Source organism: Tistrella mobilis (genome assembly GCF_039634785.1).
In the GTDB taxonomy this organism is placed as follows: domain Bacteria; phylum Pseudomonadota; class Alphaproteobacteria; order Tistrellales; family Tistrellaceae; genus Tistrella; species Tistrella mobilis.
This window is the reverse complement of record NZ_JBBIAB010000002.1, coordinates 57,234-172,576: the sequence shown is the minus strand read 5'-3', so window position 1 is coordinate 172,576 and position 115,343 is coordinate 57,234. Positions and strand designations below refer to the sequence as shown.

Genomic DNA, 115,343 nt, shown 5'->3' with positions numbered 1-115,343 from the left:
ATCAGGGCGGTGCGCAAGAGCATCTGAACCCGCTTCGCATCCCAAAAACAGAGCCGGCGCCGCATCCATCCCACGGATCGGCGTCGGCCCTTCCATTTTCCATATTCAGAAAATTATCACCCGATCTTCGGCATATTTTTCCGAAAACGGAGACGGCAGTCTGAGGTCGTGACGTGACGCACGAACGGCCGGAAAGGAGACGCGCCGTGAACCGAGAGCAGCATGAACAGACCGCCAAAGCCTTTCTGGATGCGCTGGGGCGGGGCGATACCGACACCATGTCCCGGCTCAGTACCGAGGATCTGACATGGTGGATCATGCCCGGAAACAAATTCTCGGGCACCCATGCCAAGGGCCCCTATCTCGCGGCCATTCCGACGCTGTTCGAGAATGCCGCCGGCCATCTGGTGCTCGACTATGGCGAAATCACCGGAGAGGCGGACCGGCTGGCGATCGTCGCGCGGGGCGACCTGCCGATGAAGGACGGCCGGCACTATCGCAACACCTATCATTTCCTTCTTCATTTCCGTAACGGCCGGATCGCGCGCGGCCAGGAGTTCACCGACTCGCTGCACATCAACGAAATCTTCGGCGCGCCGGACACCGCCGCCTGAGATCGCGCCGCGGCCGCCGCGGACCCGATCACCCGTCACCACAATCAGACCACCCGCCATGGCCCGAGGGCACGGCGCCGGAGCATATCCGGCCCGAACGGGCGGCCTTGTCTTCAGGAGATGCAGGATGAAATACAGGACATTGGGCAATACCGGGCTTCTGGTCTCGCAGCTCTGCCTGGGTACCATGACCTTCAGCGACGGCACCGGTGTGTACGAGCATATCGGTGACGTCGACCAGGCGGGCGCCGATGCGCTGGTCAAGGCCGGCATCGATGCCGGCATCAACTTCTTCGACACGGCGGATGTCTATTCCGCCGGGGCGAGCGAGCAGACGCTCGGCCAGTCGTTCAGGAATCTGGGGATCCCCCGCAACGAGGTCGTGCTGGCGACGAAGGTCTACAGCCGGATGGGCCCCGGCCGGAACGATGTCGGCGCGTCGCGCGGCCACATCATGGACGCGGTCGAGGCCAGCCTGCGGCGCCTTCAGACCGACCATATCGACCTCTACCAGATCCATGCCGCCGACATGGTGACGCCGGTCGAGGAGACGCTGCGGGCGCTCGACGATCTGGTCAGGCAGGGCAAGGTCCGCTATCTGGGCGTGTCGAACTGGCAGGCCTGGCGGATCGCAACCGCGCTCGGCATCTCGGCCCGGCTCAATCTGGAGCGGTTCAACACGCTGCAGGCCTATTACTCGATCGCCGGGCGGGATCTGGAACGGGAACTGAAGCCCCTGCTCGACGCCGAGAAGATGGGCCTGCTGGTCTGGAGCCCGCTGGCCGGCGGGCTGCTGTCGGGCAAGTTCAGCCGCGACAACCAGTCGCCGGAAGGCGCACGCCGCTCGTCTTTCGACTTCCTCGTGGTCGACAAGGACCGCGCCTGGAACGTGATCGACGTGCTGAAGCCGATCGCCGAGGCCCATGGCTGCAGCCCGGCCCGGATCGCGCTGGCCTGGCTGCTGTCGAAGCCGGTCGTGACCTCGGTCATCGTGGGCGCGAAACGGCTGAGCCAGCTGGAGGACAACATCGCCGCCGTCGATATCGTGCTTGGTGACGACGAGATCGCGCGGCTCGACGCCGTCAGCGAGCTGCCGCCGGAATATCCGGGCTGGATGCTCGCCACCCAGGGCGCCGACCGCCTGGGGCCGGTCGACCTCTGGGCCGGCCGCACCACCCGTACCTCGTAAGCGACACGCAGGCCGGGGGCCAAGAGGTCGGGGGCCGGCAGGTCAGGGGCCGGAAGGTCAGATCAGGCACCCGGCCCGCGCCCCGACAGCGCGGGGTTGGTGCGCATCACCTGGTCGGCCAGAAAATCCCCGACCGCCCGGACCCGGGCCGAGGCCACGAGATCGGCATGGGTCACCAGCCAGACATCGTTGCTGAACAGCCGGTCCGAAGGGATGACCGGCACGAAATCCTCGGGCGCGGCCAGAAAATCCGGGATGACGGCAAGCCCCAGCCCGGCGCGTACGGCGGCGATCTGGGCCGGCAGGCTGCTGGTGACCAGGGCGATGCGGCAGCCGGGATGTTCCCGCGCCAGCCAGACCGCCGCCGGCATGAAGGCATGGCCGTCATCCCAGACGATGGCATGCCGCCCGCCGAGCGGCTCGCCCTCGACGGGCGGGTGGCGCGCAACATAATCCCGGCTGCCATAGACCGAATAGGTCATGTGGCCGACGCGCCTGACCGTCAGATTGCCGCGTTCCGGCCGGACCACCCTGAGCGCGATATCCGCCTCGCGCCGGCCAAGCTCGGCGGTGGCGGTGCTGGTGACGATGTCCAGGCAGATGCCCGGATAGCGCTCCCGAAAGGCCGGCAGCGCCGGAATGATCAGATCGGTCGCCAGATTTTCCGAGGTCGCAAGCCGCACGCTGCCGGCCGGCGCCTTGTCCAGCCCCGCCACCCCCCGCTCCAGCGCCATGACGCTGTCTTCGACCAGCTCGGCATGCCGCAGCAGTTCACGCCCCTCGTCCGAGAGAAAATAGCCGGTCTGATGGCGCTGAAAGAGCGTCATGCCGATGCTCGCCTCAAGCTGGGCGATGCGGCGGCTGACGGTGGACTGGCTCACCCTCAGCTCGGCCGAGCTCCGGGTCAGACCGCCGCTCCGCGCCACCGCGAGGAAGACTCTGAGATCATTCCAGTCCATCCGGCCCGTCCATCCGGGTTGTGCGTTTCTGCCGGCCTTTCTCCGGTCAGGATCCCCGTTTTCCGGGAGAGCGGCAACAGGCTTCGGGTCGGTTCATGAACCGGCGGGATCCCGGCCGGTGGCGGCCAGCCTTCCAATCACCTCCTCCACCCCCACCACATCGGCATATTTCGCCTGCAGGTCAAAGAGATTGGCCTCATGCGGCCCCGGCGCCCGGTCGCCCACCGCCTCGCGGACGACGATGGGGATGAAGCCGTGCTGGAGGGCGTCGAGGGCGGTGGCGCGGACGCAGCCGCTGGTGCTCACACCGGTGATGATGGCGGTATCCACGCCGCGTGCCGTCAGTGTCGAGGCAAGCGAGGTGCCGAAGAAGGCGCTGGCATATTGTTTGGTCACCACGATTTCGCCGGGCGCGGGCTCCAGCCCGCGGGCGAAGCGGCCCAAGGGCGAGCCGCGGTCGAAGACCTTGAGCGCTGCGACCTTGCGATAGAACAGCCCGCCATCGGCGCCGCCCGCCTGGTATTCGACATTGGTGAAGATCACCGGAATCCCGGCGGTACGGGCCGCGGCCAGCAGGCGGTGGATCTCCGCCAGCATGTCCTCCACCCCGGCATAAAGCGGCGAGCCGGGGTCGAAATAGGCCTGGACCACGTCGACGATCACCAGCGCCGGGCGCCGGCCGAAGCCGAGCGCGCCCATGAAGCCGGCGCCCTGATAATCCGTGGTGAGATCGGTGTCGGCGGTCATGGGCGGATCCTCGATGGGAAGGGACGATGCCGGAAGGGGGGCGCAATCAGCGCAGCGGCGAGAAGGCGGTGGGCACCAGGATGCGGTTTTCCATCGCCTGGATGAACGGCGTCACCCTGGGCAGGAAGGCGCGCCAGTCTTCCGAGGCGGCGAGCATGGCGCGGCGCCTCTCGCGATCGGCCATGTCGTCATAGCCCCAGAGATGGACCACGCCGTTGATCATGCCGACCTCGGTGGTGAAATAGCCGATCAGATTGCCCAGGATCGGCCGGATGATGCCCAGCCCCTCGCGCTCGAACACGGTCAGGAAGTCGCGCAGATGGGCGGGGGCGATGGTGTAGCAGCGCTGTTCGACGATCATGCCGGCATCTCCCGGCGGGCAGCTTCCTTCGCCTGGGCCTCCTTCGCCTGGGCCTCCTTCGCCTGGGCCTGGCGCCACCAGGCCGCCATGCGCCCGCCCAATGGCCGGTCGAGCAGGGTTTCGGCCAGGGCGACCGCATCGAACAGCCGGCGCCAGTCGATACCGGTCTCGATACCCGCCTCGCTCAGCATGAACACCAGGTCTTCGGTGGCGAGATTGCCGGCGGCGCCGGGCGCGAAGGGGCAGCCGCCCAGGCCGCCGAACGCGGCATCGAAGCGGCGGATGCCCGCCTCCAGCCCCGCCCAGGCCATGGCCAGCGCCAGGCCGCGGGTGTCGTGCAGATGCAGCGCCAGCCGGTCGGTGCCGACACCGCCGGCAAGTGCGGCCACGATGTCGCGGATCTGCGCCGGGTTGCCGGCCCCGATCGTATCGGCGATCGCGACCTGATCGGCGCCGGCCGCGAACATCTCTTCGGTCAGCGCCACCACCCGGGCGAGCGGGGTTTGCCCCTCGTAAGGGCAGGCGCAGGCGGCGGCGACATAGGCGCGCACGAACACGCCCTCGGCCTTGGCCCGCCCGATCACCTCGCGGCAGACGGTGCGGGCCTGATCCAGCGACATGTTGATGTTGCGCCGGTTCAGCGTCTCGGTGGCCGAAAGCACCAGCGCCACCGCCCGGGCGCCGGCGGCGGTGCCGCGTTCATAGCCGCGCATGTTCGGCACCAGCGCCATATAGTCCACCCCCGCCCGCACCGGCAGGCCGGCGAGCAGGGCATCGGCATCGGCCAGCTGGGGCACCGCCTTCGGGCTGACGAAGCTGGTGACCTCCAGCGAGGTGAGGCCGGCCTCCAGCAGCCGCCCGGCCAGACGCAGCTTGTCGGCGGTGGCGACATGCACCGGCTGGTTCTGCAGCCCGTCGCGCAGGCCGACCTCGGTGATGGTGACGCGATCGCTCATGCTGTCCTCCCTCTGCCGTGCTCAGCCGATGATGCCGCGGGCGCGCAGCGCGCAGCGGGCCTCGGCGCCCAGCCCCAGCAGCTCTTCCAGCACCTCGTCGGTATGGGTGCCCAGCAGCGGCGGCGGGGTATAGACCTCGTCGGTCATGCCCGACATCTTGACCGGATTGCCCGGCATCTCGACCCGCCGGCCCGAGGGATGGGCCACCTCCACCACCATGCCCCGGCCGCGGATCTGCTCGTCGGCCATGGCATGGGCGATGTCGTTGACCGGCGCGCAGGGGATCTGGTTGCCGAACCGCGCCAGCCAGTGCTCGCAACTCTCGGTCTCCAGAATCTCCTGAAGCCGGGCGTTGATCACCTCGCGATCGGCCCAGCGGCCGGGCTGGGTGAGATAGGCGTCGCGGCGCAGGTCCGGCGCATCCAGAATGTCGACCAGCCGCTGCCAGAACTGATCGGTGATCACCGCCAGAATCACGTGGCGGGTTCTGGTGCGATAGGTGTTGTAGGGCACATGGACGAAATGGCCGTTGCCCGACCGGCCGGGCTCGCGGCCCGACAGCGACTGCATGGTCGCCATGTAGTTCAGCATCGACAGCTGGCAGTCGAGCATCGAGATGTCGATATGCTGGCCCTGGCCGGTAAGGTTGCGCTGGTTAAGCGCCGCCAGAATGCCGATCGCTGCAAACAGCCCGCCGCCCAGATCGCCGATCGGAATGCCCGCCCGCAGGGGCGTGCCGCCGGCCTCGCCGGTCAGCGACATGCCGCCGCCGATGCCCTGGGCGACCAGGTCGAAGGCCGGCCGGTCGGGATTGGGGCCGGTCTCGCCGAAGCCGGTCACCGAACAGGTGATGATCCGCGGGTTGATCGCCGACAGCGTTTCGTGGTCGATGCCCAGCCGGCCGGTGACGCCGCGGCTGTAATTGTCGACCACGATATCGGCCTTGCGCACCAGATCATAAACCAGCGCGCGGCCCTCTTCGGTCTTGAGGTCGACGGCGACCGACTGCTTGTTGCGGGCAAGCGTCAGGAAATAGGCGCCCATGCCCTCGATCGAATGATCGGGATCCTTGGCCAGCAGCTTGCGGGTGCCCTCGCCGGTCTTCACCGGTTCGATCTTGATGGTGCGCGCGCCCAGATCGGCCAGCAGCATCGTGCCATAGGGCCCCGAGAGCATATGGGTGAAGTCGAGGATGATGACATTGTCGAGCGGTCGCATTCAGGGGGCTTTCGGTTCGGCCGGAGGGGAGAGGGAAAGATCGGCCACCAGCGCATGGCGGGCGGCATGGACATGGGCGCGCATCACGGCGCCCGCCCAATCGGCATCCCGCGCGCGGAAGGCGTCCACCAGCTCGCGGTGATGGGCCATGCTGCGGACAAGCTGGCGGTCGTGATAGCGCCGGAAGGTGCGGTGAACCAGGATCAGATCGACGGTCTGGGTCAGCAGCCCGGCCAGGCGGTCATTGCCGCAGGCGGCGGCGATGCGGGTGTGGAATTCATGGTTGAGCCCGGTGATCCGGTCGAGGAAGCCGGCCGGCCGGCGGCCCGCCAGATCCTCCATCCGTTCTGCCAGCGCCTCCAGCGCATCGATATCCGCGGCCGTCAGATGCCGGGCGGCCTGCTCCGCCACAGCCGCCTCGACCAGCGCCCGCACGGCGAAGATCGCCTCCAGATCGGCCACGCTCCAGCTCGACACGAAGGCGCCGAGACCGGGGGTCAGCTCCACCAGCCCTTCGGTGGCGAGCCGGCGGAGCGCTTCGCGAACCGGTGTGCGACTGACGCCCGCGGTCTCGGCCAGATGCTCTTCCCGCAAGCGGTCCCCGGGGCGGAAGCGGCCGTCCAGAATGCCGGTGCGGATGGTGGCATAGGCGCGCGCGAGGGCGGTTTCGGGTGGGGCGGTTTCGGGTGGGGCGGTTTCGGGTGGGGCGGTTTCGATGTCGGTGAGGGACGTCACGATGGCAGCCTTCTTCAGTGCTTCAGCAGCAGCGATCCCCAGCCATCGATCCGGTCGTCGATCCCCTGTGCGCGCAGGGCATGCCAGAAGATGGCGGTGTTGATCGCGATCACCGGCTTTCCCAGCCAGGTTTCGGCGAAACCGGCCAGCCGTGCCATGGCGAGATTGGTGCCCACCTGAACCACGGCGTCGACATCGGGCCCGTCGACCTCGCGGATCGCGGCGGCAAGTTCCGCCTCCTGGACATGGGCGATCTTCACCGGGCTTGCGCATTTCAGCCCTTTGATCCGGGGCACCTCGTAGCCGCATTCCTCGAAGAAGCGCACCACATTGCGGTCGCCGACCGGCTGATAGGGCGTGATCACCGCGATGCGCTTCGCCCCGTAAATGCCCAGCGCCGCCTGGCAGGCATCGGAGCCCATCGAGACCTGCAGCCCGGTATGGGCCTCCAGCTCCGCCTTCAGCTTCCGGCTGGCGGCAAGCCCGTCCCAGAAGGTTTCGGCCGAGATGCCGAGCACCAGCCGGTCGGGCTCGCACGACATCACGCTGTCCACCGCGGCCATCTGCGCCTCGGCGATCAGCCGGATCAGCTCGTTGAAGTCGTCGTCATTGTGGATCGCAATATTGGGGATCGCGATCCGGGCAATATGGCTGGTGACGCCAGGGGGCGCCATCCGGTCGAATTCAGGCTGGACACTGGTATTGGTGCTGGGGACCAGCACGCCGAACTTGGCACGCCACCCGAGACTGTCGCCCATGTGAGTCTCTTTCATATTTGCGTTAGCCCCTCGCCGGGCGGGTGCTCCGCACCCTTGGCCGCCGAGTCTTTTAGCCCCTCGCCGGGCGGGCGCTTCCGCGCCCTTGGCCGCCGCCTCAATGGCGGCTGGGAGCCAGGATTAGTTGAGGTTGGTGATTGTCATCCATCACGACCACAGAACCAGGCGGCCCGAGGGGAGGCGGCCGATGAAGGAGCCGATGGAGATGCGGTCATGGCCCGGGGCGGCGCGGCCGCCCGCGATCTCGTGCGGGTTGCGGGTGTTGAAGATGACCACGTCGCCCGCGACCGCCCGGAAGGTGAAGCGCTCGGCGCCGGCCACGGTCTCAGGCGGCAGGCCGTAGCTTTGCGGGATCTCGCCCGGCGCATGCGCAGGCGTCCAGGGCGCGTGATGGATGGTGGTCTCGCCCCCCTCCACCAGCTCCTGGGCATAGAAATTCCAGCCGAGCTGCGCATCGATCGCCGCGATGTCATAGGCGGGCGAATTGACCGGCGCCCAGTCGGCATGCAGATCCACGCCTTCCGAGGCATGCCGGATGATGCCGGCGTAATAGCGCCCGCCCGCCTCTTCGGCGATGCCGACCCCGGCGGGGCTCACCGCCGCCAGCCGGTCGATCAGCCGCCCGACCGCATCGAAGGCCCGGGCCTGCACCGCATCGCGCCGCGCCTCGACCGCCGCGGCATCGCGGAAATAGTCGGATTTGGGCCGGTCCCAGCGATACTCGTACTGGGCGAGGCCGATATAGCCGATCCGCCGCTTGACGCTGTAATAGGAAAGATCCGCGTCCGAGACCGCCTGCGCAAAGGCCGCGCATTCGGCAGGGCTCGCGAAGCCGGGGATGCGGATCGCCGGGATCTCGTCATCCAGCAGCGCACGCAGGTTTTCCGCGGTCAACGGCGCTTCGGCGGCCGATCGCCAGCGCGGCCGGGTGGGAAGGCCGGCCTCTGTATACAGCGGCGCCGGGTGATGGGTCGCAAGCGTCGCCACGGCCCTCACTCCCAGGTCTTGCGCGGCGGCGACTTCACCTCGACCTGAAGACAATCCTCCAGCGCCTCGCTGTAATGCTCAACCCCGACCGGATGGACCCAGGAACTGCCGGCCGTGGCAATGAACTCCTCGCCACCAATCACCAGCCGCATCTTTCCACTGATCAGATAGGCCACGGTCTCATGATCCATGTGCTTGTGCACCGGATCGATCAGCCCTTTCTTGCGGAAGACTTCCAGAAACAGGATATGCTCGCCCACGGCCATTTTCCTGACCGTGACATGCCCCTGTTCCTCAACCCCCTCCACCCGGTTGATCACTTCCGGCACCACATCCGCCGAATTGACGTGCAAATGGATGGTCCGCTGCATAATGCGCTGGTCGTCCACGCCCCGTCTCCCTGGTTGTTGCTTGTGCCCGGCCGGCTGGGGTGCGGCCGTTTTGTCTGGACAAGTTACTGTATGCAGAGGGTGGGGGTGGGCGCAAGGAGATTTGTCCGGACAATATAGCGCCGCCGGAAAGGTGAGGGACGTGATGCATATGATCGCTCAGGCGACCTGCGATGATGGGTGCCAGAGTTCCGCGGAGATTGGTCGCATCTATGCTGCGGCCGTTACCTGGAAACAGATCATGCCCGGAATCGTCTATGCCGGATCGATCTCCATCACCCGCCCGCGCCAGAAGGTGCAGGAGCGGACGGCCTGATGATCTGGGATTGCAGAAGCACCGGCCCCCTCAGCAATGTTCCGGAGCTGCTCGGGCACCGGAAAAAATCACAGGCCAATGATGTCTGTGCATTTTATGCACCCAGCCAGAGACCGACCAGGTCGACCAGACGGGCGTCCCCGGTCGCCTCTCTCAGGCGATCGAGCAGACGATAGGGCCCCGGCCGCCAGGTCCCACCCCGCACATCCGCCGCCAGCCGGGCAAGCCGGGGCTCGACACCGATACGGAAGGCATCCAGACTTTCACCATCACCACCCGGGCCGCCGCGGTTGCGCAACATCTTGGACCAGCCTTCCCGGAGCCGATCGGGAGCGGGCAGACGGTCGAACATGGCGGAAAGACCCTGTGGAATTTATAATTGTCTGATATTATTACAGAAATCTGTATGTCTTCACGGGACGAATACGTATGTATGAAATGACCTCGGTCCCGATGGAAAATGGGCGAAAACAGGATATCTTGACAATGGCCTGGAAGAGGGGGAGTTTGAAGCCATGACCAATCGCTCCGGTCATGGAAACGAGAACCGCCGACGCTCAGGCCGTCCGGGAGTTTGAAGCCATGACCAATCGCTCCGGTCATGCGCTTTCCTGTGTCTTGCCCTCTCCCTTTTCAAAAGCGCCCCCTCCGATCCTGTGACCCTTCACTCTCCACGCTCACCCGTCCGGATGATTGCCTCGCCCCAGGGTTGATCGGATGGGGGGCGCCATGCGGCTGGTCGTGGTGGTGGTGCGGGATCTGGTGACCGCCCGGGTGGCGGAGGTCCTGGGGGCAGAGAGCGGGCGCGGGACTGAAACGCTCGCGGTCGCGGGGTCCTGGCGGCAGTCGGGTGGAATGCCGGCCGATCTGCTGGACCGGGTGATGACCCGGTTGGCGGCGCCCGAGACAGTCGCCACGCCGCGCCTGCGCAAGGTGGCGCTGGCGGGGATCGGCGATGCCGCCGCCGCCTGCGGAAGAAGCCGAAGCTTCATAGGTCGTCGGAAAGCCTGACTCTGTCGTCGGAAGGGCGGGCGCGCAGCTTCTCACGAAGTCCCGCGAAGACCTCTTCGGCGTCGATCGACGGGCCGCTGTCGATACCGGCCTGAACCAGATCGCGCAATTCGTCGACCGTGTAGCCCAGCAGATCGCGACGATCGTGCCATTCGCGCACGGCCTCGCCGATCACCTCGCTGGTCGAGGCGTATTGGCCCGTCTGCACTGCATCACGGACGGCCCCTGCCATGTCTGGCGGCAGGACAACCGTCATCTTCTCGACGTCCGCCATAGCGCACCTCGTTCACCAATCGTTCTAAAGACTAAGCCATCCACGCCATAGCGGCAAGGCCCCGGCCGCTTTCCAGGACAGCCGGCCGATACCACCCCCGCCCCAAGCGCCCCGCCCCAACCGCATTACCCCTTCCCCCCTCCCCTGATGCATACTGCCCGCCGCCACACACAGCATCGCGAAGGGTTTCATGGCGACGGGGTGGAAGAAGGCCGGCGCGGTCTGCGTCGGGACGGTCGGGTTCGGGCTGGCCTGCATGGTCGGCAGCTGGCTGTCGGCGGTGACCGGGATCGGGCTGCCGGGGCAGATTCTGGCGGTGCCGATCGTGCTGGCCGTGCTCGCCTGGCTGCCGGCGGCGCGGCGGCCGATCGAGGCGGCGGGGGATGTTCTGCTGCCGCTGCTGGGGCTGTTCCTCATCCCGCCCGCCACCCGGGCCCTGCAGGCGATGGTGGAAGATCCCGGCCGGCTGCCGGGGCTGCTGCTCGCCATCGGCCTGACCCTGCCGGTGACGGTGGCGGTGACGGTGGGCGTGTTCACCCGCCTGAGGCGGCAGCCGCCGATCCCGGCGGCGGAGCGCGGGGCGCGCGGCCATGACTGATCCCGTCACCGAGCTTCTGGCCTGGGCACGGGCGCTTTCCTGGCAGGGGGTGGCGCTGCTGGCGCTCACCTTCGCGGCCTGGGCCGCGGCGCGGCGGTTATGGGCGGCGGCGCGGGGATCGGCCTTTCTGACCCCGGTGCTGACCGCGGCGGTGCTGATCACCGGCGTGCTGACCGCGATCGATCTTCCGGTCGGTGACTACGGCCGCGCGACCACGCCCCTTTCGGCCGCCCTGCTGCCGGCAACCGCCGCCATGGCCGTGCCGCTCTGGCGGATGCGGGTCTATCTGCGCGCGGTCTGGCGGCCGCTGGTGGCGGGCACGATCGCCGGCGGCGCCACCTCGTTCCTCGGCATCTTCCTGATCGGCCCGCTGCTGGGCCTGCCCCTGGCCGACCAGCTGGGGCTGGGCCTGCGCGCGGTCACGGCGCCGGTCGCGATCCCGCTGGCACAAAGCCTGGGCAGCACCATGGACGTCACCATGCTCGGCATTCTGGGCAACGGGCTGTTCGGCGCCATGGTCACGCCGCTGCTGGCGCGGCTGGCGCTGACCCGGCTGGCGGGCCTGCGCGACGACGACCGCGTCACCGGCTTCACCCTCGGCCTCACCAGCCATGCGATCGGCGTGGCCCATGCCGCCCCCCGCGGCGGCGACATGGCGGCGATGGCGGCAGCCGGCATGCTGGCGAATGCGGTCTGCACGACGCTGATGGTGATCCCGCTGCTCTGACGGTGGCGCGGTCTCAGCCCTCGACCGGAGAGGTTTCTACCGGGCAGGCCGGCCCCGTCAGCCCGGTATCGGCCAGCCGCCGCTCGAAATCCTGCGCCAGATCCTGAAGCGTCACCGCAGCCAGCCGGGCGCGCAGCACCGCCTCGGCCGCGGCGAGCGCGTCAGCCAACGCCGCATCCACCGCCTGTTCCACCAGGCAGTCCGGGTTGTCGCGGGCCAGCCCGATCGCGAAGATGGCAGGGTCGCCCACCGCCCGGTACACATCCAGAAGCGTGATGTCGGCCAGCGGCCGCGCCAGGGTCCAGCCGCCGCCATGGCCCTTTTCCGAGCGCACATGGCCCGCCTCGCGCAGGCCGGCCATGGTGCGGCGCACCACCACAGGATTGGTCGACAGCATCGCCGCGATGGCGTCCGAGGTCATCGGGCCGTCATGGCGGTTCATGTGGATCAGCACATGCAGCATGCGCGACAGGCGGCTGTCGGATCTCATCGCGTGGGTCCGGGCGGTCAAGGGTGGCAGGCGGGCTTCGATCCCTTCATCCCATCATGCAGCCCCGTCACGCAAGAGCGGAAGCGACATGAGTCTTGACGGGCTGGCCACGCCACTCCTAAAGTTACGTAACTTTAAACGATACGTGATCAGGAGAGATCCATGCACTTCGACGCGATCGTGGTCGGCGGCAGCTTTGCGGGGCTGGCGGCGGCGATGCAGCTGGCCCGCGCGCGGCGGCGGGTGGCGGTGATCGATGCCGGCCAGCCGCGCAACCGGTTCTCGCCCGCGCTGCACGGCATGCCCGGGCAGGATGGCCGCAGCCCTGCCGCGATTCTGGGAGAGGCCCGCGCCCAGCTTGCCGCCTATCCGGCGGCAACGCTGATCGGCGGCCAAGTGGCCGCCGCTGCCGCCATGGATGACGGTTCCCTGGTGCAGCTGGCCGATGGCCGCGAGATGTCGGCCGCCCGGCTGATCCTGGCCCATGGCCTGGCCGACCGCATGCCCGGCGCCGGGGCCGGCCGCAAGCTGGCCGCGGCGCTGGCCGAACGCTGGGGCCATGGCGTGCTGCATTGCCCCTATTGCCATGGCTATGAAACGGCGGGCGGGCCGATCGGCGTGCTCGCCACCCGCCCCGACATGGCGGCGCATGCGCTGCTCTTCACCGACTGGGGGCCGACGACGCTGCTGCTGGACGGCATCCCCGCCCCCGATGCCGAAACCGCCGCCCGCCTGGCCGCGGCCGGGATCACCATCGAAACCGTGCCGGTGGCGGAGCTGCTGGGCCCCGCCCCGGCCCTTACCGGCCTGCGCCTGGCGGACGGCCGCACGCTGCCGATGACCGGCCTGTTCGTCGCCCCCGAACCCGCCTTCACCACCCCCCTGCCCGGGATGCTGGGCTGCCGCACCGAAACCGGCCCGACCGGCCCCTGGATCGCGACCGACGACTGGGGCCTGACCTCGGTTGCGGGCGTCTACGCCGCGGGCGACATCGCCTTTCCCATGCACAATGCCAGTCTGGCCCTCGCCTCGGGCGTGCGGGCGGGGGTGGGCGCGCACCGGTCGCTGGTCTTCGGCGGGTAGGAGTCCCCGTCCGGCGCGGCCCTCACCGCAACCCCTCCACCGTAAGATCCAGCCGGGTCAGGTCCAGCCCGAAGGTCGCCTGCGCGCCCCGCGCCACCGCCTCGCCGACCCGCTTCTGCAGCTCGGGGTGGTCGCGGGCGGCGCTGGCATGACGGGAGATGATGACCGCCTGAACGATCATCGATTCGGCCAGTTCCTGCTTTTCGGCATCGCTCGCCCGGGTGAAGCCGGGGGTGGCGCCGATGGCCGCCGCCAGCTGGTCGCTGAGGCCGCGCATCACCTCGGGCGCCGGGTCGGCATCGCTGCCGCGGACCGCGGCCCAGGCGGTGGAGAGATAGACCGCCATGGCATCGGCCACGTTTTCCGGCCGCATGCCATAGGGTTTCAGCCAGTCGCGGGCGGCGGCGATGACGTCGTTGTCGGTCAGCAGCCGGTCGAGATTTTCGGCGGCGCCGGCATCATGGGCGCGCAGGCGATCGACGAACACCTCGAAATTGCGCCGGCGCACCGCCGGGTCCGGCCGGTAGCTCAACACCTCGTCCGGGGCCGGCAGCCGGCCGGGCGGCAGGCTGCCGTCCAGCCGGGGGGCCAGGGCGCGCGGCGTGACCGGGGCCTGCGACGGCCGGTTGGTCAGGGCCGCGAGCTTCAGCGGCCCCTGATCGGCGCGGGCCGGCATGGCCACCACCAGCGCCCCCAGGACGAGCAACCGCAGATCGGGCAACCGCAGATGGGGCAGCCGCAGACGGGTCGTTTTGGGAAGACGGATGGGCATCACCACACTCCTTCTGCCTGAGTCCAACCTGGAGACGGGCGTGTGGCATCGGCGGGGTCATCCTGCGACCGTTTGGTGACGGCGCCGGCCGATCAGCAGCGCGATCAGGAAGCCCGCCCCCGCCGCACAGCCGCCGATCAGGAAGACCGGGCCATAGCCGGCACGGTCGGCGACCAGCCCGGCCAGCGGGCCGGTCAGGCCATAGGCCAGATCCTGAAAGGCGGAAAAGCCGCCCAGCGCCGTGCCGCGCAGATGCGGCGGCACCAGATGCACCACCTCGCGCCCCATGGCGGGAAACACCATCGAACAGCCGAGCCCGGTGAGGAAGGCGCCGGCCAGCGCCAGCTCCGGCAGCGGCGCCGCCCAGATCAGGATCTGGCCCGCCGCCTCTACCGCCAGCGAAGCCGTGGCGACCGGCAGCCCGCCCAGCCGGTCGGGCAGATGGCCGAACAGGATGCGCACCAGCACGAAACCGGCGCCGAAGGCGGCCAGCCCCAGCCCGGCATGGGCCCAGCCCCGGTTCAGGAACAGCAGCACGAAGAAGGCGCCGATCGCGGCGAAGCCGATGCCCTGCAGGCAGACGATCAGCCCGTGCCGCCAGATCCGCCCCATCACCGACAGGAAGGAGGGGCGCGCGGCATCGGGATGCGGGGCCACCCCCGGCATGGCCGCGACGGCAATCAGGCCCAGGCAGGGCAACAATGCCGCCACCGCCATGGCCCCCATGAAGCCCGCATACTCCATCAGCAGCAGGCCGAGCGGGCCGCCCAGGCCCAGCGCGCCATAGATCGCAGCCCCCACCAGCGCCAGCACCCGGCCGGCCCGCGCCGGCCCGGCAATGCCGATGCCCCAGGCGACCACGCCGACGCCGACCAGGCTCTCGCCCAGGCCGACCAGCAACCGACCGGCGAGCAGAACCACAAACGCAGTTATCGGCGCGAGTGATGTCAGCCCCGCCAGCAGCGAGACCAGGGCGCCCGCGGCATAAAGCGCCAGGCCGCGCCCGACCGCGATCTTCGCCCCCGCGCGGTCCGATACCCGCCCGGCCGGGCCGCGGGTGAGGATGGTGGCGAGGAAGGCGATGCCCACCGCCAGACCGGCCTGAAGATTGCCCAGGCCCAGCCCGTCGGTGACCTGCACCGGCACCACCGGCAGCGGGATCGCGACGCAGAGATACGAAAGGAAAAGAACGGCAACCAGCAGCAGAAGCCGCGCCTGCGCACCGGCTGAAGAGGTCGTCATGGGACGCTCCACCACAAGGAAGGGCGGGAAAGAGGCGGCCGCCGATGGTCAGCCGAGCCGCATCGACAGTTCGACATCGCCGCCAAAGGGCACCGACAGCCAGCCATTGGCCGGGTCGCGGACCCGGGCCAGATAGTCGGGGGCGTGTTCGGCATTGTCGGCCACCACCAGGGCGCCGGGGCGGAGATGCGGCTCGATCAGCGCCAGGATCTCGGCATAGAGCACCTTGGCGCCGTCGAGCAGCACCAGATCGATCGCCGGCGGCAGATCGCGGGCCAGCGTTTCCAGCGCATCGCCCTCGCGCAGCTCGACCAGATCGGCCAGGCCGGCGGCCCGCAGGTTGTCGCGCGCACGGGCGGCCTTGGCGGGCTCGAATTCGGTGGTGATGATCCGGCCCGCACCATCCGCACCGGCCGTATCGCGCAGCGCCGCCGCCAGATGCAGGGTCGAGATGCCGAAGGAGGTGCCGAATTCGACGATCGTCTGCGCCTTCAGGCTGCATGCCAGCATGTAAAGCAGACGCCCGGTTGTGGGCGAGACCGGCAGCGCGACCTCGGCCAGACCATGATAGAGATCGCGATAGAGGCTTCGGCTGCGCATCAGCCGATCGCGCTCTTCGGCAGAGAGCCGGGCCAGGGCCGGCGGGATTTCTGCCGCGGCGGCCTCGGCGAACAGGCGGTCGAGCAGTGGCGCCACGGGCGTGGTGATCAGGGTCGACATGGGGCAACATCCCTCTCGGACACAGAGATTTCAGGTCTCGGGGGTTTCGGGTCTCGGTGATTTCGGATTGAGAGGGGCGCCGCCTCGCCCTAAGAATATGACGAGATCGTCGCATTCACGCTAATCGCATTGGCGGAGCCCCTGATGCCCCCTGCCCCGACCCCGCGGATTTCCTTGCGAAAACGCCCGCAACAATCCCGGTCCGAGGGGCTGGTGGCGGCGATCCTGGAAGCGGCGGTTCAGGTTCTGACGACCGAGGGCGCGCAGCGTTTCACCACCGCGCGGGTGGCGGAACGGGCGGGCGTGGCCGTGGGCTCGCTCTACCAGTATTTCCCCAACAAGGCGGCGATCCTGTTCCGCCTGCAAAGCGATGAATGGCAGCGGACCGGCCGCCAGATGCATGCGATCCTGTCGGACACCAGCCGCACGCCGGCCGACCGGCTGCGCGATCTGGCAGCCACTTTCCTCCGCTCGGAATGCGAAGAGGCCGCCATCCGCCGCGCACTCGACGACGCCGCCCCGCTCTACCGCGATGCCCCCGAGGCCCGCGCCGCCCGCGCCTGGATCCACGACACCCTCGCCGCCTTCATGCACGAAGCCCTCCCCGACGCCGACGACGCCCGCCGCGCGCTCACCGGCGAGGTGATCATGCGCACGCTGAAATCGGTCGGAAAGGACTACTCGGAAACCCCCCAATCACCGGCCGCGGTCGAGGCCTTCGGTCAGGCGCTGGGGGAGATGCTGGTGGGGTATCTGGACCGGTGCCGGGGGTGACGATGGCGCCGGGCTCCAACCGGGTCCGGCAGCCTCACATCCCCTTGAATCCTGGAAATCATGATGTCAGTATTTCCTTACTTCCCAGGAACATCTACATGCTTGCAAAGCTGACATCTGAAAACCAACTCACTCTGCCAAAGGCGGTGGTCGCTGCGGTAGAGGGCGCGGAGTATTTCGATGTGGTCGAAGAGAACGGCCGCATCATACTCACCCCGGTTCGCATCAACCGCGCTGATGCTGTCCGGGCCAAGCTGGAAGAATTGAACCTGTCGGAAGCAGATATTGCCGATGCCGTTGCCTGGGCACGAGGACCTGCTGGCTGACGATCTGCCCTGGTGCGAGACAGTGCTGATCCCCGTCCCACCGCCTGCGGTCCCGGATTGCCGCGATCCGTTCGATCAGCCCTTCCTGGTGCTGGCACTCGCCGGCCACGCCACTGCACTCCTCACCGGGGACCGTGATCTGCTGGTGCTCGCAGACGACTTTCCGAGTCCCATTCTGACGGCCGCCGACATGAAGACGCGCCTCACGATGGCCCCGGAAATGCGCTAAGGCCCCGGCAAGGGCACGCCGCACCGTTCCCCGCTCAAAGCTCCGCCGCGCCGGGCAGCCGCGCGGCCAGCCGGTCGACGGCCAGCCGCAGCTTCAGGTCGGGGTGCGGGCTGCGCGGCCAGATCGCGTGGCTGGTGAAGACGGTGGCCGGCTGGTCGGTCAGCACTTCGGCCAGCGTGCCGGCGCGGATCCGGTCGCGGACCAGCCAGCAGGGCAGCCAGGTCAGGCCGAGCCCCGCCGCGGCCGCATCGGCCAGGGCCTCCAGATCGTCGAAGCGCAGCCGCGCCGCCGGGCGGATCACCGCATCGCGGCCGTCCGGCATCGGGAACAGCCAGCCGCGCACCCGGCCGCCGCGGAGATAGACCAGGCAGTCGTGATCGGCCAGCGCCGCCAGATCGGCGGGCGTGCCGCGCCGGGCCAGATAGTCGGGCGAGGCCACGATCGTCATCCGCTGGCGGGCGACCAGGCGGGCCATCAGCCCCGCGGCATCCTCCAGCGGGCCGTTGCGGATGGCGAGATCGATGCCGTCCTCGACCAGATCGACCAGCCGGTCGGTGAAATGCAGGTCCAGTTCCAGCCCCGGATGTTCGCGGGCAAGCCCGGTCAGGATCGGCGCAACGCAGCGCCGCCCGAACAGCACCGGCAGCGACACCCTGAGACGCCCTGAAACCGCGCGGCGGCCGTGGTCGAGCATCGCCTCTCCCGCACGGATTTCGGCCAGCCCCCGCAGGCAGTGCTCCAGAAAGGCCTGGCCCTCTTCGGTCAGCGCCTGGGCGCGGGTGGTGCGGTGGAACAGCCGCACGCCCAGCCGCGCCTCCAGCCGGCCCACCGTCTTGGCGACCGCCGAGCGCGATAAGGCCAGCCGTTCGGCCGCCGCCGAAAAACTGCCCGCCTCCGCCGCCTCCACGAAGACGCCGATGCCGCTCAACCGGTCCATGATCCGCCGTATGACCCGTCTTTTGTTGCCTACCAGGCGCCAATCTTCCGACATATCGGCGCAACTGGCGACTGAAATTCCGGGCTAGCCTGCGGGCTCCATCATCCCCCCGCCGGAGAGAGGCCCCATGACCGACGGCACCATGACCCGCTGGACGATCAGCGCCCACGACATCGCGACCCTCCGGCCCGAAACCCGGCCCATCCCCAGGCCCGGCCCGGGCGAGGTCCTGGTGAAGATCGGCGCGGTGGCGCTGAATTATCGCGACAAGATGGTGGTGGAGACCGGCATGGGCCTGCCGCTCAGCCTGCCGGTCTCCCCCGCTTCCGACATGGCCGGCCGCGTGCTGGCGACCGGTGCCGGCGTCTCGCGTTTCAAAACCGACGACCGGGTGATCGCGCAGTTCATCCCCGACTGGATCGACGGCCGCAGGCCGGGCGGCGCCTGGCCGCTGCCGCTCGACACCCTGGCCGGCACCCTGCCCGGCCTGCTCGCCACCCATGCGGTGCTGCCCGCAGACTGGCTGGTGGCGGCACCCCGCAGCCTCGACGATGCCGGCGCCGCCACCCTGCCGGTGGCCGGGCTGACCGCCTGGATGGCGCTGGTGGAATACGGCCGCATCCGCGCCGGCGACACGGTGCTGGTTCAGGGCACCGGCGGGGTGGCGCTGTTCGGGTTGCAGATCGCACGGGCGCATGGCGCACGTGTGCTGGTCACCTCGGGCTCGGCCGACAAGCTGGCGCAGGCGCGCGCCCTCGGCGCCGATCACGGCATCGATCGCAGTGCGGGCGACTGGGCCGCGGCGGTGGTGGCGGCGACCGGCGGGCGCGGGGTCGATCATCTGCTGGAGGTGGCGGGCGGCGCCGGCCTCGGCACCTCGCTCCGCGCGCTCGCCCCCGGCGGCCGGATCTCGGTGATCGGCGTGCTCGACGGCGCCGAAATATCGGCCAATGTCAAACCGCTGCTGACCAAGGCGCCGGTAATCCAGGGCATCGCCGTCGGCCACCGGCGCGGGCTGGAAGATTTCGTCCGCGCGGTGAACATGCTGGGCCTTCAGCCGGTCATCGCCCGGCGCTATCGGCCCGACGCCATCCGCGAGGCCTTCGCCCATCTCGACCGCGGCCCCTTCGGCAAGCTGGTGATCGAGATGGATTGACCGGCATCCCCGCCGATCAGAACAGCATGCCATGGGCGCCAGCCACGGCGCCCGCCACCGTGACCGCGGCCACCGCCGCCAGCACCCGATGGGCACGCAGCACCAGCCGGTACACCGCCTCGGGCCGGCTGGCGGCGGCCCGGTGGAACCAGGCATGCAGCACCAGCGGCTCGGCGATCAGCAGGATCACGGCAAAGATCGCCCACAGCACGACCATGGCATGCATCCACCAATAGCCGGGCTCGGCGAAGCGCCACCAGGCATCCAGCCGCCAGGTCATCCAGAACCCCGACAGCCCGGCCAGCACCACCGACACCCGCGCCTGGCCCGAAAACCGCCCCTCGATCGCCTCGAACACCTCCAGCCGCCGGGCGGGTTCCGCCATCCGGCCGACGGCCGGCAGCAGCACGAAGGTGACCAGCCACAGCCCCCCGATCCAGTGCAGGACCGCCAGGACGTGAATGACGCGCGCGATGGTGACCTCGTCCATGGGAAGGGGCTCCGGCAGGGGGCAGACAATATATGTATATCAGAAGAATATTATTGCCTGCCGCGACATTCCGCCCCGGCCAGACCTGCGGGCCTGGCCGGTCAGGCATGCAGGTCCAGGCCGCCGATGCGTTCGTGGATCATGGTGAACACGGTCTCTGCCGCCGGTGTCGGGTCGACATCGCGGGAACGGATCAGGGCATAGGGCGTCACCCGCATATCCTCGGCCACCGGCAGGGTCACGATGCCCATGCCCATGCCTTCGTGATCGGCATAGAACCGCGCCACGGTGCGCGCCAGCGTGCCGATGCCGTTCGAACTGGCGATCAGGGCCAGCGTCAGCAGGATCGAGGAGGTCCCCAGCACCCGGTCCGGCAGGGTGCATCCGCGGCCGAGCAGATAAGCCTCGACCGTGGTCCGCATCAGCCCGCCCTGGGGCTGCAGGATCCAGTCATAGGCGACGCAGTCTTCCAGCGTCGGGGCGGGTTTGCGGGTCAGCGGGTGGCCCTTGCGGACCACCAGGCTCAAGGGTTCCTCGCCGATGGTGCGGATCACGAAGCTCCGCGGATCCCGATCGGCCGGCAGGCGGCCGATGTAGAAATCCACCGCCCCCGCCAGAAGCTCGCCGGCCAGCTTGTCCGACAGGTCGACCGATACGTTGACGCGGATGTCGGGATGGGTCACGCGCAGCTGGCGGATCACCGGCAGGATGATCTCCAGCGCCGGCCCGGTCACCGCGCCGATATTGACGGTGCCCCGGGTACCACGGCCCATATCCTCGATCTCGCGATCGGTCTGGTCCAGATCCCGCAGCAGGCGCCGGGCGCGGTCGGCCAGGGTTACCCCCATCACGGTCAGGCGGATGCCCCGCGGATGGCGTTCATACAAGGGCACGCCGACGATGGTCTCCGCCTCGGCCAGCAGGCGCGAGGCGGTGGGCTGGGTCATGTTCAGCCGGGCCGCGGCCGCGCTGACCTGCGGGGTGTCCAGCAGCTCTGCCAGCACCCGCAGATGACGGAATTTGATGCCACGGCCGATCAGCCGGTCGCGCCGCCCCACCTTGTTCGGGCCGCTCTCCATGAAGGCCACCTCCCGTCCTGCCGATGCATGTGATATGCCGGGAATGATATATCCAATACGATTATGCCGATTTGACCGGCATATCCAATCCTCTTACCAATAGACCCAGCGGCAATGACCGGGCGGACCGTCCGCCGATGAGTTGCGCCACAAAAGCAAGGGCCGTCCCGGCGGACTCCGCAGAAGCGGGGCTGAACCAGGGGGCGCCGCGAAGGGAGGAAAAGATGAGGGCATTGAAGACGGTCGCGCTTGCGGCCGGCCTGTCCGTGATCGCCATGGGGGGCGCGGACCTGGCATCGGCCGGCGAGGGGTATGTGGGCATCTCCATGCCCACCAAATCCTCTGCCCGCTGGATCTCCGACGGCAGCTCGATGGTCGAGCAGTTCAAGGCCGCCGGCTACGAGACCGATCTGCAATATGCCGAAGACGACATTCCCAACCAGCTGGCGCAGATCGAAAACATGGTGACCAAGGGCGTCGACGTCCTGGTCATCGCCGCGATCGACGGCACCACCCTGTCGAACGTGCTGGCCAACGCCGACGCCGCCGGCATCAAGGTGATCGCCTATGACCGGCTGATCCGCGACAGCGAGCATGTGAACTATTACGCCACCTTCGACAATTTCAAGGTCGGCGTCCAGCAGGCCACCACCCTGGTCGAAGGGCTGAAACAGCGCTTCCCCGACCAGAAGCCCTGGAACGTGGAACTCTTCGGCGGCTCGCCCGACGACAACAACGCCTATTTCTTCTACAACGGCGCGATGTCGGTGCTCGATCCGCTGATCAAGGACGGCTCGGTGGTGATCCCCTCGGGCCAGATGGGCATGGACAAGGTGGGCACGCTGCGCTGGGACGGCGCCGTGGCCCAGGCGCGCATGGACAATCTGCTCTCGGCCAACTACACGGGCAAGAAGGTCCATGGGGTGCTCTCGCCCTATGACGGCCTGTCGATCGGCATCATCTCGTCGCTGAAGGGGGTGGGCTACGGCTCGGGCGACATGGCCATGCCCATCGTCACCGGCCAGGATGCCGAAGTCCCCTCGGTCAAGGCCATCCTGCGCGGCGACCAGTATTCGACCATCTTCAAGGACACCCGCGAACTCGCCCGGGTGACGGTCGGCATGGTCGACGCCGTGATGGGCGGCGGCGAGCCCGAAATCAACGACACCACCACCTATGACAACGGCAAGAAGGTCGTTCCCTCCTATCTGCTGGAGCCGGTTCCGGTCACCGCCGCCAACTGGCGGCCGGTGCTGATCGACAGCGGCTATTACAAGGCCTCCGAGATCGAGTAACCGGCGGGATCCCTCGCCCGGGGCAAAGGACGGCTTCGGGCGAGACCCCTTGGGAGGAACGGATGGACGCCATCCTTGAGATGCGCGGGATCACCAAGGAATTTCCTGGGGTGAAGGCGCTGGACCGCGTCAATCTCGCCGTGCGGCGCGGGGAAATCCGGGCGCTGGTGGGCGAGAACGGGGCGGGCAAATCCACCCTGATGAAGGTGTTGAGCGGGGTCTACCCGGCCGGGTCGTATGAGGGCGAGATCCTGTATGAAGGCCAGCCCATGGCCTTCCGGGGCATCGCCGACAGCGAGGCGCGCGGCATCATCATCATCCATCAGGAACTGGCCCTGGTGCCCGAACTGTCGATCGCCGAGAACATCTTCCTCGGCAACGAGATCGCCCGGCGCGGGGTCATCGACTGGCCCGAGACCAGGCGCCGCACGGCCGCCCTGCTCGCCAAGGTGGGGCTGAAGGAAAACCCGGACACCCGGGTCGACGATCTGGGCCTCGGCAAGCAGCAGCTGGTGGAAATCGCCAAGGCGCTGTCCAAAAAGGTCAGGCTGCTGATCCTGGACGAGCCGACATCCTCGCTCAACGAACGCGACAGCGAGGCCCTGCTCGACCTGCTGGTGGAGCTGAAGACGCGCGAGGGCCTGACCGCCATCCTGATCTCTCACAAGCTGAACGAGGTCTCGCGGGTGGCCGACAGCCTGACGGTGCTGCGCGACGGCACCACCGTCGCCAGCCGCGACATGTCCGACAGCTCTTACGGCGAGGGAGAGATCATCCGCGACATGGTGGGACGGTCGATGTCCGACCGCTATCCGCCGCGCACCCCCCGCATCGGCGACACGGTGATGGAGGTTGCCGACTGGCGGGTTCACCACCCCACCCATCAGGGCCGGCTGGTGGTCAAGGGCGTGAATTTCCACCTGCGGCAGGGCGAGGTTCTGGGCATTGCCGGGCTGATGGGCGCCGGCCGCACGGAACTGGCGATGAGCCTGTTCGGCCGCAGCTATGGCCAGGGCATATCCGGCACGGTCAGGATCCACGGCCGGCCCGCCGATCTGTCGACCATCCCCCGCGCCATCCGGGCGGGGCTCGCCTATGTCACCGAGGATCGCAAGGGTCTGGGGCTGGTGCTGGCCGACAGCATCCGCCGCAACGTGCCGCTGGCGAACCTGGATGCGGTGGCCAATGCCGGGGTGGTGGACGACGCCCGCGAAGCCGGCGTGGCCGAAGACTACCGGGCGCGGGTCAACATCAAATGCGCCTCGATCGAGCAGGAGACCGTGAACCTGTCGGGCGGCAACCAGCAGAAGGTGGTGCTGTCCAAATGGCTCTTCGCCGACCCCGACATCCTGATCCTGGACGAGCCGACCCGCGGCATCGATGTGGGCGCGAAGTTCGAGATCTATTCGATCATCGCCGCGCTCGCGGCCCAGGGGAAATCGATCATCGTGATTTCCTCGGAAATGCCCGAGCTGCTGGGCATCACCGACCGTCTCTACGTCATGAACGAGGGGCGTTTCGTGGGCGAGCTGCCGACGGCCGATGCCACCCAGGAAAAGATCATGGCGATGATCGTCACTTCCGGAGACCAGACCCATGGACCTGGCGAAACCATCCGAGCGTGAGGCTGGCCCCGCTTCCGGGCTCACCATGGGCGCCTATCTGCGCAAGCACATGCGGGAATACGGCATCCTGCTGGCGCTGATCGTCATCATGGTGTTCTTCCAGGTCGCCACCGACGGCATCCTGCTGAAGCCGGTCAACCTGACCAATCTGATCCTGCAGAACAGCTATATCGTCATCATGGCGGTCGGCATGCTGCTGGTGATCGTCTCGGGCCATATCGACCTGTCGGTCGGATCGGTGCTGGGCTTCGTAGGCGCGCTGGCCGCGGTGATGATCGTCCAGTGGGAGGTGCCCTATGTCCTGGCCGGGCTGATCTGCCTGGCCGTGGGCGCGCTGATCGGTATGGCCCAGGGCTTCTGGGTCGCCTTCTTCAAGATCCCGTCCTTCATCGTGACGCTGGCCGGCATGCTGGTCTTCAAGGGGCTGACGCTCTGGCTGCTGGCCGGTCAGTCGGTCGGGCCCTTTCCCGCCAATTTCCAGCTGATCGCCTCGGGCTTCGTGCCCGACATCTTCGGCAGCGGACGCTTCAACACCCTGTCGCTGGTGACGGGTATCGCCGTGGCGGCGGGCATTCTGGTGATGGCGGTGCGCAGCCGCCGCAAGCAGGCCGCGACCGGGCTTGTGGAAGAACCCTTCGCCTTCTTCGCCGGCAAATACGCCCTGATCACCATCGCGCTTGTCTATATGAGCTATCTGATGGCGACCTTCCGGGGCCTGCCGAACGTCTTCATCGTGATGGCGCTGCTGATCGCGATCTATTCCTTCATCACCAACCGCACGGTCATCGGGCGGCGGATCTATGCCATCGGCGGCAACGAGAAGGCGGCCAAGCTGTCGGGCATTCCGGCCGAGAAGCTGGTGTTCCTGACCTTCGCCAATATGGGCATGCTCGCAGCCCTGGCCGGGCTGGTCTTCGCCGCCCGCCTGAACACCGCCACACCCAAGGCGGGCGTATCGTTCGAGCTGGACGTGATCGCCGCCGTCTTCATCGGCGGCGCGTCCATGGCCGGCGGTGTCGGCACCGTGGTCGGTGCCGTGGTCGGCGCCTTCATCATGGGCGTGATGAACAACGGCATGTCCATTCTCGGCATCGGCATCGACTGGCAGCAGGTCATCAAGGGCCTGGTGCTGCTGGCCGCGGTGGTGTTCGACGTCTACAACAAGAAGAAAGGCTGAGGCCATGTTGCTTTCCCAGATCGTGCGGACAGACGGCACACGGGCGGTGGTGGTGCGCGACGGCACCGAGGCCCACGAGGTCACCGGCTTCGACACCACCTATGCCCTGGCCATGCATTGCCTGGACCGGGGGCGGACACTGGCCGAAGCGCTGGGCCAGATCACCCCCGGCCGGGCGGTCGACCTGGAACAGGCCTGTCGCGAGGGGCGGATCCTGCCGCCGATCGACCATCCCGACCCGGCCCATCTTTATGTCACCGGCACCGGGTTGACCCATCTGGGCTCGGCCTCCACACGGAACAGCATGCATGGCGGCGGCGACGACGAGGCCGGCATGACCGATTCCATGAAGATGTTCCGCATGGGGCTGAAGGGCGGCAAGCCGGCCCAGGGCCAGGTGGGTGTTCAGCCCGAATGGTTCTACAAGGGCAATGGCGAGAGCGTGGCCGCGCCCGAGGCCGAGCTGCTGTCGCCCGCCTTCGCGCTGGACGGCGGCGAGGAGCCCGAGATCGCGGGGCTCTATGTGATCGGGCCCGACGGCACGCCCTGGCGGCTGGGCTTCGCGGTGGCCAATGAATTCTCCGACCATGTGACGGAACGGACCAATTACCTGTTCCTGGCCCATTCCAAGCTGCGCCGCTGCGCCTTCGGCCCCGAATTGCGGATCGGCCCGCCGCCCGCCAACATCGAGGGCCGGTCCCGGGTGCTGCGCGGCGACGAGGTGCTGTTCGACGCCCCCTTCCTGTCGGGCGAAGAGAACATGTCCCACAGCTTCGCCAATCTGGAGCACCACCACTTCAAATACGACCTGTTCCGCCACCCGGGCGACGTGCATGTCCACATGTTCGGGACCGCCACGCTCTCCTTTGCGGCCGGGCTGCGCACGGAACCCGGCGATGTGTTCGAGATCGAGGTGCCCGGTTTCGGCCTGCCGCTGCGCAACCGCCTGGCCATCGCCCCGGACCCCGTCGCCGATGGCGGCGCGCTTCGCGTGGCATCACTCTGACGGGAAGGGCCATCGCTCATGGCATTCACCAAGGCACCATGGCCGCGCCGGCTCCGTTCCCAGGAGTGGTATGGCGGCACCAGCCGGGACAACATCTATCACCGCGGATGGATGCGCAATCAGGGCCTGCCCTACGATCTGTTCGACGGCCGGCCGGTGATCGGCATCTGCAACACCTGGTCGGAGCTGACCCCCTGCAACGCCCATCTGCGTGACCTGGCCGAACGGGTGAAGCGCGGGGTCTACGAGGCGGGCGGGCTGCCGGTGGAGTTTCCGGTCTTCTCCGCCGCCGAAAGCAGCCTGCGGCCCACGGCCATGCTCTACCGCAATCTGGCGGCCATGGATGTGGAAGAGGCGCTGCGCGCCCAGCCGGTCGACGGCGTGGTGCTGATGGCCGGCTGCGACAAGACCACCCCCGCCTTGGTGATGGGCGCCTGCAGCGTCGATCTGCCCGCCATCGTGGTCAGCGGCGGTCCGATGCTGAACGGCTGGTTCCGGGGCGAGCGGGTCGGCTCGGGCACGGCGCTCTGGCAGATGTCGGAAGACATCAAGGCCGGCAAGCTGACCCGGGAAGACTTCCTTGAGGCCGAGCAGGCCATGTCGCGCAGCGCCGGATCCTGCAACACCATGGGCACGGCCAGTTCCATGGCCAGCATGGTCGAGGCCCTGGGCATGGCGCTGTCCGGCAATGCCGCCATCCCGGCGGTGGATGCCCGGCGCCGGGTCATGGCGCATCTGACCGGCCGGCGCATCGTCGAGATGGTCAAGGACGATCTGAAACCCTCGGACATCCTGACCCGGCCGGCCTTCGAGAATGCCATCCGGGTCAACGGCGCCATCGGCGGGTCCACCAATGCGGTGGTGCATCTTCTGGCCATCGCCGGCCGGGTGGGTGTCGACCTGACGCTCGACGACTGGGACCGGTTGGGACGCGACGTGCCGACCATCGTCAATCTGATGCCGTCGGGCAAATACCTGATGGAAGAATTCTTCTATGCCGGCGGCCTGCCGGTGGTGATCAAGCGGCTGTGCGAGGACGGCCTGTTGCAGGGGGATGTCCTGACGGTTTCGGGCGAGACGCTCTGGGACGAGGTCAAGGACGCCCGGAACTGGAACGAGGACGTGATCCGGCCGGTGGACAAGGCGCTCACCCCCCATGGCGGCATCGCCGTGCTGCGCGGCAATCTGGCGCCCCTGGGCGCGGTGATCAAGCCGTCTGCGGCGAGCCCGCATCTGATGAAGCATCGGGGCCGGGCGGTGGTGTTCGAGACCATTGAACACTACAAGGCCAGGATCAATGACGAGAGCCTGGATATCGACGAGAGCTGCGTGATGGTGCTGAAGAATTGCGGCCCCCGCGGCTATCCGGGCATGGCGGAGGTGGGCAATATGGGGCTGCCGCCCAAGGTGCTGCGCAAGGGCATCACCGACATGGTGCGGATTTCCGACGCCCGCATGTCGGGCACGGCCTATGGCACGGTGGTGCTCCACACATCGCCCGAAGCGGCGGTGGGCGGGCCGCTGGCGATCGTGCGCGACGGCGACATGATCGAGCTGGATGTCGAGGCCCGCACCCTGCACCTGGACGTGCCCGAAGCCGAGATCGCCCGGCGCCTGGCCGCCTGGACCAGCCCCGTCTCCCCGCCAGAGGGCGGCTATGTGCGCCTGTTCCATGACCATGTGATGGGCGCAGATACCGGCGTCGACTTCGATTTCCTGCGCGGCTGCCGCGGCAAGGAGGTGCCCCGTGACAGCCACTGATACCCTGGCCGTGACGCCGATCGCCCTGGTCGGGCTCGGCAAGATCGCCATCGACCAGCACCATCCCTCGATCCTGAAATCCGGGGCCTTCCGGCTGGCCGCGACCGTCAGCCGCAATGCCGGGCTGGAGGGCATTCCGGCCCATAAGACCCTGGCCGCGCTGATCGCGGCCCAGCCCGAGGTCACCGCGGTGGCCCTGTGCACACCACCCCAGGTGCGCCATGCCATGGCGTGCGAGGCGCTGGAGGCCGGGCTGGATGTGATGCTGGAAAAGCCGCCGGGTGCGACGATCGCCGAGGTCGAAGCCCTGATCGACCTGGCGGCGGCGCGGGGACGGGTGCTGTTCGCGACCTGGCATTCCCGCTTCGCCGCGGGCGTGCCGGCGGCGAAGGCCTGGCTCGCCGGGCGGCAGATCCTCCGCGGGACGATCACCTGGCGCGAGGATGTGCGCCGCTGGCATCCGGGGCAGCGCTGGATCTGGCAGGCCGGCGGGCTCGGCGTCTTCGACCCGGGGATCAACGCGCTCTCGATCCTGACCGAGATCCTGCCCGCGCCGCTTCGTCTGACCGGTGCCGAGCTGGAATTTCCCGAAAACCAGGAAACCCCCATCGCCGCGCGCCTGTCCTACCTGACCGGTGCCGCCCCCATCGCCGCCGATTTCGACTTCCGCCAGGAAGGCCCGCAAAGCTGGGCCATGGAATTCGAAACCGATGACGGCGTGCTGTCGCTTGCCGATGGCGGCGCCACCGTATCGGCCGGCGGGCAGAACCTGTCGCAGGGCGAGGCGCTGGGATCGGAATATGACGGGCTCTATGCCCGCTTCGCCCGGCTGATCGCAACCCGCACCAGCGAGGTGGACCTGTCGCCGCTGAAACATGTGGCCGATGCCTTCATGCTGGGCCGCCGCCTGACCACCGATCCCTTCATCGAGTGAGGGGCCCCTTCATGGCAAAGGATCGTCCGGCGTGACTTCGACCGCATCCACCGTTTCATCCCCCGGTTTTACGCCCCGGGGACAGCATCTCATCGACGGCGCCTGGCTGGCCGGTTCCGGGACGTTCCTGTCCGAGCCGACCGAGGGTGCCGCCCAGGCTTTCGCGACCGGAGGCAGGGCCGAGGTCGATCGTGCCGCCGCTGCGGCCGATCGCGCCTTCGACAGCTACGGCGCCAGCACACGGGACGAGCGCGCCCGCTTCCTTGAGGCCATCGCCACGGCGATCGAGGCCCGCGGCCCCGCCATCACCGCGATCGGCAGCCGGGAAACCGGCCTGCCCGCGGCGCGGCTGGAGGGTGAGCGCGGGCGGACGGTCGGCCAGCTGCGCCTGTTTGCCGGGCATATCCGCGCGGGCGACTATCTGGACCGCCGCCAGGATGCCGCCCTGCCCGACCGCGCGCCGCTGCCGCGGCCCGAACTGCGCATGATCCAGCGCCCGATCGGGCCGGTCGCCGTGTTCGGCGCCTCCAACTTCCCCCTCGCCTTCTCCACCGCCGGCGGGGACACGGCCGCGGCGCTCGCCGCCGGCTGCCCGGTGATCGTGAAGGGCCACCCCGCCCATCCCGGCACGGGCGAGATCGTCGCCGAGGCGATCCTGGAGGCGATCACCGCCTGCGGCATCGACCCGGGCGTTTTCGCGCTGATCCAGGGCAATACCCATGATCTGGGCGCGGCGCTGGTGACCCATCCGGCCATGCGCGCCGTGGGCTTCACCGGCTCGCTGGGCGCCGGCCGGGCACTCTTCGATCTGTGTGCCGCGCGGCCGGAGCCGATCCCCTTCTTCGGCGAGCTGGGCTCGATCAACCCGGTCTTCCTGCTGCCCAATGCGCTCGCCGCACGGGGCCCGGAACTCGCCCGCGGCTGGGCGGCCTCGCTCACCATGGGCGCCGGGCAGTTCTGCACCAATCCGGGCGTGGTCGTGGCGATCGACGGGCCGGATGCCGACGGTTTCGTCGCCCTGGCCACCGAAGCGCTGACCGCCACCGGGCCGCAGACCACCCTGACCGCCGGCATCGGCGCCGCCTATGCGCGTGGACGCGCGCGGATCGCCGGCATCGCGGGGGTGACGACCCATGTCCTGGGCGACAACGCCGCACGCCAGGCGGCCCCCGGCTTCTTCGAGGTCGACGCCGCCACCTGGTTCGCGCATCCGGAACTGGCGGACGAGGTCTTCGGCCCCGCCGGGCTGCTGGTACGGGTGGCGGATGCCGACGGGATGCTCAGACTGGCCCGTGGCCTGGCCGGACAGCTGACCTGCACCCTGCAGATGGATGCGGAGGATGCCGGGCTCGCGGCCGCGCTGCTGCCGGTGCTGGAGCGCAAGGCCGGCCGGATCCTGGCCAACGGCTTCCCCACCGGGGTGGAGGTGGCCGATGCCATGGTCCATGGCGGGCCCTACCCGGCCAGCACCAATTTCGGCGCCACCTCGGTCGGCACGCTGGCGATCCGGCGCTTCCTGCGGCCGGTGTGCTATCAGAACCTGCCGGTGGATCTGCTGCCGCCGGATGCCAGATGACGGGGTCTCCATCATGACCGCGCCCAGCCAGGACGCACGTATCTACGACACCCGGATCTGCCGGCTCGGCGAGGGTCCGCTCTGGCATCCGCGCCGCGGCCAGCTGTTCTGGTTCGACATTCTGGCCGGCCGCCTGCTGTCGCGCAGCCCGGCCGGCGAGGATCTGTCCTGGCTGTTCCCCGAGATGGTCTCCGCGGCCGGATGGGTGGATGACGACCGCCTGCTCATCGCCTCGGAACGGGCGCTTTTCGTCTTCGACCTCGGGACCGGCAACCGGACGGATCTGGTGGCGCTGGAGGCGGAGAACCCGCTCACCCGTTCCAATGACGGCCGGGCCGATCCCTGGGGCGGGTTCTGGATCGGCACCATGGCCAAAACCGGTGCGCCGGGGCACGGCGCCATCTATCGCTGGTACAGGGGCCGGCTGGAGCGGCTGCGCGGCAGCATGGGCATTCCCAACGCCATCTGCTTCGCGCCCGACCGCTCGGCCGCGTATTACGCCGATACCAGCGAGGCCGTGATCTGGCGCCAGCCGCTGGATGCCGCGGGCTGGCCTGCGGGCGCGCCCCAGGTCTTTCTGGATCTGGGGCCCGAGGGCATCCACCCCGACGGCGCGGTGGTGGATGCCGAAGGCTGCCTGTGGAATGCCCGCTGGGGAACGGGCCAGGTGGTGCGGTATTCCCCGGACGGCCGGGTGATCGACAGCATCGCCCTGCCGGTCGCCCAGACCACCTGCCCGGCCTTCGGCGGGCCCGACTTCCGCAGCCTTTACGTCACCAGCGCCGCCGATGGCGATCCCTCCCCCGATGCCGGGCTGACCTGGCTGGCGGCGGAGACGGCCGTGGCCGGCCTGCCCGAACCCCGGGTGATCCTGGCGGAGGATGTCAGTTGAGCGGTTTCGGAGCACTGCCCAGCGGCGAGATCGTGGAACGGGTCGAAATCGCGGCCCACGGGCTGACGGCCCGCTTCCTGACGCTCGGCGCCATCCTTCAGGATCTGCGGCTCGACGGCCTGCCCCATCCGCTGGTGCTGGGCTTCGATCGTCTTGAGGGTTATCTGGCCCATCCCGACCTCTATTTCGGCGCGATGGTCGGACGCTATGCCAACCGTATCGGCGGCGCCCGGGCGCCGGTCGGCGGGCAGATCGTGCAACTGGATGCCAATTTCCGGGGCCGGCACCTGCTGCATGGCGGGGCGGCCGGATCTTCCCGCCGGAACTGGCGCATCCGGGCGGTGGCGGCCGACCGGGTCAGCCTGACCGACCGCCTGCCCGACGGCCATATGGGCTTTCCGGGCAATCTGGAGGTGGAGGTCGGCTTCAGCATCGCCCCCGGCCCGGTGCTTCGGATCGATGTGCGGGCCACCAGCGATGCCGAAACCCTCTGCAACTTCGCCCATCATTCCTATTTCAACCTGTCGGGCCGCCCGACCATCGCCGGCCATCGCCTCAGGGTCGCGGCGGACAGCTATCTGCCGGTGGATGACGACCTGATCCCGACCGGCGAACGCCGCCCCGTGACCGGCACCCCCTTCGATCTGCGCCGGGGTGTGACGCTGATACAGGGTGGGCCGGCCGGCGGTTTCGACCACAATTTCTGCCTCTCCGACGCCCGGGGCCCGATCCGGCCCGTGGCCTGGCTGACGGCGCCGGATGGCGGGCTCACCCTGACCGTGGAGACGACCGAGCCGGGGCTGCAGGTCTATGACGGGGCGATGATCGCCGCCGGCATGCCCGGCCTCGACGGCCGTCCCCTCGCCCCCCATGCCGGCCTGGCGCTGGAACCCCAGCTCTGGCCGGATGCCCCCAATCACCCGGGCTTTCCCCCGGCCCTGCTGCGGCCGGGAGAGGTCTATGAACAGCATACGGCCCTGGCCTTCACCGATATGCGGTGAACGGACAGGGTTGAACCGGCGGGGGTGCGCGGGCGGCCCCCCTCTGCCGGTTGCGCATCGGCATCGCTCGCTCATCACGGCATGACCGCCCCCGATCAGACGGGGCGGCATCTAGGGAGATCACGGAGATGACATTGAAAACCCGGCTGCTGGCAGGCGTTCTGTTCACCGCCCTCGCCACACCCGCCATCGCGGCGGACATGACCGTCGGCTTTTCGCAGATCGGTTCGGAATCCGGCTGGCGCGCCGCGGAGACCTCGGTCTCCAAGGTCGAGGCCGAAAAGCGGGGCATCACGCTGAAGATCGCCGATGCCCAGCAGAAGCAGGAAAACCAGATCAAGGCGATCCGGTCGTTCATCGCCCAGGGCGTGGACGCGATCTTCCTGGCCCCGGTCGTGGCCACCGGCTGGGATGCCGTCCTTGAAGAGGCCAAGGATGCCGAAATCCCGGTCGTGCTTCTGGACCGGAGCATCGAGACCAAAGATCCCTCGCTCTATCTGACCGCCGTCACCTCCGACAGCGTGCACGAGGGCGAGGTGGCCGGGAAATGGCTGGTCGACACCGTCGCCGGCAAGAGCTGCAATGTCGTGGAGCTTCAGGGCACGGTCGGCGCCTCGGTCGCCACCAACCGCAAGGAAGGTTTCGCAAAGGGCATCGCCGGGGCCGACAATGTGAAGATCATCCGCAGCCAGACCGGCGAGTTCACCCGCGCCAAGGGCAAGGAGGTGATGGAGAGCTTCATCAAGGCCGAAGGCGGCGGCAAGACGATCTGCGCGCTCTATGCCCATAACGACGACATGGCGCTGGGCGCGATCCAGGCGATGAAGGAAGCCGGGCTGAAGCCGGGCACCGACATCCTGGTCGTCTCCATCGACGCGGTGCCCGACATCTTCAAGGCGATCGCCGAGGGCGAGGCCAATGCCACGGTGGAGCTGACCCCGAACATGGCCGGCCCGGCCTTCGACGCGCTGGCCGCCTACAAGGACGGCAAGGCGCCGCCGAAGTGGATCCAGACCGAATCGAAGCTCTATACCAAGGCCGACGACCCGATGGGCCAGTACGACGCGCGCAAGTCGCTCGGCTACTGACCGCCTGCCCGCCGGCCCCGGGAACCGGTTTCCCGGGGCCGGCGGGCAATGCTGTCCCTGATCCCTGGGAGGGGGAGATCCATGAACGAGGCGCCGGAACTGCTGTGCGTGCGCGGCCTGTCCAAGACCTTTCCGGGCGGGTTCCAGGCCCTGAAATCGGTGGATCTGACCCTGCGCGCGGGCGAGATCCATGCCCTGCTGGGGGAAAACGGCGCCGGCAAGTCGACCCTGATCAAGACGGTCACCGGTATCACGCCCCGCGATGGCGGCGAGGTGCAGCTGTCGGGTGCTGAGATCCGCCCCCGATCGGGTGACGAGGCCCTGGCCGCGGGGATCGCCACGGTCTATCAGGAGGTGGCGCTGCTGCCCAATCTGACCGTGGCGCAGAACCTGTTCCTCGGCCGCCAGCCCACCCGTTTCGGCCTTGTCCGCGACCGCGAGATGCGCCGCCGGTCCCGCGATCTTCTGCAGGGCTTCGGCCTGAGGATCGATGTCGGCGCGCCCTTGGGCGACTATCCGGTGGCGGTACAGCACATCGTCGCCATCGCCCGCGCCGTCGACATGTCGGCGAAGGTGCTGATCCTGGACGAACCCACCGCCAGCCTGGACGGCCGCGAGGTGGAGGTGCTGTTCAGGGTGATGCGCCAGCTGCGCGACCAGGGCATGGGCATCCTGTTCGTCACCCACTTCCTGGATCAGGTGCAGGAGATCTGCGACCGGCTGACGGTGCTGCGCAATGGCTGCCTGGTCGGCGAACGGCCGGTCGCCGGGCTGCCGCGCATGGAGCTGGTCGGCATGATGCTGGGACGCGAGCTTCAGAGCGTGGAGGAGGAACGCGCGCGTGCCACCCAGGACCAGGAGGACACCCCGCCGCTGCTCCGCGCCGAGGGGCTGGGCCGCAAGGGGGCCGTGGCGCCCTTCGATCTGACGCTCCGGCGCGGCGAGGTTCTGGGGCTTTCGGGCCTGCTGGGGTCGGGGCGGACGGAAACCGCGCGCCTGATCTTCGGCGCGGACCGGGCCGATGGCGGCACGCTGCATCTGGACGGCCGCCCGGCGCGGATCCTGGGGCCGCGCGATGCCCTGAAACAGGGGCTGGGCTTCTGCCCCGAGGAACGCAAGACCGAGGGCATCGTCGCCGAATTGTCGGTGCGCGAGAACATCATCCTTGCCCTGCAGGCCCGGATGGGGTGGACGCGGCCCCTGTCGCGCAAACGCCAGAAAGAGATCGCCGACCATTTCATCAAGGCGCTCGACATCCGTCCGGCCGATCCGGACAAGCCCATCGGCCTGTTGTCGGGCGGCAACCAGCAGAAGGCGATCCTGGCCCGCTGGCTGGCCACCGAACCCCGGATCCTGATCCTGGACGAGCCGACCCGCGGCATCGATGTCGGCGCCCATGCCGAAATCATCCGCCTGATCCGCAGCCTGTGCGACAGCGGGCTGGCCATGCTGGTCATCTCGTCCGAGGTGGAGGAGATCGTGTCCTATTCCGACCGGGTGACCGTGCTGCGCGACGGCAGCCATGTCGCCCATCTGACCGGCGAGGCGGTCAACGAACAGCGGGTGCTGGCCGCCATCGCCGCAGACTGACGGCCAATGCAGAACAAGAACACGGTATCCGGCACAAGGACGGGGGGAGCCAAGACAGTGTCCATCGCCTATCCCAGGAAAGGCAGCGCCCAGATCGGCGCCCTGATCCTGATCCTGCTGATCAACTGGATGGTGTCGCCCCAGTTCTTCGACCTGCGCCTTCAGGACGGGCGCCTGTTCGGCAGCCTGGTCGACGTCTTCAATCGCGGCGCGCCGGTGGTGCTGCTGGCGACGGGCATGGTTCTGGTCATCGCCACCCGCGGCATCGACCTGTCGGTCGGCGCGGTCATGGCCATCTCGGGCGCGGTGGCCGCCAGCCTGGCCGACAGCCATTCGCTGGCCGTCTGCCTGGCCGCGGCGCTCGGCACCGGGCTGCTCTGCGGGCTGTGGAACGGGCTGCTGGTGGCCGTGCTCCGCATCCAGCCGATCATCGCCACCCTGATCCTGATGGTCGCCGGCCGCGGCATCGCCCAGCTGATCACCGAGGGGCGGATCGTCACCTTCTCCTCGCCCGATCTCGCCTGGCTCGGCGGCGGGTCGCTGCTGGGCATTCCGGCCCCGGTGGTGCTGGCGGCGGCGACCCTGCTGGTCGCCGTGCTGCTCGCCCGCGGCACAGCACTCGGCCTGATGATCGAGGCGACCGGCGCCAATGCCCGGGCCAGCCGCCTGGCCGGCATCGACACCCGGCTGATGATCCTGGCGGTCTATATGTGGTGCGGCTTCTGCGCCGCCCTTGCCGGCGTGATCGCCGCCGCCGATATCCGCGGCGCGGACGCCAACAATGCCGGTCTCTGGCTGGAGCTGGACGCAATCCTGGCGGTGGTGATCGGGGGCACCTCGCTGTTCGGCGGGCGGTTCAGCCTGGTGCTGGCCGCCGTCGGCGGGCTGATCATCCAGGCCATGAACACCGGCATCCTGCTCAGCGGCTATCAGCCGGAGCTGAACCTGGTGATCAAGGCGACGGTGGTGCTGGCGGTGCTGCTGCTCCAGACCCCGCGCCTCGCCGCGGCCCGGGATCGCCTGCTTCGGGGACGCCATCCCCGGAACCGCCTGCTTCGGGAGACGCGTTGATGCGCCGCCACCTGCCCGTCATCGTCACCACCGCCGTCTTCCTGCTGGGCTTCCTGTTCTGCGCCCTGCAATACCCCAACATCGCCTCCACCCGGGTGGTGATGAACCTCATCACCGACAATGCCTTCCTCGGCATTCTGGCGGTGGGCATGACCTTCGTGATCATCTCGGGCGGCATCGACCTGTCGGTCGGATCGGTGGTGGCCTTCACCACGGTCTTCCTGGCGCTCGGCATCGGCAGCTGGGGTCTGCCGCCGCTTCTCGCCTTCTGCCTGGTGCTGGCCATCTGCGCCCTGTTCGGCGCGGCCATGGGCGCCATCATCCATCATTTCGACGTGCCGCCCTTCATCGTCACCCTGGCGGGCATGTTCCTGGCCCGGGGCGTGGCCTTCCTGCTGTCCACCGACAGCCTGCCGATCGACGATGCGCTCTATCAGCAGGTGGCTGCCTTCTCCCTCCGCCTGCCCGGGGGCGGCCGGTTGCGGATCATCGGCATGATCATGCTGGCGACCTTCGTCCTGGGCGGGATCCTGCTCCACTACACCCGTTTCGGCACCAATGTCTTCGCGATGGGCGGCGGCCGCGACACCACCGCCCTCATGGGCATCCGCACCGGCCGGACGACCATCGCCATCTACACGCTGTCCAGCCTGCTGGCGGGGCTGGCCGGCATCGTCTTCTCGTTCTACACCGCGTCCGGCTATTCCCTGACCGGTGTGGGGGTGGAGCTGGACACCATCGCCGCGGTGGTGATCGGCGGGACCCTGCTCTCGGGCGGCGCCGGCAGCATGTTCGGCACCTTCATCGGCATCCTGATCCAGGGGCTGATCCAGACCTACATCACCTTCGACGGCAGCCTGTCCAGCTGGTGGATCAAGATCGTGACCGGCATACTGCTGTTCCTGTTCATCGCCCTGCAGCAGTTGCTGACCCATCTGGCCACGCGCGCGGCCAGCGGCGCCCACGCCCCCGCAACGCCGGTGGCCGACCCGCCAAAGACCGTGCGGGAACCGGCACGGGTGCCCGGCATACAGGGATGACCGGCGTACAGGGGGGGCCCGGCGTACAGGGGGAATGGGCCGCCTGGTCGATTGCGGGCTACACGATCTCCCGGCCGTGCTAAAACCCCCGGGCAACCACACCGTTCCCGAGGGAGCCCCCATGCGCGCCGCCATTTTTGAAAGGTTTCAGGGCCCGATCACCGTCACCACCCTGCCCGACCCCGCCCCGCGGCCGGGCGGTGTGGTGCTGAAGGTGGGGGCCACGGGGCTCTGCCGCAGCGACTGGCATGGCTGGATGGGCCATGACACCGATATCAGCCTGCCCCATGTGCCGGGGCACGAGCTGGCGGGCACGGTGGTGGCGGTCGGCGCCGGCGTCACCCGCTGGGCCGAGGGCGACCGGGTGACGGTGCCCTTCGTCGGCGGCTGCGGCCATTGCGGGGAATGCGCCGCCGGCCAGCATCAGGTCTGCGAAAACCAGTTCCAGCCGGGCTTCACCCATTGGGGCAGCTTCGCCGACCACGTCGCCATCGATCATGCCGACGTCAACCTGGTGGCCCTGCCCGAGGAGATGGGTTTCGACGTGGCCGCCAGCCTGGGCTGCCGCTTCGTCACCTCGTTCCGCGGCGTGATCGATCAGGGCCGGGTGCGGGCCGGGGAATGGGTCGCGGTCCATGGCTGCGGCGGGGTCGGGCTGTCGGCGGTGATGATCGCCGCCGCCGCCGGCGCGCAGGTGATCGCCATCGACATCGACCCCGCGAAGCTGGATCTGGCGCGGAGCCTCGGCGCCGTCGCCACCATCGACGCCACGGGTAACAGCAACGTGCCGGGCCAGGTGCACGAGATCACCCGCGGCGGCGCGCAGCTGTCGATCGACGCGCTGGGCCACCCGGTGACCTGCGTGAATTCCATCCTGTCGCTCCGCCGCCGGGGGCGGCATGTCCAGATCGGCCTGCTGCTGGCCGACCAGGCCCGCCCCGCCATCCCCATGGACCGCGTCATCGCCTGGGAGCTGGAACTGCTGGGCAGCCACGGCATGCAGGCCCATCGCTACCCGGCAATGCTGGAGATGATCCGCCGCGGCCGGCTTCAGCCGGAAAGGCTGATCGGCGCCCGCGTCGACCTGGACGAAGGCACCCGCCTGCTGACCCTGATGGACCGCTTCCCCGGCACCGGCGTGACGATCATCGATCGGTTCGGGGTGGAATAACCGGTCACCGACCGGCCGCCACCTCGCGCATGAACGCCAGAAACCGCGGATCCGCGGCATGGGCGACGTTCACCCGGATGGCGGGGGCGCGGGGGGCGCGGTCGGGAGCGAAGACCTGGCCCGGTGCCAGGAAGATGCTGCGCTCCGCCGCGGCGCGGGCCAGCGCCAGTTCGTCCGTGCCGGGCGGCAGGCCGACCCAGAGATAAAAGCCGGCATGGGCCGGCGTCGCCACGTCCAGCCCCATTTCAGACAGCGCGCCGGCCGCCGTGGTCGCAGCCTCGCCCACCCGCGCGCGCAGCCGGCGCAGATGGCGGACATAATGGCCGTCGGAAATGAAGTTGTAGATGAAGCGCTCGACATAATCCGAGGTCGCGACCACCGTCAGCATCTTGATGCCCTGCAGCGCCGCCGCCACCGGCGCCGCCGCCGCGACATAGCCCGAGCGCAGGCTGGCCGAGAAGGTCTTGGAGAAGGTGCCGACATACAGCACCCGGTTCAGCTGATCGAGGGCGGCAAGCCTGGGCGCCGAGGCCGGCATCACATCGGCGAAGGCGTCGTCCTCGACCAGCTGGAAGCCGTGGCGTTCCGCCGCCTGCAACAGGCCATAGGCCGTGCCCATGGTCAGGCCATGGCCGGTCGGGTTATGGCCCTGGGACTGGGTGAAGAACAGTTTCGGCCGGTGATGGGCCAGCTTCGCCGCCAGATCCTCCAGATCCGGCCCTTCGGGGCCACGGCGGATGCCGATGATCCGCACCTTGGCCAGCGTCAGCTTGCCGAACAGCGGGTAATAGCCGGGGTCGTCGACGAAGACCGTATCGCCCGGCTCCAGATGATGGCGGATGATCAGGTCCAGCCCGTGATTGGCGCCGTAGGTGAGCAGCACCTGCCCCACCCCGGCCTTGATGCCGCGTTCCGCCAGCAGCATGGCGATCCGCTCCCGCAGCGGCAGAAACCCCCAGGAACTGCCATAGCCATGGTCGATCGCCTCGCCCTTCGGCCATTTGAACCGGCCGAAAAACCGGCCGATTTCAGAGCCTTCCATCCAGGCCTGGGGCGGGCGGCCGTCGCCGGGGCGCACCTCGTAATGCTGGTCCAGCTGTTCGCGCAGCAGCGAGACGACATCCACCGCCGCCTCCACATCCGGGTTCTGGCGCGGCAGCGGCCGGCGGTTGCCGCCGGTGACATAGAAGCCCGATCCCGGCCGCGACTCCAGCAGCCCCGCCGCGACCAGCCGGTCATAGACCTCGGCCATCGTGTTCTTCGACACCCCATGATCCCCGGCCGCCGCCCTGACCGAGGCCAGGCGCTCGCCGGTTTTCAGCAGGCCGCCGGTGATCTGCGCCGTAATCAGCTCGACCAGCTGGTCGATGCGACTGGGTTGACGCGGGGGTGTGTCTGCCATATTGAAGCCGTCCGCCGAACTGTCCCATGAACCTGACTGGGACAGTCATGGTGATGAACCGTCCGACCGTCCCTTGTCCGTCCCCCGGATCATAGGACAATCATTGCCCAAGTCACAATCCTTCCCCGCCCTGCGATGCGCCATGCTTCCGGGGCCGGCGAAGGCCGGGACGCCGGACACACGGAGGAAACATGCAGGCCTGCGGCAGCGCGCTCAATTCGCGCCTCGAAAACTATCGCAACCTCACCCCGGCCGAGCGGCTGGCCGAACTCGCCCGCGCGGCCGGGCTGGATGCGGCCGACCAGGCCCTGCTGGCCGACCCCGCGGCGCTCGCCGTCGATCGCGCCAACGGCATGATCGAGAATGTGATCGGCACCTTCCAGCTGCCGATGGGCGTGGCGACCAATTTCCGCATCAACGGCCGCGACTATCTGATCCCGATGGTGGTCGAAGAGCCGTCGGTGGTGGCGGCGGCGTCGTATATGGCGCGCATCGCCCGCAGCAACGACATCGGCTTCGAGACCTCCAGCACCATGCCGATCATGCGGGCGCAGGTGCAGCTTCTGGACGTGACCGACCCCTGGGGCGCGCGGCTGCGCATCCTGGCGGCGCGCGAGGCGATCATCGCCGCCGCCAATGCCAAGGATGCCAAACTGGTCAGCCTGGGCGGCGGCTGCCGCGACATCGAGGTCCATGTCTTCCCGGAAAGCCGGGTCGGGCCGATGGTGGTGATGCACCTGCTGGTCGATGTCCGCGACGCCATGGGCGCCAACACGGTCAACACCATGGCCGAAGCGGTGGCACCGCTGGTGGAACAGGCGGCCGGCGGCCGGGTGCGGCTGCGCATCCTGTCGAACCTGGCCGATCTGCGCCTGGCCCGCGCCAGTGTGCGGGTCTCGCCCGCCGCACTCGCCACGAAAACCGTGTCGGGCGAGGACATGGTGACCGGCATCGTCGAGGCGGCGGAATTCGCCGCGATCGACCCCTATCGGGCCGCCACCCACAACAAGGGCATCATGAACGGCATCGACCCGGTCGTGGTCGCCACCGGCAATGACTGGCGGGCGATCGAGGCCGGCGCCCATGCCTTCGCGGTGAAGGGCGGGCGCTATACCTCGCTCACCACCTGGGAGCGCGACCGCGAGGGCAATCTGGTCGGCACGCTGGAAATGCCGATGGCGCTGGGCCTGGTGGGCGGTGCGACCAAAACCCATCCGCTCGCCCAGGCCGCCCTGCGCATTCTGAAGGTCGAAACCGCGCAGGAACTGGCCGAGGTGACGGTGGCGGTGGGCCTGGCCCAGAACATGGCCGCCCTGCGCGCACTTGCGACCGAAGGCATCCAGCGCGGCCATATGGCGCTGCACGCCCGCAACATCGCCATCCTGGCCGGGGCCGAAGGGGCCGAGATCGAGGCGGTGGCAAAGCAGCTGGCCGCCGCCCATGACGTGCGCGTCGACCGCGCCCGCGAACTTCTCGACGAGCTGCGCCGGGGTTGATCCCCGGCGCCAATCACAAACAGCCAGTCACGTACAGCTGACGATCCTGGGGAGAAAACCGATGACCAGCCATGACCAGACCACCCGCCGCGGCCTGCTGAAGCGCGCCGGCGGCATCGCCGCCGCCGGTGCCGCGGTGGCCGCCGGTGCCGGCACCTTTGCCGCACCCCATGTCGCCCGCGCCGCCGGCCAGCCGGTGAAATGGCGCATGCAGGCGCTGTGGGACGCCAACACCACGCCGATGAAGTTCGAACAGCTCTTCGCCGACCGGGTGAAGGAGTTGACCGGCGGCGGCTTCGAGATCCAGACCTTCACCGCCGGCCAGCTGGTGCCGGCCAACCAGGCCTTCGACGCGGTCCGCGCCGGCGCCTTCCAGATGATGAAGACCTTCGACGGCTACGAGGCCGGCAAGATCCCGGCCTTCGCCTTCACCTCCACCGTGCCCTTCGGCTTCCCCGAAAGCGACCAGTACGAAGCCTGGTTCTACGAAAAGGGCGGTCTCGACATGGCGCGCGAGGCCTATGGCAAGGCCGGGCTGATGTATATCGCCCCCACCGTCTATGGCCAGGAGCCGATCCATTCGAAGGTGAAGATCTCGTCGATCGAAGAGTTCCAGGGCAAGAAGGGCCGTTTCGTCGGCCTCGCCTCCAGCGTGATGGGCGCCATGGGCGTGGCGGTGACGCCGCTGCCGACGGCCGAAGTCTATTCCGCGCTGGAAAAGGGCGTGATCGACATCGCCGACCGCGGCGACCTGACCGCCAACCTCCAGGCCGGCCTGGCCGAGGTTGCCAAATTCATCATCCTGCCCGGCGTCCACCAGCCGACCACCGCCACCAGCTATGTGGCGAACAAGGCCGCCTACGAGGCCCTGCCGGCGGAATACAAGGCGGTGCTGGCGGTGGCGGCCCGCGAGACCTCGGCGGCGCTGCGCCAGCATATCGTGGTGCAGGACGTGGCCTCGCTGGCCAAATACCGCGAGGCGGGCGTGGAGATCGTCCAGCTCGACCCGGCCGACATCCGCGCCAACCGCGCCAAGGCCGAGGCCCAGTGGCGCGTCGCCACCAAGGACGACGCGCTCGCCACCCGCATCCTGGACAGTCAGGTCGGGTTCATGAAGGAACTGGGCCTGCTGGGTTGAGGGGAGAAGGAGGGAGGCGGACGCCTCCTTCCGTTCGTCCTGCCGATGTCCGGATCCGCAGGGGACAATTCCTGAACGACGTTTACACCGTCATCCCGGCGAAGGCCGGGATCCAGGTCTGTCTCCACAAAAAAGGACGCCGAACACCTCGCGCTCGCCCGCAGATGGCGTGGATCACAACGCCTGACACGATCCATCACCAGGGATGATCGCCGTCCATTTCCGTAGAAGCCTACCTGGATCCCGGCCTTCGCCGGGATGACGGTATTGGTGTTCGTGCACAAACGGGTGAGGCCGGCAACGGACATCCGCGACAACCGCCGTGGCGCTTCTGCCGGGTGCCACCTGCCCCAACAACACAACATCGCCGGGCGGCGGGGCCTTTGTCCCGCCGCCTTCGTCCGGTTCCGGTGCGGAGGATCCTGATGTCCGCCCTTGTCGGGGTGGTCCGCGGCTATTGCACGGCCGTCACCGCCTTCAACCATCTTCTCGCCCGGCTAGCCGCGCTCGTCATGTTCGTGGTCGTGCCGGTGATCCTGTTCGAGGTGGTCTCGCGCTATTTCTTCGATGCGCCGACCAACTGGGCGATGGAATCCGCCACGCTGGTCTTCGGCCCCTATTTCCTGACCGCCGGGCCCTGGCTGCTGCACATCCACGGCCATGTGAACATCGACATCCTCCACAAGGCGGTCGGCCGGCGGCTGCAACTCGTCTTCGATGCCTTCGGCCAGCTGGTGATCATGGGCTTCTGTTGGGTGCTGATCGAGCTTTCCTGGCCGCTTGCGGTCAATTCCTGGGAGCTGGGCGAGACCAGCTTCTCATCCTGGAACCCCGAGATCTGGTGGACCAAATTCTTCCTGCCGGGGGCGCTGGCCCTGCTGTTCCTGCAGGCGGTGGCGGAATTCCTGCGCGCCGCCATCCAGCTCGGCGGCGGTGACGACCCGATGAACGGTGCCGGCCGGCCCCGGGCAGGTGCGGCATGACCGGCATCGCGTCGGAAGGCGTCCTGATCTGGATGTTCGCAGGGCTGGTCGGGCTGATGCTGACCGGCCTGCCGCTCGCCTTCGTGCTGGGCGGTCTTGCGATCCTGTTCACGGTGCTGCTCTGGGATCCGGCGGCGCTGACCATCACCGTGCTGCAGATCTTCGACACCATGCGCTCGGATTCGCTGATGTCGATCCCGCTCTATGTGATGATGGCGAGCGTGCTGCAGCGGTCCGGCATCATCGAATCGCTCTACAAGGCGATGGAGCTGTGGTTCAACCGCCTGCCCGGCGGGCTTGCCATCGGCACGGTGATCATCTGCACGATCATGGCGGCGATGACCGGCATCGTGGGTGCCGCGGTCGCGGCCATGGGCATCCTGGCCCTGCCCTCGATGCTGAAGCGCGGCTATGACCAGCGCCTGGCGCTGGGCACGATCTGCGCCGGCGGCACGCTCGGCATCCTGATCCCGCCGTCGGTGGTGACCATCGTCTATGCCGTCACCGCCCAGGTCTCGATCGGCCAGATGTTCATCGGCGGCATCATTCCGGGCCTGCTGCTGGCGGGGCTCTATGTCGCCTATATCATCATCCGCAGCCTGATCGACCCGTCGATCGCGCCGCGCGACCCGTCGCCCGTCGCCTGGGGGGCGCGCATCCGCTCGCTGCGCGCGCTGATCCTGCCCTTCCTGATCATCATCGGCGTGCTCGGCAGCATCTATGCCGGCATTGCCACGCCGACCGAAGCGGCGGCGGTGGGGGTGGCCGGCGCGATCGTCTCGGCGGCGGTGGAACGCCGGCTCAGCCTCTCCATGCTGTCCGGCGCCGGCATCGACACGATCAAGGTGACCGCGATGATCCTGTGGATCACCATGGGCGCCAAGGCGTTCGTGGCGATCTTCACCGGCACCGGCGGCGCCGATTTCCTGCTGGAGTTCATCCGCGACCTGGACGCCAACCGCTGGCTGGTGCTGGCGGCGATGATGGGCGTGCTGGTGTTCCTCGGCCTGTTCCTGGACGAGATCGGCATCATCCTGCTCTGCGTGCCGGTCTTCCTGCCGGTGATCCAGCTCCTGGATTTCGACCCGCTCTGGTTCGGTATCCTGTTCATGGTCTCGGCCCAGACCGCCTATATCAGCCCGCCTTTCGGCTATACCCTGTTCTATCTGAAGGGCACGCTGCCGCCGGAGATCGGCATGGGCACGGTCTATCGCGGCATCATCCCCTTCGTCCTGCTTCAGCTGGTGGGGTTGGGCCTCTGCGCGGCCTTCCCCGAACTGGTGCTGTGGCTGCCGAAGCTGATGGTGGCGGGGTAGCGCACCACTCCGCCGGCCGGAAAACCCCGCCCCGCCCCGCCGCAGGGCGGGGTTTTCGCGTTGTGGAAAGCCGCCCGATCGACCAGTCTTGTTCCCTGATCGGGCGGCCATGGCAGATCACGCCGGGCCGGGTTTGCGGTGCGTGGAGGGGCCATGACGATACTGTCCATCCGATCCGGTGATTTCGACGTGGCAGACCGGGTCGAGGCGTTCCGCAACGTGGTGTCGACCATGACCAGGGTCGACGTCACGCCCGACGACCCCCGGACCTTTCATTCCGAAACCTCGATCGCCATCCTCACCGATCTGATGATCGGCCATGGCAGCCATTCGGCCTCCACCGCCGTCAGAACCGCCGCCCATGCCGCCGATGCCGGCGACAATGTGATGTTCCACATCCCGCTCTCCGGCGGCTGTTCGATCGCCCAGACCGGCGGCGAAACCGCCGAGTTGCGGCCCGGCCTGATCTATGCCGACCCGAGCGGGGTTGCCGGTGTGCTGCGGTTTCATGGCGAACCCACGGTCGGCTGCTATGTCTCTCTGCCCCGCCGCCATCTGGCCGCGGCCGGCGCCGGGCTGGATGCGATGCTGCGGCGCACGGCGCCGCTGACCGCCCAATGGCGGCTGCTGTTCGGCTATGCCCGCAGCCTGCACCGGGAACTGCCGCATCTCCCCCCCGAAGACGCCGCGCAAAGCGCCTGCCATCTGCGGGATCTGGCGGTGATGGCGCTGGGGGCGACGCGCGACGCCAGCCAGATCGCCCTTGGTCGCGGTGTACGGGCCGCGCGCCTGCGGGCGGTGAAGGCGGATATCGAGCACCACCTGGCGATGCCGGATCTGTCGGCAAACGCCGTCGCCGCCCGCAACGGGCTGTCGCCGCGCTATATCCGCGCCCTGTTCGAGGGAGAGGGCACCTCGTTCGGCGACTATGTCGCCGCGCGCCGCCTGGATCGCGCCCACAGGATGCTGACCGATCCGGCCCTGACCGCGCGCACGATCAGCCAGATCGCCATGGATGCGGGCTTCGGCGATCTGTCCTGGTTCAACGCCCGGTTCAAACGCAGCTATGGCCTGTCGCCGCGCGATGTGCGGGCCCGCGCCCGGCACGGATCCTGACCGCGGCTGTGCCGTTGCCCCCGATCCCTGGTGCCGCCCTCCCCAAGACGCCGTCTCCGCCCGCCCGTATTCTGTGCCCCGGAATGCCCGGGGCCTCGGTCGGCCCGCCGGGCCGTCGACGAGAAAAGCCAGATGAGACAGCTTCTGTTGAAGACCGGCGGCGCCCTGCTTGCGGCCCTGATCACCTGCGGCACCGGGACAGTTGCCCAGGCCGGAGAGGCGGACCGCGCCACCATCCTGATCCTCGATGCCTCGGGCTCGATGTGGGGGCGGCTTGCCGACGACAAGACCGGGCCCGGCGGCAAGACGAAGATAGAGGTCGCACGCGACGTGCTGGACGGGTTCCTGGGGTCGCGCGACATGTCGGTCCCGCTCGGCATCATCGCCTATGGTCATAATCGCCGGGGCGATTGTTCGGATATCGAGCAGATCGCCCCGGTCGGCCGGCACGAGACACGCGCCCTGTCGGCGCGGCTGGCGCGGCTGAACCCCAGGGGCAAGACGCCGCTGGGGCAGTCGCTGCGCCGGGCTGCGGCCGACATCCCCCGCACGGCGGAAGAGGCCGATATCGTGCTGGTCACCGACGGGCTGGAGACCTGCGATGTCGACCCCTGCGCGGTTGCGGCAGAGCTTGCCGCAGAGGGAATCCGGATCCGGGCGCATGTGGTGGGGTTCGGGCTGACCGAAACCGAAGCCGCCGCCCTGGCCTGCATTCCCGACAAGACCGGCGGTCTGCTGATGCGCCCGCAATCGGGCGCGGAACTGGCCGAGGCCCTGTCGCGTGCCACCGCCGAGGCACCGCCGGTGGCGACGACCGGGCTGCGCCTGATCTTTTCCTATCCGGGGGCGATGCCCGATACCTATGAATGGGCGCTGCGCGACGAAAGCACGGGGCAGGAACTGGTGCTGGGCAAGGTGTCGGGGGCGGCGCGCTATCAGCCTTTCGCCGTGGAGCTGGCCCCCGGCACCTATACCGCCATCGTCACGGCAGAGGCCGGGCGCGGCGAGGCCCGCTTCACCGCCACCGGCGCGGCCCGGGACATCGTCGTCACCATGCAGGGGCTGCTGCCGGTCACGGCAATGCGCGATCGCGGCCCCTATGCGGCCCGGGGGGAAACCGTGGCCATCGACCTGAACATCACCCAGGCGGGCCAGGAAACCGGCGGCGCGGCGCTGGCGCTGCGGCTCTATGCACCCGATGGCGGCGAGGCCATCACCTATTCCACGGTCGAAGGCAAAGCGGGCGTCAGCCAGGCCGGGATCAATCTGCCGGCCACACCGGGCCCCTATCTCCTGAAGCTGGAAAGCTGGGGCGGAGAGCCGGTCGAGGAGATGATCATCCAGACCGAAACCGACCCGGCCGTCACCCTGCTCGCCCCGCCCGCGGTGGCGCCGGGTGCGGCGATCCCGGTCGGCAGCACCGGCAGCCAGCTCTGGAACGACGGGATCGAGATCTGGCAGGGCGACCGCCAGGTCGACTGGGGGGTCACGCTGGGGGATCTGGCCAATGGCAACAGCCTGACGGCCCCGGCGGAGCCCGGCACCTATGATCTGGTCTACAGAACCACCGACGCCGCGGGCACGCGGGTCGAAAAGGCCCGGCTGCCGATCATGGTCGGCACCGTCGCCGATGATGCGACCGGTGCGGCCGCGGCAACGGCGCCGGGGGCCGCCGCCACCTGCGACGACGGCCGGGGCCACGGCCCGGATGCCTGCGCAAACGGCAGAGAGACGGGAACGCGGGCCTGGACCGACTATCCCCATCGCTGCCTGCCGGGCGACCGGACGGCGCCCTATTGCGAGATGCGCGACGCCGCCACCGGCCTCGGCTTCATCCTGCCCGAGAACCGGGTGGCCGAGGTCGTGCCCGCCTCCGGCGCCGACATCTTCCCCCGCGCCGCATTCATCGACGCCACCGGCGCCACGGCATCGATCTTCCTGAACCCCGAAACCCCGCCGCCGGGCGACAATGCCTGCCACATCACCCGGGTGGGGCGCCTGTGCGCCGACCCGGACCGGGGCGATGAAAAGCTGGCCGCCGCCATCCGCACCCTGCAGTTCACGCTGACCACCGGGCAGGTGATCCGCCGCTGCGGCGACACGGCCTGCGCATTCGACCACCCCAACCCGCCGATATCGGGGCAGTTGCCGGCGCGCTGGTCGGTAGAGGCGGCCCGCCCCACCGGGGATGGAGGCCGACAACTTTCGACCTGGTTCTTCGATCTGGACCGATCCGGGGCTTTCCACCTCATCGGCCTGAACCAGCCGGGCGGAACCGACTGCCGCGAGGCCGGCCCCGGCAACCGGCTCTGCGCCTTCACGCCCGGCATCGCATCGCAGGATTTCGATCTGATCCGCAGGACGCTCGGGACCGGCGGCACCAGGGGCGACACCGACGGGAACACCGGGGGCGACACCGGGGGTGGGGCGTCGGATGCGGCCCGGACCCTGGAGCTTCTGGCCCCGTCGCGCACCCCGGCACGATAACCCGCCCCCCGGCACGATAACCGCTTCCAAGGATGAACCCGACATGCGTCATCGGCTGACCGGCGCCCTGCTGTCCGGCCTGGGCATTGCCCTGGCCGGGCCGGCGCTGGCCGACAAGGCCATCATCGCGGAATGCCGCGGCAACGGCGCCGCCTTCTATCTGTCGGATGTGCCCTTCGACCGGGTGAACGATCTGGCGGTCGAGAAGGGCATCGGCCCCGCCCCCTCTGCCGATGCCGTTTTCGTGATCGGCGACGGCCGGCGCTATCCCCTCTACAGCTGGGACACGCGCAGCCGCCAGGCGATCGACCGGGCCTGCGGCGGGGATGACGAAGGCAATGGCGACCTGGCGCTGTTCTACGGCATCCAGCCACAGCCCGGCCTGTGGCAGGCGCGGCTGGGCAAAACCCGGCTGGACGGCTGCCCGCCCCTCATGCAGCAGGCCTTCCCGACATCAGCCGGCGCCCTGCCGGCCGAGTGGACGACCCCACGCCGGCTGACCTTCGACGTGCCGTTCCACCCCGACCAGTTGGAGATGACCCGCCGCCTGGAGGCGGAGGGCCTCAGCCGGGTCGACTGGCGGAACGCCGGCGACGACGCCTGGCAGGCCGAGCTGTTCAGCCCCCTTTTCGGCCAGATCCCGGCCGGCGACGGCCAGGGCAGCAGAATGACCTGGCGACTGACCGTCAAAAGCGAAACCGAGATCGAACACCTCGTCACCATGCGCCTGACCCTGCCCGATGCGGCCGCCGGCGCCATGGGGCTCGGCGACTGCCGCATGACCAGCGTCAACACCTGGACCCGCATCGGGGAGTGAGGGGGGCGGGTCAGGCGTCGCCACTTGCCCGCATCAGCAACCCGTCATGCGCGCGGCCGGAGGTTGCGGCCCCCGTCTCCCGCACGAAGCCTTCGCGCTTCGCCACAGCGCTGCCTTCGGCGGCGAGGCGCGGGTGGTCGCGGCGGAGCAGGCGGCCGGTGGGGGGTTGGGCGGTGGGGTTGGCGGCATCGGCCAGCGCGCGGACGAAGCTGCGCCACCAGCGGCTGACATCGTTGGCCGACAGCACCGCCATCATCGCCTCCCAGCGCTCGCGGCGTTCTTCAAGGCTCATGGTCAGGCCCTGATGCATGCGGCGCGCGGTTTCGTCGTGGTCGAGCGGGTTGACGATCAGGGCGGCGTCCAGTTCCTGCGCGGCACCTGCGAAGCGCGACAGCATCAGCACGCCCGGATCTTCGGGGTTCTGGGCTGCGACATATTCCTTCGCAACCAGGTTCATGCCGTCATGCAGCGGTGTCACCACCGCCATCCGGGCCATGCGCAGCACGCCCGCAAGCGTTTCGCGCGGGATGCCGCGATTGATGTAGCGCAGCGGCGTCCAGTCGGGTTCCGAGAAGCGGCCGTTGATCCGGCCGCTGATCTCTTCCAGCTCGCGCCGGATCGCGACATATTCCGGCAGCTTGCTGCGCGACTGAGACGCGATCTGCACGAAGGCCATGCGACGGCGCAGATCGGGCGCGGCCTCCAGCAGCCGTTCATAGGCCAGCATGCGGTGCGGCAGGCCCTTGGTATAGTCCAGCCGGTCGACGCCCAGCATCAACGCGCCGCGGCCGGTGCCGCGGGCGAGCTTCAGGCAATAGTCGCTGTCGGCATTGCGCTCGGCCGTCAGGGCAAAAGCGGCCGGATCGATCGAGATCGGGAAGACCGAGGCCCGGAAATGGCGACCGAAGGCTTCCATCCGCCCGTCCATGGAGACGCTGCCCCCCGCTTCCCAGCGGATATAGTCCTGGAAGGCCCGCAGGTCCGAAGCGGTCTGGAAGCCGATCAGATCGGCATGGGCCAGCCCCTCGACCAGGGCGCGGTGTTCGGGCAGGGCCGCGAAGGCATCCGCGGCCGGAAAGGGCGTGTGCAGGAAGAAGCCGATCGGGTTGCGCATGCCCCGCCGCCTGAGTTCTTCGGCCGCCGGCAGCAGGTGATAATCGTGGATCCAGATCATGTCGTCGGGGTGCAGCAGCGGCAGCAGCCGGTCGACGAACTGGCGGTTCACCGATCGATAGGCGGTGTAGCGGTCGGCATCGTGGTGCATCAGATGGGGGGCGCTGTGCAGCACCGGCCACAGCGCCTCGTTCGCATAGCCGTTGTAATAGCCGCGATGATCGGCGGGCGTCAGATCGACCGTGGCGACCCGGTAGCCGCCGGGCTGGATCTCGGGCCCATGCATCGCTGGCGCGTCGGAAAGCTGGCCGCTCCAGCCGAACCACAGGCCGGCAGTTTCGCTCAGGGCCTCGCGGACGGCCACGGCCAGTCCGCCGCTCGCCCCCGCATCCTCGGTGGACCGCGGATCTGCGCGGGCCACGCGGTTGGAGATCACCACAAGTCGCTTCAAGATCCGTCCCTCCAGGCTCCGACGGGGGCCGGCCCTGGCCGACGCCGTCGTCGCGACATTCATTCATCGCGATAACCCGCAGAGGAGGGGTTAGGTTCCGGGGCCGCCCACCCCTTCACCCGCCCTCCCTCGCCCTTCACCCACCCCTTCGCCCATCACCGCAAGCCCGGCCAGCCAGCGGCGGAAACCGGGCGCATCGGGCACCGTCCAGCGTGCGGCGCTGGCCGGGGGAGCCCCGTGTTCCGCGCCGATCCGGGGTCCGACCCGGATGGAATGACCGCCCATGGCATTGACCATGGCGAAACCGTCCTCGTCGGTGACGTCGTCGCCCGCGAAGACCGGCACCCGGCCGCGAAACGGCGCCGCCGCCATGAAGGCGCGGATGGCGGTGCCCTTGTCGGCGCCCGCCATCCTGAGTTCCACCACCATCTTGCCCGGCATCACCCGCATCTCGGGCCGGGTGGTCGCGGCCAGCCGGCGGGCCAGCGCCAGCGCGCCGGCCCCCGCGGCCGGGGCCGCCCGGTAATGCAGGGCGAACCCGTGGGATTTCCGCTCCAGCAGCACGCCCGGATGGGCGGCGGCGAAGGCGGCGAGCGGTGCCTCCAGCGCCACGAACCCCTGGGGCTGCGGCAGCGGCGGCCGGCCGCGCCATTCCAGCCCGTGCTGGCCGGCGGCGGCCGGACGGGCGGGGTGGAACAGCTGCTCCAACTCCGCCAGCGGCCGGCCGCTGACCAGGGCCAGCGCGCCGCCGAACCGGGCCGCCAGGCGGTCGAGCAGCGCTGGCAGCCCGGCTTCCACCACCACCGCATCGGGGGTGGGGGCGATGTCGACCAGGCAGCCGTCCACATCCAGAAACAGCGCCCAGTCGGGCCGGGGTTCGGGCAGCCGCAGCCCCGCCACGGTCACTGGCCCGGGCCGGTCGACTTGCCGTTGCCGCCCGGCTGCTTGCCGGGGGTGAAGGGCGCCGAGGCCCGGGCCGTACCCGATCCTGTGGTGCCCGATCCTGTGGTTCCGGGCGCGCCGCCGCCCACCTCGGTGCCGAAACCGCCCGAGGATCCGGCGGCAGCACCGCCGGTGGCGGAGCCGTTCTCTTCCATCCGCCGGCGGAAGCGGCGCAGATCGTCCATCAGCTGGCGCTTGGGGTGGCGCGGCATCAGCCACTGGCCGATGCGGCCCAGCAGCCCCGCCGGCACCTCGTAGCGCAGCGTCACCGCCACCTCGGTGCGGTTGCGGCCGTCGCCGGTTTCGGTATCGGGGATGAATTCGACCATGCCGGCATTCTGGAAATCGGCCTCTTCGGTCGTGCTCCAGGCGATGCGGCGGTCGGGAATGTCCTGGGTGATGCGCGACACGAAGCCGATGCTCTCCCCCGCCGGGCCGTCGATGATCCAGCGCGAGGTGGTGTCGTCGATCTCGCGGATGCTGTGGACATGAGAGAGGATGCGCGACAGATGTTCCAGATCGCGCCATTCGCGGTACAGCTCCGCGGCCGGGCGGTCGATGGTCACCGAGGCATGGATTTCAGAGGTGTTGCGGCCGTTCACCTCCTGCTCGCCCCTGGTGTCGATGCCGAGGCGTTCATAGAGCATGCAGCGGCCCTGCAGGCCGCGATGGATCAGCAGCCCGCCGGCCGCCATCGACAGGAGGCCGCCGGCATGGCCTGGATGGTCGGACTTCAGGCCGTGGCGCACCAGACAGGCGCCGAGGAACAGCGAGGCGAGCTGTTCTGCGGGATGCACATTCGGGGTGTGGTGGCCGTGATCGGTATGGGTCGCCATGGGGGAAGGCTCCTTGGAGCAAAGCGGTGAGGTCGTCCCGCACAACCTCGGACCGGCGGGAGGGTTCCCGGCAGGATGGGGAACCAGGACGCCCCGCGGGTGTTGAGCCAGCAGACGGCCCATCGATGCCCGAGGACGCCTGGTGATGCACACATCCGACGACACCCCCACGGACCGCACCCGCCGCCTGGAGAAGATCGCCCACCGCATCTGGGTGGAGGAAGGCCGGCCCCATGGCCGCGACCGCGCGCATTGGGCGGCAGCGGAAGCCGAGCTTGAGGCGCTGGAGGCGGCCAACCGGTCGGTGCCGGAAACCGGACGCGCAGCCGGACCGGAGGACGGGCCCTACGAGGCCGGCCCCACCCTGCCTGTCCCCGGCCCACCCGTCCCCGGGCCACCCGTCCCCGGCTCCCCCGCGCCCTCTGCCGCCGAACCGGGCCCCGCAGCGCCGGAGACCCGCACACGGCAGCGTCTGGCGGCCGCGAAGACGGCCGAGACGAAGGCGAGTGCGGGGGCGACCAGGGCGGGTACGGGGGCGACCAGGGCAACCGGGGCCGGAACGCGCCGCGCCAAGGGCGGCACCGATGCCGCACCGACGGCGACGGCCGATGCACCGAAAAAGGCCGGCACGAAGCCCGCCACCCGTTCCCGCACCCGGCGGCCGGCGGGGGATGCATGAACGCGCAGCCCTCTCGCACCCCCTGGCATCCCCGGATCCTGATGGTGCCCGCCGCAACCGCCCGCGAGGGCGCGGCGCTGGCGGCCGCCGCCGCCCATGCCCGTGATCTGGGCTTCGACCATCTGCTGCCGGCGGGCCCGGCCGAACCGGCCCGGATCGAGGCCGCCTGCCGCAGCGCCGCCGATCACGGCATCCGGCTGCTGGTCGATCTGCTGCCCGAACCCGACCCGGCGCGCGAAGCGCGGGCGGGCCGCGATCCGCGCCGACAGGCTCTGATCCCCGAAAATGACCAGGACGAAGCGACGCTGGCCGAGCTGGTCGATGCCGCCATGGCGGCAGGCGTCGCGGGCTTCCGCGCGCCCCTGCCCCAGGCGGTGACGCCCGAGATCTGGGCGCGGCTCCGTGCCCGCGCCGCCGATTGCCGGCTGCTGCTCTGGAGCCATGGGCTGACGGCGGAACGGATCGACGCGCTCGCCGCCTGCGGCTTCGATGCCGCGGTCGCCTCCGATGCCTGGTGGGATCTGGCCGCCCCCTGGATGCTGGACGAGATCGCGCGGCTGTCGCGCATCGGCAGCGTGCTGGCCTGTCCGGAAGTGCCATTCGGGCCGCGCCTGCCCGAGATCCTGGGCGGGCCCGAGGCGGCCGAGGCGGCCGGGCGGCGCAGCCTGAAACTCGCCCCCTTTCTCTTCGACGGCATCGTCGTTCAGGCCGGGTTCGACCGGGGCGCGCCCGATCCGCTCCGCCCCGACATGCCGGCGCCCGAGGGGCCCCGGCAGCCGGCCTACGACCTGTCCCAGCCGCTTCGGGTCGCCAATGCCGGTTTCGAGCGGCTGGAGACCACCGGCCGGCCGGCGCTGCGGATGCTGACCGGCGAAAGCGGCCCGGTGCTCGCCTTCCGCGCCGAGGAGACGCGGCTGGTCGTCGCCTCGCGCCTGCTGGACCGGCGGCTGCGCATCGATCCGCAGCCGCTGCTGGCCCGTGGGCCCGACATGGCTGCGCGGCGGCTGGTCGATCACCCGCCGGGCACGCCGCTGGATCTGGCGCCCGGCGGGGTGGCGGTTCTGGAGATCGCGGCGGCCCCGCCTGTGCGCGGGCCCGAGGCCGGGCCGGCCGAGGCGGCGGCCCGGCTGCCGCGGATCGCGATCGAGGCGGTCCAGCCCCTGCTGGATGACGGCCGGTTCGCCATCCGCCGCCGGCTGGGCAGCACGCTTGAGGTCGAGGCCGATATTTTCGCCGACGGCCACGACGTCATCAAAGCCGTGCTCAGGCTGCGCGCCGAGGACGAAGCCGAGTGGCGCGAAGTCCCCATGACGCCCGTGGTCAACGACCGCTGGCGGGGCCGGGTGCCGCTGGACCGGCTGGGCCGGCACCGGTTCGAGATCATGGCCTGGCGCGATGCCTGGGGATCCTATCGTGCGGATCTGGCCAAGAAACAGGCGGCAGGCGTGGTGCGGCCGGTGGATCTGGCCGATGGTCTGGCCCTGCTCCGTGCCCATGGCATCGACGATATCGTGCAGGAGGTGGAGCAGGCCTGCGATGATGCGGCGAAAGTCCGCCGCCTGCTCGACGACGAAACCCGCGCGGCCATGGCGCTGGTCGACCCCCGCCCCTTCGCCAGCGCCACGCCGCGCGACTACCCGGTCGATGTCGAGCGGCTGCGCGCGGGCTTTGCCGCCTGGTACGAGCTGTTCCCGCGCTCGGAAACCGACGATCCCGGCCGCCATGGCCGGTTCGAGGACGTGATCCGCCGCCTGCCCGAGATCCGGGCGATGGGCTTCGACGTGCTCTATATGCCGCCGATCCACCCGATCGGCCGCACCAACCGCAAGGGCCGCAACAACGCCCTGACGGCGAGACCCGAGGATCCCGGCAGCCCCTATGCCATCGGCAGCGAGGCGGGCGGCCATGATGCGATCCATCCCGAACTGGGCACGCTTGAGGATTTCCGGGCCCTGGTCGCCGCCGCGGCCGATCAGGGCATGGAGGTGGCGCTGGATTTCGCCATCCAGTGCTCCCCCGATCATCCCTGGCTGAAGGACCATCCCGACTGGTTCGCCTGGCGATCCGACGGCTCCATGCGCTATGCCGAAAACCCGCCCAAGCGCTATGAAGACATCGTCAATGTCGACTTCTATGCCGAGGGCGCGGTGCCGGATCTGTGGCAGGCGCTGAGAGACGTGGTGGCCTTCTGGGTGGCGGAAGGCGTCCGGCTGTTCCGGGTCGACAACCCCCACACCAAGCCGTTTCCGTTCTGGGAATGGCTGATCGCCGACATCCGCCGCGACCATCCCGACACCGTGTTCCTGGCCGAGGCCTTCACCCGGCCCAAGGTCATGTACCGTCTGGCGAAGCTCGGCTTCGCGCAGTCCTATACCTATTTCACCTGGCGCGACGACAAGGCCGGGTTGACCGCCTATTTCACCGAACTCAGCACGCCGCCGGCGGTGGAGTTCTTCGGGCCGCATGTCTTCGTCAACACCCCCGACATCAACCCTTATTTCCTGCAGACCTCCGGCCGGCCGGGCTTCCTGATCCGCGCCTGCCTCGCCACCATGCTCTCAAGCCTCTGGGGAATGTATGCGGGGTTCGAGCTGTGCGAGGGCGCGCCCCTGCCGGGGCGCGAGGAGTATCTCGACAGCGAGAAATACGAGATCCGGCCCCGCGACTGGAACCGGCCGGGCCATATCCGCGCCGAGATCACCCTGCTCAACCGCATCCGCGCCGCACATCCGGCCCTGCATCAGAACCGCGGTCTCGCCTTCCACACCGCCTGGAACGATCACGTGCTGCTGTTCAGCAAGACGACCGATCAGGGCGACGACATCGTTCTGGTGGCGGTGAGCCTGGACCCCCACCACGCCCAGGAGGCGGCGATCGAGCTGCCGCTGGACCGCTGGGGTCTGCAAGAAGACGCGCGCGTGACCATGGATGATCTGGTCACCGGCCAGCGATCCACCTGGACCGGCCGGCATCACCGGCTGCGCCTGGACCCCGCCCACCTTCCCTTCGCCATCTGGCGGGTGCTGCCGCCGGTGAGAGGTTGAGCCACATGCCTGCACCCACGCCCCCTGTCTCGTCCCCCACCGGCGCGCAAGGCCGGATCATCCGTGGCGCCGATCATGCACCGGGCGATCCGCTCTGGTACAAGGACGCCGTCATCTACCAGCTGCATGTGAAGTCGTTTCAGGACGGCAATGACGACGGCATCGGCGATTTCCCGGGGCTGATCTCGCGGCTGGACTATATTGCGGCACTTGGCGTCGACACGATCTGGCTGCTGCCCTTCTACCCCTCGCCCTTGCGCGACGACGGCTACGACATCGCCGATTATCGCGACGTCAACCGCGCCTATGGCACGCTGGGCGACTTCAAGCGTTTCCTGGCCGAAGCCCATGCCCGGGGGCTGCGGGTGATCACCGAACTGGTGATCAACCACACCTCCGACGCCCATCCCTGGTTCCAGCGCGCCCGCCGCGCCAGGCGCGGCTCGGCGCAGCGCGATTTCTATGTCTGGTCGGATGACGACCGGAAATATCCCGAAACCCGGATCATCTTCCTCGACACCGAAAAGTCGAACTGGACCTGGGATCCGGTGGCCGGGGCCTATTACTGGCACCGCTTTTATTCCCACCAGCCCGACCTGAATTTCGACAACCCGCGGGTGCTGGACGCGGTGCTGAAGGTGATGCGCTTCTGGCTCGACATGGGGGTGGACGGGCTCCGGCTCGACGCCGTGCCCTATCTGATCGAGCGCGAGGGCACCAACAACGAAAACCTGCCCGAGACCCACGAGGTTCTGAAGAAGATCCGCGCCCATCTGGACGAACATTACAGCGACCGGATGCTGCTGGCCGAAGCCAATCAATGGCCGGAAGACACCCAGGAATATTTCGGCGCCGGCGACGAATGCCACATGGCGTTTCATTTCCCGCTGATGCCGCGGATGTATATGAGCATCGCGCAGGAAGACCGGTTCCCGATCACCGACATCATGCGCCAGACGCCGGACATTCCGGAAAACTGCCAATGGGCGATCTTCCTGCGCAATCACGACGAGCTGACGCTGGAGATGGTGACCGAAACCGAGCGCACCTTCCTGTGGGAGACCTATGCCTCGGACCGGCGGGCGCGGATCAATCTGGGCATCCGGCGGCGCCTGGCGCCGCTTCTGGATCGCGACCGGCGGCGGATCGAGCTGATGCACAGCCTGCTGCTGACCATGCCCGGCACGCCGGTGCTGTATTACGGCGACGAGATCGGCATGGGCGACAATGTCCATCTGGGCGACCGCGACGGGGTGCGCACCCCCATGCAATGGTCGCCCGACCGCAATGGCGGGTTTTCGCGCGCCGATCCCGAACAGCTGATCCTGCCGGCGATCATGAGCCCGCTTTACGGCCATGCCGCGGTGAATGTGGAAACCCAGAGCCGCGACCCGCATTCGCTGCTGCACTGGACCCGGCGCATGCTTCAGGTCCGCCGCCGCTTCCGCGCCTTCGGCCGGGGACGGCTGGATTTCCTGTTCCCGGGCAACCGCCGGGTGCTGGCCTATCTGCGCGCCGACGACAATGATACGGTGCTGTGCGTGGCCAATCTGTCGCGCACCGCCCAGGCGGTGGAGCTGGATCTGTCGCGCTTCGAAGGTCGGGTGCCGATGGAACTGGTCGGCGGTGCCGCCTTTCCGCCGATCGGCCAGCTGCCCTATCTGCTGACCCTGCCGCCCTATGGCTTCTATGCCTTTGCGCTGGAACCGGAAGGCCGGGCGCCGGTCTGGCACCTGCCGGCGCCGGAGCCCCTGCCCGAGCATGAAACCTTCGTGCTGCGCCGGGGGCTGGCGCAGCTGCTGGAAGCCCCCCATCGCGACCGGCTGTCGAAGACGGTGCTGCCGGCCTGGCTGGCCATGCGCCGCTGGTTCGCCGGCGGGCGGGATGCGGCGGCGACCGCGCGGCTGGATTTCGCCGACCCGCTGCCCGGCACCGATGGCGAGATCCTGCTGACCGGGATTGCGGTCGCCCGCGACGACGGCACCGAGGATCATTACGCCCTGCCGCTGGGCATTCTGTGGGAGGCAGACCGCCCGGATACCCCCGCCCTGCCGGTACGGCTGGCACTGGCGCGGGTGCGGCAGACCGCCCGGGTGGGGCTGCTGACCGACGGTTTTGCGCTGGAAGGCTTCGGCCGGGCGCTGATGCGGGCGCTGGCCGATGGCGGCACCCGGGCGGCACCCGGGGCGCGGCTGGCGCTTCGGCCCGGATCGGCCCAGGCGGTTGCGATCGCAGGCGCCCTGCCGCCCGGCGCCGAGGTGCGCTGGATGGCGGCGGAGCAGACCAACAGCTCGGTCATCGTGGGCGATACCGCGGTGATCAAGCTGATCCGCCGCATCCAGCCCGGCATCAACCCCGAGGTCGAAATGGCCCGCCATCTGACCGAAGCCGGCTATGCCGGGGTGGCGGAATTCCTGGGCGAACTGGCGTGGGAGGGCCAGGTTGGGGAGGAGAGCGACGGCACCGCCAGCCTGGCGGTGATCCAGCGCTTCATCCGCAATCAGGGCGATGGCTGGCACTGGACCGGCGACCAGCTGGCCCGGGCGCTGGACGCGCTGCACCATCACGACCGGGAGCGGCTGGAAGATGCCACGGGCACGATCCGCGCGCTGACCCGCACCATCGGCCACCGGCTGAAGGAGCTGCACGAGGTGCTGGCGCGGCCGTCGGAGGACGTGAATTTTGCGCCGGAAATAGCCGATCCGGCTACGATCGCCGCCTGGAATAGCCGAATCGGCCAGGCGCTGGAAACCGCCTTCGATATCCTGGCCGATCATGCCGCCGCGGGGGAGGATACCCCCCTCGCCCGGGCAGCGCGGAGCGTGCTGACCCGGCGCCGGGGGCTGGCCGCAGCCGTGGCCGCACTGGCCGAGGCGGGGACCGGCGCGACACTGACCCGCATCCATGGCGATTTCCATCTGGGGCAGCTGCTGGTGTCGACCGGCGATGTCACCCTGATCGATTTCGAGGGTGAGCCGACCCGGCCGCTGGCGCTGCGCCGGGCGAAGGACAGCCCCTGGCGGGATGTGGCAGGGCTGCTGCGCTCGATCGATTACGTGACCGCTATGCCACATCCGGCGGCCCCGGCATCGGATACCGGCGCGGGGCTGGAGCCAGACGATCCCGCCCACTGGCTGCTGCGGCTGCGCGGCGAGATGGAGCGCGCCTTCCTGGCCGGCTATGCCGGCGACGAGGCCACCACCGCAGCGCCCGATCTGCCGGCGCTGCTGAAACTGTTCCTGATCGAGAAGGCGGCCTACGAGGTCGCCTACGAGGCCCGGTTGCGGCCCGACTGGCTGCTGCTGCCGGCGGCCGGTCTTGCCCGCCTGGCCGAACGACTGGTACCGGAGATCGACGATGTCGCACCCGACGCATGAACCGGCCGGCCCCCCCGGCCTGGACCGGGGGGCGATCGAGGCCCTGGCCGAGGCCCGCCATGGCGACCCCTTCGCGGTGCTGGGGCCGGGGCCCATCCTGGGCCCGGTTCCCATCTCCGGACCGGGGCGCCGCCGGCTGGTGGTGATCCGCCCCGATGCCGACGAGGTGGGCGCGGTGGCGCAACAGGATGGCCGGCCGCTGGGCGTGCTGGCCCGGGTGCATCCGGCCGGGATCTTCGCCGGCACGATCGAGGATGCCCCCTACCGGCTGGTGGCGACCACCGGCCAGGGCACGGAGACGGTGGAAGATCCCTATCGCTTCGGCCCGATCCTGACCGACGAGGATCTGCGCCTGATCCGCGCCGGCCATCATCCCGATCTGCCGGGGGTGCTGGGCGCGCGGGTGACGGAGATCGAGGGCGTCGCCGGCACCGTCTTCGCGGTCTGGGCGCCCAATGCCGACCGGGTCTCGGTCATCGGCGATTTCAACGAATGGGACGGGCGCCGCCACCCGATGCGGCTGCGTCACGCCGCCGGGGTGTGGGAGCTGTTCCTGCCCGGCATCGGCCCGGGCCGGGCCTATCGCTACGAGATCCGCAGCCGCGGCGGCGCCGTGCTGCAAAAGGCCGATCCGATGGCCCAGGCGACGGAAATGCCGCCCGGCACCGCCAGCATCGTGCCCGACCCGACCCCCTTCCCCTGGACCGACGGCAGCTGGATGGCGCGGCGCGCCACCACCGATCTGCTGAAGATGCCGGTTTCGGTCTACGAGGTGCATGCCGCATCCTGGTTCCGCGATGCCCCCCACCCGCAGCTGGACTGGGACGGGCTGGCCGACCGGCTGATCCCCTATGTGCGGGCGCTGGGCTTCACCCATGTCGAGCTGCTGCCGGTGATGGAACATCCCTTCGGCGGGTCGTGGGGCTATCAGCCGCTGGGGCTGTTCGCCCCCAGCGCCCGCTTCGGCCGGCCGCGCGGCTTCGCGCGCTTCGTGGACCGCTGCCACGCCGCCGGGATCGGGGTGATCCTGGACTGGGTGCCGGCGCATTTCCCGATGGACCCTCACGGCCTGTTCCGCTTCGACGGCACGGCGCTTTACGAGCATGAAGACCCGCGCGAGGGCATTCATCGCGACTGGAACACCGCCATCTACAATCACGGCCGCGACGAGGTGGCCGGCTTCCTGATCGCGAGCGCGCTTTACTGGCTGGAGCATTACCATGTCGACGGGCTGCGGGTGGATGCCGTGGCCTCGATGCTCTATCGCGACTACAGCCGAGAGGCCGGCGACTGGGTTCCCAACATCCATGGCGGCCGCGAGAACCTTGAAACGGTGGCCTTTCTGCGCCGGATGAACCAGGTGATCCAGGCGCGCGTGCCGGGCGCCATGACCATCGCCGAGGAATCCACCGCCTGGCCGGGGGTGACGGCGCCGGTCGCGGCCGAAGGATCGGAGACCGCGCTGGGCTTCACGCTCAAATGGAATATGGGCTGGATGCACGACAGCCTGAAATATATGGGCGAAGACCCGATCAACCGGCGCTGGCATCACGGCACCATGACCTTCAGCCTGGTCTATGCCTGGTCGGAACGCTATGTGCTGCCGCTGTCGCATGACGAGGTGGTCCATGGCAAGGGCTCGCTGCTTGGCCGCATGCCGGGGGATGACTGGCAGAAACGCGCCAATCTGCGCGCCTATCTCGCCTTCATGTGGGGCCATCCCGGCCGCAAGCTGATCTTTGCCGGCGGCGAACTGGGCAATCCGCGGGAATGGGACCATGACGGCTCCACCCCCTGGGGGCTGCTCGACGACGCTGGCCATCAGGGCATCCAGGCGCTCGTCGCCGATCTGAACCGGCTCTACGCCCACGAGCCGGCGCTGCACGGCCGCGACGACGACCCGGGCGGCTTTCAGTGGGTGGTGGGCGACGATGCCGCGAACAGCGTCTTCGCCTGGATCCGCCGCACGGGGGAAGAGGCGACCGACCCCGACATGCTGGTCGTCGCCAATCTGACCCCGGTCCCGCGCGAGGCCTATCGTATCGGGGTTCCGGCCCCCGGCATCTGGCACGAGGTGCTGAACACCGACGCCACCGCCTATGGCGGTTCGGGCCTGGGCAATGGCGGCCGGGCGCTGGCGGTGGAAACCCCCGCCCATGGCCGCCCCGCCTCTCTCACCCTCACCCTGCCACCGCTCGCGACCCTGATGCTGCGACAGGGGCGGTAGAGCGATGCCGGAACCCGCCTGGTCGCCGCCGCCGCCGTCGGGCACCGCCGCTGGCCGTGGCCGCACCGCCCCCGCCACGGCCACCGTCCGTCACCGCCGTTACCCCTGCCCGCGCCGCCCGACGCCACCGCCACTGTCCGACACCGCCGTCGACCCTGCCCGCACCGTCCGACCACCACCGCCCCTGTCCGGCTCCGCCGTTGACCGTCTCTGCACAAAAGAAACACCGTCATCCCCGCGAAGGCGGGGATCCAGGTAGGCCTCTACAGGAATGATCGATGACCGCTCGCGACCATATCCGTGTCAGCCCCCTGCCGCCCCCGTCATCCCGGCCGGTGCCCGCTTTGTCGGCGGTCTTCGCACGGCGACAAAGGTGGATCCCCGCCTTCGCGGGGATGACGGTGGAGGGGGTGTGGCGCAGGCGGGTGGGGTGGTGTCGGACATGGGCGACGGGGTCTGCGGGGACGGTCGAGGCCGTCCGTCGGCCCGCCATGGCCGGTACCGCCATCGACCGTGGCCGCACCGCCCGACCACCGCCGCTGTCCGGCTCGGACGTCGATCCTGCCCGCACCGTCCGACCACCGCCGCCCCTGTCCGGCTCCGACGTCGACCGTCTCTGCACAAAAGAAACACCGTCATCCCCGCGAAGGCGGGGATCCAGGTAGGCCTCTACAGGAATGATCGATGACCGCTCGCGACCATATCCGTGTCAGCCCTCCGACGGCCCCGTCCTCCCGGCCGGTGGCCGCTTTGTCGGCGGTCTTCGCAGGGCGGCGAAGGTGGATCCCCGCCTTCGCGGGGATGACGGTGGTGGGGGTGTCGCGCAGGCGGGCGGGGGTGGTGTCGGACATGGGCGCCGGAATGATCGATGACCGTTCGCGACCACGGCCCTGTCGGCCCTTCGACGCCCCCGTCCTCCCGGCCGGTGGCCGGTTTGTCGGCGGTCTTCGCAGGGCGACAAAGGTGGATCCCGCCTTCGCGGGGATGACGGTGGTGGGGGTGTGGCGCAGGCGGGTGGGGGTGGTGTCGGACATGGGCGACGGAATGATCGATGATCGTTCGCGACCACGGGCCTGTCGGCCCTTCGACGCTCCCGTCCTCCCGGCCGGTGGCCGCTTTGTCGGCGGTCTTCGCAGGGCGACAAAGGTGGATCCCCGCCTTCGCGGGGATGACGGTGTTTCTTTTGTGCGGAGACGGTCGGCGGGGGTGCCGGACAGTGGTGGCGGTGGTCGGGCGGTGCGGGCAGGGTCGACGTCCGAGCCGGACAGCGGCGGTGGCGGTCGAATGGTGCGGGCACGGTCGATGGCGGTACCGGCCATGGCGGGCCGGCCGACAGCGTCCACCGTTCCCGCAGAACCCGTCCTCGACCGTCCCCGCAGACCCCGTCGCCCGTGTCCGACACCACCCCCACCCACCTGCGCCACACCCCCACCACCGTCATCCCCGCGAAGGCGGGGATCCACCTTGGCCACCCGGCGGAGAACGGCGACCAAGCGGGTGCCGGCCGGGAGGACGGTGGAGGGGGTGTCGCGCCGGGCGGGTGGGGGTGGTGCCGGAGATGGGCGGACCTGTGCTGCCGGCGGTTCGTCTTGTGGACATCACGCTGAGCCAAGACCTCGTATCCAGACAAGGAAGGTAGTTCCACCCCATGCCCATCCCGGCCGATCGCCTGTTTCCCGGACGTCCCTGGCCGCTCGGTGCGCGCTGGGATGGGCTGGGTGTCAATTTTGCCGTGTTCTCGGCCAATGCCAGCCGGGTGGATCTCTGCCTGTTCGACGGGCAGGGTCGGCGGCAGATCGCCTGTATGCCGCTGCCGGAGTGCACCGACGAGGTCTGGCACGGCTATCTGCCCGATGCCGGGCCGGGGCTGGTCTATGGCTATCGCGCCCATGGCCCCTATGAACCGCAGCGCGGCCATCGCTTCAATCCGAACAAGCTGCTGCTCGACCCCTATGCCCGGCAGATCGCCGGGCGGCTGCGCTGGTCGGATCATCTGTTCGGCTACAGCACAAGATCGGCCCGGCGCGATCTGTCGTTCGACCGGCGCGACAGCGCGCCGGCCATGCCCAAGGCGGTGGTGACGGTGGATGCCTTCGACTGGGGCGACGATCGCCGCCCGGAGGTGCCCTGGACGGAGACCCTGATCTACGAGACCCATCTGCGCGGCATCAGCATGCGGCGCGACGATATCCGCCCGCATGAGCGCGGCAGCTTCGCCGCCCTGGCCGATCCGCGCTTCGTGGACCATCTGCTGCGGCTGGGCGTGACCGCCGTGGAGCTGCTGCCGGTGCATGCCTTCGTGCAGGACCGCCATCTGGTCGACAAGGGCCTGAGGAACTATTGGGGCTATAACAGCATCGGCTTTTTCGCCCCCGAACCCGGCTATCTGTCCACCGGTGAGCTGGACGAGGTGAAGGTGGCGGTGCGCCGGCTGCACGCCGCCGGGATCGAGGTGATCCTGGACGTGGTCTATAACCACACCGCCGAGGGCAGCGAGCTTGGGCCGACGCTGTCCTTCCGCGGGCTGGACAATGCCAGCTATTACCGGCTGGTGCCGGGCGACGAGCGCTATTGCATCAACGATACCGGCTGCGGCAACACGCTGAACCTGTCGCATCCCCGCGTGCTGCAGATGGTGCTGGATTCGCTGCGCCACTGGGTGGAGGTCTATCATGTCGACGGCTTCCGCTTCGATCTGGGGGTGACGCTCGGCCGCGAAGGCACCGGTTTCGACCCGGGATCGGGGTTCTTCGACGCCATCCTGCAGGACCCGGTGCTCTCACGCGTCAAGCTGATCTCGGAACCCTGGGATACCGGGCCCGGCGGCTATCAGCTGGGCAATCACCCGCCCGGGTTTTCGGAATGGAACGACCGCTATCGCGATACGGTGCGCCGCACCTGGCGCGGCGACGACGGCAGCCTGCCCGGCTTTGCCGCGGTGCTGGCCGGATCGGGCGACATCTTCGACCACCGCCATCGCGGCGCCCAGGCATCCGTCAACTTCATCACCGCCCATGACGGCTTCACCCTGCGCGACCTGGTGTCCTATGCCGAAAAGCACAACGAGGCCAATGGCGAGGACAACCGCGACGGGCATGGCGACAACCTGTCGGCGAATTGGGGCGTCGAGGGCGAGACCGACGACCCGGCGATCCTGGACACCCGCGCCCGGCTGCAACGGGCGATGATCGCCACCCTGCTGCTGTCGCAGGGCACGCCGATGCTGCTCTGCGGCGATGAATTCGGCCGCAGCCAGCAGGGCAACAACAACGCCTATGCCCAGGACAACGACATATCCTGGGTGGATTGGGCGGCGCTGCAACGGCCCGAGGGCGCGGCGCTCAGCCGCTTCACCGCCGCTGTGGCGGCCGCAAGGCGGCGCTTCGCGGTGCTGCGCGACCGCCGCTTTCTGCATGGCGACCGGCGCTATGCCTTCGATCTGGCCGATATCGCCTGGTTCGGCGTCGATGGCGGGCCGGTGCCGGCCGAAACCTGGAACGACCCGGCCACCCGGGCGCTGGCGCTGGTCCGCACCGGTCCGTCGGATACCGGGCAACTCGACGTCGTGCTGACCCTGTTCAACACCGGCGCCGGGGATCAGGATTTCATCCTGCCGCTGCGCCCGCTTTCCCGCCACGGCCTGGCCTGGACCCGGATTCTGGACACGAGCGACGGCGAGACCGACGAGGTGCCGCTGACCGGCGGCCGGGTGACGGTGCGGGCCCGCAGCCTGCAATTGCTGGCGGCATCGCTGCCGGCCGATCCGCCGCCCGGCCGGCGCTTTCATCAGCCGCTGTCGGCCGGTGCCGAGCCGGTCGGGCCGGGGCGGACCCGGTTCAGGATCTGGGCGCCGGATCATGGCCGGGTGCGGCTGCTGATCGAGGGCGGCACCCCCCTCGACATGACGGCGCTGGGCGAGGGCTGGCACGAGGCGACGGTCGAATGCGGCCCCGGCACCCGCTATCGCTATGGCATGGGCGAGGATCTGGCGGTCCCCGACCCGGTGTCGCGCTTCCAGCCCGAGGATGTCCACGGGCCATCGGAAGTGATCGACCCCGAGGCCTTTCTCTGGCGCCATGGCGAGTGGCGCGGCCGGCCCTGGCGCGAGGCGGTGATCCTGGAAGTGCATGCCGGGCTGTGGGACGGCTTCGCCGGCGTCACCCGCCGCCTGGCCGAGATTGCGGCCCGCGGCTTCACCGCCATCGAGCTGATGCCGGTGAATGATTTCCCCGGCGCCCGCAACTGGGGCTATGACGGGGTGCTGCCCTATGCCCCCGACCATGCCTATGGCAGCCCCGAAGAGCTGAAGACCCTGATCGACACCGCCCACGGGCTGGGGCTGATGGTGTTCCTGGACGTGGTCTACAACCATTTCGGGCCGGACGGGAACTATATCCACGGCTATGCCGGCGGCTTCTTCCGCGACGACATCGACACCCCCTGGGGCGAGGCGATCGATTTCCGCCGGCCGGAGGTGCGCCGCCATTTCACCGAAAACGCGCTCTACTGGCTGAACGAATACCGCTTCGACGGGCTGCGCTTCGATGCCGTTCATGCCATCCCCGATCCCGACTGGCTGGACGAGACCGCGGCCCGGATCCGGAGCGAGACCGAGCCCGGCCGCCATGTCCATCTGGTGCTGGAACATGACGGCAATGCCGCTCGCCATCTGGCGCCGGGGCTTTATGACGCGCAGTGGAACGACGACATGCACCATGTGATGCATGTGCTGCTGACCGGCGAGACCGACGGCTATTACGCCGATTATGCCGAGGCCCCGGCCGACCGCCTGGCCAGGGCGCTGGCCGAAGGCTTCATCTATCAGGGCGACCCGTCGGCCTATCGCGGCGGCGAGAGGCGGGGCGAACCCAGCGGCCATCTGCCGCCCACCGCCTTCGTCAACTTCCTGCAGAACCACGACCAGATCGGCAACCGCGCCTTCGGCGAGCGGCTGACCAGCCTGGCGCCGGTGGCGGGGGTGGCGGCGGCGACCGCGCTGATCCTGCTGGCACCCGCCATCCCGCTGATGTTCATGGGCGAGGATTGGGGCAGCACCCGGCCCTTCCTGTTCTTCACCGATCATCACGACGCGCTGGCACCGCTGGTGCGCGAGGGCCGGCGGCGGGAATTCGCCCGGTTCGAGCGGTTCGCCGACGATCAGGCCCGCGCCCGCATCCCCGACCCCAATGCGGCGCTGACCTTCGAGACCTCGCGGACCGACGCGGACGAGGCGGCGCGTGAGCCCGGCCGCGCCCGGGCCGCCCTGGTCGCCGGGCTGATCGCGCTCCGCCAGCGCGAGATCGTGCCGCGGCTGGAGGGTGCCGTGTCCGAAGGGGCGGCCGCCATCGGCCCCAAGGCGGTGCGCGCCGCCTGGCGGCTGGGCGACGGCGCCGTGCTGACCCTGTTCTGCAATCTGGACGGCAGCCCGGTGCCGCTGGACGGAAAGCCCGAGGGCCGCTGGCTGTTCGTGCCCCCGGAGGCGATCGAGGCGCTGGAGACGGGTGCGCTTGCGCCCATGACCACCGCGGCGGTGCTGAGGGAGCCCGAGGGATGAGCGGAAATACAACCAAAAGCGGTAATGGACCGGACGAAGGGTTGCAGGCTCTGGCCGCCGCCGCCGGCATCGCCACCAGCTGGACCGATGCCGCCGGCCAGGGCCACAGCGTCGCCCCCGACACGCTGCGCGCGCTGCTGGCGGTGCTGGACCTGCCGGCCGACAGCCCGGCGCAGATCCGCGAGAGCCTGGCGCGGGCGACCGCTTTGCCGCCGCCCCGGCCGGATGCCGCGGCGGGGCCGCGCTGTTTCGGCCTGGCCGACGCCCTGGCCGACGCCCTGGCCTGGCCGGCCGGGCAACCGCCGCGGGCCTGGGGGGCGACCGCGCAGCTTTACGGGCTGCGGCGATCGGGGGACCTGGGCTGCGGCGATACGACAGCCCTTGCCGGGCTGGCCCGCAGCCTGGGCGAGGCCGGGGCCTGCTGCCTGGGGGTGAGCCCGGTCCATGCCCTGTTCGGCGCCGATCCGCATCGCTGGAGCCCTTATGCCCCCTCCAGCCGGCTGTTTTTGAACGAGCTGATCATCGACCCCGACGACATCGCGGGCGGGGCGGAAACCGCCCGGGCGCTGGAGGCGGCAGGCCTTGCCGCCCGCGCCCGCGCCGCGGCGGCAGCGCCGCTGGTGGACTGGCCCGAGGTGGCAGGGATCAAGCGGGCGGTGATCGACCATCTGATCGGGGCGCATGGGGCAAGGCTTGCCGCCGATCCCGGCTATCGGGCCTTCCGCGCCGCCCGCGGCCGGGCGCTGGACGACCATGCGGTGTTCGAGGTGCTGGATGCCCGCTTCCGCGCCCGGGGGTTGACCGGCGGCTGGCCATCCTGGCCACACGACTTTCGCGATCCTCGGGGATCGTCCGTGTCCAACGTGGCGATAAGCGACGCCGAAGCGGTGGAGGCGGCACGGCTGCGGCAATGGCTCGCCTTCCGCGGCCTGGCCGGGGCGCAGAGCGCGGCGACCGGGGCAGGCATGGGGGTGGGGCTGATCGCCGATCTCGCCATCGGGGTGGATGGCAGCGGCGCGCAATCGTGGAGCGAACGTAGCGGTATTCTGAACGGGGCGAGCATCGGCGCGCCGCCCGATCTGTTCAACCCGCTGGGCCAGAACTGGGGGCTGGCGGCGCCGTCGCCGCGGGTGATGCTGGAAACCGGCTGCGCCGGCTTTCGCCAGATGCTGGACGCAACCCTGTCTGCGGCCGGCGGCATCCGCATCGACCATGTTCTGGGGCTGATGCGGCTCTGGCTGATCCCCGACGGCGCGTCACCGGCCGAGGGCGCCTATCTGCGCTACCCCCTGGCGGAAATGCTGGATGTGGTGGCGGATGTCTCGCAGCACCGCCGGGCGGTGGTGATCGGCGAGGATCTGGGCACGGTGCCCGACGGCTTCCGCGCGGTGCTGGCCGCCCGCGGGCTGATGGGCACGCGGGTGCTGTGGTTCGAACGCGACGCGGCGCAGGATTTCCGCGCGCCCGAGGCCTGGGAAGACGGCATCACCGCCACCACCACCACCCACGACCTGCCGACCACCGCCGGCTGGTGGCGCGGGCTGGATATCGCCTGGCGCGACCGGCTGTCGCTGTTCGGACCCGGCGAGACCGCGGCGCTGGCGCAGGAGACCCGGGCGCAGGACCGCACCCGGCTCTGGACCACCTTCACCAGGGCCGGCACCGCCACCGGCCCCGAACCCGCCCCCGACAGGCCCGGCCCGGTGATCGACGCAGCGCTCGACTTCCTGGGCCGCAGCCGCGCACCCCTGGTGCTGGCCCCGCTGGAAGACCTGGTCGGGCTGGAAGACCAGCCCAACCTGCCCGGCACGGTCCACGAACACCCCAACTGGCGCCGCCGCATGCCGGCCCCCCTGCCGGGACTGATGGCGACGCCGGCGGTGGGGCGGCGGGTGGGGCGGGTGAAGGGGGGGCGGGGGGTGGCGGCGGGGTGATTCGGTGCACCTGTCGGGGTGCGACAGGCGGCCGGCGACAGGGCGCTCGTGTCGGTTCGGTTCAATCCACGCACCCGTGAGGGTGCGACTAAGCCCTTTGCCATCATTCCGATGTACGACAAGTTTCAATCCACGCACCCGCAAGGGTGCGACCAGGCCCGCGCAGCCGTGGCGGGGCACGGGGAGGTTTCAATCCACGCACCCGCAAGGGTGCGACCAGCCCGACGCCCAGCTCCGCGATGCGGAGGGGTTTCAATCCACGCACCCGCAAGGGTGCGACTAATCCGACACAGCGCCGTCCTCCAGCCCGACGGTTTCAATCCACGCACCCGCAAGGGTGCGACGCTGGTTCACCGGGCGGCGGCGGGTGAGCCAGGTGTTTCAATCCACGCACCCGCAAGGGTGCGACCGCCCGCGCCTGCGCCTCACCGGTCACCACCGCCGTTTCAATCCACGCACCCGCAAGGGTGCGACCGCGGACGCCTCTGGCCGGTCTCGGGATCCTTGTGTTTCAATCCACGCACCCGCAAGGGTGCGACCGATGGCGCCGTCCACCACGGACCAGACCCGGCTGTTTCAATCCACGCACCCGCAAGGGTGCGACATCCTCGATCACTGCCTCTGTATCGAGTTCAGCGTTTCAATCCACGCACCCGCAAGGGTGCGACCGGACTGGTCGCGAGGGCGTCGCGCACCTCGACCGTTTCAATCCACGCACCCGCAAGGGTGCGACTGGCTGCCAATAACCCGGCCGTCGTGGGCTTCTGGTTTCAATCCACGCACCCGCAAGGGTGCGACTTTCAACGATATGGCCATGGCGGCGGCGGCGCGGTTTCAATCCACGCACCCGCAAGGGTGCGACTCGGCGGGGTGTCAGCCGCGCCATGGTGACCAAGTTTCAATCCACGCACCCGCAAGGGTGCGACGGCCGCGGCGCACCTTGTCCGCCAGATCCTTCAGGTTTCAATCCACGCACCCGCAAGGGTGCGACCGTCCGGCTCAATCGGGGGCCGCACAATGACCAGTTTCAATCCACGCACCCGCAAGGGTGCGACGCGGGAGACGGTCCAGCTCATTGTGCGTAGCCTGGTTTCAATCCACGCACCCGCAAGGGTGCGACGCAAGGATGCGGGCCAGGTCAATCGCGGTGTCACGTTTCAATCCACGCACCCGCAAGGGTGCGACCTGGTCGACAACCGGCGAGGCGCCCGACTGGCAGTTTCAATCCACGCACCCGCAAGGGTGCGACAGCCGTCTTTCTTGGGCGATGACCAGGACTTGCGGTTTCAATCCACGCACCCGCAAGGGTGCGACCCACCACATCTCCGCGTAGGCGAGGTCCCAGCGGTTTCAATCCACGCACCCGCAAGGGTGCGACCATTGGCCCCGATGCGGTCGATGGTGCATCCAAAGTTTCAATCCACGCACCCGCAAGGGTGCGACATTTCGCCGGCGGAAAATGCGGCTGCGTACTGTGTTTCAATCCACGCACCCGCAAGGGTGCGACCCTGCGAGTGGGCCGATACGGGGCGTCAGCCACCGTTTCAATCCACGCACCCGCAAGGGTGCGACTCGAGGCGCTGATCCGCGACCGCGAGGCTGCCGCGTTTCAATCCACGCACCCGCAAGGGTGCGACCCATCATATTCTGTATGATGGCAAGGACGTGGAGTTTCAATCCACGCACCCGCAAGGGTGCGACTCGAGGCGCTGATCCGCGACCGCGAGGCTGCCGCGTTTCAATCCACGCACCCGCAAGGGTGCGACTGTCCCTGCGGACAGCCACGATCTGACCGTCCGCGTTTCAATCCACGCACCCGCAAGGGTGCGACTAAGACTAACGATATCGTTAATCTCCCCATCACGGTTTCAATCCACGCACCCGCAAGGGTGCGACATCCCGCCCAGGTGGGAGTGGGTCGACCCGGAGTTTCAATCCACGCACCCGCAAGGGTGCGACACCAGTCGAATATGCTCTTACCAAAGAGGAAATGGTTTCAATCCACGCACCCGCAAGGGTGCGACCAATCATGGTGACTGACATTGTCTATTACGCCTGTTTCAATCCACGCACCCGCAAGGGTGCGACCCGCCGGCACAGCTGGTACGCAATCACACCATGCTGTTTCAATCCACGCACCCGCAAGGGTGCGACGATCCGGACACGCTGGTCAGCGAGTGGGCTGCGGTTTCAATCCACGCACCCGCAAGGGTGCGACTCGCGGTGATGCCGCCCGCCCTCGAGGAGCCCCTGGGTTTCAATCCACGCACCCGCAAGGGTGCGACTCGGCGCGGCGCGCCGCCTCCATGGCCATATCGTTGTTTCAATCCACGCACCCGCAAGGGTGCGACGCGGCGCACTCCCGAAGATCCGGCAGCCAGCCGCGTTTCAATCCACGCACCCGCAAGGGTGCGACCCAGGAGGAGGAGGATCTTCCCCCAGTTCTCCGAGTTTCAATCCACGCACCCGCAAGGGTGCGACTCACCCCCTCTTAATATCCTGAATCGGGGGCCGGAAAAAGGCGATCCGCGCGAACATCTTCTGGAAGTCATTCTATAGTATGAACATGAATAAATTGTGAAATTTAACCAATTGAAAAACAGGGATAATTTTTTCCGCGAACCTCCCGGGATTTTTACGGGAGCTTGGGGTTCGCGGGCGAGGCGGGACAGATTTGCGGAGGGTCTGCGGAGGCGGTACCCGCTTCGACCAGGGCGAAGGCAACCGCCCTCTGACCATGATGGACCGCTTCCCCGGCACCGGGGTGACGATCATCGATCGGTTCGGGGCGGGGTGATCAGCGGGGGCCATTGGCGAGAGGTGTGCACCAGGGCGATGATCCAGACGGCGCCGCCGTGGATCTCGTAGATCAGGCGATAGCTTTCATGTGGGATCAACTCACGCGTACCGGGGATGAGGCCGGCTTTGCCCATTTCGGGATATGCTGTCAGGTGATCTGCCGCACGGTCGAACAGTTCGTCGAGACGTCGGGCGGCATCCGGGTCGCCCGTCGCGATGTACTCCCAGATCGATGCCCGGTCCTGCTCCGCCTCGGGCGTCCAGAGCACGATCACGCGTCGGACCCTGCCAGCCGCGCCCGACGCGCCGCGAAATCAGCTTTGACCTCGTCATTGGGCCGGCCCTGTCCGGCACGTATCGACGCACGTCCGGCTTCAACCTTTCGGTGCAGATAGGTGTTGTAGTCACGGCTCTGACGACGCCGTTCGATATAGTCGCGCATCAATTCGCGAACGACCTGCGATGCCGGGCGATCTTCTGCCGCAGCCTCGGCCATGAATGCCGCGCGCAACTCGGCATCCAGCTTCATCGTAAAGACAGCTTCCTTAGGCACGGCACGTCTCCCCCAAGGTATCTGTGCTGAAAAAGTATAGACGCTGTCAGTACCCTGGTGCCATCGCATTCGACGCCGGCCGGTCTGCCGAAGCCGTCTGCCCGAAGGGCGCGCCGGCGAATGCTGTCGATGACAGATGGTCCCGGCCATATGCCCCCCTCCGGCCGGGACGGTCCCGACCGGAGGGGTGTGGGGCAGATCCCGGTGTGGCTCAATGCCCCGCCGGCCGCCCGGCCGCACCCGGCTTGTCGTGCAGCGCCAGGCGGTCGACGATCGAGGCGCTGGCCTCGTTCAGGCCCAGGATGTCGACGCGGGTGCCGTGGCGGCGGAATTTCAGCACCACGGCATCCAGCGCCGCGACGCTGGAAATGTCCCAGATATGGGCGCGGGAGACGTCGATCACCGCCCGCTCCAGATCTTCCTTCACGTCGAAACCGGACTGGAAGATCTCGGCCGAGGCGAAGAAGACCTGGCCTTCGACCAGATAGGTGCGGGTGCGGCCGTCTTCCGACAAGGTCGAGGTCACGCGCACGATGCGCGAGATCTTCCAGGCGAAGAACAGGCCCGAGAGCAGCACGCCCACGCCCACCCCGATCGCCAGGTTGTGGGTGGCGATCACCGTCACCACGGTCGCCAGCATCACCAGGCTCGACACCCGCGGATGGGTGGCCAGTTCCTTCAGCGACGACCAGCGGAAGGTGCCGACCGAAACCATGATCATGATCGCGACCAGCGCCGCCATCGGGATCTGCGCCACCAGATCGCCGGTGACCACGATCAGGAACAGCAGGAACACGCCGGCACAGAAGCAGGACAGCCGGCCGCGGCCGCCGGATTTCACGTTGATCACCGACTGGCCGATCATCGCGCAGCCGGCCATGCCGCCCAGAAAGCCGGTGACCGTGTTGGCCAGGCCCTGGCCGAAACATTCCCGGCGGCGGCTGCCGTTCGTATCGGTCATCTCGTCGACGATCCGCGCGGTCATCAGGCTTTCCAGCAGGCCGACCGCGGCGACGCCGGCCGAATAGGGCAGGATGATCTTCAGCGTTTCCAGCGTCAGCGGCACGTCGGGGATCAGAAAAGCCGGCCAGCTGGAGGGCAGCTCGCCCATATCGCCCACGGTGCGCAGCTCCAGCCCCATCGACAGCGCCACCACCGTCAGCACCACGATGCAGACCAGCGGCGACGGCACCGCACGGGTGAGACGCGGGAAGAGATAGATGATGGCGAGCCCGGCCGCGACCATCGGATACGTGATCCAGGGCACGCCGATCAGTTCCGGCAGCTGGGCCATGAAGATCAGGATGGCGAGCGCGTTCACGAAGCCGGTCATCACCGAATTCGACACGAAGCGCATCACATAGTCGAAGCGGAGCAGCCCGGCCAGGATCTGCAACAGCCCGGCGAGCACGGTGGCCGCCAGCAGATAATCCAGCCCATGGTCGCGGACCAGAGACCCCATCAGCACGGCGGTCGCGGCGGTCGCGGCCGAGATCATGCCCGGCCGGCCACCGGCGATCGCGGTGACGACGGCGATGGAAAACGAGGCATAGAGCCCGATCTTGGGGTCGACGCCGGCGATGATCGAAAAGGCGATCGCTTCGGGGATCAGCGCCAGCGCGACGACCAGGCCCGACAGCAGATCGCCGCGGATATTGCCGAACCATTCGGCGCGAAGCCGGCTGCGCGACCCGGCGGATGGGGAGGATTGCGTGGTCAAGACGGACGTCTCCGGACGGTTTGCGACCGCAGCGGCCGGGCGGCCGGCGACGCGGTCGGGACATTTTCTTGCGGGAGAAGGGGTCGGGCGCGAGAGGGGTTCGGGCGCGAGAGGGGTTCGGGCGCGAGAGGGGTTCGGGGGCCGCGGGGGCGCGATGGACGAGGGACAACGGCGACGCACGAGCAGACCCCGCGGCCGGGCGGAAGCCAGGCAGGCGGGCGGCATCAGTCTCGGGCGGTACCGGTCCGGGTCTACATCGGTCGCAGGCTACATTCCGAAGAGGGGCACATCCTGAAGACGGATGTCAGCTGCCGCGTTGCAGCATGATCCTGGTTTATCGTGCTGCGCCGCGGAATGCAAGCCCGCCGGAAGGCACCCGCATGCGCATGAAAAATCCTCGCACCCGCATGATCAATTCATGTTCCTTCAAATATATGGAAACTAAATATCCGCCATCATCCCACAAATCTGAATACCTGGAGATGTATTCTTAATCCGGCGCCCCGTTAAGAACTTCGTGACGTTTCGGATCTACACTCTGCAAAACAGAACCGTCCAACAGCCGGAATTCCGCGCGTGAACGACGCCCCTGAACAGCCAGATCCCACCCGGCGGCAGACGCCCCCGTCACCCGCCCCCGCCCGGCCCGGCCGCAGCGTGCGGCCGTATCCGGCTGCGGCCCTGCTCGTGATCCTGGGGCTGGCGGCGGCGGTGCTGGGCGGGGTCTGGCGGTACGAGACCAATCAGACGGTGATCGGCAACCGGTTCCGCCTGACCGTGGCCGAGACGGTGAGGCATGTGGTCGACCGCATTCACACCTATGAATACGGCTTGCTGGGGGCCCGCGGTGCGCTGCTGGTGGGCGGTGATCGCGACATGACGCTGTCCGCCTTCAGAACCTATGCCGGCAGCCGCGACATCACCCGGGAATTTCCGGGCGCGCTGGGCTTTGGGGTCATCACCCGGCTGCGCCCGGACGAGGAAGAGGCCTTCATCGCGCGTGAGCGCGCCGACGGCCGGCCCGATTTCGCCATCCGCCGCCTGACCGCGCATGACGGCGAAAGCTGGATCATCCGCTATATCGAGCCCACGGCCCCGAATGCCGGTGCGGCGGGGCTGGATATCGCCTCGGAAATCTCTCGCGCCAGTGCCGCGCGGGCGGCGATGATCAGCGGTCAGGCGGCACTGACCGCGCCGATCACCCTGGTCCAGGCAACGGGCGCCCGCGATCGCGGTTTCCTGCTGCTGCTGCCGGTCTATCGGCCGGGCATGCCGCTCGGCACCATCGCCGAACGGATGGCCGCCACCACCGGCTGGACCTATGCGCCGCTGGTGATCGACGATGTTCTGGCCGGGACCCGCCGCGACGACAGGCCGGTGGAGCTGTCGATCCGCGACGTCACCGAAGATCCCGAGGCCGAGGCCTTTCACCGCAGCGCCGGTTTCGCCACCAGTCAGTTGCTGACCGAAACCCTGCCGATCCGGGTATTCGGCCGCGACTGGCTGTTGACCATCGGCGCGGGCGAGCCCTTCGTCGCGTCGCTGAACCTGGCTGATCCGCTCCACACCGCGCTGGCACTGAGCGTCATCGCGCTGCTGCTCGGGGCGCTGCTGCAGATGCATCTGGCACGGCTGGAGCGTCAGCGCCTGTCGGCACAGGCGTCGCAGCGGATGGCGGCCGATCTGGAGCGTCAGGTGGCGGCACGCACCGCTGAACTGGCCGAGCGCGAGGTCCGCTTCAAGGCGCTGACCGAGCTGTCGTCGGACTGGTACTGGGAAACCGATGCCGACGGGCGCTTCACCGCCATGTCGCCGGGGGTGCTGAAGATCGGCCTGGATCCGGCGCAGATCCTGGGCCGCACCCGCCGCGAACTGGTGGCGGATACCGCGCAGCCGGGCTTCAGGGCCTATGCCGGGGCGCTGGCCGGGCGGCAGGCCTTTCGCAATCTCTGCTACGACGTCTATGACGGGGCGGGCCGGCTGCGCCATGTGGAGATGAACGGCGAGCCGGTCTTCGACGAGGCCGGCACGTTCCGCGGCTTCCGCGGATCGGGCCGCGACCTGACGGAGCAGATGCAGGCCAAGACCGCGCTTGCCGAGCGCGAAGCGCTGCTGGACGCCGTGTTCCAGACCATCGACCACGGCATCGCCGCCTTCGGCCCCGATCTGCAACTGCTGGCCTGGAACACCCGGTTCGAGGATCTGCACGGCATCGCCCCGGGCCGGCTGGCGGTGGGCCAGGATCTGGGCGTGGTGGAAACCGCCTGCGCCCGGGGGGCGGCAGCCGATCTGGCCCGGCTGCGCGATCTGATCGCCGCCGACGACGCCGCCCTGACCGACCCCTTCGAGACGACCCATGAAGACGGCCGGGTGATCGAAACCCGGCTTCGGCGGATGCAGCGCGGCGGGCTGGTGGCCAGCTGCGCCGACGTGACTGAAGAACGCGGGCGGGCGGCCGAAATCGTCCGCGGTCGCGATATGCTGGCGGGCGTGATGCATGCCTCGCTGAACGCGATCATGACCCTTGAACCCATCCGCGACGAGACGGGGCAGATCGACGATTTCCGCATCGTCATGGCCAATGCCGCCTTCGTGCGCAAGACCGGCGTGCCGCTGGACCAGGCGATCGGCAACACGCTGAAAACCCTGCGCAGCCGCGAGGGGCCCGAACTGGTGGCACGCTATGCCGCGGTGGTCGACAGCGGCGAGCCGGCCCTGTTCGATCATGCCGCCCGGCGGGACAGCGGCGACCGCTGGTTCCGGGTGCAGGCGGTGCGGCTGGGCGAGGGCTGCGTGGTGACCTTCTCCGACGTCACCGAGATGCGGCGCGGCGAGGCACAGCTGCGCGAGAGCGAGGCCCGGCTGCAGGCGCTGTTCGGCACGCTGGGCGTCGGCATCGTGGTGACCGACGCAGAGGGGCGCATGACGATGGTCAATGCGGCCACCGAGCGGCTGTTCGGCTGGCCGGCCGATCGGATGATCGGGCAGAACGTGGCCATGCTGATGGATCCCGCCATCGCCGCCGCCCATGACGGCTATCTGGCACGCCAGGATGCCGGCGCCACGCCGCGGGTTCTGGGGCTGAACCGCGAGCTTGAAGGCCGGCGGCAGGATGGCAGCAGCTTCCCGATCGACCTGTCGATCGGCGCCTTCACCACCGGGCAGGGCCGCATGTTCGTGGGCGCGATCACCGATCTGTCGGTGCGCAACCAGGCGATGGTGAAACTGCGCGAGGCCAATGTGCAGCTGGAACAGCAGGCCAGCGAGTTGGCCTCGCTCGCCGCGGCGCTGGAACGGGCGAAGGTGATGGCCGAAACCGCGAGCCAGGCCAAATCCGATTTCCTGGCCAATATGAGCCATGAAATCCGCACGCCGATGAACGGCGTGATGGGCATGACCCAGATCCTGCTCGGCACCCCGCTCGACGACGAGCAGCGCGGCTATGCCGAAACCGTGCGCGACAGCGCCGAGGCCCTGCTGGTGGTGATCGACGACATCCTCGACATCTCGAAGCTCGAGGCCGACAGGGTCGAGCTGGAACACCTGCCCTTCGATCTGACCGAGCTGCTCGACGGTGTCGCCGCGATCCTGGCGCCCAGGGCCCGCGACAAGGGCATCGAGATCGCCTGCATGGCCGAGCCCGGTACCGGCAGCGGCTGGCTGGGCGACCCGACGCGGCTGAGGCAGATCCTGCTCAACCTGGCCGGCAATGCGGTGAAATTCACCGAGCGCGGCCATGTCGCCGTCACCGTGCGCGATCTGGGGCCGGTGGCTTGCGAAGATTGCGAAGATGTCGGCAACGAAAGTGGCGAAGATTGCGAAGGCCGGTCGGGCGAGGCCGACCGCCGGCGCCTGCTGTTCGAGGTGCGCGACACCGGCATCGGCATGAGCGCCGGGCAGACCGCTAAACTGTTCCACAAATTCGCCCAGGCCGACGCTTCGATCACCCGACGCTTCGGAGGTTCAGGGCTGGGGCTCGCAATCTGTCGCAGGCTCGTCGAGCTGATGAACGGCACCATCTCGGTCGACAGCGAGCCCGGCCAGGGGTCGGTCTTCCGCTTCGAGGTGCCGCTGGACCGGGCGATGCTGCCGGTGCAACCCGTCGGGGCCACGGGGCTGGAAGCCGGGCTGCGTGGCCGGCGGGCGCTGATCGTCGACGATCTGCCGCTCAACCGCCGTGTCCTCGCCCATCACCTTCGGGAACTGGGCATGGAGCTGAGCGAGGCGGCCGACGTGGCCGAAAGCCTGCGCCTGCTGGAGATGGCCGCCCAGACCGGCGCGCCGGTCGACCTGGTGGTCACCGATCTCAATCTGAGCGGCATAGACGGCGCGACGCTGGGCACCTGGCTCAGGCTGCATCCGCGGTTTCAGTCGGTGCGCATGATCCTGGCCGCCTCCTCCCCGCCCGCCGCCGAGGCGGCGCGGATTTTCGATGCGGTGATCACCAAGCCGATCCGGCGGGCGGAGCTGATCGCGGCCCTTGCCCGCAGCTTCGACCTGCCGCCCCCGGCCGCCCCGGCCGAAACGCCGCCGGCCCTGCCGGTTGTGACCGGGGGCCGGGTGCTGCTGGTCGAAGACAACACCGTCAACCAGGTGGTCGCCTCGACCATTCTGGAAAAGCAGGGCTATCGGGTAGCCGTGGTCGAAAACGGCGCCGAGGCGATCGAAGCCTGCCGGGCCGATGATTTCGACCTGGTGTTCATGGATGTGCAGATGCCGGTGATGGACGGGATGGAGGCCACCCGCCGCATCCGCACCGCCGAGGCACGGGGCGGCCGGCCGCGCACACCGATCGTCGCCATGACCGCCAATGCCATGGCCGGCATGCGCGAGGAATACATGGCCGCCGGCATGGACGATTTCGTGCCCAAACCCTTCCGCGCCGAAAAACTGCTGGCCATGGCCGCCCGCTGGACGGTGCGGAAGGATCGGGCGGCGCCGGAGAGGGGAACCAGAGAGGGGACGGGGACCAGGGCGGAGGGCCCCCCCCGGGCGGAAGACGCCACGCCCCTTCTGGACGAGGCGCCCATGGCCACGCTCCGCGGCCTCACCTCGGCCGCGACACTGGCCTCGATGGTGGCGAGCTTCGAATCGACCGGCCGACAGCAGGTCCGCGAGGTGGCCGCAGCACTCTCGATCGGCGATCAGGACCGGCTGCGCCAGCTGGGCCACGACATGATCTCCATCGCCGGCAATTGCGGGCTGACGGCGCTGATGAAGGCGGGGCAGGCCCTGCAGGCGGCCGCCCGGGCCGGCGATCACGCCGCCACCGAGGCGGCGGCCACCCGCATCGCCGCCATCGGTCAGCCTTCCTGGGACCTGTTCCACCGGCGCTTCGCCGCGCCCGAGGACGAGGTGACGCAGAGGGTCGATGGCGGTCATACTGGGGGATGACACGGCGCCGGATCATGAGCGCCGCCCCGCGAGGACCGCCCCCATGACCACCGCAACCACCGCAGCCGAAACCCTGCTCACCCGCTTCGCCGCCGCCGTAGAGGCGAACGACGCGGCGGCGCTCGCCGCCTGTTTCACCCCCGACGGCATCTATGACGACTATTTCTTCGGCCCCGAACAGGGCCCCCAGGGCATCGCCCATATCCTGGCGGGCTTCTACAAGGGCGGCTGCGATTTCCGCTGGCAGTTCCACGACGTGCTGGCCGGCCCCGGCCGCGCCTATGCCCGCTATCGCTTCAGCTATCGATCCACCGCCCCGGAAGCCGCCGGCGCCCGCGTCTGCTTCGACGGCATCGCCTGCCTGGACCTGTCACCCGACGGCCTGATCCGCCGCTATTCGGAAGTCTTCGACCGCGGCATGGCGCTGGCCCAGCAGAACTTCGCACCCGAGCGCATCGCCCGGATCGAACGGCGCTATGCCGAGGCGCTGAAGGCGCGGGGGGATTGGGTGGGGCATCTGTGAGCGGCCCCGCCCGGCACGACCTGAACGGAGGGGGCTGCCCAAGCCGCACGCCCCGCCGCCTTGTCCCGCCGGGACTACCCGGATATATTACAGGGGAGCGCAAGGGAGACGCCGATGGGAAACTCGCAGAAGCGCGCCGTTCAGAACTACCGGTCCAGATTGAGCGAGAGAGGTCTGGCGCGCTTCGAAGTGCTCGGGCGCGATGCGGATCGCGATCTCATCCGTGCGCTGGCGCGCCGTCTGGCCGAGGACGGCGCCGATGCGTCCAGACTGCGCGCGATGGTCGGCCAGGCCGTCTCCGGTGACACGCCCGGGAAAGGCGGCATCCTGGCTGCTCTTCGCAGATCGCCCCTCGTCGGCGCCGATCTCGACCTTGCCCGCCCGCGCGAAGACGGGCGCAAGGTCAGGCTGTGACGCGCTATCTTCTCGATACCAACATCATCAGCAATGTCGTCAAGCCAGAGCCCTCGGAGCTGTTGCTCGCCTGGTGGGCGGAACAGCGGGACGACGATCTGTTCATCTCTTCGCTGACGATCGCCGAAATCCGCCGCGGCATTCTTGAAAAGCCACCCGGCCGGAAGCGTGACGCCCTCGACGCCTGGTTTGCCGGGCCCGAGGGACCGCAGTCGCTGTTCGCCGGTCGCGTCCTGCCCTTCGACGACAAAGCCGGGCTCATCTGGGCCCACCTGATGGCCGAGGGCAAGGCCGCCGGCAGGCCAAGAAGCGGTCTCGACATGATCATCGCCGCCACCGCCCGCGCCAACGACTGCCTGGTGGTGACGGACAACGAAAAGGACTTCGCCGGCATTCCGTTCGTGAATCCCATGCGCGGGGCGGGCTGATGCGGCGGCTGATGACGAATGGGCCGGATCACCGGCGAGGCGGACAACGGCCCGCTCTCGCTTCAGCTATCGATCCACCGCCCCGGAAGCCGCCGGCGCCCGCGTCTGCTTCGACGGCATCGCCTGCCTGGACCTGTCACCCGACGGCCTGATCCGCCGCTATTCGGAAGTCTTCGACCGCGGCATGGCGCTGGCCCAACAGAACTTCGCACCCGAGCGCATCGCCCGGATCGGCCGGCGCTATGCCGAGGCGCTGAAGGCGCGGGGGGAGTGGGTGGGGCATGTTTGAAGCGGGCCGATGCATCTCCTTATATTGCAATGGGCCCATTGCGTACGGCGGGGTTGCTGATGACGACTTGGATGGTTGCACGCGTTTTGGTAAAATTACAGGAAGTTCGCATCTTAATATCGGATAGCGGCCCATGACGGTGTTGGGGCTGTAGTTGCCGTAGAGTGGATATCGACAATGCCACCCATAGAAAATTTCACGCTAAAAGACAAAAACATATACGAAAACAACAGCGAAGATTTCCCTTTTATAAAAAATTTTAGTTCCTTGATGCTCCTCGTATTGAAAAAAATCGCCCAAAATAATGCGCGCCTTAATGACATTCTGTCTCAGGCAAATTATGTTATAACGCCTTTTTTGAAGAACATTCATTTGAACATGTCCCTTATGTAAATCTTGATATCCATATTGAGGATGAAAATTATATTCAATTTATCGATTACAAAATACATCACATTGAAGACCTGGAGGAGAGCATCGAATTAGTGGTTCCGCGTTCATATAAAAATAATTTGAGAATAGATTTTATGCCGAAATCCCTTTGGGCACCTGCAGGGGGAGAAACTTGGCGAATCAACCCTCAATATCATTTTCGAGGAGAAATTGAGACCGTCAGCCAAAATGATATAGAAAAAATATGGAAATCATCAAATATATTGCACGTATTTATTAGCCACAAATCAAATGTTTCTCACAGAGCCCAAAAGGTCAAAAGCCTACTTTCGGAATATGGAATTTCATGCTTTGTCGCTCATGAAGATATAGAACCGGCAATGGAGTGGCAAAGCGTCATCGAGAAGGCGCTTTTCTCTTCCGATTCTTTGATTGCATTGATCTGTAAGGAATTTTCCTCCAGCAAATGGACTGATCAAGAGGTGGGAATTGCGATCGGCCGCCAGATTCCCGTCTTCCCGATCAAGTTAGACGAAGATGCTGATCTCACGGGGTTTATCGGCAAGATCCAAGCATTCAGACGAAACAAAGACGTTATCCAAAATCTCCTCGAACAATTTATCTTGGACACTCGGACGACGTCGGCAACAATATCCAGCCTGCTACAAGCCTTACAACAAACAGGCGATATCGACAAAATAGCCTGTGCCCTCGCCATTCTGGAAAAAGCCCCCTCAACGGCATGGAAAACAACACAAAAGGAGGCATTCTTATCCCTCTATAACGAAAAAGCAGATGTGAAGACAATGGAAATCTCTCGAAAGATACTTGACGACATCAACCCTGAAGGCGTTCGGGAATCTCTCGAATCCGACTTTGATGACAATACACCGTTCTGACATTCGGGACAGACACTACATTTAAAACAATGAAATAATAAACCACAAAACCAATGCCATCACCAACTCTGCCACAAATCCCCCGCCGTATAACCAACGTCATTGGAGGACGATTATGGAACCGAACTTCCTGACTGGAACTTTACGATCTCATTTATTGGAAATAGCTCGTAAAGATGTACTCAAGTGGTGCGCCGCTCCTGATGTCAAAATTGGTCGCTCCCCATCGGATCAGTACTGGCTGACCATCTTCAGTTCGACATCGACATATGAAATTAGCGAGAGCGACGCACGTCTTTTTCTTGTGACCTTCCGACTTGCACGGACAGGAACCTGGAACTATGCCACTGTTGCCAAGATCATTATGAACTTCCGTCAACCCGGATATAGAGATGCAGACCCAATTAATTTGATAGAGTCGCTGGCGAAGGCCTTACAAGAGGCTGATGCGCGAAGGCGGAACCACATCTCAGCTGCCAGTAAGATAGCCGTATTTTCCCGGCCGGATCTTTGCATATTCATCTGGGACACCATGGCGCGCAGAGCCGCCCGGGCGCGAGGGCGCATTGAACTGGGTACCCCCCTGTCACAGGGTCATCACGCGATTCTCGAGCGCGGCACGGCCAGCTACCCCACCTACCATAGCGCCTGTACCGTCCACTTCGCCCTTGAAAACCAGCGCCCGGATTTCAAGGACGCAACTGCCGGGCTGGTCGACGAATTGCGGCGCCGTGAGGGCCCTTTGTCCCGCAGTGGGAACATTTCCGACGAATTCATCGCCCGCCGCCTGCTCGACAAGCTCATGTTCTGGGAGGGCCAGTACCTCAGGACCGGAGAACTACCACACCATATCGATTGCCCCTCCTTCCCATAGTCCCGGGATCGATCCTTCAACGAAGATCTCAAGATGGAGGCTTATCTCTATCGCAGCCGAATCCGGCAAAGCCAGTGCTGGTGATCGGTGGTGGCGCCCGGGTCGTGGTTGGTGACGCTGGCGGCCGGGTGAGACCGCCGGACCCGGCGGCCCCCCACCCGATCACGCCCCCGACATCACGCCCGCCGCACCCCCTCGATAAACGCCCCCACCTCGCGGCGGAGCGCGTCGGACTGGGTGGAGAGGTCGGACGAAGCCGCCAGCACGCGGCCGGCCGTGGTGCCGACATCCGAGGCCACCCGGCTAACGCCGGTCACGCTGCGCGACACCTCGTCGACGCCGCGGGCCGCCTGCTGGGCGTTGGTGGAGATGTCGCTGGTGGCGGCCGACTGTTCCTCCACCGCAGCCGCGATGGCGGTGGAGATTTCGTCGATGCGGCCGATGGTGGCGCGGATCTGGGTCATCGCCTCGGTCGCCCCCTTCGTCACCTGCTGCATGCCGGCGATCTGGGCCGAGATGTCCTGGGTGGCGCGGGCGGTCTGGTCGGCCAGGCTCTTCACCTCGCTCGCCACCACCGCGAAACCCTTGCCGGCATCGCCGGCGCGTGCCGCTTCGATCGTGGCGTTCAGCGCCAGAAGATTGGTCTGGGCGGCGATGTCGCTGATCAGCTGAACGATGCCGCCGATGCGCTGGGCGGCATCGGCCAGGCCTTCGACCGTGCGGCCGGTGGCCTCGGCATCCTCTACGGCAGACCGGGTGACGGTCGAGCTTTCCGCCACCTGGCGGCTGATTTCGGCGATCGAGGCCGAAAGCTCCTCGCCGGCACCTGCGACCATGGCCACGTTCGACGAGGCCTGGCCGGTCGCCGCCGCCACCGCCGCCGACTGGCGGCTGGCATCGTCGGCGGTATCCGACAGCTCGGTCGCATTGGCCTGAAGATCGCCGGCGGCGCGCGCCACACCGTCGACCACCCCGGCGATCGCCGCTTCGAACGTGCCGGCAAGCCGCATCATCTCGGCCCGGCGCTCGGCGGCGGCGCGTTCCTTGGCCGCCTCCTGCTCTTCGCGCAGATGCTTCACCTCGACCAGCCGGTCCTTGAAATAGTCGATCGAGCCGGCCATCACGCCCAGCTCGTCGGCGCGCCCGGTCAGCGGCACCACCACATCGGTCTCGTCGGCGGCAAGCCGGCGCACCGCCCCGGTCAGCCGGCCGACCGGGGCCGCGGCCAGGCGCTGGATCAGCAGGGCCACGACCACGCCCATGGCGATGATCACCACCACACCGGTGGTGACCAGGCCGTTGGTCAGCTCCACCACCGGCGCGCTGATTTCGGCCTCGGGCACGTCGACGGTCACGAACCAGGGGGCTTCCACCTTGCCGAAACGGGCCGGCAGCACGATCCGGTGCACGGGCGTGCCGGTCACCGCCTGGGGCGCCGCCTCGAAGGCCATCGGGCGCCCGTCGGACCGGCCGATGGCCGCGGCCAGCTCCGGCTCCAGATCGGCCGCGGCCTTGCCCAGCTGCGCCGCATCGTGATAGACGACCCACAGCCCGCCGGTCGAAATCAGCGACACGCTACCGGTGCCGAAGGGCTTCATCTCGCCCAGGATCTGGTTCAGCACCGGCAGCTTCAGGTCGACGCCGGCAACGCCGATCACACGGCCATCCCGCACCACCGGCACCGCCAGGCTGGTGATCAGCTCCTGCTTGCCGGCGATCTCGTAGAAATAGGGCTCGATGATCTGCTCGCGACGGGTTTTGCGCGCCAGCAGATAATAGTCGCCCGCCCCCGGCGTCTCGTAATCCAGCAGCGGGTCGAGATTGATGGTGCTGCCGCTGCGCGACACATAGGGAATGAAGCGGCCGGTCGCATCATGGCCGGGCTGGCCCTTATGCGCGGCATCGGCACCGTCGAAGGCGTCGGGTTCGAACGCGATCCAGGTGCCGACCAGGTTGGGGTTGTCCTGCAGCAGCAGCTTCAGCATGGCCACAAAGGCCTCGCGATCGGCCTTGCCGGCATCGATCGCGCCCGCCGCCGTCGCACCGATGCCCCGGGCCACGCCGAAAGCGCCGTCGATGATGCCGGTCACCTGCTCCTTGGCCTCGCCGGCCACGCCTTCGACCACCGTTTCGCTCAAGTGCTCGATGGTCTCGCCGCTGCGCGACACGCCGAACCAGGTCGACAGGCCCAGCCCCAGGGTCAGGACCAGCAGCACCGGCACGACGATCTTTACGGCCAGACGGCGCCGCATCCAGTTGCGAAGGAACATTTAACCTCCCGATATCCAGTGACGCTTATAATACCTGCCGAAATTCGCCCGAATGAACAAACATCGATCAAGGCGTCGGCACGGTCCTTTGATCTTCATTATCAGCAATTTTATGAAGATCGGATTAACCGGTCTGAAGACAGTATTCACATAAGCAGGGTGGCGCCGAGCGCTTCACTGATACTGAAATGAGGTTGAAATGATGGTGCCTCTGCCGCCCTGCAGGAGGGGTGCCTGCCGGGGCATGGGGTCGCAGCCATGCCCCCTTCCATGTCGCGTCAATCTGTGGTGCCCTTGACGTCGAGGATTTCACGAGGCCGACATGCGTAACCGGACGAGATATTTTCCGCGCGCCACAACCACCGGAAGTTTGGTGCAGCTGGCCGCCACCCTGGTCTGGCTGCCGATGGCCTGGATCATCGCCCGGACGCTGGGCCAGCTGGCGGATGATGCCGGGACGGCGGCCGTGCTGCCCGCCGCCCTGGCCGTGCTGGCCCTGGGGCTGCTGCGGGCGGGGCTGGAGGCGCTGGGCACGCGGATGGTGTTCCGGGCCGCGCGGGCCGAGGTGGGGCGGTTGCGCCGCCGGGCCCTGGCGGCGCTGGCCGCCCGCGACCCGCTGGACCCCGAGCGGGCGGCATCGGGGGCGGCGGCATCGGTGGTGGCGGAACAGGCCGAGGCGGTGCTGCCCTGGCTGCATCGTTATCGGCCGGTACAGCTGAAAGTTGTGGCCGTACCGATTGTGCTTCTTTTGGCTGTGGGATCGCTGTCCTGGGCGGCGGCGCTGATCCTGCTGGTGGCGGCCCCGCTGATCCCGGTTTTCATGGCCCTGGTCGGCATCCGCGCCAAGGCGGCGAGCGAGGCGCAGCTGGCCGAACTCGGCACCATGAACGCGGTGCTGATGGACCGGCTGCGCGGGCTTGCCACCATCCGGGCGCTCGATGCCGTGGACATCACCGCAGAGCGCCTGCGCGGGTCTGCCGAAAGCGTGCGGCGGCGAACCATGGCGGTGCTGCGCATCGCCTTTCTGTCCTCGGCGGTGCTGGAGCTGTTCTCGGCGCTGGGGGTGGCGATGGTTGCGGTCTATGTCGGCTTTCACCTGCTGGGGGATCTGAGTTTCGGCGCCTGGGGCGGGCGGATGGGGCTGACCCAGGGCCTGTTCGTGCTGCTGCTGGCCCCGGCGTTTTTCGAGCCGCTGCGCGAGCTGGCGGCGGTCTGGCACGACCGCGCCGCGGGCGAGGCGGCGCATGACGCGCTGACCGCACTTGGGGCGGCACCGGCGGCGACCGACCAGGCGCCGGAGGTGGTCGACCTTTCCCAAGCGCCTGCGCTCTCGCTCAGGGATCTGTCCTTCACCCATCCGGCGAGCGGCCGGGGCATCCCCCAGGGCTTCGGCCTTGAGGTGGCGCCGGGCGAGCGGGTGGCGCTGTTCGGCCCCTCGGGTTCGGGCAAATCCACCCTGCTGGCGCTGATCGCGGGGCTGGCCCTGCCCGATGGCGGGCGGATCACCATCGGCGGCAGGCCGCTCGACGCATCGACCCGGGCGGATCTGCGCCGGCGGATCGCCTGGATCGACCATCGGCCGCATATGATCGCAGGCAGCCTGATGGCGAATGTCCGCTTTGGCCGGGCGGTGGATGCCGGCCCGCCGCTCGCCCGGCTGCTGCCGGGGGTAGACCCGGCACGCCAGGTGGGCGAGGCCGGGTTCGGGCTGTCGGGCGGCGAGGCGGTGCGGCTGGCGATCGCCCGCGCCATCGCCGACCCCGCCGCCGATATCGTGCTGGCCGACGAGCCGACCGCGCATCTGGACGGCGACACCGCCGCCCGGGTGCGCGCCGCCCTGATCGAGGCCACCGCCGGCCGCACGCTGGTGGTGGCGACCCACGATCCCGACCTGGCCGCCGCACTCGACCGGGTGATCCGGCTGGAGGGGGCGGCATGAACCGGAAACTACGCAGACAGGGCAGGATGCGGGCGCTTGCCGCCACCGCGGCGCTGTTCTTCCGCATGCGCCGCAAGCCGCTGCTGGGCGGCATTGCGCTGGCGGCGCTGACCGTGCTGGCCGGGGTGGCGCTGCTGGGGCTCTCGGGCTGGTTCATCACCGCCACTGCAGCCGCAGGAAGTGCCGCTGCAACGGCACTCGCCTTTGACGTGTTCCGGCCGGCGGCGGGCATCCGCATGCTGGCGCTGCTGCGCACCGGCGGCCGCTATGGCGAGCGGCTGGTGAGCCATGACGCGACGCTGGGCCTGCTGGCGGAGCTGCGCGAACGGCTGTTCCGCGCCCATGCGCACGCCGATCGCGCCCGGGCGCTGAAGGCCCGGCCGGCGCGGCTGCTCCACCGGCTGACGGTGGAGGTGGATGCCCTCGACAATCTTTATCTGCGGGTGCTGCTGCCGGCGGCGGCGGCGGTGATCACCGCGGCGCTGGCGGCGCTGGCGCTCTCGCTGATCGATGCCCGGCTTGGGGCTGGGGTGGGGCTGGGGGTGGGGGTGACCGGCATCGCCCTGCCGCTGGTGCTGGCCCGCGCCGCCGACCGGCCGGCCCGGCGGCGGGCGGCGGCGCTGGAAGCCCTGCGCATGCGCACGGTCGATCTGGTGGCGGGCCAGACCGACCATCTGATGACCGGCCGGATCGGGGCGGCGCGCGACCATGCCGCCGCGGCCGAAACCCGGCTGGCCCTGGCCGACGACCGGCTGAACCGGCTGGACACCACCGCCGCCGCCGGCTTCGGTGCGGCAAGCGCGCTGCTGCTGGCCGGCAGCCTTGCCGCGGCGGGCGGGCTGGTCCAGGCCGGCATCGCGACGGTGCCGCAGGCGGCGCTGGTGGTGCTGGTGGCGCTGGCGCTGATGGAACCCTTCGCGGCGCTGCGCCGCGGCGTGCTCGACCTGGGCCGCACGGTCATCGCGGCGCGCCGGCTGCTGCCGATGCTGAAGCCCCGACCCACACCAGCGGCGCCGGCTGCCGATCCGCCGCCACCGCCATCTGCCCTGGTGATCGAAGATCTGCGCTTCGCCCATGACGGCGCGGCGGCGCCGCTGTTCGACGGGCTGTCGCTTGCGCTCGCCCGCGGCGAGCGGGTGGCGCTGCTGGGGCCGAGCGGTGCCGGCAAATCCACCCTGGTCGAGCTGATCGCCGGCGAGCGCCGGCCCGATCGGGGCCGGATCCGGGCGCTGCCGCACAGCCTGCTGGGCCAGGCGACCGACCTGTTCGCCGATGATCTGGCCGGCAATCTGCTGCTGGCCGACCCGGCTGCGACATCAGACCGCATGCTGGCCGCACTCGACCGCGCGGGGCTGGGGCAGCTTGTCCGCGACCACATGGCAGGGCTTGGCCAGCGGCTGGGAGAGGGCGGAGAGGGGCTGTCTTCCGGGCAGCGGCGGCGGATGGCGCTGGCGCGCATCTTCCTGCGTGACGCGCCGCTGCTGCTGCTCGACGAGCCGACCGACGGGCTGGACGCCCGGACGGCTGCCGAAGTTTTGACAACGGTCAAGGAATTGCCGCAGACGCAGACGATACTCGTCGTCACGCATCTGCGGCGGGAGGCCGCCCTGGCCGACCGGCTTCTGATCATGGAAGGCGGCCGGATCACCGGCGATCTCAGGCGTGGTGAGACGGAATTCCGGGCGGCGCTCGACAGGCTCCGCCCGGATTGACGACCGCCGCACCACCCCGGACGGTATCGTCCGCCCCCGGGGATGCGGCCAAGGATAATGCCGGTCCGGCCGGCGGGAGTTGTTCGAATGGAACTGGACGTCGTATCGCTGTCGCGGCTGCAATTCGCCCTGACGGCCCTTTATCACTTCCTCTTCGTGCCCTTGACGCTGGGCCTGTCGATCGTGATCGCGATCATGGAAACGGTCTATGTGATGACCGGCCGCGCGATCTGGCGCCAGATGACCAAATTCTGGGGCACGCTGTTCGGCATCAACTTCGTGCTCGGCGTCGCGACCGGCATCACCATGGAGTTCCAGTTCGGGATGAACTGGAGCTATTACAGCCATTATGTCGGCGACATCTTCGGCGCGCCGCTGGCGATCGAAGGGCTGATGGCCTTCTTCCTGGAAGCCACCTTCGTCGGCCTGTTCTTCTTCGGCTGGGACCGGATGACGAAGGTTCAGCACCTCTGCGCCACCTGGGCGGTGGCGATCGGGTCGAACTTCTCGGCGCTCTGGATCCTGATCGCCAATGGCTGGATGCAGAACCCGGTGGGCGCCGCCTTCAACCCCGCGACCATGCGGATGGAGGTCGACAACTTCTTCGAGGTGCTGTTCAACCCGGTCGCCCAGGCCAAATTCGTGCACACCGTCTCGGCCGGCTATGTCACCGCGTCGATCTTCGTGCTCGGCGTGTCGGCCTGGTACATGCTGAAGGGCCGGCACGTGCTGCTGGCCAAGCGCTCCATGGCGGTGGCGGCCTCGTTCGGGCTGCTGTCCTCGCTGTCGGTGGTGGTGCTGGGCGACGAGAGCGGCTATATGGCGACCGAACACCAGCGCATGAAGCTGGCGGCGATGGAAGGCATGTGGGAGACGGAAGCCGCACCGGCCGGCTTCACGGCACTCGGCTTCCCCGATCAGGAGGGGCGCGAGACCCATCACGTGATCACCATCCCCTATGCGCTGGGGCTGATCGCCACCCGCTCGCTCGACACCGAAGTGCCCGGGATCAACGATCTGGTCGAGAGGGGCAAGGAGAGGATCCGCAGCGGCATCATCGCCTATGACGCGCTGCAGAAGATCCGCGCCGCCCGCAGCATCGATGCCGTCGGCCCCGAGGTGCGCGAGGCCTTCGAGGCCAATGGCGGCAATATGGGCCATGCCCTGCTGCTGATGCGCTATGTCGACGACCCGCGCCTTGCAACCGATGCCCAGATCGACCAGGCCGCCTGGGATCTGGTGCCCCATGTGCCGACGCTGTTCTGGGCCTTCCGGATCATGGTCGGGCTCGGCTTCTTCTTCATCCTGCTGACCGGCGTGTTCTTCTGGCAGTCGGCCCGCAACCGGCTGGGGGAACAGCGCTGGCTGCTGAAGATCGCGGTGCTGGCGATCCCGCTGCCCTGGATCGCAGCGGAAATGGGCTGGATCGTGGCCGAACTGGGCCGGCAGCCCTGGATCATCGAAGGCGTGCTGCCCACGGCCATGGCGGTGTCCAGCCTGGGTGCGGGCGAGCTGCTGCTGACGATCGCCGGCTTCACCCTGTTCTACAGCGTGCTGTTCGTGATCGAGATGGGGCTGATGCTCCGCGCCATCCGCAAGGGGCCGCAGCCCGATCACGACCCCGTCCCGCCCCCGTCCGCGACGCATCTGCCTGCCGCAGGTGGCGCCGCCCGGCCCTTCCCGGCGGAGTGACCAGCCATGATCCTGCATGAGCTTATCGACTACGGCACGCTGCGCCTGATCTGGTGGGGGCTGCTCGGCATCCTGCTGATCGGCTTCGCCGCCACCGACGGCTTCGACATGGGCGTCGGCCTGCTGCTGCCCTTCGTGGCGAAAACCGATGTCGAACGCCGCGTCGCCATCAACACCGTCGGCCCGGTCTGGGAAGGCAACCAGGTCTGGTTCATCCTGGGCGGCGGCGCCATCTTCGCCGCCTGGCCGCCGCTTTATGCGGTCTCGTTCTCGGGCTTCTACCTCGCCATGTTCGTGGTGCTGGCGGCCCTGATCCTGCGGCCGGTGGCGTTCAAATACCGCTCCAAGCGGATCGAGGCCGGCTGGCGCAGCGCCTGGGACTGGGCCCTGTTCGTGGGCGGCTTCGTGCCGGCGCTGATCTTCGGTGTCGCGATCGGCAATGTGCTGCAGGGCGTGCCCTTCCGGCTGGACGACACGCTGCGCGCCTTCTATGAGGGCAGCTTCTTCGGCCTGCTGAACCCCTTCGCCCTGCTCTGCGGGCTGATGTCGGTGGCCATGCTCGCCATGCACGGCGCGGTCTGGCTGACCCTGAAGGCCGGCGGCGTGGTGGGTGAACGGGCGCGGAATTTCGGCACCGTCGCCGCCGTCGCCACCATCGCCCTCTTTGCGCTGGGCGGGCTGGCGCTGGCCAATTGGGTGGACGGCTATGCGCTGGCGGCACCGATGGCGGCAGACGGCCCGTCGAACCCGCTGCTGAAAGACGTCGTCCATGGCGACGGCGCCTGGTTCGTGAACTACGCCAACAACCCCTGGATGCTGATCGCGCCGGTGCTGGGCTTCGCCGGGGCGGCCATCACCCTGGTGGCGCTGCGCGCCCGGATCCGGGGCCTGTCGATCATCGCCTCGGGGCTGTCGATCTTCGGGGTGATCTCGACGGTCGGGCTCTCGATGTTCCCCTTCATCCTGCCCTCCTCCATCGATCCGCGCTCCAGCCTGACGGTCTGGGATGCGTCCTCCTCGCACCTGACCCTGTTCATCATGCTGGTCGTGACCGTGATCTTCCTGCCGCTGATCCTGGCCTATACCGCCTGGGCCTACCGCATCATGTGGGGCCGGGTGGAAGAAGAGGCGATCCGCGAGGAAGCCGGCCACTACTATTGATCGCAAGCATCACGAAGGAGACAACCCAATGTGGTACTTCGCCTGGCTGCTCGGCCTGCCGCTCGCCTGCGCCTTCGCCGTGCTGAACGCCATGTGGTTCGAGATGAAGGAGGATGCGGCCGAACAGCAGCCGTAACCGCCCGCCCCCCGTCCGGGGATCGACGACGATCAGGCACCGCCGCGGCCGATGGGTTGCGGCGGTGTTTTGTCATCCTCTGGCGGCATCGCCAGCGCCTGCACCGAGGCCCGGATCCGGGCGCTGGCGAAATCGATGAAATAGCGGGTCTTCTGCGGCAGCTGGGCCAGGGGTGCGTGCAGCACATGCACGGGGGCCGGTTCGGGTTCGAACGCTTCCAGGACAAGGCGCAGCCGGCCATCCGCCAGGGCCTGCGCCGCCTGATAATGCAGCAGGCGCACCACGCCCACACCCGCCACGGCGGCATCCACCGCCGCTTCGGCGCCGGTGACGATCAGCCGGGTGGCGGTACGCGGTCCCGGATCCGGGCCCCGGCTGCGGGCCGGGGCATGCGCCAGGCGGTCGGAGGGCGGCATGTCGAACACCACGCCGGGCATGCCGGCCAGATCGTCCGGATGGTGCGGCTCGCCATGGCGGTCGAGCAGGGCCGGGCTGGCGACGGTGACCACGCGCATGCGGCCGAGATGCGTGGCGATCAGGCTGCTGTCGGGCAGGGCGCCGATCCGCACCGCCAGATCGGCGGCACCGGCCGCCAGATCGACATTGCCGTCCGACAGGTGAAGCGCCACCGTGATCGCCGCATGGCGGGCCAGAAACGCGTGGATGACCGGCTGGACATGCAGCCGGCCGAACATGCGCGGCGCGCTGACCACCAGCCGGCCGGTCGGCTCGATGAACTCGCCCGCCGCCTCGCGTTCCATATCCCGAACCTCGGCGACGATGCGGCGCGCCCCCTCGACATAGCGCTGCCCGGCATCGGTGAGCGTCAGCCTGCGGGTGGTGCGGATCAGCAGGGTGGCGCCGGTCACCCGTTCCAGCTGATCGATGCGGCGGGTGAGCGTTGCCGCCGGCACCCCCAGCCGGCGGGCGGCGGCCGAGAAACTGCCGGCCTCCAGCGCCGCCAGAAGGAACCCCATCGCTTCCAGACGGTCCATGATTTCCTCAAAATCCGGGGAGATGCTCGCCGTATTCTGCCGATTGTTGCACGGCCTGCCAGCTGTTACCTCGTGACAGACAGAGAATGAACCATCCGCAGCAGGAGGGGCAGACCATGGGGTACGGCTTTCTCGACATCGCAATGACACCGGCCGTGCGGGCGGCGCAGGAACGGCTGGGCGTCGCCCATCTCTGGCAGGATTTCAAGGGACACCGGGCGTTCGACCGGTTCACCGACCGGGAAGCGGCCTTCATCACCAGCCGGGACAGTTTCTACATGGCCACGACCTCGGAAACCGGCTGGCCTTATGTCCAGCATCGCGGCGGACCCCAGGGGTTTCTGACCGTGCCGGACGACCGCAGCCTGGCCTTCGCCGACCAGCGCGGCAACCGGCAATACATAAGCGTCGGCAACCTGTCGACTAATGACAAGGTCAGCCTGTTCCTGATGGACTATCCGCGCCGCGCGCGGCTGAAGATCTATGCCCTGGCCGAGATCGTGGCGCTGGATGCCGATCCGGCACTGACCGCCCGGGTGCCGGGCGCCACGGCCCCAAAGGCCGAGCGCATCATCCGTCTGCATCTGGAGGCCTTCGACTGGAACTGCCCCCAATACATCACCCCCCGCTTCACCGAGGCGGAGCTGACCGAAGCCCTGCGCCCGGTCCGGGACCGCATTGCGGAACTTGAGGCGGAGAATGCGGCTCTCAGGACGGCGCTTCAGGAGTCGGCCGGAGCAGTTCCTGAAGCCTGAGGTATCCGGCATGCAAGCGATCGGCCTCCGCCAGGATCTGCTTCCGGCGGGCCTCGGGGATTTCCTGCAGCTTGTCGTTCAAAGATTTGCCCATCACATCTTCCTTTCCAGCGCGGCCGGATGAAAAACGGGAAAGCTGACCGGGACCAGAGCGGACATGATATGACAGCATCTGGCTGAGAGTGCAGATCCATGTGATACTGGCTGTCGCAGTTGTTTGTCGAGGCTTGTAGCTTACGTGGCGTGAAGGCGCGCCCTGCCATCCCATGAAGGTTGCGCACGCGTAACGGCCTTTCGCGCGACGTCTTGCAGAACATCTGCAAGGCTGTATCGTTGCCTCGTCAGGTCGTGAGGAGAAGATTCGATGGCTAAGAACGTCGCTGCACGGCGTCGGCGTGCCGCCAGCTCTTCACAATATGTGTCGAAGGGTGAAGGCTTCTGGACGACTGTCAGCGCGGTTGCCGCCGGCCCCGGCTTTGTGGACATCACGCCCGGTAGCAGGATCTCGGGGAAAGTCAGTGATGCTGTGCGCATCCGTGAGTATTTTCACAACGCGCGTGAAAAGCTGAGGCTCGATGAACCTGCCGGCTGAAAAAACCCCGCGGCCGTCTGAGGCCGCGGGAGGACATGACCTTGATTTCGACGAAGATGATGCGAACGACATACTTGATTCGCTGCCAGATGAGGAAGCGACACCAGGCATTATAATGGGAACCTGACACTCAAGATGGTTGCGAGCGTTATTGTTTCTCTCGCAATAGCGCCAGTTGTTTACATGCTGGAAATCGTCGTGAACGGATATTGACCGGCGCCCCGGTGCTGCCGGATCGCCGTGAACGGCGCCTCACCGCCCCTCCACCCACCCCAACCCCGGCGCATGCGCGCGCAGCGCCGCCACCGCCTGCTCCCACACCGGGTCGGTGGGGTCGAGGGTGGAGCGCAGCCAGGCCGCCGTCAGGCGGCGGGTGGCTTCCAGGCGGTCGGGGTCTTCGTCGTCGGTTTCCTTCGCGTCATACCCCGCAATGCCGCCCAGGCCGTGGCCGGCACCGGCCAGCGTCAGCAGGGCGCGGGCGCCGGGGCTGAGGTGGAAGGGGTCGGCATGCCAGGCGGGGCCCATGGTGGTCAGATGCGGGTTGTCGTCCCGCTCGCCGCAGACCACCAGCGAGGGCGTGGTCATGTGGCTGAAATCGGGGTTCAGCGCCGGCCAGGCGGCGGCGGCATGGGCGCTCAACCCATCGCCGCCGCGGCCGGGGGCGGCGAGCAGCACCCCGGCGCGGATCCGCGGCTCGATCAGGTTCACATCCCGCGCCGCCGGGTCGGTCGGGTCGGTCAGGCGCGCCCCCAGCAGCATGCCGACGGTCTGGCCGCCCATGGAATGGCCGATGGCGGCGATGCGGTCCCGGTCCGGCCGCGGGGCTGCACCAGAGATCGGGCGCGCGCCGGGGATCAGGGCCGCAATCTCGTCCAGCCGGTCGAGGATCGCGGTCATCTCGGCCACCCGCATCCGCCAGAACAGCGGCGCGCCCGGCGCATCGGCGCCGAGGCCGCCGGATCGTGAACTGGCATGGGTGGGCTGGATCACCAGAAACCCCTGCCCGGCCAGAAAACCCGCCAGCGGCGCATAACCATCCAGCGACGACAGGTAGAGCGACGGCCCGTGGCCGTGAGACAGCAGAACCACCGGCAGAGGATCGCTCCCCCCGTCCTGTACCGGCAGGGTGGGCACCGGCAGGGTGACGCGCAGCGCCAGCGGCCGCGGCCGGCCGGGCACGGGGATGTGGATCGGGGCCACCGACAGGGTGAGAAGGGCTGGGCGCGCCGGCAGATGCCGGGCCGCCTGGATCAGATCGGGCATGGGAGAGACGCCTTCGGTCAGGAGGGGCTGGCGGGAGGGCTGGCTTCGCCTGTAGAACAGGAAACGGAACTGCGATCCGGCTATAAACGGAACCGCGTTCCGTCTGAGACCGAGATATACGGAACCACGTTCCGTTTATCAAGCGACAAGCTGTGCCCGGAGACCCGTTTCCGGGGCGGCCCGGCCGGGGAGAGAGGCGTGTGAGCGGGGACGAGACGGCGGAAACCGGCAGCTTCCGGCGGCTGCGCGCCGATGCGCAGCGCAGCGAAGACGCCCTGCTGGAGGCGGCGAAGGCGCTGTTCGCCGAGGCGGGTGTCGACGCACCGGCACGCGAGATCGCCGCCCGGGCAGGCGTCGGCGTCGGCACGCTGTATCGCCGCTTTCCCAAACGCGCCGATCTGGTGGCGGCGGTGTTCCGGCGCGAGGTCGACAGCTGCGCAGCCGAAGCCGCCACCCTTGCCGCAAGCCACCCGCCGGCCGAGGCACTGGCGCTGTGGCTGGCGCGCTATACCGGCTTCCTGACCACGAAGAAGGGGCTGGCCGCAGCGCTGCATTCCGGTGACCCGGCCTTCGACAGCCTGCCCGACCATTTCCGCAGCCGGTTCGAACCGGCGCTGACCGCCCTGCTGGACAAGGCCGCGGCGGCCGGCGCGATCCGCGGCGACGTTGCGGCATATGATCTGCTGCGCGCGATCGGCAACCTTGCCACCGCCGGCGGCGAGGACGGCGCCGCCCATGTCAGCCGCATGCTGGGCCTTCTGATCGACGGGCTGCGCTACCGGGCGCCGCGGCCATAGCTGCGAGGTGCGGCACGTTTCGGCTGGAGAAACGTTCGGCAGATGGCACAAAACCCGGCGGATTTAACCCAAATAAGTTTATAAAAAACCTCATATTTTAATTTACGGCTGTAACGGATTTGCCTAGCCTGTCCGCTGAGGCGACCGCGGCTCCTCAACATTCAACCAGTAACGAACACAGAGACGTTACCCAGCGACATGTCGGGCCCCGCCCGGGTGGCGGGATGGAACGATACGCGCCCCTGCACGTATCGACGGACGGTCGCGCCCTGACGGGAGCCGAGACTGATGCGACTGATGAGGACGGGCATGGCGGACGACCTGTTCGCCAGGGCCCATGGCGCGACGTGGGTCGGCGGGATCCACGCGCTGTCGCGCAATCTGGAAGCCGTGCCGGTCGTCTTCGACGGCCAGCGCTATCTGATGGAATTCGAAACGCCGGCCTTTCTGACCCAGGTCGACGCCTTCGAGAACATCGTCTACGCCACCAATCGCGGCGGCAGTTTCGTGCCCAAGCTGGATCACCGCGTGATCCGCATCTCGCTGGCCGATGGCGGGCAGAACCTGCGCAATCTCTGCCGCCTGTCGGCCACCGAAGGGCCGTCGAACCAGGAGCGGTTTTCCGCCGCCATCCGGCGCGCGGTGCTGACCTATTACCGCTCGACGCCCCATGCCAACCAGTACTTCTTCCTGACCACGCCCGAGACCCGGGCCATGCTGCTGGCGATCTTCCATCCGCTGCCGGACGATCTGGCCGACCGCTACGATCTGCGCGTGCATGAGGAACTGGCCGATCCGTTCATCGGCTTCACCCTCGTCTCCAAGCTGCTCTGAGGAGGGCGCCCGATGAGCATGTCCCTCAGCCTGTTCACCATCACCATCATCGGCGGCAACGAAAGCTATACCAGCGCGCTCTATGCCAACGGCAATCAGCAGGTGGTGGTGGCCGTCAACGCGCAGAAGCTGGTCAACGGCGTGCCCACGCCGCTGAGTTCGTCCGAGGTCAACAGCGTGACGGTGGTGGAATATTCGTCCAACATCAATGCCGGCCTGCCGGTCGGCTGGTTCTGCGACACCACCGCCAATCGCTATGACCAGGGCCTGCGCGGCAGCAGCTTCCGCGCCGAGGCGGTCGCCGCGCCCGAGCTGCGGGCGGCCGATGTCGTGAAGCGCTATCTGCGCTGCGACAGCCGGGTCAACCCGCTGCAGAACTATCAGTTCATGGCCCGCATCCGCCTGGACGACGGCAAGACCTACACCACCCATTTCGACGATGGCGGCGGGGCGGTGTTCGAATCCAAGATCACCATCGCCCCCCAGCGGCCCTATGTGATCACCGTGGGTGAGATGGCCTATCGGCGCGACGACGCCTACAACACCGAATGGCAGAAGGGCGACTATATCGACGTCGACGTCTATTACTGGACGCTGCCCTCGTCGCTGAAGATCTATGACGAGTCCTTCTCGAATGCCGGCTATTGGACGTCGAAGCTTTATTATGCGTCGGCAATCAACCATGACAGCTCCACCCGGCTGGGCATGGCGATCCGCTATACCGTCACCTCGCTGACGCTGGGCGATATCGGCAACCTGCCGAACAGCGGCTATGCCGGCACCCAGGTGCCGCTCGCCAACGGCGCCGGGCTGATGCGGGCGGCGCGCTATCTCTGCGACAGCCACAGCTGCACGCCCACCTACGACAATTATCTCTACTGGACGATCACCGACAATCTGGGCTGCGTCAGCCGCTTCACGCTGAAGGCCAACAACAGCGATTCCGGCAACACGCTGACGCTGGGCAACGCCTGACCCGACGGGCGGGGCCGGTCCCGCGCCTGCCCCGCCCTTTCCGGTCGTCTGCGCGCCGCGGGGGGGAGGAACCCGATCATGACCGACCAGATCTATTCCAACGCGTTCAATTTCAGTTCCTATCAGGACGGCCGGGTGGATATGCGCACCGGCCAGTACAGCGCCGTGGTGACGCTGGTGGCGCTGCGCCCCGAAGGCGGCGGCGGCGACGCCGAAAGCCGCAACCTGACCCTGACCTTCTCCATGGCCAAGACCACCAATGACGGCTATGGCATCGGCTGGACGCTGAACGTGACCAGCTTCGACATCGCCAATCTGGTGCTCAGCCTGTCGACCGGGGAACGCTACAAGGCGAACCCGCTGCCGGCGGTGGGCCAGCTGCTGACCTTCCAGGACAGGAAGCTGAAGAATGTCGAGGTCCGCCGCACGGCGACCGCCACGCTGGAGGTGATGTATGGCGACGGCGTGACCGAGACCCTGACGCGGCCCACCGGCACCGGCCCCTATCGCACCACCCGGATCACCTGGGAGACCGGCGAAAGCCAGCGGCTGGACTATTCGACCGGCGGCTGGCTGACCCGGGTGACCGGCGAGCAGACCGGCACCGTGTTCCTTGAGGCGAGCTATGTGTCGGGCACCATTTCGCGCGTCACCACCATCGCCACCGGCGGCCGGCGGAGTGCCGTGACCTTCACCGCCTCGAACGGCCTGCTGACCGAGATTTCCATGCCCTTCGATGCGGCGGCCGCGCCTGAACAGGTGCGCCGCTACCGCTATCAGACATTCGCCAACGGCATGCGCGGCATCAGCCGCGTCGAGACCCCGATGGGCGGGCTGGAGCTGGTGACCTATCTGGAGCGCGGCCTGCCCTATTACAACAACACCTATCTGCCGGCCGTCACCGTCTGGGAGCGCCAGCCCGCGGGTGGCCGCCAGGAGGCGGGGCTGCCGGCGACGGTGACCCGCTATCGCTACAGCACGACCACGAATTTCACCGGCTATCCCTTCGCGGGCGGCTTCGTCGCCGGCACCGACAACCTGTACCGGGTGCCCGGCGTCTACAGCTACTGGTGCGAGGCGAGCACGGTGAACCCGGATGCCGGCAATGCCGTCTTGAGCAAGGTGACGACCACCTACAACAAATTCCATCTGATGACGCGGGAACACCAGGAACAGGACGGCGTCACCAAGACCACCGACATCACCTATAACGAGCTGCCGAACACCAATTTCGCCGACCAGCCGGCCAATCTGCAGCTGGCGAAAAGCACGGTCACGACCTTCGGCGCCAATGGCGCATCGCGGGCCGAAACCACGCTGATGTCGACCGACGACTACGGCAACCTGCTGTCGAAGACCGAGCCGTCGGGCCTGCGGCTGGACTACGACTACTATCCGATCGCCGGCACGCCGGGGCGCTGCCCGCCCGAGCCGAACGGGCTGTTCGTGCGCTTCCGCGCGGCGGAACGCGCGGTGCCGGCCGGCGGCGGCACCGCGCGCGAGGTTTCGACCACCTATCAGCAGGTCGCCCGGCTGGGCGGCGGCAGCTATGTCCAGCCGCTGACCGATACGGTGTCCGGCGGCGCCACCATCACCTACACCATCATCGGCGACAGCGCGCGCCCGCTGGTCCATGGCCGGCCCCAGCGCCAGGTGATGGTGCTGGACGGGCAGACCACGACCACCGATTTCAGTTACACCGTCAGCGGCGTGGAACTGGACGAAACCCGCACCATCACCGGCCATGACGGCACCACGGCCGTGTCGGGGCGACGCACCCTGCCCGCCTGTGATGCCATGATCGAGGCGCGGGCCAGCACCGGATCGGTGATCCGCTACACCTATGACGCCGCCGCCCGGGTCACCTCGGAAACCGTGGCGCCCGATACCGCCGCAGCGGCGGTGCGGCGCTACAGCTATCGCTTCGCCGTCTGGTCGGGCGGGGTGCCGTCGACGCCCGCGGAACTGCAGACCGTGGATGCGCTGGGCAGAACCTATGCCACCCGCTATGACGGGCTGGGCCGCGCCATCGCCTCGGTCGAGCTGCTGTCGGGCACCGAGCGGCCGATCAGCGCCACCACCTGGGACCGGCTGGGCCGCAAGGCGACCGAAACCAGCTACGACCAGCCGCCGGGGGCGGCGCAGCTGTCGCTCGTCAGCCGCTATGGCTATAACGGCTGGAACGATCTGGTCACCACCACCAATCCCGACGGCAGCGTCACGCTTTCGGTGCGCGACCGGGTGGCCAATACCATGACCACCGGAACCCAGGGGCTGAACACCACCGTCACCAGCTTCAACGGTTTCGAAAAGCCGGCCACGGTGGTGCAGGTGGATACGGCCGGCAACCGGCTGCAGACCCTGACCCGCGGCTATGACGGCTTCGGCCGCTGCACCAGCCTGACCGATGTCGACGGCAACGTCACCCGCTACAGCTATGACGCCTTCGACCGGATGACCGGCAGCAGCACCACCCCCGCCGACGGCACCCCGGCCCGCAGCGTCACCCTGGGCTATGCGCCGGGCAGCTCTGCCGAACTTCATGCCACGGTCACGGTGAACGGCACCCGGCTCGGCACCCGCAGCCATGACGGCGTCGGCCGGATGATCACCGAAAGCCTGGGCGACGGCACCACGCGCCTTGCCTATGACGGTGCCGATCCCCAGCCCGCCAGCCGCACCACGCCGGCCGGCATCATCCGCCAGTTCACCTATGATCCCGCCCAGAAATCCCTGACCCGGATCACCCTCGCCGATGGCAGCCATTCCGATTACGCCTATGCCGCGGCCAGCGGCCGGCTGACCCGCAGCACCAACACCACCGCCCGGCGCGACCGGTCGTATGACGGCTATGAATTCCCGACCAGCCAGACGGTGAACACCGACGGCACCGACACCACCACCCGCTTCACCTGGTCGCCCGGCGGCCGGCTGATCCGGATGGAGGCGCCGGTGGGCGATGCCGAGACCCGCAGCTATGACAGCGCCGGCCGGCTGGTGAGCATCACCAGCGGCGGCTGCACCATCACCCACAGCTATGACAGCCATGGCCGGCCGGTGACGACCACCATTGCCGAGGGCGGCCGCAGCCTGGTCACCACCGTCGCTTTCGACGGCTATGGTCGCGAAGCCTCGCGGGATTTCACGCTGAACGGCGCGCTGCAGCGCCGGGTGAGCCGCAGCTATCTGAAGAACGGCAATCTGTCGCGGCGCCTGACCACCGCCGGCAACGGCGCGACGATCGCCGACGAGCAGTTCACCTACGACGCCTATGGCCGGCTGACCGGCTATGCCTGCACCGGCAGCGACCATCCGAGGGACCCCCAGGGCCGCGCGATCGCGGGGCAGAGCTTCACCTTCGATGCGCTGGACAACATCACCAGCTGCACCACCAGCTTCACCGACGGCAGCAGCAACCGCGCCGACCGGATCTTCGCCACCACCAACCCCACGAAACTGGTCGAGATCCGCACCACCAACCCCGCCGCCACCCGACGGCTTTCCTATGACGCCGACAGCAACATGATCGACGACGGCGCCGGCCGGCAGTTCACCTGGGACGGCTTCGGCCGGCTGGTCGCCTGCTCCGGCGCAGGCGGCTATGCCTATGATGCCGAAAACCGGCTGGTGACCCAGACGGCCCCCGGGGCGGCGCCGCTGCATCTGGATTACGGCGAAGAGGGGCTGATCGCCGAACGCCAGGGCAGCAATACCCTGCGCTATCGGCGCGACGGCACCGCCACCCGCGGCCAGGCGCTGAGCCAGGGCGGCGTGACGCAGCTGCGCGAAAACCTGCTCGACACCGCCGGCAGCGTCATCGCATCGGTGGGCGACGGCAGTGCGACGGCCGGCATCGTCTACACCCCCTATGGCGGGGCCGGGCCGGCCGGGGTGACGTCTGCAACCCCGCTGATCGATCGCAATCGCGTCGCCTTCAACGGCGAGCGGCTGGATGCGCTGGCCGGGCTCTACCATCTGGGCCAGGGGCGGCGGGCCTATTGCCCCGAACTGATGGTCTTCCTCAGCCCCGACCCCTATGCCGTGTTCGGCGGCGCCGGCTACAACGCCTATGGCTATTGCCGCGGCGACCCGGTGAACCTGTCGGATCCGAGCGGCCTGCTCAGCAATGGCTGGAATCTGGGCCTCGCGATCGTGGGCTTCGTGCTGGCCGCGGTGCTGGTGGTGGCGGCCATCCCCACCGGCGGTGCCTCGATCGGTGCTCTGGCGGTGCTGGGGATGGTGGGGGCCGGGCTCGGCTTCGTGAGTGCGACGCTGGGCCTGACCAGCGCGATCATGGGCGTGGTCGACGAGGCCAATGGCTGGGACCGGTCCGAGACCATCCGCAATCTCAACATCGCCTCGCTCGCCTTCGGCGTCGCCTCGGTGGTGACCTCGGCGGCCTCGGCCATCGGCAGCACCTACAAGGCCTATCAGGGGATGCGGAGTGTCAGGCTCTACGGCCTCTCGGAGGTTTCGAGCGTCGATATCGCCCTGGCCGATCTGACCGGCACCGCCGCCTTCTCGGCCGCCAATACCGGCGAGCGCGTGGCCAATGCCGCGGCCTCGGGCACCAGAACCTTCTTCGGCATCGAATCGCGCTGGTGGGCGTCGATCACCGGTGTCGCGAACATGGCGCTGGGCAGCTATTTCATCACCGCCGGCAGCATCGATCTGGCCAATCCCAGCGGCCAGACCGGTACCGGCGGCGGTGCCAACGGCAATGGCCAGCCCGAAGCCACGCTCGGCGGTTCCACGCCCGAAAGCACCGCCGCCGCCCAGCCCTATGCCCCGTCGCTGCGCCGGTTCGAAGACCCGGTCACCAGCCGGCGATCCTTCGACGAGGAATTCACCCGCCAGAACAACCGCCTGCGCAGCTCGCTGTCGTCGCAACTGGCGGGAGGTGCCGCCTGAGAGTCACCGGCCCCACCTGTCACCGGCCCCACTTGTCATCGGCCTGCCCCCCGCCAGCCCCGTGCGGCGGGGGGTCAGGCCGGCGGCGCCAGCAGGGCGAACAGCTGCGCCGCCGGGCCGGACCGGCCGGCATCGGCGGCAGAGGCCTCCGGGGGCATACAGGCGACCACGGGCGCAAGGACGGCAATTTCGGCCGCCCGCAGAAAATCGGCATCGGCCGCGTCGCCGCATGCCCAGTCGTAAAGCGCGCCCAGATAGTTGATGTAGATCGTGCGTCCCAGGCGGTCCGGATCGATCCGGGCCGATATCTCACCCGCAGCGGCGGCCTGAACCATCGCCCGGATGGTGATCTGGGCCAGATCGCGCCCCAGATGGGTGCCATCGAACAGCACCTGCGGCACGCGGACGAGCAGCTGCCGGTAAAGCCCGGAATCGGCGATGTACAGTCCGGCAGACACCCTGGCCGCTTCCAGGGCCAGCGCGACACCCGTTTCAGCCGATGACGCAAGCACGCCATCCAGCCGCGCCAGCGCCAGCTCGATCACCGCGAAGCTGATCGCTTCCAGCCCGCCGACAAGGTTGTAGACCGTCTGCGGCGCCACTTCCGCCGCCGCGGCGATCTGGTTGAGCGACACATTCCCGACGCCCCGGGCACGCCACAGATCGGCAGCAGCCGCGACGATATCGGCCTGACGACGCGCCTTGCCGCGCTGGCGCAGGGATTCACTCGACATTGGAATTGACTCCAATTTTTGAATCAGATCCATAATTAGTCCGTCATAAAATATCGGGACGGACGAGACATGCCAAGGATGGAAACGCGCTGGTGGGACAGCCATCCGGTTCCGCGGACGCAGACGATGATCGATCTGCGCAGCGACCTGATGGGCAGCCGCCCGGCCGCCGTGGCGGCCGCGATGACGCTTGCAGCCCTTCAGCCGCCGGCGATGACCCTGATGGAAGACCCCTATGAGCGCAGGCTGTCGGAGGGTCTGGCCGATGAGCTGGGGGTGGAGGCCGTGCTGCTGGTGCCCAGCTGCACCATGGCCAACCAGATCGCGATCCGGCTGCACCTGCCCGGCGGCGGGCTTCTCGCCGCGGCCCCGCTGGCGCATGTGGTGACGGTGGAAGCCGGGGCGACCGCGCTGACCGGCATCACCGCCCGGGCCCTGAGCACCGAGAACGGCCACCCCGCACCCGACGCCGTGGGGTGTTTTCTGCGCGACCATCCTGCGGTGCCGGCCCTGGTCTGGCTGGAAAACACCCAGATGCTGGCGGCGGGATCGGTGATGCCGGCCGGATGGCAGGCAGACATCGCGACCCTTTGCCGCGAGGCCGGCCGCGCGCTGCATCTCGACGGCTCCCGGCTGTGGAACGCCGCCGTGGCCATGAAGCTGCCCATGTCGGCAATGACCGCCGGGTGCGACACGGTGGCGGTCAGCCTGAACAAGGCGATCGGCGCGCCCCTCGGCGCGGTTCTGGCCGGCCCCGGCGCCATGATCGACGAGGCGGCGCGCTGGCGCAGCGCGCTCGGCGGGGACTGGCGCCCGATCGGCGCCGTGGCCGCCGCCGCGCTGGCCGCGCTCGACGGCTGGCGGGAGCGGCTCGAAGCCGACGCGCATCGGACCCGGATGCTGGCAGAGGGCATCGTGGAGCGCTTCGGCGAGCAGGCGATCCACCCCGTGGCCAGCAATCTGATCTTCCTGAACCGGCCCGCGGGCGATGCCGACGCCTTCGTCGAGGCGCTGGCCGGTCAGGGGGTGGGGGCGATCACGATCACGCCCGAGATCGTGCGCCTGGCCGTCCATAGCGGCGTGCGCGACCGGGACATCGCCCCGATTCTGGAGGCGCTTTCCGCCGCCGCCGCACGGCCGGCGGTGGCGTCATGACCGCGCCCGCCCGCCTGTTCCGCCGCCTGAGCTATGGCGCAGGCTCGGTCGGTACCGGCATCTTCACCACCGTGCCGGGGGTTCTGCTGCTCTATTTCCTGACGGTCGAGGTCCATCTGTCCGCAGCGGTCGCCGGGATGATCATCCTGATCCCGAAGGCGGCGGGGCTGATCGGCGACCCGTTGATCGGGATCTGGGCCGACCGGCTGCACCGCAGCAGCCATGGCGGCCGCCGCAGGCTGATGGCTCTCGGCGCCCTCGTCGGCTGCGTCGGGCTCTGGATGCTGTTCAGCCTGCCGCAGCAGCATGCGGGCAATGTCGCCGTGCCGGTGCTGATCTATCTTGTCTGCACCACCGGCTATTCGCTGTTCGCCGTGCCCTATTCGGCATTGCCGGCCGAGCTGGACGCCCGGCCGGCGGAACGGCGCGCGCTGGTCTCGACCCGGCTGGGCCTCGCATTTCTGGGCGTTCTGATCGGCGGGGTGAGCGCACCGGTGATCGCGACCCGCGCCGGCTATGACAGCATGGGGCTGGCGATGGCGATCGCCTGCGCCATCGCCATGGCCGCCTTTCTGATCACCTGCCGGCTGCCCGCCGGCGGCATGGCCCGGTCCCGCCCGGCGCCGGCCGCCAGAACGGTGCGACAGGCGAGATGGCGCCTGCCCCGCCGGTTCGTGGTGCAGATGGCGGCCTTCATCCTGCTGCTTGCAGCCGCGGGTGCCTTTTCGGCGCTGCTGCCCTTCCTGGTCCGCGAGCTTGGCGCCGACGGCGAGGTGGTGGGCCTGGCCATGCTGGTCGACATCCTGGCGGCGCTGGGCAGTTCGGCCGTCTGGCCATCCCTGATCCGCAGGCTGGGCCTGCGCCGGGTCTGGTGGCTGGCCGCCGCCATCGGCTGCGTCAGCGGCGTGATGGTCGGAACGGCTTCGGCGATCGATGCGCCCTTCTATGTCGGCATGGCGCTGGGCGGGGCCAGCATGGCGGGCGTGCAGATCGCCGGCTTCACCGGCCTTGCCGATCTGACGGCGGACTATCTTGAACAGGGCGAGGGCGGCGGGTTGATCACCGGCATCTGGATGGCCGGAGAAAAAACCGGCCTCGCCAGCGGGCCGCTGCTCGCAGGCGTCGGGCTCGACCTTCTGTCCCCGATCCTCCCGGGCGCGGCGGCAGGGGTTTCGATGGCGCTCATTCCCGGCCTGCTGGCGCTGCTCTCGATCATGGTTATCGCCATACCCGGCACCGGCCACGACCACCGCGCCGGGGCGACCACTCCGGAAGCACAACCATAAGTATATTTAGACATCCCGGCGCCAATCAGCGAAAGATATATGGTGTGGCGATGCCGCGCTCTTATCCCATCCTCCGGTCCTCTCCCCCTTCCCGCGGCAAGAGATCAGACATGTCCGATCCGACCACCATCTTCCAGGCGCAGAAAGCGGCCTTCACCGCCGCCCTGCCGGTTGCGGCCGATATCCGCCGCGACCGGCTGACGCGCGCCATCGCGCTGGTGACCGAGAATGCCGAGGCCTTCTGTGCGGCGATGAGCGAGGATTTCGGCCATCGCAGCCGCGAGCAGTCGATGATCACCGACATCCTGGCCTCGGTTCTGCCGCTGCGCCATGCCCGGCGGCATCTGGGGCGCTGGATGCGGCCGGAACGGCGGCCGGTGACCTTTCCGCTGGGCCTGCTGGGCGGCCGCGGCCGGGTCGAATACCAGCCCAAGGGCGTGGTGGGGGTGATCGCGCCCTGGAACTATCCGGTCAATCTGGTGATGGCGCCGCTGGCGGGGGTGCTGGCCGCCGGCAACCGGGCGATGGTCAAGACCAGCGAATACACCCCGCGCACAGCCGCCCTGTTCGACGCGCTTTGCCCGCGCTATTTCGCCGCCGAGGAACTGGCCTTCGTCTCGGGCGGGCCCGAGACCGGCCGGGCCTTCGCCGCCCTGCCCTTCGACCACCTGCTGTTCACCGGTGCCACCGGCATCGGCCGCCATATCCTGCGCGCGGCGGCCGACAATCTGACGCCGGTAACGCTGGAACTGGGCGGCAAATCGCCGGTGATCCTGGGCGCGTCGGCCGATATCGCCCGCAGCACCGAACGGGTGGTGATCGGCAAGATGATGAATGCCGGCCAGACCTGCCTTGCCCCCGATTACATGCTGGTGCCCGAAGACCGCGAGGACCAGGTGGTCGAGGGGCTGACGCGCGCGGCGGCCACGATGTATCCGCGGCTGATCGACAACCCCGACTACACGGCCATCATCAACGACCGCCATCACCAGCGCCTGACCGGCTGGCTGGCGGATGCCCGGGCCAAGGGCGCGCGGATCGAGACGGTCAATCCGGCGGGTGAGGATTTCACCGCCAGCAACAGCCGCAAGATGCCGCTGCACATCGTCCGCGACGTCACCGACGACATGATCCTGATGCAGGAAGAGATCTTCGGCCCGATCCTGCCGCTGCGGCGCTATGGCGATATCGACGGCGCGATCGCCGAGGTCAACCGCCGCGACCGGCCGCTTGGCCTCTATTATTTCGGCAGCGATGCGGCCGAACGCCGCCGCGTGCTGGACCGCACCGTCTCGGGCGGTGTGACGCTGGACGACGTGATCTTCCATATCGGCCAGGAAGACCTGCCCTTCGGCGGCATCGGCCCCTCGGGCATGGGCGCCTATCACGGCCGGGACGGGTTCCGCACCTTCAGCCATGCCCGGGCGATCTATCGTCAGTCGCGGCTCGACATCGCAAAACTGGCCGGGCTGAAACCGCCCTATGGCCGGGCAACCCTCAGGGCCATCCGGCAGCAGCTCGGTCGGTGATATCGCGCGCGGGGCGGCCCAGAATCTCGGGCACGGTGGGTGTGGTGGCGCTGTTGCGGCCGTCGAACAGCGTGGTGAACAGCCAGGCCAGGAAGTCGCGCATGTCGTCGGGCACGCCCTGGGCCTGAAGCCCGGCCAGGAAATCGGCCAGCGGGACCTGCCGATAGCTGACCGGCCGGCCGGTCAGGCGGCTGATCTCGGCCATGGCGGCGGCGAAGCTCAGCGACCGGGGGCCGGTCAGCTCCAGGATGCGGCCGCCCAGCCCGTCTTCGGTCAGGGCCTTGACCGCGATGTCGGCGATGTCGTCGGCATCGATGAAGGGTTCGGGCACATCGCCCACCGGCAGGGCCAGTTCCCCCGCCGCCAGGGCATCGGCCAGCAGGCCTTCGGTGAAGTTCTGCACAAACCAGCTGGCGCGCAGCACCGTCCAGTCGAAGCCGGCCCCCACCGTTCCGGCAGCCGCCAGCGCGCGCTCCGCGGCCTCGGCCCCCGGCTCGCCGCGGCCCGACAGCATCACGATCCGGCCGACACCCGCCGCCCGTGCCGCGGCGGCGAAGGCGGTGATGTCGTCCGCCGCCCCGGGCACCGCCAGATCGGGCGCATAGGCGACGTAAACCGCGCCCACACCATCCAAAACCGCCGGCCAGCCAGCCCGATCGGCCCAGTCGAAGCGCACCGCATCGGCGGCGGGTGCCACGCTGCGCGCGGCGATCCGCACCGGCCATCCCCGCGCCCAGAGCCCCGCCGCCACCCGCCGCCCGGTCTTGCCGGTACCGCCGGTCACCAGAACCGGCCGCCGGTCCGCGACCATCCCGCCGCCCCCCATCTCGCCGCCCCCCGTCTCGCCTGTGGTCATGACCCGTCCCTCCCTAAAACATGAGCAACTCTCATATTGAAAAACATGAGCCAGACTCGTATTCTGGGTCAAGCCGGAAAATCAGGGGGAGAACGGAACCCGGTGACGACCACGCCAGACCGCGCCGCGCCACGGCGCATGCCCACCCAGCAGCGCAGCCGCGAGCGGGTGGAGCGCATGCTTCTGGCCGCGCGGGAGATCATCGCCGCCGACGGCACCGACGGGCTGCGCATGGCGCAGGTGGCCGAACGCGCCGGTGTGCCGATCGGCTCGCTTTACCAGTTCTTTCCCGACAAGGCGGCGATCATCCGGATGCTGGCGATGCGCTGCAATGAAGAGAGCCGGGCCTGCATCCGCGCCGGGCTGGAACCGGTCGCCGACGAACCCGGCCTGCTCGCCGCCTTCGGTGCGCTGATCGATGAATACTACAGCCTGTTCCGGGCCGACCCGGTCATCTCGGACATCTGGTCGGGCATGCAGGCCGACAAGCTGCTGCGCGAGATGGAGGTCGAGGAAAGCCGGCTGAACGGCCGCCTTCTGGCCGACACCATCCGCCGCATCCGCCCGGGGGCCGACCCGGCCGCGGTAGAGGCCACCGCCTTCCTGGTCATGCATCTGGGCGAGGCGACCATGCGGCTCGCCATCGCCGTCCCCCCTGAGGAAGGCGACCGCCTGGTCGCCACCTATCGCCGCATGGCGCTGGAGGCGCTGGCGGGGTCGTCGCCGGTTACGCAACCCGCCCCCGCGCCATCCGGATCCCATCCCGCAGGTTGAGGCAGAGCAGGGTGAGGTTGACCGCCCCTGCGACCAGCTCGATCGCCTGGACGAGCACGAAGCCGGTGTCGAACCGCCCCGCCCCGGCCCGGGCGGCCAGGAACAGGGCCGAGGGGATCAGCACCAGCATGCCGTTGGCGGCGATGATCGCCATGCGCCTGCGCTTGCGCGCCGCCAGCCCTCCTCCGGCCTGCCCCCCCTTCGCAAGCGCCATACCCGACCCGCCGGTTACCGCCAGGGCCGGCACCAGCAGCAGGAACCCCCAGGGGATGGCGGTCTTGACCAGGGCGACGGTGGCGGCGCTGCCCCAGATTTCGGCGGCGACCGTGGCCAGCCAGAAGCTCGCGATGGTCAGCAGGGCGATGGTGCCGGCGATCGGGTGGATGCGGCGTATCGGTGCGGCAGATTTCATAAGGGCGGCCTTCATCGGGACGCAGTCTCCCCATCGGCGCCGCCGGCATCCGGGGCTTGCCCGGGATGGGCAGACGCGCTAGCGTCATCTACATGACCAATTGACATCATGATGTCAATTAATGCGCAAAGTGTCAATCAGCTCGCAGGATGACGCATGTCCGATGACCAGCATGCCGCCAGGGCCACGGCCCTGACCGATCTGATCCTGGCTTTGTTCCGGGTGAACAATCTGACGCTCGCCTGGGGCGATCGGCTGGTGGCGCCGCTGGGGCTGACCAGCGCGCGCTGGCAGATTCTGGGCGCGATCGTCTATGCCGACCGGCCCCAGCCGGTGGCCTGGCTGGCCCGCGATCTGGGCGCCAACCGCCAGAACGTGCAGCGGATCGTCAATGATCTGGCGAAAGAGGGCATCGTCGCCTTCGCGCCCAACCCCCATCACAAGCGCGCGCAGCTGGTGGTGCTCACCCCCCGCGGCCGCGCGGTTTATGACCAGGCGCTCCGCCTGTACGATCCGCAGATCGACGCCCTGGCCGAGGGGTTGACCCTGGACGAGCTGCGAACCGCCTGGCGGGTGATGACGGCGCTGCGCAACCGGCTGGAGCGCGATGGCGGGGCGGCGGGCGACCCCGCCTGATCCAATGCGGAAACGCCGCTCAGAGCAGCCCCAGCCAGCGCGGCAGGCTGAGCGACAGGGTGGGGACGAAGCTGGTCAGCAGCAGCACCGGCAGCGCCACCCAGGCCATCATCCTGAGCGCCGGCCCCACGGCGTGCTGGGCCGAAACCCCGCCGATCCGGCAGGCCATGAACAGCAGCGGCGCCATCGGCGGGCTGTTGGCGCCGATCACCACCGAGGTGCCGACGATGGCGGCGAAATGCACCGGGTGGACATCGACCGAGACCATCAGCGGCAGCAGCAGCGGTGCGATCACCACCGTGATCGACACGTCGTCGATCAGCGCGCCGACCAGGATCAGGAAGAGGTTCACGATGATCATGATCATCACCGGATCCGACACCACCGAGGCGACCAGCGCCGCCAGATCCTGCGGCACCCGGCCGGCGACCAGCATCCGGCCGATGATGAACGAGAAGAGCAGGATGATGATGATCGATCCGGTGGTCTCGGCCGCATCGATGGTCGCCTGGCGGAGCTTTGCCGGCGTCATGTCGCGATAGACGAAAAGGCCGATCAGCACGGCGGCCAGCACCGCGAAGGCTGCGGCTTCGGTGGGGGTGAACAGCCCGCCATAGATGCCGCCGATGATGATCGCCGGCATCGACAGCGCCGGCAGGGCGCGGACCGACACGCCCAGCTTTTCGGCCGGGCTTTGCCGGCGATCGCTGCGGATCTCGTGGATATGCCGGCCGATCTGGCTGCGGTTGAACAGGATCAACCCCACCATCAACAGCAGCCCCGGCACGATCGACGCCGCAAAACAGGCCGCGACCGATTGCTGGGTCGCCACCGCGAACAGGATCATGGTGATCGAGGGCGGGATCAGGATGCCCAGCAGCGACGAAATGCCGAGCAGGGCCGCGGCATAGCCGCGGGAATAGCCCCGCTTTTCCATCGGGTCGATCATCAGCGTGCCGATGGCGGCCACCGCCGCGGTCGCGGTGCCGGCCATCGCGCCGAACACGCCCGAGGTCACCACCATGGCGCTGCCCATGCCGCCGCGGCGGCGGCCGACCAGCAGTTCGATGAAGGCGACCAGCCGGTCGGCGATGCCGCCCGACTGCATCAGATAACCCGCCAGCACGAAAAGCGGCAGGGCCAGCAGGATGACGCCGTCGAGCGAGCGGAAGCCCTGCAGCATCAGGGTGTTGAAATTGGCGTCGTAGATGACGGCGAGCGCCGCCACCACCGCTGCGAAGGACCAGGCCACCGGCAGGCCGATGCCGAGCAGGACCAGCAGAAGCAGAAGGGCTGCGAGCGCGTCCATCTCAGCCACCCTCCCCCCGTCCGGCCAGGGCCAGGACGGCACGCGCCATGTCGCGCAGCGCATAAAGCACGGCGGTGACGGCGGCCAGCGCCAGCGGTGCCTGGGCCAGCCAGAGCGGCAGGCCCAGCACCGGGATGGTCTGCGGGCGTTTCAGGCCCCAGGCGAACATCTTCCACACCCAGAAGCAGAACAGCCCCGCCACCACCGCGGTGATCGCGGCGATGATCAGCCCGTGGATCGCCCGCGCCCGCCGGCCGGTCAGGCCGGTCGCCAGGAAATCGACCGTCAGATGGCGGCCATTGCGGGTGGCGAGTGTGGCGCCTGCCATGTAGAGCCACATGGCGGCCAGCATGCTGGCCTCGTGCATGCCGGTCAGCGGCAGGTCGAACCCGGCCCGTGCCGTCACCAGCAGCACCAGGGCGGCGGTGACGACAAGGCTGGTGACCAGCACGAGCAGGTTGAGGACGCGGGCGAAGGCCCCGTCCAGCGCAGCGAGGAAGGTGATCACGGGCTTAACCCCCGGAGACGACGGGCAGGACGGGGCCGATCGGGCGAGATGGCGCTTGATGTCAGTTGCCGGTCTGCGCGCGCACCCGGGCCATCAGCTCGGGCCCCAGCACCTTTTCCATGCCCGGCCAGACGGCGGCGCGCACCGCTTTGGTCAGGGCCGCCAGCTCTTCGGCCGAGGGTTCGACATAGGCATGGCCGAGCTTTTTCCACGCCGCCACATGGCCCTCGTCCGCCGCCTTCGCCGCATCGAACTGCGCCACCATCACCTGACGCGCGGCCTCTGCCACCACGGTCTGCTGTGCCGGCGTCAGCTCCTGCCAGCTTTCCTCGTTCGCGGTCAGGATGCCGGTCAGGAACTGCTGGCGGGTGTGGACGTAATCGGTCAGCACATCGCCGAAATAGGTGACGTCGTAGAAGATGACATTGGCCGCCTCGCCGTCGACCACGCCGGTCTGGATGGCGGAATACAGCTCACCCCAATCGACGGTCGCGGTCTGATAACCCATCGCCGCCACGGTCTCGGTGAAGGGCGATACCGGCGGCACCCGCACCTTGAACGCCTTCGCGGCCTCGATCGTGGTGGCATGGCCGCCGCGGGTGGCGACGCCGTTGAAGCCCTCGGGCCAGGCGCCCAGGAAGCGCAGCCCGATATCGCCATAGATGTCGCCCAGGGCCGCGTGGAGCCAGCCGCCCGGCCCATAGGCCTTCAGCGCCTCGGGCCAGTCGGTGAACATATAGGGCGTGTAGATCAGCGAAATCCGCTGATCGTAAGAGGTCATCGGCCAGTTCAGCATCAGATCGACATCGCCGGCCATCAGCAGGTCGAAGACTTCCTGCTGGCCGCCCAGTTCGTTCTGATAGAAGACCTGGACATCGACCTCCCCCTTGGTGCCGGCCTTGATCTTCTCGGCCCAGGCCTCGATCGCATTGCCGGCATCCGAGCCCTTGGCCCCGGAATCGGTCGCAAGCTTCAGCGTCACCGCCCGGGCGGGCGCTGCGGCAAGCCCGGTCGCGGCCAGCGCAAGCAATGCGCCGCCGGCCAGCATCGTCCTCGTGGCCAGCATCGTCCTGATGGTCATGCGGGTATCCTCCCTGATCACATGGATGCGATCCTGTTGCGGATCGTCTTTGTGTGGATGGTCAACGCCGTCGACTGCCGGTCTCGGGCTCCCCTCTCCCGCCCCGCACCTGCCGACGTCCTGGATGACGGTGGTGGGTGTTGCGCAAAGAACATCGGTGACCCCTCAGGACATCGACAGTATCCGGCCCAGGGTCCGGCGCCCATGCCATGTTCTCAACCCCCGCTCCTGTCAGCTTCTGCACCGGCCAACCTGTGTACATCCTCTATACCGTCATCCCCGCGAAGGCGGGGATCCAGGTTCCTGTCCGCGTGAAGACTGCCAGAAGGCCTGGATCTGCCGCAAAGTGCTGGTGATCGACGGCGCAGGTCTTGTAAAGACGCATCGTCCAGGGCGCGCAGGCAATCACAGCCTCAGGCCTCGTGACGATTGGCAAAGATTTCGAGCGCGAAGCGCGACCGCACGCCGATGTCGAGGAAGGGGCGCGGCGGCACGCGGCTGGGGGTGCCGAGGCTCACCATGTCCGCGATCAGCGGTTCGTCCTCGCCCAGCGCCATGGCGGCCGCCAGCCGGCCGCTGATCGTGCCCTTGGCGATGCCGACCGCGTTCTGGCAGACGGCGCTCCAGACATTGGGGGCCACCTGGCCGAAGCCGGGGGCGCCGTTGCGCGACAGGCAGATGAAGCCGGTCCAGGTGTGCTCCATCTGCACGCCCTTCAGCATCGGGAACCGCCGGTCGAACAGGCGTTGATGATTGGCGCGGATCAGCGCGCGGCGGGCATCGGACTGGCGCAGACCCGGGCAGTAATGGATGTTCTGCCGGATCAGGATCCGCCGGTCGTTGGTATAGCGCATGGTGATGCCGGCAAAGGCATTGGCGGGGGTTGATCCCCAGGGCGCGATATCGCCCAGCGCCGCCTGTTCGGCCGCGGTCAGCCGCCGGCTCAGGCTGGCATGGGCGGCGAAGTTGAGCAGCCGGCCCCTCCAGAAGCCGAAGCGCATCGCCAGCCCGTTCACCGCCAGAATGGCCTTGGGCGCGCGCACCGTGCCGCCGGGGGTTTTCAGCACCACACTCGCCCCGAACGCGGCATCCACAACCGGGGTGCCTTCATAAAGATCGACATTCTCGGGCAGGTTGTCGCCCAAGCCGCGGGTCAGCGCCGCCGGATTGACCAGCACCGTGCCGGGGGTGAAGACCGCGGCGGCGAAATGGCGGGTGCCGAGCCGGCGGGCGGTCGCCGCGCGGTCCAGCCATTCATGGGGCTCCCCCAACCGGGTGAGTTCTTCGACCGTCGGCCGCAGCACCTCGTCCGCCCCGCGATCCGACGAGGCGGTGTGGTATTTGCCGTCCTCGCTCCAGTCGCAAGCGATGCCGTGGCGGGTGATCGTGTCTTTGAGCGAGGCGATGCCGGCGCGGGCGAGGCGTTTATAGGCCTGGCCCTTGGCCAGTTC

Annotated in this window: 96 protein-coding genes, 1 pseudogene and 1 CRISPR repeat array (2 of these 98 cut by a window edge); of the genes and pseudogenes, 62 read left to right on the top strand and 35 right to left on the bottom strand. The window is 68.5% G+C overall.

Annotated features, from left to right (window positions below):
• The 3 genes from WI697_RS03695 to WI697_RS03685 all read left to right on the top strand — a co-directional run.
• Window positions 1-27 carry the end of a Vgb family protein gene (locus WI697_RS03695; RefSeq protein WP_345957414.1) on the top strand. Its footprint begins 651 nt before the window's first position, so only the last 27 of its 678 coding nucleotides appear in the window; its start codon lies off the left edge, out of view; it ends in the stop codon at window positions 25-27.
• Window positions 28-206: 179 nt separating this feature from the next.
• Complete coding sequence (locus tag WI697_RS03690) at window positions 207-614, top strand: nuclear transport factor 2 family protein (protein WP_345957413.1); 408 nt, start codon at window positions 207-209, stop codon at window positions 612-614.
• Between the two features lie 127 nt (window positions 615-741).
• On the top strand, window positions 742-1,803 hold the full coding sequence (locus tag WI697_RS03685; RefSeq protein WP_345957412.1) for an aldo/keto reductase: 1,062 nt from the start codon (window positions 742-744) through the stop codon (window positions 1,801-1,803).
• A 62-nt stretch (window positions 1,804-1,865) separates the two neighbouring features.
• Here WI697_RS03685 and WI697_RS03680 read toward each other — a convergent pair whose 3' ends face one another.
• The 9 genes from WI697_RS03680 to WI697_RS03640 form a co-directional block, all read right to left on the bottom strand.
• Window positions 1,866-2,762 (bottom strand): LysR family transcriptional regulator, encoded by an 897-nt coding sequence (locus tag WI697_RS03680; protein ID WP_345957411.1) that lies wholly within the window; start codon window positions 2,760-2,762, stop codon window positions 1,866-1,868.
• 93 nt (window positions 2,763-2,855) lie between these two features.
• The gene (locus tag WI697_RS03675; RefSeq protein ID WP_345957410.1) at window positions 2,856-3,509 is read right to left on the bottom strand and encodes an N-carbamoylsarcosine amidohydrolase; all 654 of its coding nucleotides are present in this window, start codon (window positions 3,507-3,509) and stop codon (window positions 2,856-2,858) included.
• A 46-nt stretch (window positions 3,510-3,555) separates the two neighbouring features.
• Entirely contained in the window at window positions 3,556-3,870 is a 315-nt protein-coding gene (locus WI697_RS03670) for an NIPSNAP family protein (protein ID WP_345957409.1), read from the bottom strand.
• Window positions 3,867-4,826, bottom strand: coding sequence for a hydroxymethylglutaryl-CoA lyase (locus tag WI697_RS03665; protein ID WP_345957408.1), 960 nt, complete (start codon window positions 4,824-4,826; stop codon window positions 3,867-3,869). The genes WI697_RS03670 and WI697_RS03665 overlap by 4 nt, the downstream gene beginning before the upstream one ends.
• A gap of 21 nt (window positions 4,827-4,847) precedes the next feature.
• The gene (locus tag WI697_RS03660; protein WP_062761304.1) at window positions 4,848-6,044 is read right to left on the bottom strand and encodes a CaiB/BaiF CoA transferase family protein; all 1,197 of its coding nucleotides are present in this window, start codon (window positions 6,042-6,044) and stop codon (window positions 4,848-4,850) included.
• Window positions 6,045-6,779 (bottom strand): GntR family transcriptional regulator, encoded by a 735-nt coding sequence (locus WI697_RS03655; RefSeq protein WP_345957407.1) that lies wholly within the window; start codon window positions 6,777-6,779, stop codon window positions 6,045-6,047.
• 14 nt (window positions 6,780-6,793) lie between these two features.
• Window positions 6,794-7,537 (bottom strand): maleate cis-trans isomerase family protein, encoded by a 744-nt coding sequence (locus tag WI697_RS03650; RefSeq protein ID WP_345957406.1) that lies wholly within the window; start codon window positions 7,535-7,537, stop codon window positions 6,794-6,796.
• A gap of 165 nt (window positions 7,538-7,702) precedes the next feature.
• Entirely contained in the window at window positions 7,703-8,542 is an 840-nt protein-coding gene (locus WI697_RS03645) for a hypothetical protein (RefSeq protein WP_345957405.1), read from the bottom strand.
• 5 nt (window positions 8,543-8,547) lie between these two features.
• Window positions 8,548-8,931, bottom strand: a complete 384-nt coding sequence (locus WI697_RS03640) for a cupin domain-containing protein (protein ID WP_345957404.1) — start codon at window positions 8,929-8,931, stop codon at window positions 8,548-8,550.
• A 142-nt stretch (window positions 8,932-9,073) separates the two neighbouring features.
• Between WI697_RS03640 and WI697_RS03635 the strand changes: the two genes are divergently transcribed.
• The gene (locus tag WI697_RS03635; protein ID WP_345957403.1) at window positions 9,074-9,247 is read left to right on the top strand and encodes a hypothetical protein; all 174 of its coding nucleotides are present in this window, start codon (window positions 9,074-9,076) and stop codon (window positions 9,245-9,247) included.
• A gap of 94 nt (window positions 9,248-9,341) precedes the next feature.
• Here WI697_RS03635 and WI697_RS03630 read toward each other — a convergent pair whose 3' ends face one another.
• Window positions 9,342-9,548 carry a hypothetical protein gene (locus WI697_RS03630; protein ID WP_345957402.1) on the bottom strand — a complete coding sequence of 69 codons (207 nt, stop codon included), beginning with the start codon at window positions 9,546-9,548 and terminating at the stop codon, window positions 9,342-9,344.
• A gap of 428 nt (window positions 9,549-9,976) precedes the next feature.
• On the opposite strand from WI697_RS03630, the gene WI697_RS03625 reads away from it, so the two are divergent.
• Complete coding sequence (locus tag WI697_RS03625) at window positions 9,977-10,258, top strand: hypothetical protein (protein ID WP_345957401.1); 282 nt, start codon at window positions 9,977-9,979, stop codon at window positions 10,256-10,258.
• Here the strand turns inward: WI697_RS03625 and WI697_RS03620 are convergent.
• Window positions 10,236-10,532: a type II toxin-antitoxin system ParD family antitoxin gene (locus WI697_RS03620; protein WP_345957400.1), complete on the bottom strand. Its 297-nt coding sequence runs from the start codon at window positions 10,530-10,532 to the stop codon at window positions 10,236-10,238. The two genes, WI697_RS03625 and WI697_RS03620, sit on opposite strands and share 23 nt — an antisense overlap.
• A gap of 190 nt (window positions 10,533-10,722) precedes the next feature.
• Here WI697_RS03620 and WI697_RS03615 point away from each other — a divergent pair, with 190 nt between their 5' ends.
• Both WI697_RS03615 and WI697_RS03610 read left to right on the top strand, forming a co-directional pair.
• Entirely contained in the window at window positions 10,723-11,130 is a 408-nt protein-coding gene (locus tag WI697_RS03615; protein ID WP_345957399.1) for a CidA/LrgA family protein, read from the top strand.
• Window positions 11,123-11,857 (top strand): LrgB family protein, encoded by a 735-nt coding sequence (locus WI697_RS03610; RefSeq protein ID WP_345957398.1) that lies wholly within the window; start codon window positions 11,123-11,125, stop codon window positions 11,855-11,857. The genes WI697_RS03615 and WI697_RS03610 overlap by 8 nt, the downstream gene beginning before the upstream one ends.
• Window positions 11,858-11,870: 13 nt before the next feature.
• Here WI697_RS03610 and WI697_RS03605 read toward each other — a convergent pair whose 3' ends face one another.
• Window positions 11,871-12,347: an Rrf2 family transcriptional regulator gene (locus WI697_RS03605; protein ID WP_345957397.1), complete on the bottom strand. Its 477-nt coding sequence runs from the start codon at window positions 12,345-12,347 to the stop codon at window positions 11,871-11,873.
• Between the two features lie 162 nt (window positions 12,348-12,509).
• Here WI697_RS03605 and WI697_RS03600 point away from each other — a divergent pair, with 162 nt between their 5' ends.
• Window positions 12,510-13,430, top strand: coding sequence for an NAD(P)/FAD-dependent oxidoreductase (locus WI697_RS03600; protein ID WP_345957396.1), 921 nt, complete (start codon window positions 12,510-12,512; stop codon window positions 13,428-13,430).
• 22 nt (window positions 13,431-13,452) lie between these two features.
• On the opposite strand, the gene WI697_RS03595 is transcribed toward WI697_RS03600, so the two are convergent.
• Genes WI697_RS03595 through WI697_RS03585 form a run of 3 tightly spaced genes read right to left on the bottom strand, consistent with a single transcriptional unit; the run spans window position 13,453 to window position 16,164 of the window.
• Entirely contained in the window at window positions 13,453-14,202 is a 750-nt protein-coding gene (locus tag WI697_RS03595) for a DUF6683 family protein (RefSeq protein ID WP_345957395.1), read from the bottom strand.
• Window positions 14,203-14,259: 57 nt separating this feature from the next.
• On the bottom strand, window positions 14,260-15,444 hold the full coding sequence (locus WI697_RS03590) for an MFS transporter (RefSeq protein ID WP_345957394.1): 1,185 nt from the start codon (window positions 15,442-15,444) through the stop codon (window positions 14,260-14,262).
• Between the two features lie 48 nt (window positions 15,445-15,492).
• On the bottom strand, window positions 15,493-16,164 hold the full coding sequence (locus tag WI697_RS03585) for an O-methyltransferase (RefSeq protein WP_345957393.1): 672 nt from the start codon (window positions 16,162-16,164) through the stop codon (window positions 15,493-15,495).
• A 144-nt stretch (window positions 16,165-16,308) separates the two neighbouring features.
• Here WI697_RS03585 and WI697_RS03580 point away from each other — a divergent pair, with 144 nt between their 5' ends.
• The 3 genes from WI697_RS03580 (at window position 16,309) to WI697_RS03570 (ending at window position 17,493) form a co-directional block, all read left to right on the top strand.
• Window positions 16,309-16,938, top strand: a complete 630-nt coding sequence (locus WI697_RS03580; protein WP_345957392.1) for a TetR family transcriptional regulator — start codon at window positions 16,309-16,311, stop codon at window positions 16,936-16,938.
• A 98-nt stretch (window positions 16,939-17,036) separates the two neighbouring features.
• Window positions 17,037-17,264 carry an AbrB/MazE/SpoVT family DNA-binding domain-containing protein gene (locus WI697_RS03575; protein ID WP_345957391.1) on the top strand — a complete coding sequence of 76 codons (228 nt, stop codon included), beginning with the start codon at window positions 17,037-17,039 and terminating at the stop codon, window positions 17,262-17,264.
• Window positions 17,230-17,493 (top strand): PIN domain-containing protein, encoded by a 264-nt coding sequence (locus WI697_RS03570; RefSeq protein WP_345957390.1) that lies wholly within the window; start codon window positions 17,230-17,232, stop codon window positions 17,491-17,493. Before WI697_RS03575 ends, WI697_RS03570 begins: the two co-directional genes overlap by 35 nt.
• 34 nt (window positions 17,494-17,527) lie before the next feature.
• On the opposite strand, the gene WI697_RS03565 is transcribed toward WI697_RS03570, so the two are convergent.
• Complete coding sequence (locus tag WI697_RS03565) at window positions 17,528-18,430, bottom strand: LysR family transcriptional regulator (RefSeq protein ID WP_345957389.1); 903 nt, start codon at window positions 18,428-18,430, stop codon at window positions 17,528-17,530.
• 127 nt (window positions 18,431-18,557) lie between these two features.
• On the opposite strand from WI697_RS03565, the gene WI697_RS03560 reads away from it, so the two are divergent.
• Window positions 18,558-19,586 carry a zinc-dependent alcohol dehydrogenase family protein gene (locus tag WI697_RS03560; RefSeq protein WP_345957388.1) on the top strand — a complete coding sequence of 343 codons (1,029 nt, stop codon included), beginning with the start codon at window positions 18,558-18,560 and terminating at the stop codon, window positions 19,584-19,586.
• Between the two features lie 16 nt (window positions 19,587-19,602).
• Here the strand turns inward: WI697_RS03560 and WI697_RS03555 are convergent, their stop codons facing one another.
• A complete protein-coding gene (locus WI697_RS03555; RefSeq protein ID WP_345957387.1) occupies window positions 19,603-20,076 on the bottom strand; it encodes a hypothetical protein in 474 nt (157 codons plus the stop codon).
• Window positions 20,077-20,177: 101 nt separating this feature from the next.
• A complete protein-coding gene (locus tag WI697_RS03550; RefSeq protein WP_345957386.1) occupies window positions 20,178-21,155 on the bottom strand; it encodes a LysR family transcriptional regulator in 978 nt (325 codons plus the stop codon).
• A gap of 224 nt (window positions 21,156-21,379) precedes the next feature.
• Here WI697_RS03550 and chvE point away from each other — a divergent pair, with 224 nt between their 5' ends.
• The 14 genes from chvE (at window position 21,380) to WI697_RS03480 (ending at window position 38,382) form a co-directional block, all read left to right on the top strand.
• Window positions 21,380-22,450: a multiple monosaccharide ABC transporter substrate-binding protein gene (chvE, locus tag WI697_RS03545; protein WP_345957385.1), complete on the top strand. Its 1,071-nt coding sequence runs from the start codon at window positions 21,380-21,382 to the stop codon at window positions 22,448-22,450.
• A 62-nt stretch (window positions 22,451-22,512) separates the two neighbouring features.
• On the top strand, window positions 22,513-24,075 hold the full coding sequence (gene mmsA / locus WI697_RS03540; RefSeq protein WP_062767556.1) for a multiple monosaccharide ABC transporter ATP-binding protein: 1,563 nt from the start codon (window positions 22,513-22,515) through the stop codon (window positions 24,073-24,075).
• Window positions 24,047-25,252, top strand: coding sequence for a multiple monosaccharide ABC transporter permease (gene mmsB / locus WI697_RS03535; RefSeq protein ID WP_345957384.1), 1,206 nt, complete (start codon window positions 24,047-24,049; stop codon window positions 25,250-25,252). The genes mmsA and mmsB overlap by 29 nt, the downstream gene beginning before the upstream one ends.
• A 4-nt stretch (window positions 25,253-25,256) precedes the next feature.
• Window positions 25,257-26,258, top strand: coding sequence for an AraD1 family protein (gene araD1 / locus WI697_RS03530; protein ID WP_345957382.1), 1,002 nt, complete (start codon window positions 25,257-25,259; stop codon window positions 26,256-26,258).
• An 18-nt stretch (window positions 26,259-26,276) separates the two neighbouring features.
• Complete coding sequence (gene araD / locus WI697_RS03525; RefSeq protein WP_345957381.1) at window positions 26,277-28,019, top strand: L-arabinonate dehydratase; 1,743 nt, start codon at window positions 26,277-26,279, stop codon at window positions 28,017-28,019.
• On the top strand, window positions 28,006-28,953 hold the full coding sequence (locus WI697_RS03520) for a Gfo/Idh/MocA family protein (protein WP_345957380.1): 948 nt from the start codon (window positions 28,006-28,008) through the stop codon (window positions 28,951-28,953). The genes araD and WI697_RS03520 overlap by 14 nt, the downstream gene beginning before the upstream one ends.
• A gap of 31 nt (window positions 28,954-28,984) precedes the next feature.
• Window positions 28,985-30,529, top strand: coding sequence for an aldehyde dehydrogenase (NADP(+)) (locus tag WI697_RS03515; RefSeq protein ID WP_345957379.1), 1,545 nt, complete (start codon window positions 28,985-28,987; stop codon window positions 30,527-30,529).
• A gap of 13 nt (window positions 30,530-30,542) precedes the next feature.
• On the top strand, window positions 30,543-31,421 hold the full coding sequence (locus WI697_RS03510; RefSeq protein ID WP_345957378.1) for an SMP-30/gluconolactonase/LRE family protein: 879 nt from the start codon (window positions 30,543-30,545) through the stop codon (window positions 31,419-31,421).
• Complete coding sequence (locus tag WI697_RS03505) at window positions 31,418-32,422, top strand: aldose epimerase family protein (RefSeq protein ID WP_345957377.1); 1,005 nt, start codon at window positions 31,418-31,420, stop codon at window positions 32,420-32,422. Before WI697_RS03510 ends, WI697_RS03505 begins: the two co-directional genes overlap by 4 nt.
• Before the next feature lie 128 nt (window positions 32,423-32,550).
• Window positions 32,551-33,510 carry a galactofuranose ABC transporter, galactofuranose-binding protein YtfQ gene (gene ytfQ, locus WI697_RS03500; protein ID WP_014747328.1) on the top strand — a complete coding sequence of 320 codons (960 nt, stop codon included), beginning with the start codon at window positions 32,551-32,553 and terminating at the stop codon, window positions 33,508-33,510.
• Window positions 33,511-33,591: 81 nt separating this feature from the next.
• Window positions 33,592-35,100 carry a sugar ABC transporter ATP-binding protein gene (locus WI697_RS03495; protein ID WP_345957376.1) on the top strand — a complete coding sequence of 503 codons (1,509 nt, stop codon included), beginning with the start codon at window positions 33,592-33,594 and terminating at the stop codon, window positions 35,098-35,100.
• 57 nt (window positions 35,101-35,157) lie between these two features.
• Complete coding sequence (locus WI697_RS03490) at window positions 35,158-36,171, top strand: ABC transporter permease (protein WP_345957375.1); 1,014 nt, start codon at window positions 35,158-35,160, stop codon at window positions 36,169-36,171.
• Window positions 36,171-37,211, top strand: coding sequence for a galactofuranose ABC transporter, permease protein YjfF (yjfF, locus tag WI697_RS03485; protein ID WP_345957374.1), 1,041 nt, complete (start codon window positions 36,171-36,173; stop codon window positions 37,209-37,211). Before WI697_RS03490 ends, yjfF begins: the two co-directional genes overlap by 1 nt.
• A 121-nt stretch (window positions 37,212-37,332) precedes the next feature.
• Window positions 37,333-38,382: a zinc-dependent alcohol dehydrogenase family protein gene (locus WI697_RS03480; RefSeq protein WP_345957373.1), complete on the top strand. Its 1,050-nt coding sequence runs from the start codon at window positions 37,333-37,335 to the stop codon at window positions 38,380-38,382.
• A 4-nt stretch (window positions 38,383-38,386) separates the two neighbouring features.
• Here WI697_RS03480 and WI697_RS03475 read toward each other — a convergent pair whose 3' ends face one another.
• Entirely contained in the window at window positions 38,387-39,784 is a 1,398-nt protein-coding gene (locus WI697_RS03475) for an aminotransferase-like domain-containing protein (protein ID WP_345957372.1), read from the bottom strand.
• 191 nt (window positions 39,785-39,975) lie between these two features.
• Between WI697_RS03475 and WI697_RS03470 the strand changes: the two genes are divergently transcribed.
• The 7 genes from WI697_RS03470 (at window position 39,976) to WI697_RS03440 (ending at window position 49,137) form a co-directional block, all read left to right on the top strand.
• Window positions 39,976-41,280, top strand: a complete 1,305-nt coding sequence (locus WI697_RS03470) for a hydroxymethylglutaryl-CoA reductase, degradative (RefSeq protein WP_345957371.1) — start codon at window positions 39,976-39,978, stop codon at window positions 41,278-41,280.
• Between the two features lie 61 nt (window positions 41,281-41,341).
• The gene (dctP, locus tag WI697_RS03465) at window positions 41,342-42,418 is read left to right on the top strand and encodes a TRAP transporter substrate-binding protein DctP (protein ID WP_296711225.1); all 1,077 of its coding nucleotides are present in this window, start codon (window positions 41,342-41,344) and stop codon (window positions 42,416-42,418) included.
• Between the two features lie 425 nt (window positions 42,419-42,843).
• Entirely contained in the window at window positions 42,844-43,401 is a 558-nt protein-coding gene (locus tag WI697_RS03460; RefSeq protein WP_062762190.1) for a TRAP transporter small permease subunit, read from the top strand.
• Window positions 43,398-44,717: a TRAP transporter large permease gene (locus WI697_RS03455; RefSeq protein ID WP_197465067.1), complete on the top strand. Its 1,320-nt coding sequence runs from the start codon at window positions 43,398-43,400 to the stop codon at window positions 44,715-44,717. Before WI697_RS03460 ends, WI697_RS03455 begins: the two co-directional genes overlap by 4 nt.
• 153 nt (window positions 44,718-44,870) lie before the next feature.
• Window positions 44,871-45,833, top strand: coding sequence for a helix-turn-helix transcriptional regulator (locus WI697_RS03450; RefSeq protein WP_345957370.1), 963 nt, complete (start codon window positions 44,871-44,873; stop codon window positions 45,831-45,833).
• 132 nt (window positions 45,834-45,965) lie between these two features.
• Window positions 45,966-48,320 (top strand): vWA domain-containing protein, encoded by a 2,355-nt coding sequence (locus tag WI697_RS03445; RefSeq protein ID WP_345957369.1) that lies wholly within the window; start codon window positions 45,966-45,968, stop codon window positions 48,318-48,320.
• A 43-nt stretch (window positions 48,321-48,363) separates the two neighbouring features.
• Window positions 48,364-49,137, top strand: a complete 774-nt coding sequence (locus WI697_RS03440; protein ID WP_345957368.1) for a hypothetical protein — start codon at window positions 48,364-48,366, stop codon at window positions 49,135-49,137.
• A 10-nt stretch (window positions 49,138-49,147) separates the two neighbouring features.
• Here WI697_RS03440 and WI697_RS03435 read toward each other — a convergent pair whose 3' ends face one another.
• From WI697_RS03435 to WI697_RS03425, 3 genes are all read right to left on the bottom strand, one after another.
• Window positions 49,148-50,701 carry an alpha,alpha-trehalose-phosphate synthase (UDP-forming) gene (locus WI697_RS03435; RefSeq protein WP_345957367.1) on the bottom strand — a complete coding sequence of 518 codons (1,554 nt, stop codon included), beginning with the start codon at window positions 50,699-50,701 and terminating at the stop codon, window positions 49,148-49,150.
• Window positions 50,702-50,791: 90 nt separating this feature from the next.
• Window positions 50,792-51,601: a trehalose-phosphatase gene (gene otsB / locus WI697_RS03430; protein WP_345957366.1), complete on the bottom strand. Its 810-nt coding sequence runs from the start codon at window positions 51,599-51,601 to the stop codon at window positions 50,792-50,794.
• 2 nt (window positions 51,602-51,603) lie between these two features.
• Window positions 51,604-52,479 carry an SRPBCC family protein gene (locus WI697_RS03425; RefSeq protein ID WP_345957365.1) on the bottom strand — a complete coding sequence of 292 codons (876 nt, stop codon included), beginning with the start codon at window positions 52,477-52,479 and terminating at the stop codon, window positions 51,604-51,606.
• A gap of 145 nt (window positions 52,480-52,624) precedes the next feature.
• Here WI697_RS03425 and WI697_RS03415 point away from each other — a divergent pair, with 145 nt between their 5' ends.
• The 7 genes and pseudogenes from WI697_RS03415 to malQ all read left to right on the top strand — a co-directional run bounded on the left by WI697_RS03415 (window position 52,625) and on the right by malQ (window position 69,294).
• Complete coding sequence (locus tag WI697_RS03415) at window positions 52,625-53,158, top strand: DUF2934 domain-containing protein (RefSeq protein ID WP_385997673.1); 534 nt, start codon at window positions 52,625-52,627, stop codon at window positions 53,156-53,158.
• Window positions 53,155-56,202 (top strand): alpha-1,4-glucan--maltose-1-phosphate maltosyltransferase, encoded by a 3,048-nt coding sequence (locus WI697_RS03410; protein WP_345957363.1) that lies wholly within the window; start codon window positions 53,155-53,157, stop codon window positions 56,200-56,202. The genes WI697_RS03415 and WI697_RS03410 overlap by 4 nt, the downstream gene beginning before the upstream one ends.
• 5 nt (window positions 56,203-56,207) lie before the next feature.
• Window positions 56,208-59,579, top strand: a complete 3,372-nt coding sequence (gene treS, locus WI697_RS03405) for a maltose alpha-D-glucosyltransferase (protein WP_345957362.1) — start codon at window positions 56,208-56,210, stop codon at window positions 59,577-59,579.
• Window positions 59,560-61,806 (top strand): 1,4-alpha-glucan branching protein GlgB, encoded by a 2,247-nt coding sequence (gene glgB, locus WI697_RS03400; protein WP_345957361.1) that lies wholly within the window; start codon window positions 59,560-59,562, stop codon window positions 61,804-61,806. Before treS ends, glgB begins: the two co-directional genes overlap by 20 nt.
• A gap of 1,648 nt (window positions 61,807-63,454) precedes the next feature.
• Window positions 63,455-65,554: pseudogene (gene glgX, locus WI697_RS03395) on the top strand (glycogen debranching protein GlgX); the annotation flags it as partial.
• On the top strand, window positions 65,543-67,360 hold the full coding sequence (treZ, locus tag WI697_RS03390; protein WP_385997726.1) for a malto-oligosyltrehalose trehalohydrolase: 1,818 nt from the start codon (window positions 65,543-65,545) through the stop codon (window positions 67,358-67,360). The pseudogene glgX and the gene treZ, both read left to right, overlap by 12 nt.
• Complete coding sequence (gene malQ / locus WI697_RS03385; RefSeq protein WP_409351428.1) at window positions 67,357-69,294, top strand: 4-alpha-glucanotransferase; 1,938 nt, start codon at window positions 67,357-67,359, stop codon at window positions 69,292-69,294. Before treZ ends, malQ begins: the two co-directional genes overlap by 4 nt.
• Before the next feature lie 58 nt (window positions 69,295-69,352).
• Window positions 69,353-71,775: direct repeats of the CRISPR family, unit length 31 nt; unit sequence GTTTCAATCCACGCACCCGCAAGGGTGCGAC.
• Window positions 71,776-72,065: 290 nt separating this feature from the next.
• Here the strand turns inward: malQ and WI697_RS03380 are convergent.
• The 3 genes from WI697_RS03380 to WI697_RS03370 form a co-directional block, all read right to left on the bottom strand.
• Entirely contained in the window at window positions 72,066-72,368 is a 303-nt protein-coding gene (locus WI697_RS03380; RefSeq protein WP_345957360.1) for a type II toxin-antitoxin system RelE/ParE family toxin, read from the bottom strand.
• On the bottom strand, window positions 72,365-72,646 hold the full coding sequence (locus WI697_RS03375) for a hypothetical protein (RefSeq protein ID WP_345957359.1): 282 nt from the start codon (window positions 72,644-72,646) through the stop codon (window positions 72,365-72,367). The genes WI697_RS03380 and WI697_RS03375 overlap by 4 nt, the downstream gene beginning before the upstream one ends.
• A 211-nt stretch (window positions 72,647-72,857) precedes the next feature.
• The gene (locus tag WI697_RS03370) at window positions 72,858-74,366 is read right to left on the bottom strand and encodes a SulP family inorganic anion transporter (protein WP_345957358.1); all 1,509 of its coding nucleotides are present in this window, start codon (window positions 74,364-74,366) and stop codon (window positions 72,858-72,860) included.
• A gap of 576 nt (window positions 74,367-74,942) precedes the next feature.
• On the opposite strand from WI697_RS03370, the gene WI697_RS03365 reads away from it, so the two are divergent.
• From WI697_RS03365 to WI697_RS03340, 6 genes are all read left to right on the top strand, one after another.
• Window positions 74,943-79,760, top strand: coding sequence for a PAS domain-containing hybrid sensor histidine kinase/response regulator (locus tag WI697_RS03365; protein ID WP_345957357.1), 4,818 nt, complete (start codon window positions 74,943-74,945; stop codon window positions 79,758-79,760).
• Window positions 79,761-79,803: 43 nt separating this feature from the next.
• Entirely contained in the window at window positions 79,804-80,283 is a 480-nt protein-coding gene (locus WI697_RS03360; protein WP_345957356.1) for a nuclear transport factor 2 family protein, read from the top strand.
• A gap of 114 nt (window positions 80,284-80,397) precedes the next feature.
• Window positions 80,398-80,697: a hypothetical protein gene (locus WI697_RS03355; protein ID WP_296716198.1), complete on the top strand. Its 300-nt coding sequence runs from the start codon at window positions 80,398-80,400 to the stop codon at window positions 80,695-80,697.
• Window positions 80,694-81,125 (top strand): type II toxin-antitoxin system VapC family toxin, encoded by a 432-nt coding sequence (locus WI697_RS03350; RefSeq protein WP_345957355.1) that lies wholly within the window; start codon window positions 80,694-80,696, stop codon window positions 81,123-81,125. Before WI697_RS03355 ends, WI697_RS03350 begins: the two co-directional genes overlap by 4 nt.
• Window positions 81,126-81,941: 816 nt before the next feature.
• Window positions 81,942-82,706 (top strand): toll/interleukin-1 receptor domain-containing protein, encoded by a 765-nt coding sequence (locus tag WI697_RS03345; protein ID WP_345957354.1) that lies wholly within the window; start codon window positions 81,942-81,944, stop codon window positions 82,704-82,706.
• A 115-nt stretch (window positions 82,707-82,821) separates the two neighbouring features.
• Window positions 82,822-83,580, top strand: a complete 759-nt coding sequence (locus WI697_RS03340; protein ID WP_345957353.1) for a hypothetical protein — start codon at window positions 82,822-82,824, stop codon at window positions 83,578-83,580.
• A gap of 176 nt (window positions 83,581-83,756) precedes the next feature.
• Here WI697_RS03340 and WI697_RS03335 read toward each other — a convergent pair whose 3' ends face one another.
• Window positions 83,757-85,850 (bottom strand): methyl-accepting chemotaxis protein, encoded by a 2,094-nt coding sequence (locus WI697_RS03335; protein ID WP_345957352.1) that lies wholly within the window; start codon window positions 85,848-85,850, stop codon window positions 83,757-83,759.
• Between the two features lie 373 nt (window positions 85,851-86,223).
• Here WI697_RS03335 and cydD point away from each other — a divergent pair, with 373 nt between their 5' ends.
• From cydD to cydX, 5 genes are all read left to right on the top strand, one after another.
• Complete coding sequence (cydD, locus tag WI697_RS03330; RefSeq protein WP_345957351.1) at window positions 86,224-87,789, top strand: thiol reductant ABC exporter subunit CydD; 1,566 nt, start codon at window positions 86,224-86,226, stop codon at window positions 87,787-87,789.
• Window positions 87,790-87,815: 26 nt separating this feature from the next.
• Window positions 87,816-89,501, top strand: coding sequence for an amino acid ABC transporter ATP-binding/permease protein (locus WI697_RS03325; protein WP_345957350.1), 1,686 nt, complete (start codon window positions 87,816-87,818; stop codon window positions 89,499-89,501).
• A gap of 87 nt (window positions 89,502-89,588) precedes the next feature.
• Window positions 89,589-91,193: a cytochrome ubiquinol oxidase subunit I gene (locus WI697_RS03320; protein ID WP_062762086.1), complete on the top strand. Its 1,605-nt coding sequence runs from the start codon at window positions 89,589-89,591 to the stop codon at window positions 91,191-91,193.
• 6 nt (window positions 91,194-91,199) lie between these two features.
• Window positions 91,200-92,354: a cytochrome d ubiquinol oxidase subunit II gene (cydB, locus tag WI697_RS03315; protein ID WP_062762085.1), complete on the top strand. Its 1,155-nt coding sequence runs from the start codon at window positions 91,200-91,202 to the stop codon at window positions 92,352-92,354.
• Window positions 92,355-92,382: 28 nt separating this feature from the next.
• Window positions 92,383-92,490, top strand: a complete 108-nt coding sequence (gene cydX / locus WI697_RS03310; protein WP_062762083.1) for a cytochrome bd-I oxidase subunit CydX — start codon at window positions 92,383-92,385, stop codon at window positions 92,488-92,490.
• A gap of 32 nt (window positions 92,491-92,522) precedes the next feature.
• Here the strand turns inward: cydX and WI697_RS03305 are convergent, their stop codons facing one another.
• Window positions 92,523-93,485 carry a LysR family transcriptional regulator gene (locus tag WI697_RS03305; RefSeq protein WP_345957349.1) on the bottom strand — a complete coding sequence of 321 codons (963 nt, stop codon included), beginning with the start codon at window positions 93,483-93,485 and terminating at the stop codon, window positions 92,523-92,525.
• 116 nt (window positions 93,486-93,601) lie between these two features.
• Between WI697_RS03305 and WI697_RS03300 the strand changes: the two genes are divergently transcribed.
• Both WI697_RS03300 and WI697_RS03295 read left to right on the top strand, forming a co-directional pair.
• Window positions 93,602-94,240 carry a pyridoxamine 5'-phosphate oxidase family protein gene (locus WI697_RS03300; RefSeq protein ID WP_345957348.1) on the top strand — a complete coding sequence of 213 codons (639 nt, stop codon included), beginning with the start codon at window positions 93,602-93,604 and terminating at the stop codon, window positions 94,238-94,240.
• Between the two features lie 364 nt (window positions 94,241-94,604).
• A complete protein-coding gene (locus WI697_RS03295; protein ID WP_345957347.1) occupies window positions 94,605-94,832 on the top strand; it encodes a hypothetical protein in 228 nt (75 codons plus the stop codon).
• Window positions 94,833-95,084: 252 nt separating this feature from the next.
• Here the strand turns inward: WI697_RS03295 and WI697_RS03290 are convergent, their stop codons facing one another.
• Window positions 95,085-96,095 (bottom strand): alpha/beta hydrolase family protein, encoded by a 1,011-nt coding sequence (locus WI697_RS03290; RefSeq protein ID WP_345957346.1) that lies wholly within the window; start codon window positions 96,093-96,095, stop codon window positions 95,085-95,087.
• A 200-nt stretch (window positions 96,096-96,295) separates the two neighbouring features.
• Here WI697_RS03290 and WI697_RS03285 point away from each other — a divergent pair, with 200 nt between their 5' ends.
• The 4 genes from WI697_RS03285 to WI697_RS03270 all read left to right on the top strand — a co-directional run bounded on the left by WI697_RS03285 (window position 96,296) and on the right by WI697_RS03270 (window position 103,612).
• A complete protein-coding gene (locus WI697_RS03285; protein ID WP_345957345.1) occupies window positions 96,296-96,892 on the top strand; it encodes a TetR/AcrR family transcriptional regulator in 597 nt (198 codons plus the stop codon).
• Window positions 96,893-97,180: 288 nt separating this feature from the next.
• Window positions 97,181-97,726, top strand: coding sequence for a hypothetical protein (locus WI697_RS03280; protein ID WP_345957344.1), 546 nt, complete (start codon window positions 97,181-97,183; stop codon window positions 97,724-97,726).
• A gap of 12 nt (window positions 97,727-97,738) precedes the next feature.
• Entirely contained in the window at window positions 97,739-98,701 is a 963-nt protein-coding gene (locus WI697_RS03275) for a hypothetical protein (RefSeq protein WP_345957343.1), read from the top strand.
• A 78-nt stretch (window positions 98,702-98,779) separates the two neighbouring features.
• A complete protein-coding gene (locus WI697_RS03270) occupies window positions 98,780-103,612 on the top strand; it encodes an RHS repeat-associated core domain-containing protein (RefSeq protein WP_345957342.1) in 4,833 nt (1,610 codons plus the stop codon).
• A 74-nt stretch (window positions 103,613-103,686) separates the two neighbouring features.
• Here the strand turns inward: WI697_RS03270 and WI697_RS03265 are convergent, their stop codons facing one another.
• Window positions 103,687-104,346, bottom strand: a complete 660-nt coding sequence (locus WI697_RS03265; RefSeq protein ID WP_345957340.1) for a TetR/AcrR family transcriptional regulator — start codon at window positions 104,344-104,346, stop codon at window positions 103,687-103,689.
• Between the two features lie 78 nt (window positions 104,347-104,424).
• Here WI697_RS03265 and WI697_RS03260 point away from each other — a divergent pair, with 78 nt between their 5' ends.
• The 3 genes from WI697_RS03260 to WI697_RS03250 all read left to right on the top strand — a co-directional run bounded on the left by WI697_RS03260 (window position 104,425) and on the right by WI697_RS03250 (window position 108,316).
• The gene (locus tag WI697_RS03260) at window positions 104,425-105,501 is read left to right on the top strand and encodes a threonine aldolase family protein (RefSeq protein ID WP_345957339.1); all 1,077 of its coding nucleotides are present in this window, start codon (window positions 104,425-104,427) and stop codon (window positions 105,499-105,501) included.
• Window positions 105,498-106,787 carry an MFS transporter gene (locus WI697_RS03255; RefSeq protein ID WP_345957338.1) on the top strand — a complete coding sequence of 430 codons (1,290 nt, stop codon included), beginning with the start codon at window positions 105,498-105,500 and terminating at the stop codon, window positions 106,785-106,787. Before WI697_RS03260 ends, WI697_RS03255 begins: the two co-directional genes overlap by 4 nt.
• A gap of 110 nt (window positions 106,788-106,897) precedes the next feature.
• Window positions 106,898-108,316 (top strand): coniferyl aldehyde dehydrogenase, encoded by a 1,419-nt coding sequence (locus tag WI697_RS03250; RefSeq protein WP_345957337.1) that lies wholly within the window; start codon window positions 106,898-106,900, stop codon window positions 108,314-108,316.
• Here the strand turns inward: WI697_RS03250 and WI697_RS03245 are convergent.
• The gene (locus WI697_RS03245) at window positions 108,285-109,142 is read right to left on the bottom strand and encodes an NAD(P)H-binding protein (protein ID WP_385997724.1); all 858 of its coding nucleotides are present in this window, start codon (window positions 109,140-109,142) and stop codon (window positions 108,285-108,287) included. The genes WI697_RS03250 and WI697_RS03245 overlap by 32 nt on opposite strands.
• Window positions 109,143-109,274: 132 nt before the next feature.
• On the opposite strand from WI697_RS03245, the gene WI697_RS03240 reads away from it, so the two are divergent.
• A complete protein-coding gene (locus tag WI697_RS03240) occupies window positions 109,275-109,946 on the top strand; it encodes a TetR/AcrR family transcriptional regulator (RefSeq protein ID WP_385997665.1) in 672 nt (223 codons plus the stop codon).
• On the opposite strand, the gene WI697_RS03235 is transcribed toward WI697_RS03240, so the two are convergent.
• Entirely contained in the window at window positions 109,900-110,373 is a 474-nt protein-coding gene (locus WI697_RS03235) for a hypothetical protein (protein WP_345957336.1), read from the bottom strand. The two genes, WI697_RS03240 and WI697_RS03235, sit on opposite strands and share 47 nt — an antisense overlap.
• A 141-nt stretch (window positions 110,374-110,514) precedes the next feature.
• On the opposite strand from WI697_RS03235, the gene WI697_RS03230 reads away from it, so the two are divergent.
• Complete coding sequence (locus tag WI697_RS03230; RefSeq protein WP_345957335.1) at window positions 110,515-110,994, top strand: MarR family winged helix-turn-helix transcriptional regulator; 480 nt, start codon at window positions 110,515-110,517, stop codon at window positions 110,992-110,994.
• A 19-nt stretch (window positions 110,995-111,013) separates the two neighbouring features.
• Here WI697_RS03230 and WI697_RS03225 read toward each other — a convergent pair whose 3' ends face one another.
• The 4 genes from WI697_RS03225 to WI697_RS03210 all read right to left on the bottom strand — a co-directional run.
• Window positions 111,014-112,303, bottom strand: a complete 1,290-nt coding sequence (locus tag WI697_RS03225) for a TRAP transporter large permease (RefSeq protein WP_345957334.1) — start codon at window positions 112,301-112,303, stop codon at window positions 111,014-111,016.
• Window position 112,304: 1 nt separating this feature from the next.
• Window positions 112,305-112,811 carry a TRAP transporter small permease gene (locus WI697_RS03220; RefSeq protein ID WP_345957333.1) on the bottom strand — a complete coding sequence of 169 codons (507 nt, stop codon included), beginning with the start codon at window positions 112,809-112,811 and terminating at the stop codon, window positions 112,305-112,307.
• A 61-nt stretch (window positions 112,812-112,872) separates the two neighbouring features.
• On the bottom strand, window positions 112,873-113,892 hold the full coding sequence (dctP, locus tag WI697_RS03215; RefSeq protein WP_345957332.1) for a TRAP transporter substrate-binding protein DctP: 1,020 nt from the start codon (window positions 113,890-113,892) through the stop codon (window positions 112,873-112,875).
• A gap of 413 nt (window positions 113,893-114,305) precedes the next feature.
• Window positions 114,306-115,343, bottom strand: the 3' portion of a protein-coding gene (locus tag WI697_RS03210; protein ID WP_345957331.1) for an NAD(P)/FAD-dependent oxidoreductase. It continues 282 nt past the right edge of the window; 1,038 of the gene's 1,320 nt are visible here — the last part of the coding sequence; its start codon lies beyond the right edge, outside the window; it ends in the stop codon at window positions 114,306-114,308.

Excerpts from the sequence above, each read along its gene's own strand:
- WI697_RS03685 (WP_345957412.1), top strand. The coding sequence starts at position 742 with ATGAAATACAGGACATTGGGCAATACCGGGCTTCTGGTCTCGCAGCTC.
- WI697_RS03680 (WP_345957411.1), bottom strand. The coding sequence starts at position 2,762 with ATGGACTGGAATGATCTCAGAGTCTTCCTCGCGGTGGCGCGGAGCGGC.
- WI697_RS03675 (WP_345957410.1), bottom strand. The coding sequence starts at position 3,509 with ATGACCGCCGACACCGATCTCACCACGGATTATCAGGGCGCCGGCTTC.
- WI697_RS03670 (WP_345957409.1), bottom strand. The coding sequence starts at position 3,870 with ATGATCGTCGAACAGCGCTGCTACACCATCGCCCCCGCCCATCTGCGC.
- WI697_RS03665 (WP_345957408.1), bottom strand. The coding sequence starts at position 4,826 with ATGAGCGATCGCGTCACCATCACCGAGGTCGGCCTGCGCGACGGGCTG.
- WI697_RS03660 (WP_062761304.1), bottom strand. The coding sequence starts at position 6,044 with ATGCGACCGCTCGACAATGTCATCATCCTCGACTTCACCCATATGCTC.
- WI697_RS03650 (WP_345957406.1), bottom strand. The coding sequence starts at position 7,537 with ATGGGCGACAGTCTCGGGTGGCGTGCCAAGTTCGGCGTGCTGGTCCCC.
- WI697_RS03630 (WP_345957402.1), bottom strand. The coding sequence starts at position 9,548 with ATGTTGCGCAACCGCGGCGGCCCGGGTGGTGATGGTGAAAGTCTGGAT.
- WI697_RS03625 (WP_345957401.1), top strand. The coding sequence starts at position 9,977 with ATGCGGCTGGTCGTGGTGGTGGTGCGGGATCTGGTGACCGCCCGGGTG.
- WI697_RS03620 (WP_345957400.1), bottom strand. The coding sequence starts at position 10,532 with ATGGCGGACGTCGAGAAGATGACGGTTGTCCTGCCGCCAGACATGGCA.
- WI697_RS03615 (WP_345957399.1), top strand. The coding sequence starts at position 10,723 with ATGGCGACGGGGTGGAAGAAGGCCGGCGCGGTCTGCGTCGGGACGGTC.
- WI697_RS03610 (WP_345957398.1), top strand. The coding sequence starts at position 11,123 with ATGACTGATCCCGTCACCGAGCTTCTGGCCTGGGCACGGGCGCTTTCC.
- WI697_RS03605 (WP_345957397.1), bottom strand. The coding sequence starts at position 12,347 with ATGAGATCCGACAGCCGCCTGTCGCGCATGCTGCATGTGCTGATCCAC.
- WI697_RS03600 (WP_345957396.1), top strand. The coding sequence starts at position 12,510 with ATGCACTTCGACGCGATCGTGGTCGGCGGCAGCTTTGCGGGGCTGGCG.
- WI697_RS03595 (WP_345957395.1), bottom strand. The coding sequence starts at position 14,202 with ATGCCCATCCGTCTTCCCAAAACGACCCGTCTGCGGCTGCCCCATCTG.
- WI697_RS03590 (WP_345957394.1), bottom strand. The coding sequence starts at position 15,444 with ATGACGACCTCTTCAGCCGGTGCGCAGGCGCGGCTTCTGCTGCTGGTT.
- WI697_RS03585 (WP_345957393.1), bottom strand. The coding sequence starts at position 16,164 with ATGTCGACCCTGATCACCACGCCCGTGGCGCCACTGCTCGACCGCCTG.
- WI697_RS03580 (WP_345957392.1), top strand. The coding sequence starts at position 16,309 with ATGCCCCCTGCCCCGACCCCGCGGATTTCCTTGCGAAAACGCCCGCAA.
- WI697_RS03575 (WP_345957391.1), top strand. The coding sequence starts at position 17,037 with ATGCTTGCAAAGCTGACATCTGAAAACCAACTCACTCTGCCAAAGGCG.
- WI697_RS03570 (WP_345957390.1), top strand. The coding sequence starts at position 17,230 with ATGCCGTTGCCTGGGCACGAGGACCTGCTGGCTGACGATCTGCCCTGG.
- WI697_RS03565 (WP_345957389.1), bottom strand. The coding sequence starts at position 18,430 with ATGGACCGGTTGAGCGGCATCGGCGTCTTCGTGGAGGCGGCGGAGGCG.
- WI697_RS03560 (WP_345957388.1), top strand. The coding sequence starts at position 18,558 with ATGACCGACGGCACCATGACCCGCTGGACGATCAGCGCCCACGACATC.
- WI697_RS03555 (WP_345957387.1), bottom strand. The coding sequence starts at position 20,076 with ATGGACGAGGTCACCATCGCGCGCGTCATTCACGTCCTGGCGGTCCTG.
- WI697_RS03550 (WP_345957386.1), bottom strand. The coding sequence starts at position 21,155 with ATGGAGAGCGGCCCGAACAAGGTGGGGCGGCGCGACCGGCTGATCGGC.
- chvE (WP_345957385.1), top strand. The coding sequence starts at position 21,380 with ATGAGGGCATTGAAGACGGTCGCGCTTGCGGCCGGCCTGTCCGTGATC.
- mmsA (WP_062767556.1), top strand. The coding sequence starts at position 22,513 with ATGGACGCCATCCTTGAGATGCGCGGGATCACCAAGGAATTTCCTGGG.
- mmsB (WP_345957384.1), top strand. The coding sequence starts at position 24,047 with ATGGACCTGGCGAAACCATCCGAGCGTGAGGCTGGCCCCGCTTCCGGG.
- araD1 (WP_345957382.1), top strand. The coding sequence starts at position 25,257 with ATGTTGCTTTCCCAGATCGTGCGGACAGACGGCACACGGGCGGTGGTG.
- araD (WP_345957381.1), top strand. The coding sequence starts at position 26,277 with ATGGCATTCACCAAGGCACCATGGCCGCGCCGGCTCCGTTCCCAGGAG.
- WI697_RS03510 (WP_345957378.1), top strand. The coding sequence starts at position 30,543 with ATGACCGCGCCCAGCCAGGACGCACGTATCTACGACACCCGGATCTGC.
- ytfQ (WP_014747328.1), top strand. The coding sequence starts at position 32,551 with ATGACATTGAAAACCCGGCTGCTGGCAGGCGTTCTGTTCACCGCCCTC.
- WI697_RS03495 (WP_345957376.1), top strand. The coding sequence starts at position 33,592 with ATGAACGAGGCGCCGGAACTGCTGTGCGTGCGCGGCCTGTCCAAGACC.
- yjfF (WP_345957374.1), top strand. The coding sequence starts at position 36,171 with ATGCGCCGCCACCTGCCCGTCATCGTCACCACCGCCGTCTTCCTGCTG.
- WI697_RS03480 (WP_345957373.1), top strand. The coding sequence starts at position 37,333 with ATGCGCGCCGCCATTTTTGAAAGGTTTCAGGGCCCGATCACCGTCACC.
- WI697_RS03475 (WP_345957372.1), bottom strand. The coding sequence starts at position 39,784 with ATGGCAGACACACCCCCGCGTCAACCCAGTCGCATCGACCAGCTGGTC.
- WI697_RS03470 (WP_345957371.1), top strand. The coding sequence starts at position 39,976 with ATGCAGGCCTGCGGCAGCGCGCTCAATTCGCGCCTCGAAAACTATCGC.
- dctP (WP_296711225.1), top strand. The coding sequence starts at position 41,342 with ATGACCAGCCATGACCAGACCACCCGCCGCGGCCTGCTGAAGCGCGCC.
- WI697_RS03460 (WP_062762190.1), top strand. The coding sequence starts at position 42,844 with ATGTCCGCCCTTGTCGGGGTGGTCCGCGGCTATTGCACGGCCGTCACC.
- WI697_RS03455 (WP_197465067.1), top strand. The coding sequence starts at position 43,398 with ATGACCGGCATCGCGTCGGAAGGCGTCCTGATCTGGATGTTCGCAGGG.
- WI697_RS03450 (WP_345957370.1), top strand. The coding sequence starts at position 44,871 with ATGACGATACTGTCCATCCGATCCGGTGATTTCGACGTGGCAGACCGG.
- WI697_RS03445 (WP_345957369.1), top strand. The coding sequence starts at position 45,966 with ATGAGACAGCTTCTGTTGAAGACCGGCGGCGCCCTGCTTGCGGCCCTG.
- WI697_RS03440 (WP_345957368.1), top strand. The coding sequence starts at position 48,364 with ATGCGTCATCGGCTGACCGGCGCCCTGCTGTCCGGCCTGGGCATTGCC.
- WI697_RS03425 (WP_345957365.1), bottom strand. The coding sequence starts at position 52,479 with ATGGCGACCCATACCGATCACGGCCACCACACCCCGAATGTGCATCCC.
- WI697_RS03415 (WP_385997673.1), top strand. The coding sequence starts at position 52,625 with ATGCACACATCCGACGACACCCCCACGGACCGCACCCGCCGCCTGGAG.
- WI697_RS03410 (WP_345957363.1), top strand. The coding sequence starts at position 53,155 with ATGAACGCGCAGCCCTCTCGCACCCCCTGGCATCCCCGGATCCTGATG.
- treS (WP_345957362.1), top strand. The coding sequence starts at position 56,208 with ATGCCTGCACCCACGCCCCCTGTCTCGTCCCCCACCGGCGCGCAAGGC.
- glgB (WP_345957361.1), top strand. The coding sequence starts at position 59,560 with ATGTCGCACCCGACGCATGAACCGGCCGGCCCCCCCGGCCTGGACCGG.
- malQ (WP_409351428.1), top strand. The coding sequence starts at position 67,357 with ATGAGCGGAAATACAACCAAAAGCGGTAATGGACCGGACGAAGGGTTG.
- WI697_RS03360 (WP_345957356.1), top strand. The coding sequence starts at position 79,804 with ATGACCACCGCAACCACCGCAGCCGAAACCCTGCTCACCCGCTTCGCC.
- WI697_RS03355 (WP_296716198.1), top strand. The coding sequence starts at position 80,398 with ATGGGAAACTCGCAGAAGCGCGCCGTTCAGAACTACCGGTCCAGATTG.
- WI697_RS03345 (WP_345957354.1), top strand. The coding sequence starts at position 81,942 with ATGCCGAAATCCCTTTGGGCACCTGCAGGGGGAGAAACTTGGCGAATC.
- WI697_RS03340 (WP_345957353.1), top strand. The coding sequence starts at position 82,822 with ATGGAACCGAACTTCCTGACTGGAACTTTACGATCTCATTTATTGGAA.
- WI697_RS03335 (WP_345957352.1), bottom strand. The coding sequence starts at position 85,850 with ATGTTCCTTCGCAACTGGATGCGGCGCCGTCTGGCCGTAAAGATCGTC.
- WI697_RS03325 (WP_345957350.1), top strand. The coding sequence starts at position 87,816 with ATGCGGGCGCTTGCCGCCACCGCGGCGCTGTTCTTCCGCATGCGCCGC.
- WI697_RS03320 (WP_062762086.1), top strand. The coding sequence starts at position 89,589 with ATGGAACTGGACGTCGTATCGCTGTCGCGGCTGCAATTCGCCCTGACG.
- cydB (WP_062762085.1), top strand. The coding sequence starts at position 91,200 with ATGATCCTGCATGAGCTTATCGACTACGGCACGCTGCGCCTGATCTGG.
- cydX (WP_062762083.1), top strand. The coding sequence starts at position 92,383 with ATGTGGTACTTCGCCTGGCTGCTCGGCCTGCCGCTCGCCTGCGCCTTC.
- WI697_RS03305 (WP_345957349.1), bottom strand. The coding sequence starts at position 93,485 with ATGGACCGTCTGGAAGCGATGGGGTTCCTTCTGGCGGCGCTGGAGGCC.
- WI697_RS03300 (WP_345957348.1), top strand. The coding sequence starts at position 93,602 with ATGGGGTACGGCTTTCTCGACATCGCAATGACACCGGCCGTGCGGGCG.
- WI697_RS03295 (WP_345957347.1), top strand. The coding sequence starts at position 94,605 with ATGGCTAAGAACGTCGCTGCACGGCGTCGGCGTGCCGCCAGCTCTTCA.
- WI697_RS03290 (WP_345957346.1), bottom strand. The coding sequence starts at position 96,095 with ATGCCCGATCTGATCCAGGCGGCCCGGCATCTGCCGGCGCGCCCAGCC.
- WI697_RS03280 (WP_345957344.1), top strand. The coding sequence starts at position 97,181 with ATGCGACTGATGAGGACGGGCATGGCGGACGACCTGTTCGCCAGGGCC.
- WI697_RS03275 (WP_345957343.1), top strand. The coding sequence starts at position 97,739 with ATGAGCATGTCCCTCAGCCTGTTCACCATCACCATCATCGGCGGCAAC.
- WI697_RS03270 (WP_345957342.1), top strand. The coding sequence starts at position 98,780 with ATGACCGACCAGATCTATTCCAACGCGTTCAATTTCAGTTCCTATCAG.
- WI697_RS03265 (WP_345957340.1), bottom strand. The coding sequence starts at position 104,346 with ATGTCGAGTGAATCCCTGCGCCAGCGCGGCAAGGCGCGTCGTCAGGCC.
- WI697_RS03260 (WP_345957339.1), top strand. The coding sequence starts at position 104,425 with ATGGAAACGCGCTGGTGGGACAGCCATCCGGTTCCGCGGACGCAGACG.
- WI697_RS03255 (WP_345957338.1), top strand. The coding sequence starts at position 105,498 with ATGACCGCGCCCGCCCGCCTGTTCCGCCGCCTGAGCTATGGCGCAGGC.
- WI697_RS03250 (WP_345957337.1), top strand. The coding sequence starts at position 106,898 with ATGTCCGATCCGACCACCATCTTCCAGGCGCAGAAAGCGGCCTTCACC.
- WI697_RS03245 (WP_385997724.1), bottom strand. The coding sequence starts at position 109,142 with ATGGGGGGCGGCGGGATGGTCGCGGACCGGCGGCCGGTTCTGGTGACC.
- WI697_RS03235 (WP_345957336.1), bottom strand. The coding sequence starts at position 110,373 with ATGAAGGCCGCCCTTATGAAATCTGCCGCACCGATACGCCGCATCCAC.
- WI697_RS03230 (WP_345957335.1), top strand. The coding sequence starts at position 110,515 with ATGTCCGATGACCAGCATGCCGCCAGGGCCACGGCCCTGACCGATCTG.
- WI697_RS03225 (WP_345957334.1), bottom strand. The coding sequence starts at position 112,303 with ATGGACGCGCTCGCAGCCCTTCTGCTTCTGCTGGTCCTGCTCGGCATC.
- dctP (WP_345957332.1), bottom strand. The coding sequence starts at position 113,892 with ATGACCATCAGGACGATGCTGGCCACGAGGACGATGCTGGCCGGCGGC.